The organism is Brevibacillus brevis (genome assembly GCF_022026395.1).
Lineage (GTDB): Bacteria > Bacillota > Bacilli > Brevibacillales > Brevibacillaceae > Brevibacillus.
The window spans coordinates 3,527,897-3,643,239 of record NZ_CP041767.1; the positions used below are offsets into that span (position 1 = coordinate 3,527,897).

The 115,343-nt window shown below is 47.0% G+C and carries 110 protein-coding genes (2 of these 110 running past the window's edge); 6 read left to right on the plus strand and 104 right to left on the minus strand.

All coding sequences use genetic code 11. The features are described 5' to 3' along the window. The 3 genes from miaA to FO446_RS16760 form a co-directional block, all read right to left on the minus strand. Nucleotides 1-727, minus strand: the 5' portion of a protein-coding gene (gene miaA / locus FO446_RS16750) for a tRNA (adenosine(37)-N6)-dimethylallyltransferase MiaA (protein WP_173607943.1). It extends 233 nt beyond the left edge of the window; the window shows 727 of its 960 coding nt (coding positions 1-727); the start codon lies at nucleotides 725-727; its stop codon lies beyond the left edge, outside the window. Continuing rightward, the gene (locus FO446_RS16755) at nucleotides 724-1,509 is read right to left on the minus strand and encodes a class I SAM-dependent methyltransferase (RefSeq protein WP_173607944.1); all 786 of its coding nucleotides are present in this window, start codon (nucleotides 1,507-1,509) and stop codon (nucleotides 724-726) included. Before FO446_RS16755 ends, miaA begins: the two co-directional genes overlap by 4 nt. Before the next feature lie 303 nt (nucleotides 1,510-1,812). Beyond that, nucleotides 1,813-3,015, minus strand: coding sequence for an alpha-amylase family protein (locus tag FO446_RS16760; protein WP_237898566.1), 1,203 nt, complete (start codon nucleotides 3,013-3,015; stop codon nucleotides 1,813-1,815). 293 nt (nucleotides 3,016-3,308) lie between these two features. On the opposite strand from FO446_RS16760, the gene FO446_RS29035 reads away from it, so the two are divergent. Then, on the plus strand, nucleotides 3,309-4,280 hold the full coding sequence (locus tag FO446_RS29035; protein ID WP_221869137.1) for a globin-coupled sensor protein: 972 nt from the start codon (nucleotides 3,309-3,311) through the stop codon (nucleotides 4,278-4,280). Between the two features lie 346 nt (nucleotides 4,281-4,626). On the opposite strand, the gene mutL is transcribed toward FO446_RS29035, so the two are convergent. From mutL to miaB, 6 genes are all read right to left on the minus strand, one after another. Continuing rightward, nucleotides 4,627-6,699 carry a DNA mismatch repair endonuclease MutL gene (mutL, locus tag FO446_RS16775; protein ID WP_221869138.1) on the minus strand — a complete coding sequence of 691 codons (2,073 nt, stop codon included), beginning with the start codon at nucleotides 6,697-6,699 and terminating at the stop codon, nucleotides 4,627-4,629. 24 nt (nucleotides 6,700-6,723) lie between these two features. Then, complete coding sequence (gene mutS, locus FO446_RS16780; protein ID WP_237898569.1) at nucleotides 6,724-9,312, minus strand: DNA mismatch repair protein MutS; 2,589 nt, start codon at nucleotides 9,310-9,312, stop codon at nucleotides 6,724-6,726. Between the two features lie 89 nt (nucleotides 9,313-9,401). After that, nucleotides 9,402-10,691 (minus strand): putative amidoligase domain-containing protein, encoded by a 1,290-nt coding sequence (locus tag FO446_RS16785; RefSeq protein WP_237898571.1) that lies wholly within the window; start codon nucleotides 10,689-10,691, stop codon nucleotides 9,402-9,404. A gap of 110 nt (nucleotides 10,692-10,801) precedes the next feature. Then, complete coding sequence (cotE, locus tag FO446_RS16790) at nucleotides 10,802-11,362, minus strand: outer spore coat protein CotE (protein ID WP_173607950.1); 561 nt, start codon at nucleotides 11,360-11,362, stop codon at nucleotides 10,802-10,804. A 136-nt stretch (nucleotides 11,363-11,498) separates the two neighbouring features. After that, nucleotides 11,499-11,942, minus strand: coding sequence for a YlbF/YmcA family competence regulator (locus FO446_RS16795; RefSeq protein WP_237898576.1), 444 nt, complete (start codon nucleotides 11,940-11,942; stop codon nucleotides 11,499-11,501). Between the two features lie 6 nt (nucleotides 11,943-11,948). Beyond that, complete coding sequence (gene miaB / locus FO446_RS16800; RefSeq protein WP_048033378.1) at nucleotides 11,949-13,460, minus strand: tRNA (N6-isopentenyl adenosine(37)-C2)-methylthiotransferase MiaB; 1,512 nt, start codon at nucleotides 13,458-13,460, stop codon at nucleotides 11,949-11,951. A gap of 332 nt (nucleotides 13,461-13,792) precedes the next feature. Here miaB and FO446_RS16805 point away from each other — a divergent pair, with 332 nt between their 5' ends. The 4 genes from FO446_RS16805 to cbpB all read left to right on the plus strand — a co-directional run bounded on the left by FO446_RS16805 (nucleotide 13,793) and on the right by cbpB (nucleotide 17,982). After that, nucleotides 13,793-15,040, plus strand: coding sequence for an S-layer homology domain-containing protein (locus tag FO446_RS16805; RefSeq protein WP_173607951.1), 1,248 nt, complete (start codon nucleotides 13,793-13,795; stop codon nucleotides 15,038-15,040). Between the two features lie 165 nt (nucleotides 15,041-15,205). Then, nucleotides 15,206-16,048 carry a lipoate--protein ligase family protein gene (locus FO446_RS16810; RefSeq protein ID WP_173607952.1) on the plus strand — a complete coding sequence of 281 codons (843 nt, stop codon included), beginning with the start codon at nucleotides 15,206-15,208 and terminating at the stop codon, nucleotides 16,046-16,048. A gap of 58 nt (nucleotides 16,049-16,106) precedes the next feature. Next, entirely contained in the window at nucleotides 16,107-17,246 is a 1,140-nt protein-coding gene (locus FO446_RS16815) for an acyltransferase (RefSeq protein WP_173607953.1), read from the plus strand. Between the two features lie 265 nt (nucleotides 17,247-17,511). Further along, the gene (gene cbpB, locus FO446_RS16820; RefSeq protein ID WP_173607954.1) at nucleotides 17,512-17,982 is read left to right on the plus strand and encodes a cyclic-di-AMP-binding protein CbpB; all 471 of its coding nucleotides are present in this window, start codon (nucleotides 17,512-17,514) and stop codon (nucleotides 17,980-17,982) included. A gap of 67 nt (nucleotides 17,983-18,049) precedes the next feature. On the opposite strand, the gene FO446_RS16825 is transcribed toward cbpB, so the two are convergent. The 3 genes from FO446_RS16825 to FO446_RS16835 all read right to left on the minus strand — a co-directional run bounded on the left by FO446_RS16825 (nucleotide 18,050) and on the right by FO446_RS16835 (nucleotide 20,657). Beyond that, the gene (locus FO446_RS16825) at nucleotides 18,050-19,150 is read right to left on the minus strand and encodes a YheC/YheD family endospore coat-associated protein (RefSeq protein ID WP_221869144.1); all 1,101 of its coding nucleotides are present in this window, start codon (nucleotides 19,148-19,150) and stop codon (nucleotides 18,050-18,052) included. 163 nt (nucleotides 19,151-19,313) lie between these two features. Continuing rightward, nucleotides 19,314-19,874, minus strand: a complete 561-nt coding sequence (locus FO446_RS16830; RefSeq protein WP_047067757.1) for a tRNA 5-(aminomethyl)-2-thiouridylate-methyltransferase MnmM — start codon at nucleotides 19,872-19,874, stop codon at nucleotides 19,314-19,316. 33 nt (nucleotides 19,875-19,907) lie between these two features. Further along, nucleotides 19,908-20,657, minus strand: a complete 750-nt coding sequence (locus tag FO446_RS16835; protein ID WP_173607956.1) for an MBL fold metallo-hydrolase — start codon at nucleotides 20,655-20,657, stop codon at nucleotides 19,908-19,910. A 53-nt stretch (nucleotides 20,658-20,710) separates the two neighbouring features. On the opposite strand from FO446_RS16835, the gene FO446_RS16840 reads away from it, so the two are divergent. Further along, nucleotides 20,711-21,745, plus strand: coding sequence for a YkvI family membrane protein (locus FO446_RS16840; protein WP_173607957.1), 1,035 nt, complete (start codon nucleotides 20,711-20,713; stop codon nucleotides 21,743-21,745). A 46-nt stretch (nucleotides 21,746-21,791) separates the two neighbouring features. Here the strand turns inward: FO446_RS16840 and FO446_RS16845 are convergent, their stop codons facing one another. The 92 genes from FO446_RS16845 to fliG form a co-directional block, all read right to left on the minus strand. Next, nucleotides 21,792-22,658, minus strand: a complete 867-nt coding sequence (locus tag FO446_RS16845; protein WP_047067761.1) for a 2-oxoacid:ferredoxin oxidoreductase subunit beta — start codon at nucleotides 22,656-22,658, stop codon at nucleotides 21,792-21,794. Next, nucleotides 22,630-24,408 carry a 2-oxoacid:acceptor oxidoreductase subunit alpha gene (locus FO446_RS16850; RefSeq protein WP_173607958.1) on the minus strand — a complete coding sequence of 593 codons (1,779 nt, stop codon included), beginning with the start codon at nucleotides 24,406-24,408 and terminating at the stop codon, nucleotides 22,630-22,632. The genes FO446_RS16845 and FO446_RS16850 overlap by 29 nt, the downstream gene beginning before the upstream one ends. A gap of 193 nt (nucleotides 24,409-24,601) precedes the next feature. After that, complete coding sequence (locus FO446_RS16855; RefSeq protein WP_237898577.1) at nucleotides 24,602-25,540, minus strand: dipeptidase; 939 nt, start codon at nucleotides 25,538-25,540, stop codon at nucleotides 24,602-24,604. A gap of 109 nt (nucleotides 25,541-25,649) precedes the next feature. Then, a complete protein-coding gene (gene spoVS, locus FO446_RS16860) occupies nucleotides 25,650-25,910 on the minus strand; it encodes a stage V sporulation protein SpoVS (protein ID WP_003385776.1) in 261 nt (86 codons plus the stop codon). Nucleotides 25,911-26,028: 118 nt separating this feature from the next. Continuing rightward, entirely contained in the window at nucleotides 26,029-26,823 is a 795-nt protein-coding gene (locus FO446_RS16865; RefSeq protein WP_173607960.1) for a TIGR00282 family metallophosphoesterase, read from the minus strand. A 109-nt stretch (nucleotides 26,824-26,932) separates the two neighbouring features. Continuing rightward, on the minus strand, nucleotides 26,933-28,474 hold the full coding sequence (gene rny, locus FO446_RS16870; protein WP_173607961.1) for a ribonuclease Y: 1,542 nt from the start codon (nucleotides 28,472-28,474) through the stop codon (nucleotides 26,933-26,935). A gap of 273 nt (nucleotides 28,475-28,747) precedes the next feature. After that, nucleotides 28,748-29,389, minus strand: a complete 642-nt coding sequence (locus FO446_RS16875) for a RecX family transcriptional regulator (protein WP_173607962.1) — start codon at nucleotides 29,387-29,389, stop codon at nucleotides 28,748-28,750. Nucleotides 29,390-29,456: 67 nt separating this feature from the next. Next, nucleotides 29,457-30,515, minus strand: coding sequence for a recombinase RecA (gene recA / locus FO446_RS16880; RefSeq protein WP_048033393.1), 1,059 nt, complete (start codon nucleotides 30,513-30,515; stop codon nucleotides 29,457-29,459). Nucleotides 30,516-30,683: 168 nt separating this feature from the next. Next, on the minus strand, nucleotides 30,684-32,273 hold the full coding sequence (locus FO446_RS16885; RefSeq protein ID WP_016743381.1) for a DEAD/DEAH box helicase: 1,590 nt from the start codon (nucleotides 32,271-32,273) through the stop codon (nucleotides 30,684-30,686). Between the two features lie 8 nt (nucleotides 32,274-32,281). Beyond that, on the minus strand, nucleotides 32,282-33,526 hold the full coding sequence (locus FO446_RS16890) for a competence/damage-inducible protein A (RefSeq protein ID WP_221869145.1): 1,245 nt from the start codon (nucleotides 33,524-33,526) through the stop codon (nucleotides 32,282-32,284). Nucleotides 33,527-33,633: 107 nt separating this feature from the next. Further along, nucleotides 33,634-34,209 (minus strand): CDP-diacylglycerol--glycerol-3-phosphate 3-phosphatidyltransferase, encoded by a 576-nt coding sequence (gene pgsA / locus FO446_RS16895; protein WP_173607964.1) that lies wholly within the window; start codon nucleotides 34,207-34,209, stop codon nucleotides 33,634-33,636. Further along, nucleotides 34,210-35,556, minus strand: a complete 1,347-nt coding sequence (gene rimO, locus FO446_RS16900) for a 30S ribosomal protein S12 methylthiotransferase RimO (protein WP_173607965.1) — start codon at nucleotides 35,554-35,556, stop codon at nucleotides 34,210-34,212. Nucleotides 35,557-35,667: 111 nt separating this feature from the next. After that, a complete protein-coding gene (locus tag FO446_RS16905; RefSeq protein ID WP_173607966.1) occupies nucleotides 35,668-36,564 on the minus strand; it encodes a helix-turn-helix domain-containing protein in 897 nt (298 codons plus the stop codon). A gap of 12 nt (nucleotides 36,565-36,576) precedes the next feature. After that, nucleotides 36,577-37,356 (minus strand): YmfK family protein, encoded by a 780-nt coding sequence (locus tag FO446_RS16910; protein WP_173607967.1) that lies wholly within the window; start codon nucleotides 37,354-37,356, stop codon nucleotides 36,577-36,579. Nucleotides 37,357-37,464: 108 nt separating this feature from the next. Beyond that, nucleotides 37,465-37,734 (minus strand): DUF3243 domain-containing protein, encoded by a 270-nt coding sequence (locus FO446_RS16915; RefSeq protein ID WP_048033399.1) that lies wholly within the window; start codon nucleotides 37,732-37,734, stop codon nucleotides 37,465-37,467. A 100-nt stretch (nucleotides 37,735-37,834) separates the two neighbouring features. Continuing rightward, nucleotides 37,835-38,572 (minus strand): elongation factor P 5-aminopentanone reductase, encoded by a 738-nt coding sequence (gene ymfI / locus FO446_RS16920; RefSeq protein WP_237898579.1) that lies wholly within the window; start codon nucleotides 38,570-38,572, stop codon nucleotides 37,835-37,837. 7 nt (nucleotides 38,573-38,579) lie between these two features. Continuing rightward, a complete protein-coding gene (gene yfmH, locus FO446_RS16925) occupies nucleotides 38,580-39,872 on the minus strand; it encodes an EF-P 5-aminopentanol modification-associated protein YfmH (protein ID WP_173607969.1) in 1,293 nt (430 codons plus the stop codon). A 1-nt stretch (nucleotide 39,873) separates the two neighbouring features. Beyond that, the gene (gene yfmF / locus FO446_RS16930; protein ID WP_237898581.1) at nucleotides 39,874-41,169 is read right to left on the minus strand and encodes an EF-P 5-aminopentanol modification-associated protein YfmF; all 1,296 of its coding nucleotides are present in this window, start codon (nucleotides 41,167-41,169) and stop codon (nucleotides 39,874-39,876) included. 210 nt (nucleotides 41,170-41,379) lie between these two features. Beyond that, nucleotides 41,380-41,535: a hypothetical protein gene (locus tag FO446_RS16935; RefSeq protein ID WP_007719195.1), complete on the minus strand. Its 156-nt coding sequence runs from the start codon at nucleotides 41,533-41,535 to the stop codon at nucleotides 41,380-41,382. A 53-nt stretch (nucleotides 41,536-41,588) separates the two neighbouring features. After that, nucleotides 41,589-42,767, minus strand: coding sequence for a stalk domain-containing protein (locus FO446_RS16940; RefSeq protein ID WP_237898583.1), 1,179 nt, complete (start codon nucleotides 42,765-42,767; stop codon nucleotides 41,589-41,591). A gap of 128 nt (nucleotides 42,768-42,895) precedes the next feature. After that, entirely contained in the window at nucleotides 42,896-43,855 is a 960-nt protein-coding gene (locus FO446_RS16945; RefSeq protein WP_173607972.1) for an ABC transporter permease, read from the minus strand. Continuing rightward, a complete protein-coding gene (locus FO446_RS16950) occupies nucleotides 43,855-44,928 on the minus strand; it encodes an ABC transporter permease (protein ID WP_015891691.1) in 1,074 nt (357 codons plus the stop codon). The genes FO446_RS16945 and FO446_RS16950 overlap by 1 nt, the downstream gene beginning before the upstream one ends. Continuing rightward, nucleotides 44,921-46,462, minus strand: coding sequence for an ABC transporter ATP-binding protein (locus FO446_RS16955; RefSeq protein WP_173607973.1), 1,542 nt, complete (start codon nucleotides 46,460-46,462; stop codon nucleotides 44,921-44,923). The genes FO446_RS16950 and FO446_RS16955 overlap by 8 nt, the downstream gene beginning before the upstream one ends. 93 nt (nucleotides 46,463-46,555) lie before the next feature. Further along, nucleotides 46,556-47,599, minus strand: a complete 1,044-nt coding sequence (locus FO446_RS16960) for a BMP family lipoprotein (protein ID WP_173607974.1) — start codon at nucleotides 47,597-47,599, stop codon at nucleotides 46,556-46,558. Between the two features lie 57 nt (nucleotides 47,600-47,656). After that, nucleotides 47,657-48,382 carry a GntR family transcriptional regulator gene (locus tag FO446_RS16965; RefSeq protein WP_173608375.1) on the minus strand — a complete coding sequence of 242 codons (726 nt, stop codon included), beginning with the start codon at nucleotides 48,380-48,382 and terminating at the stop codon, nucleotides 47,657-47,659. Between the two features lie 239 nt (nucleotides 48,383-48,621). Beyond that, on the minus strand, nucleotides 48,622-51,000 hold the full coding sequence (locus FO446_RS16970; protein ID WP_330873219.1) for an FtsK/SpoIIIE family DNA translocase: 2,379 nt from the start codon (nucleotides 50,998-51,000) through the stop codon (nucleotides 48,622-48,624). Nucleotides 51,001-51,220: 220 nt separating this feature from the next. Beyond that, nucleotides 51,221-51,451 (minus strand): YlzJ-like family protein, encoded by a 231-nt coding sequence (locus FO446_RS16975; protein ID WP_173607976.1) that lies wholly within the window; start codon nucleotides 51,449-51,451, stop codon nucleotides 51,221-51,223. Beyond that, a complete protein-coding gene (locus FO446_RS16980; RefSeq protein ID WP_221869153.1) occupies nucleotides 51,448-52,272 on the minus strand; it encodes a ClpP family protease in 825 nt (274 codons plus the stop codon). The genes FO446_RS16975 and FO446_RS16980 overlap by 4 nt, the downstream gene beginning before the upstream one ends. 121 nt (nucleotides 52,273-52,393) lie before the next feature. Continuing rightward, nucleotides 52,394-54,070, minus strand: a complete 1,677-nt coding sequence (locus tag FO446_RS16985; RefSeq protein WP_173607978.1) for a ribonuclease J — start codon at nucleotides 54,068-54,070, stop codon at nucleotides 52,394-52,396. Nucleotides 54,071-54,215: 145 nt separating this feature from the next. After that, nucleotides 54,216-55,082 carry a 4-hydroxy-tetrahydrodipicolinate synthase gene (gene dapA / locus FO446_RS16990; RefSeq protein WP_221869154.1) on the minus strand — a complete coding sequence of 289 codons (867 nt, stop codon included), beginning with the start codon at nucleotides 55,080-55,082 and terminating at the stop codon, nucleotides 54,216-54,218. A 56-nt stretch (nucleotides 55,083-55,138) separates the two neighbouring features. Beyond that, nucleotides 55,139-56,365 (minus strand): aspartate kinase, encoded by a 1,227-nt coding sequence (dapG, locus tag FO446_RS16995; RefSeq protein WP_173607980.1) that lies wholly within the window; start codon nucleotides 56,363-56,365, stop codon nucleotides 55,139-55,141. An 11-nt stretch (nucleotides 56,366-56,376) separates the two neighbouring features. Next, complete coding sequence (locus FO446_RS17000) at nucleotides 56,377-57,417, minus strand: aspartate-semialdehyde dehydrogenase (protein ID WP_237898588.1); 1,041 nt, start codon at nucleotides 57,415-57,417, stop codon at nucleotides 56,377-56,379. A gap of 57 nt (nucleotides 57,418-57,474) precedes the next feature. Further along, nucleotides 57,475-58,071 carry a dipicolinate synthase subunit B gene (locus FO446_RS17005; protein WP_007719213.1) on the minus strand — a complete coding sequence of 199 codons (597 nt, stop codon included), beginning with the start codon at nucleotides 58,069-58,071 and terminating at the stop codon, nucleotides 57,475-57,477. Then, nucleotides 58,068-58,970, minus strand: coding sequence for a dipicolinate synthase subunit DpsA (gene dpsA, locus FO446_RS17010; RefSeq protein WP_173607982.1), 903 nt, complete (start codon nucleotides 58,968-58,970; stop codon nucleotides 58,068-58,070). Before dpsA ends, FO446_RS17005 begins: the two co-directional genes overlap by 4 nt. Before the next feature lie 137 nt (nucleotides 58,971-59,107). Then, on the minus strand, nucleotides 59,108-59,368 hold the full coding sequence (locus tag FO446_RS17015) for a YlmC/YmxH family sporulation protein (RefSeq protein ID WP_047067819.1): 261 nt from the start codon (nucleotides 59,366-59,368) through the stop codon (nucleotides 59,108-59,110). A 72-nt stretch (nucleotides 59,369-59,440) separates the two neighbouring features. Beyond that, nucleotides 59,441-60,694, minus strand: coding sequence for a M16 family metallopeptidase (locus FO446_RS17020; RefSeq protein ID WP_173607983.1), 1,254 nt, complete (start codon nucleotides 60,692-60,694; stop codon nucleotides 59,441-59,443). 112 nt (nucleotides 60,695-60,806) lie between these two features. Beyond that, on the minus strand, nucleotides 60,807-61,784 hold the full coding sequence (locus FO446_RS17025; RefSeq protein WP_221869155.1) for a polysaccharide deacetylase family protein: 978 nt from the start codon (nucleotides 61,782-61,784) through the stop codon (nucleotides 60,807-60,809). A 158-nt stretch (nucleotides 61,785-61,942) separates the two neighbouring features. Beyond that, entirely contained in the window at nucleotides 61,943-64,090 is a 2,148-nt protein-coding gene (gene pnp / locus FO446_RS17030; protein WP_173607985.1) for a polyribonucleotide nucleotidyltransferase, read from the minus strand. Between the two features lie 267 nt (nucleotides 64,091-64,357). After that, nucleotides 64,358-64,627, minus strand: a complete 270-nt coding sequence (gene rpsO, locus FO446_RS17035; RefSeq protein WP_015891708.1) for a 30S ribosomal protein S15 — start codon at nucleotides 64,625-64,627, stop codon at nucleotides 64,358-64,360. 133 nt (nucleotides 64,628-64,760) lie between these two features. Further along, nucleotides 64,761-65,702: a bifunctional riboflavin kinase/FAD synthetase gene (locus tag FO446_RS17040; protein WP_237898591.1), complete on the minus strand. Its 942-nt coding sequence runs from the start codon at nucleotides 65,700-65,702 to the stop codon at nucleotides 64,761-64,763. Nucleotides 65,703-65,705: 3 nt separating this feature from the next. Next, nucleotides 65,706-66,632 carry a tRNA pseudouridine(55) synthase TruB gene (gene truB, locus FO446_RS17045; protein WP_237898593.1) on the minus strand — a complete coding sequence of 309 codons (927 nt, stop codon included), beginning with the start codon at nucleotides 66,630-66,632 and terminating at the stop codon, nucleotides 65,706-65,708. Next, complete coding sequence (locus FO446_RS17050) at nucleotides 66,625-67,620, minus strand: DHH family phosphoesterase (RefSeq protein ID WP_173607988.1); 996 nt, start codon at nucleotides 67,618-67,620, stop codon at nucleotides 66,625-66,627. Before FO446_RS17050 ends, truB begins: the two co-directional genes overlap by 8 nt. After that, complete coding sequence (gene rbfA, locus FO446_RS17055; RefSeq protein ID WP_007719226.1) at nucleotides 67,610-67,975, minus strand: 30S ribosome-binding factor RbfA; 366 nt, start codon at nucleotides 67,973-67,975, stop codon at nucleotides 67,610-67,612. The genes FO446_RS17050 and rbfA overlap by 11 nt, the downstream gene beginning before the upstream one ends. A 26-nt stretch (nucleotides 67,976-68,001) precedes the next feature. Then, entirely contained in the window at nucleotides 68,002-68,283 is a 282-nt protein-coding gene (locus FO446_RS17060) for a DUF503 domain-containing protein (protein WP_016743352.1), read from the minus strand. After that, nucleotides 68,283-70,862, minus strand: a complete 2,580-nt coding sequence (gene infB, locus FO446_RS17065; protein WP_173607989.1) for a translation initiation factor IF-2 — start codon at nucleotides 70,860-70,862, stop codon at nucleotides 68,283-68,285. Before infB ends, FO446_RS17060 begins: the two co-directional genes overlap by 1 nt. A 21-nt stretch (nucleotides 70,863-70,883) precedes the next feature. Continuing rightward, the gene (locus FO446_RS17070) at nucleotides 70,884-71,183 is read right to left on the minus strand and encodes a YlxQ family RNA-binding protein (RefSeq protein ID WP_016743350.1); all 300 of its coding nucleotides are present in this window, start codon (nucleotides 71,181-71,183) and stop codon (nucleotides 70,884-70,886) included. Continuing rightward, nucleotides 71,180-71,470, minus strand: a complete 291-nt coding sequence (gene rnpM / locus FO446_RS17075) for an RNase P modulator RnpM (RefSeq protein WP_015891714.1) — start codon at nucleotides 71,468-71,470, stop codon at nucleotides 71,180-71,182. The genes FO446_RS17070 and rnpM overlap by 4 nt, the downstream gene beginning before the upstream one ends. 2 nt (nucleotides 71,471-71,472) lie before the next feature. Continuing rightward, nucleotides 71,473-72,564 carry a transcription termination factor NusA gene (gene nusA / locus FO446_RS17080; RefSeq protein ID WP_048033423.1) on the minus strand — a complete coding sequence of 364 codons (1,092 nt, stop codon included), beginning with the start codon at nucleotides 72,562-72,564 and terminating at the stop codon, nucleotides 71,473-71,475. A 53-nt stretch (nucleotides 72,565-72,617) separates the two neighbouring features. Next, nucleotides 72,618-73,076, minus strand: a complete 459-nt coding sequence (gene rimP, locus FO446_RS17085; protein ID WP_173607990.1) for a ribosome maturation factor RimP — start codon at nucleotides 73,074-73,076, stop codon at nucleotides 72,618-72,620. A gap of 167 nt (nucleotides 73,077-73,243) precedes the next feature. Beyond that, the gene (locus FO446_RS17090) at nucleotides 73,244-77,548 is read right to left on the minus strand and encodes a PolC-type DNA polymerase III (protein WP_173607991.1); all 4,305 of its coding nucleotides are present in this window, start codon (nucleotides 77,546-77,548) and stop codon (nucleotides 73,244-73,246) included. Nucleotides 77,549-77,664: 116 nt separating this feature from the next. Beyond that, a complete protein-coding gene (locus tag FO446_RS17095) occupies nucleotides 77,665-79,410 on the minus strand; it encodes a proline--tRNA ligase (RefSeq protein WP_232773082.1) in 1,746 nt (581 codons plus the stop codon). A 43-nt stretch (nucleotides 79,411-79,453) separates the two neighbouring features. Further along, nucleotides 79,454-80,536 carry a flavodoxin-dependent (E)-4-hydroxy-3-methylbut-2-enyl-diphosphate synthase gene (gene ispG / locus FO446_RS17100; protein WP_016743346.1) on the minus strand — a complete coding sequence of 361 codons (1,083 nt, stop codon included), beginning with the start codon at nucleotides 80,534-80,536 and terminating at the stop codon, nucleotides 79,454-79,456. A 55-nt stretch (nucleotides 80,537-80,591) separates the two neighbouring features. Further along, on the minus strand, nucleotides 80,592-81,857 hold the full coding sequence (gene rseP, locus FO446_RS17105; RefSeq protein WP_173607992.1) for an RIP metalloprotease RseP: 1,266 nt from the start codon (nucleotides 81,855-81,857) through the stop codon (nucleotides 80,592-80,594). Between the two features lie 43 nt (nucleotides 81,858-81,900). Further along, nucleotides 81,901-83,049 (minus strand): 1-deoxy-D-xylulose-5-phosphate reductoisomerase, encoded by a 1,149-nt coding sequence (locus FO446_RS17110; RefSeq protein WP_173607993.1) that lies wholly within the window; start codon nucleotides 83,047-83,049, stop codon nucleotides 81,901-81,903. 40 nt (nucleotides 83,050-83,089) lie between these two features. Then, a complete protein-coding gene (locus FO446_RS17115) occupies nucleotides 83,090-83,875 on the minus strand; it encodes a phosphatidate cytidylyltransferase (protein ID WP_173607994.1) in 786 nt (261 codons plus the stop codon). Between the two features lie 17 nt (nucleotides 83,876-83,892). Then, nucleotides 83,893-84,663, minus strand: a complete 771-nt coding sequence (locus FO446_RS17120; protein ID WP_173607995.1) for an undecaprenyl pyrophosphate synthase — start codon at nucleotides 84,661-84,663, stop codon at nucleotides 83,893-83,895. Between the two features lie 66 nt (nucleotides 84,664-84,729). Beyond that, nucleotides 84,730-85,287 carry a ribosome recycling factor gene (gene frr, locus FO446_RS17125; RefSeq protein WP_015891724.1) on the minus strand — a complete coding sequence of 186 codons (558 nt, stop codon included), beginning with the start codon at nucleotides 85,285-85,287 and terminating at the stop codon, nucleotides 84,730-84,732. Nucleotides 85,288-85,289: 2 nt separating this feature from the next. Beyond that, nucleotides 85,290-86,012, minus strand: coding sequence for a UMP kinase (gene pyrH / locus FO446_RS17130; RefSeq protein WP_007719254.1), 723 nt, complete (start codon nucleotides 86,010-86,012; stop codon nucleotides 85,290-85,292). A gap of 159 nt (nucleotides 86,013-86,171) precedes the next feature. Continuing rightward, nucleotides 86,172-87,059: a translation elongation factor Ts gene (gene tsf / locus FO446_RS17135; RefSeq protein ID WP_173607996.1), complete on the minus strand. Its 888-nt coding sequence runs from the start codon at nucleotides 87,057-87,059 to the stop codon at nucleotides 86,172-86,174. Between the two features lie 137 nt (nucleotides 87,060-87,196). Continuing rightward, entirely contained in the window at nucleotides 87,197-87,907 is a 711-nt protein-coding gene (rpsB, locus tag FO446_RS17140) for a 30S ribosomal protein S2 (RefSeq protein ID WP_015891726.1), read from the minus strand. 244 nt (nucleotides 87,908-88,151) lie between these two features. Continuing rightward, nucleotides 88,152-88,823: a DNA polymerase III subunit gamma/tau gene (locus FO446_RS17145; RefSeq protein ID WP_237898594.1), complete on the minus strand. Its 672-nt coding sequence runs from the start codon at nucleotides 88,821-88,823 to the stop codon at nucleotides 88,152-88,154. Beyond that, nucleotides 88,798-89,325 (minus strand): DUF6115 domain-containing protein, encoded by a 528-nt coding sequence (locus FO446_RS17150; RefSeq protein ID WP_173607998.1) that lies wholly within the window; start codon nucleotides 89,323-89,325, stop codon nucleotides 88,798-88,800. Before FO446_RS17150 ends, FO446_RS17145 begins: the two co-directional genes overlap by 26 nt. Nucleotides 89,326-89,348: 23 nt before the next feature. Next, nucleotides 89,349-89,687, minus strand: coding sequence for a hypothetical protein (locus tag FO446_RS17155; protein WP_173607999.1), 339 nt, complete (start codon nucleotides 89,685-89,687; stop codon nucleotides 89,349-89,351). Between the two features lie 46 nt (nucleotides 89,688-89,733). Continuing rightward, complete coding sequence (locus FO446_RS17160; protein ID WP_173608000.1) at nucleotides 89,734-91,152, minus strand: flagellar assembly protein A; 1,419 nt, start codon at nucleotides 91,150-91,152, stop codon at nucleotides 89,734-89,736. A 31-nt stretch (nucleotides 91,153-91,183) separates the two neighbouring features. After that, on the minus strand, nucleotides 91,184-91,972 hold the full coding sequence (locus tag FO446_RS17165; RefSeq protein WP_173608001.1) for a FliA/WhiG family RNA polymerase sigma factor: 789 nt from the start codon (nucleotides 91,970-91,972) through the stop codon (nucleotides 91,184-91,186). 16 nt (nucleotides 91,973-91,988) lie between these two features. Then, nucleotides 91,989-92,372 carry a hypothetical protein gene (locus FO446_RS17170; protein WP_173608002.1) on the minus strand — a complete coding sequence of 128 codons (384 nt, stop codon included), beginning with the start codon at nucleotides 92,370-92,372 and terminating at the stop codon, nucleotides 91,989-91,991. Between the two features lie 3 nt (nucleotides 92,373-92,375). Further along, complete coding sequence (locus FO446_RS17175; protein WP_015891734.1) at nucleotides 92,376-92,861, minus strand: chemotaxis protein CheD; 486 nt, start codon at nucleotides 92,859-92,861, stop codon at nucleotides 92,376-92,378. Beyond that, nucleotides 92,848-93,474 carry a chemotaxis protein CheC gene (locus FO446_RS17180; RefSeq protein ID WP_173608003.1) on the minus strand — a complete coding sequence of 209 codons (627 nt, stop codon included), beginning with the start codon at nucleotides 93,472-93,474 and terminating at the stop codon, nucleotides 92,848-92,850. Before FO446_RS17180 ends, FO446_RS17175 begins: the two co-directional genes overlap by 14 nt. Nucleotides 93,475-93,479: 5 nt before the next feature. Continuing rightward, entirely contained in the window at nucleotides 93,480-93,956 is a 477-nt protein-coding gene (locus FO446_RS17185) for a chemotaxis protein CheW (RefSeq protein ID WP_007719278.1), read from the minus strand. Between the two features lie 16 nt (nucleotides 93,957-93,972). Next, complete coding sequence (locus FO446_RS17190; protein ID WP_237898595.1) at nucleotides 93,973-95,997, minus strand: chemotaxis protein CheA; 2,025 nt, start codon at nucleotides 95,995-95,997, stop codon at nucleotides 93,973-93,975. A 21-nt stretch (nucleotides 95,998-96,018) separates the two neighbouring features. Beyond that, on the minus strand, nucleotides 96,019-97,134 hold the full coding sequence (locus FO446_RS17195) for a protein-glutamate methylesterase/protein-glutamine glutaminase (protein ID WP_173608005.1): 1,116 nt from the start codon (nucleotides 97,132-97,134) through the stop codon (nucleotides 96,019-96,021). Between the two features lie 31 nt (nucleotides 97,135-97,165). Then, nucleotides 97,166-98,029: a MinD/ParA family protein gene (locus FO446_RS17200; RefSeq protein WP_173608006.1), complete on the minus strand. Its 864-nt coding sequence runs from the start codon at nucleotides 98,027-98,029 to the stop codon at nucleotides 97,166-97,168. A gap of 4 nt (nucleotides 98,030-98,033) precedes the next feature. Next, entirely contained in the window at nucleotides 98,034-99,380 is a 1,347-nt protein-coding gene (gene flhF / locus FO446_RS17205) for a flagellar biosynthesis GTPase FlhF (RefSeq protein WP_232773268.1), read from the minus strand. Next, nucleotides 99,377-101,419 carry a flagellar biosynthesis protein FlhA gene (flhA, locus tag FO446_RS17210; RefSeq protein WP_064202438.1) on the minus strand — a complete coding sequence of 681 codons (2,043 nt, stop codon included), beginning with the start codon at nucleotides 101,417-101,419 and terminating at the stop codon, nucleotides 99,377-99,379. The genes flhF and flhA overlap by 4 nt, the downstream gene beginning before the upstream one ends. An 18-nt stretch (nucleotides 101,420-101,437) precedes the next feature. After that, a complete protein-coding gene (flhB, locus tag FO446_RS17215) occupies nucleotides 101,438-102,535 on the minus strand; it encodes a flagellar biosynthesis protein FlhB (protein WP_173608008.1) in 1,098 nt (365 codons plus the stop codon). Then, entirely contained in the window at nucleotides 102,532-103,314 is a 783-nt protein-coding gene (fliR, locus tag FO446_RS17220) for a flagellar biosynthetic protein FliR (RefSeq protein ID WP_173608009.1), read from the minus strand. The genes flhB and fliR overlap by 4 nt, the downstream gene beginning before the upstream one ends. Before the next feature lie 3 nt (nucleotides 103,315-103,317). Then, nucleotides 103,318-103,587, minus strand: coding sequence for a flagellar biosynthesis protein FliQ (fliQ, locus tag FO446_RS17225; RefSeq protein ID WP_007719290.1), 270 nt, complete (start codon nucleotides 103,585-103,587; stop codon nucleotides 103,318-103,320). A gap of 30 nt (nucleotides 103,588-103,617) precedes the next feature. Continuing rightward, complete coding sequence (gene fliP, locus FO446_RS17230; RefSeq protein WP_088908099.1) at nucleotides 103,618-104,379, minus strand: flagellar type III secretion system pore protein FliP; 762 nt, start codon at nucleotides 104,377-104,379, stop codon at nucleotides 103,618-103,620. Next, nucleotides 104,376-105,056, minus strand: coding sequence for a flagellar biosynthetic protein FliO (locus FO446_RS17235; protein ID WP_221869161.1), 681 nt, complete (start codon nucleotides 105,054-105,056; stop codon nucleotides 104,376-104,378). Before FO446_RS17235 ends, fliP begins: the two co-directional genes overlap by 4 nt. Further along, nucleotides 105,056-105,418: a response regulator gene (locus FO446_RS17240; protein ID WP_007719294.1), complete on the minus strand. Its 363-nt coding sequence runs from the start codon at nucleotides 105,416-105,418 to the stop codon at nucleotides 105,056-105,058. Before FO446_RS17240 ends, FO446_RS17235 begins: the two co-directional genes overlap by 1 nt. Nucleotides 105,419-105,454: 36 nt before the next feature. Further along, the gene (fliY, locus tag FO446_RS17245) at nucleotides 105,455-106,822 is read right to left on the minus strand and encodes a flagellar motor switch phosphatase FliY (RefSeq protein WP_221869162.1); all 1,368 of its coding nucleotides are present in this window, start codon (nucleotides 106,820-106,822) and stop codon (nucleotides 105,455-105,457) included. After that, entirely contained in the window at nucleotides 106,815-107,810 is a 996-nt protein-coding gene (gene fliM / locus FO446_RS17250) for a flagellar motor switch protein FliM (protein ID WP_172140508.1), read from the minus strand. Before fliM ends, fliY begins: the two co-directional genes overlap by 8 nt. 39 nt (nucleotides 107,811-107,849) lie before the next feature. After that, nucleotides 107,850-108,305, minus strand: coding sequence for a flagellar basal body-associated FliL family protein (locus FO446_RS17255; protein WP_173608012.1), 456 nt, complete (start codon nucleotides 108,303-108,305; stop codon nucleotides 107,850-107,852). A 15-nt stretch (nucleotides 108,306-108,320) separates the two neighbouring features. Continuing rightward, nucleotides 108,321-108,542 carry a flagellar FlbD family protein gene (locus FO446_RS17260; protein WP_015891749.1) on the minus strand — a complete coding sequence of 74 codons (222 nt, stop codon included), beginning with the start codon at nucleotides 108,540-108,542 and terminating at the stop codon, nucleotides 108,321-108,323. 69 nt (nucleotides 108,543-108,611) lie between these two features. Further along, entirely contained in the window at nucleotides 108,612-109,430 is an 819-nt protein-coding gene (gene flgG / locus FO446_RS17265) for a flagellar basal body rod protein FlgG (protein ID WP_173608013.1), read from the minus strand. A gap of 101 nt (nucleotides 109,431-109,531) precedes the next feature. Further along, complete coding sequence (locus FO446_RS17270; RefSeq protein ID WP_232773269.1) at nucleotides 109,532-109,927, minus strand: TIGR02530 family flagellar biosynthesis protein; 396 nt, start codon at nucleotides 109,925-109,927, stop codon at nucleotides 109,532-109,534. 24 nt (nucleotides 109,928-109,951) lie between these two features. Continuing rightward, nucleotides 109,952-111,175 carry a flagellar hook-length control protein FliK gene (locus FO446_RS17275; RefSeq protein ID WP_173608015.1) on the minus strand — a complete coding sequence of 408 codons (1,224 nt, stop codon included), beginning with the start codon at nucleotides 111,173-111,175 and terminating at the stop codon, nucleotides 109,952-109,954. A gap of 63 nt (nucleotides 111,176-111,238) precedes the next feature. Next, nucleotides 111,239-112,147: a MotE family protein gene (locus tag FO446_RS17280; RefSeq protein WP_173608016.1), complete on the minus strand. Its 909-nt coding sequence runs from the start codon at nucleotides 112,145-112,147 to the stop codon at nucleotides 111,239-111,241. 12 nt (nucleotides 112,148-112,159) lie between these two features. Then, complete coding sequence (gene fliJ / locus FO446_RS17285; protein WP_173608017.1) at nucleotides 112,160-112,606, minus strand: flagellar export protein FliJ; 447 nt, start codon at nucleotides 112,604-112,606, stop codon at nucleotides 112,160-112,162. Nucleotide 112,607: 1 nt separating this feature from the next. Then, the gene (fliI, locus tag FO446_RS17290; protein WP_173608018.1) at nucleotides 112,608-113,927 is read right to left on the minus strand and encodes a flagellar protein export ATPase FliI; all 1,320 of its coding nucleotides are present in this window, start codon (nucleotides 113,925-113,927) and stop codon (nucleotides 112,608-112,610) included. Then, the gene (fliH, locus tag FO446_RS17295) at nucleotides 113,924-114,742 is read right to left on the minus strand and encodes a flagellar assembly protein FliH (RefSeq protein ID WP_173608019.1); all 819 of its coding nucleotides are present in this window, start codon (nucleotides 114,740-114,742) and stop codon (nucleotides 113,924-113,926) included. The genes fliI and fliH overlap by 4 nt, the downstream gene beginning before the upstream one ends. Continuing rightward, nucleotides 114,726-115,343, minus strand: the 3' portion of a protein-coding gene (gene fliG / locus FO446_RS17300) for a flagellar motor switch protein FliG (protein ID WP_007719331.1). The gene runs 396 nt beyond the window's last position; only the last 618 of its 1,014 coding nucleotides appear in the window; its start codon lies off the right edge, out of view; its stop codon occupies nucleotides 114,726-114,728. The genes fliH and fliG overlap by 17 nt, the downstream gene beginning before the upstream one ends.

The window sequence follows — 115,343 nt, forward strand, 5'->3', positions numbered from 1 at the left end:
CTTGCATGGAGACCAGTGACGCGTCATAGCCAGCATCCAAAAGCTCCCTCACTTCCTCAACCAGTCCCGCTTCGATCATGAGTTCGACCCGGTGGTTGATTCGTTCATACAGCTTTGCGCGGTCCATCGTGAGACCAATCATCACCAAATCATAAGGGGAATGCTGCGCCCGCAGCTGAAAGTCGGACATTTTGTACCCGCTGCTTTCATAAATCTCCAGTGCGCGAATCACCCGCTTTACATCATTGGGATGCAAGCGTTCGGCTGTAATCGGATCGACATCGGCCAATCGGGCGTGTAGTGCTTCCACGCCTTCACTGTCAGCCAATCTTTGCAGTCGATCACGCAGCTCAGGGTCTTGAGAAGTGGTGGAAAACTGAAATCGATGGGTAACCGATTCTATGTACAGACCTGTTCCGCCGACGATAAACGGAAGTTTGCCACGTTGGTTGATGTCTGTAATCAATCCTGCGGCACTTTCCTGAAACATCGCAACAGAGTATTCCTCGTCTGGATTTTTAATATCAATGAGGTGATGCGGTATGCTCGCAAGCTCCTCAGGTTCTGCTTTTGCGGTGCCAATATCCATCCCACGGTATACTTGCATGGAATCTCCGGAAATAATCTCACCGTCGAACTGTTCGGCCAGCTCCAGACTAAGCTGGGTTTTGCCGACCGCTGTTGGGCCAATAATCACGACTAGCCTTTCTCTCTGTTGCAAGGTCACTCCCCTCCACCTATCTCTTTGTAGCTGTACACGACCTGCTGGCCGCGGGAGCGAAACGGCGTAAAACCAAAGCGCTCGTACATCCTACCTTCTTTTCCTTCTTTCATTACCACACGTTTTCTCGCAACTCGCTGCGCTTCCAAAACAGCCTCCTCGGAAAGAGCATCTGGATTGGCGAGCTCACGGACTCCGGCGATCCCCGACGAACTTTGTACAGTTACTTCGAACATGGGATCGAAATAAACGACATCGAAGGAACGGGCGGGCAGTCCTCTCAGTACTTCTAAATGGTTGCCACATCGCACCTCAATACGACGCATGGCTTGCTCCAATTCTTCCGCATCAGATGACCAGTGCCGTAACCCATCTTCTACCAAGATGGCTAGCAGTCGCTCTGATTCGATGCCAACGACTTTCCCATTTGCGCCAGTCGCATGCGAAAATACAATCGCATCTGCACCCAAACCCAAGGTGGCGTCCAACACTTCATCCCCTGGATGAATTTGGCAAGCAACAAGCATAGTATCAGTATCGCCGCGCATGAGCCGCTTTATACGAAAAGCAGATGTGTTCGGATGAAAAAAGAATGGTTTTTTTCCCGGCACTTCCAGACGTGCTCCGAGAGCGGAAACCACCAATACTTCTTCTACCCCATATCGCTTGCGCATTTGACCCAATGAAAAATCGCGTCGATTCACAACTTGTAGCCCCAATGTACTAGCCAATTCAGCTGCGTGACGCAAGGTTTCTTCACCAGGCTCAAGTCCTGTCGTAACAATCACGCCTTTGTTCCCTTCCTTACGTCTTCGCCCTTTTTAATAAGAACTGCTGTTCTAGAAAAGCGACTCGACGGTTTTTACATAAACGGTAACGATCATATTATTGTAAGCAGGATTAATTTGCCGGTCAAATAGAATCTGAACCAAACTTTTTTCCTCTCCGCTATGACAATCATACCATTTTTTATAAAACCCAGTCAGACTGTAGTATGATTTTCCAGTCCATCAGTTTCACCCATGTAAAAGAGACCCACGAAGTTCTATGGGTATTGTTACATGTCGGCATACCCCATGCGAATGAGAAAGCTATCTCCACTCCTCAACTGCAAGGTTCGCCTGTTTGATCCAGTCCAGCCTCCGGTTATTTAACAGACCGAGATTGTAATAAACAATCGATTGAACGCCTGCGTCCACTGCTGTTTTCACCCTCGCTGCCAAATCGACTGCTGACCGGATTTGACTATGATGCAGGGAAAAAGCCGCTCCCAGCGAAGCTTCTGGGGCTACAAGCTTGATGGCATGGAACGTATATGCCACATCACCGACACTGTCTCCATAGGCGAGCGGAACGACACGATCGAGAGTAGCCGCTGCTTTTCGCAATGAAACCCCTTCCCAATAAGACTGGTTCACAAAAAATGGTGTCGAGGACGGAAAACCATCCAACGCAGTCCCCATACTCTGCGCGATCTCCTTCAGGCTCCTCCATATCTGATCTACCGCTTCCAAACGGGATTGCTGATAGTGATACAATTCCGGATATTCCAGCAGTAAAAAAGCAACTTCTCTCGCTTCGGCTGATACTTGCGAGATAGAATCGGCATCCACCATCTGACTGACTAGCCTCGATACAAGCAATCGGACTGCTCCTACATCAATTCGCTTCGATTCGGCACGCTCCATGCACGCCCCGCAAAAACAGAACGAGAGTAACCATTGCAATGATTCTCCTAGCGGTAGGAGGCATACTTCATGATGCTCACCATGCTTCATCGGCAAAAAGGCAGTCGCTTCCATCAAAATCCGCTCTGGCTTGACCTGCTCCAACGTATCGGTAAAAAGCGCCTTGGCATAATGCTGTACCTCAGGTTGCGATGGACATAATGAGTATGTGTATGTATCCCCCCAGATGTTTTGCACACAAAGCTCTGGATGAGCCAAACCAAGTGTAGAATTGTGCAGGCCAACCCACCATGTATGAAATCCCATCCCTGCCTGCTCACAAGCCTCTTTCATTTTGGCAAGAATGCCCGCTTGTGCGATTTGCTCGTGTACAGTCGGGCGCAAACGGTTGTACTTCGACCAATCAGGCGTAAACGATACTCCTGAAAACGGCAGCCTGCGAAACGTTTTGCTTCGCGGGTGAAAAAATCTCCCCTGATGATAGCTGCTATTGACCACTGCTGTATTGCATCTGACTTCTTGCAAGGTTTGCATTACTGCCTCGATACCACTCTCTGCTATATCCCACGGATAAATAAACATCCCGTTTTGTCGTGATGGACTCATTTCGTTTCACCTCGTTTTTGCAAGTAATCATAAGTCAGTGTTTGCCTAAAATCAATCCAAATTTTCGAATTTTCTGAACAACATCCCCAAACTAATACCCCCAAATCCCATACATCTTCCATGTTCTTAGTTGCAGGGATACTTGTTTCTTAAACACGTTATGTTTATCACATCAGTATATATTTCATAAATATTTCATTTTTATTTAACATTTTATTATAATCTACCATTTTATTTTTGTTAGAATCTGAAAGAGTTTCACATTACATATAAAGAAAATAGGGGTTGGTATCATGATTGTACTGGATAACAAATGGAATTCACTTAGGCTGTTCTACGGCCTAACAAAAGAAGACTTAGACCTTTTGTATTCACACAAGGAATTCTTCAGCACTCACTCAAAAGAAATCGTAGATTGTTTTTATGAAGAATTGGAAAAACATCCCAACTTGGATCGATTGATTCGTACAAATGTAACTATGGACCAATTAAAGAACATGCAGATTTGGTATATCGAAACACTTTCTTCTCCTGTTATTGATGAAGAATATGTAAATAGCCGAAAACGAATCGGAACAACCCATGCGAGAATTGGATTGTCTGCTTCTTGGTTTTTGGGTGGATACTCACTGTATTTACGTCTTTTTTCAGAAAGAATTCAATCGCTAGAAAACTCAACTGCATTTTATCAGGCTCTTATCAAAAGAGTTTTTTTTGATTCTGCAATTATTCTTGAACAGTATATCGGTGACACGATGCGTGAAAATGTAAGCTACCGCCACAATATGGAGCAAATGGCAGCCGAATTGACAGCTACAACCCAGGAAGCGCTTAGAATCTCTTCCGTCTTCACCGACTCCGCAACCAAACTATATGAATACAATGGTGAGATCGCTCATTCCATGAATGTGTTAAAGGAGCAGAATGAGGAGATTGAGAAACTTAGCGGCTTCGTAGCAGATGTTTCTACACAAACCAATCTTCTAGGCCTTAATGCTGCGATTGAAGCTGCTAGAGCTGGAGAGCACGGACGTGGCTTTACCGTTGTTGCTAATGAAGTACGTAAATTAGCCGATAAATCAAATGCCTCATCGAAAGACATTTACCAATCTCTACAGAACATTAACAATCAATTACTTAAAATTGATCAACAGGTCTCATTAACAACTGTTTCCGCTGAGCAATTAGATACTACTTCCGAGCAATTATTTTCTATCATCCATAAACTAGACGAAATTTCTCGTCGTCTTCAGAATAAACATTAACTGCTTCTGAACGGCCAAAGGAGCTTACTTCTTTGGCCGTGTTCTATTATGTCGCTCCTTCCTATCCCACGCTACCAGGACCGTCATGTTATCTGGTTCAAAACGTTTCCACGCTGTCGTACAAAAGTACAGAACTCAATATTATATAAACTGATACTCCCCTACCTTTCGTTTTTTCAATAAAAGAAGAAATATATCTGTATTCGTATCCAATGATCCCATTTGTCATTTGCCTCGATAGAAGAAGCTCTGTTCCAGCATGAGATTTGTTTTATTGACTTTTGTTTTTTCCGCTTTCTTTTACAGTAGAATACCCTCCCCGGATTTCTCCGCAAGAGGGCACAGTTCACATCACACGCTTAAACATTTTTTCTAAGTCATATCCAGTAAAATGAATCACAATCGGCCTTCCGTGTGGACACGTATACGGACTGCTCGTATTACGCAGTTGGTTCAGCAAGCTTTCCATTTCTGCATGCGTCAGGAAGCGGTTCGCTTTAATCGATGCTTTGCAGGACATCATGATGGCAGCTTTTTCGCGCATCAGCACGACATTGGCTTGGGCGTTTTCTCCCGTTTCCAGTACAAACTGAATGAGCTCCTCAATGACCTCCAGCTCAGCCCCTTCTGGGAACCAATGTGGATGAGCGCGAACGATAAAGGTCCGCCCACCAAACGCCTCGATCTCCAAACCAAACGATTGCAAAAGCGAAAGTCGCTTCTCCAGTTTGCTTGCCTCTGCAGCCGTATATTCCACCGTATGAGGAAACAGCATAATCTGGCTGGAAATGTCCTCTTCTGCAAGCTTGTCCATGAAGTACTCGTAAAAAATCCGCTCCTGCGCGGCATGTTGATCAATTAAATACATGCCTTCGTCATTTTGCGCGACGATGTAGGTGCCATGGACTTGACCAACTGGGTACATGACCGGAACAGGCGAATCCGTTTCATTTTCATTGGTGGTTTCCAGGAGTGGCGGCGCTTGTTCAGTACCTGCCACTGCTGAATTGTCCTCGCTGCTGATTTCATTAGATGGATGCACAGGAGATGGTGCCTGGGCAATGTCCAATTGTACCGGAATCCGAGTCTCGTGAGGTTGGAAAGCTTCCCTCGTGTCCGTTTGATCCAACAAAGTCGCCTGCACGATTTCATGCGAGGTAGTCTCTACCTTTGCAACTTCCAGCTTTTCATAGTTGGCTGCAGTCTCTTTCACCGTACCGTTCTCAATGGATGGCGCGGTATGGGCCACCACATCTACTTGCTTACTTGGCGTTTCTTGCTTGGCCATCCATTCCTGGAGTCGGGGACTCGCAGCTAATAACGGCGATTGTGGAGTATCAGGCTTGGTGATTTGCAGGTCAAACTGCGGTTGAACGACCTGGGTGACGACCTTAGCTTTTGGTTGCGTAATCATGGGTCTGACAATCCCCAAGCCTTGTCTCAAAGTCTCTTTTACCGATTGTTCTATTGCACTGCACAATTCATCTTCTTTACTGAATCTCGCCTCTAGTTTGGCAGGATGTACGTTCACATCGACCAGTGACGGATCCATTTCGATCTGCAAGGCCACAATCGGATAACGGCCGATCGGTAACAATGTATGATAACCGCGCATAATCGCATTGTTGATCGAATAGCTGCGCACGTACCGACCGTTTACCAGTGTCGAAAGGTAAGAGCGATTCGCCCTTGTCACTTCCGTCTTCGAAAGAAAACCAGACCACTTATAGTCGAGGGTCTCCCCTGCAATTGGAAGCAACAGCTTCGCGACTTGCACACCATAGATTGCCGCCATGACGTGCAACAGCTTTCCGTCGCCAGATGTTTGCAAGAGTGTCTTGCCGTTATGAGTCAGCAGGAAGGAGATCGACGGATGCGTGAGTGCAAGCCGGTTCACATAATCGGAAATATGTCCGACTTCCGTAGCGATCGACTTCATGTATTTCAAGCGAGCAGGTGTGTTGAAAAACAAGCTGCGTACACATACTTCCGTCCCTTTAACAGCGGCTTTATCGGAAATCGTTCCGAGCTGCCCACCTTCAATTAAGAGATGAGTACCTACCTCACTGCTGGATGTACTGCTCGTCAACTCCATACGCGAGACTGCTGCAATACTCGGCAGTGCCTCTCCACGAAAGCCCAGTGTACGAATGCGGAACAAATCACGAGCGTTGCTGATTTTACTCGTGGCATGGCGCTCAAAAGCCAGCTGGCAATCTTCCCGATCCATCCCTTTCCCATTGTCAACGATCCGAATCATCTCCAGACCGCCTTCCTCTACGTGGATCTCGATTGTCGTTGCACTGGCATCAATTGCGTTTTCGACCAGCTCTTTGACAACAGAAGCCGGTCTTTCCACTACTTCCCCTGCAGCAATCATATTAGCGAGATGCTCATCTAAAACGTGAATGGTTCCCATGAGTGCCTCCCCTCCGGACGAACCCTATCGCTTTTTCAATTGCTGTTTCCATGCATATAGTTTCATCATGGCGTCCATTGGCGTCGTTGAATTCAAATCCAGCTCGCGCAGTTCAGCCATAATCGCTTCTTCCTCCGCTGACGCAAACTGCATCGGTTCTTCACGCACCGCAGCAACTGGAGCCGTCCATAGCGATTCGAGCGACATTTGCACGTCACTCGCTGCATTTCCATTCCCTGCGCTTCCACTCGCTTCAAGCCCGGTTAAGATACTGCGCGCCCGCTCAATGACCCAGGTCGGCATTTCCGCAAGCTCTGCCACATGAATTCCATAACTTTTATCTGCTCGTCCTTCTTCAATTTTGTGAAGGAACAAGAGCTTTCCTTCCCGTTCTTCGCATCGAGCATTGACGTTCACGACACCACTCAACGTCTCTGCCAACCCGGTCAACTCGTGGTAGTGCGTGGAGAAGAGCGTTTTGGCACCGATTTTTTGACAAATGTACTCAATGACTGCTTGTGCAAGCGCCATTCCATCGTACGTCGAAGTCCCGCGGCCAATCTCATCGAGCAGAATCAAGCTCTTCGCTGTTGCTTTTTGCAGAGCGTGTCTGGTCTCCAGCATTTCCACCATAAACGTACTGTGCCCGCCTACCAAGTCGTCGGCTGCCCCGATTCGAGTAAAAATCTGATCGACAATCGACAGTTTGGCCTGTTTAGCCGGAACAAAGCAACCGATCTGTGCCATCACCGTGATCAAGGCAATCTGTCTCATGTACGTACTCTTACCTGCCATATTCGGGCCCGTAATGAGCAAAACTTGACGATTGGTCTGATCCATCTCCACGTCATTTGCCACGTATTTTTCGCGCTCCAGAACGGCTTCTACTACTGGATGACGCCCTTCTGTAATAACGTATTCGCCGCTTTCCACAAGCTCAGGGCGTACAAATCCCCGCTCGTCACTTACCGTAGCAAACGCCTGAAGAACGTCCACAGATGCAATGCGCTCCGCGAGGTTTTGCAGTCTTGGTATATGCTTCGCGACTTCACTTCTTACCGCCACGAACAGTTGGTATTCCAGCTCAATCATCTTTTCTTCCGCTTCCAGAATAAGGGCTTCACGTTCCTTTAACTCTGGCGTGATGTACCGCTCTGCATTGGCCAAAGTTTGCTTGCGCTCATACCGACCAGCCGGAACGTTGGCAATGTTGGATTTCGATATTTCGATGTAATAGCCGAACACCTTATTAAAGCCTACTTTAAGTGAACGAATTCCAGTCGCTTCCCGTTCCCCCTGCTCCAGTTGGGCAATCCACGTCTTCCCTTCACGACTTGCTGTATGGAGCTTGTCCAGGTATTCATCATATCCCGTCCGAATCATGCCGCCTTCACGAACCGATATCGGTGGATCATCCACGAGCGCATGAGCCAAATAGTTGACGATATCTGTACACTCATCCATCCCTTGCGCCAGTTCCATCAATACTGGGGTATTCGTTTGGATCATATACTGCTTTAGCTCTGGAACTGCCTCCAAAGACATCCGTAGCTGAATGAGATCTCGTGCGTTCGCATTCCCGTAGGAAATACGACCCGCCAGACGCTCCAAATCATAGACACGATCCAAGCAAGTCCGCAAATCGGACCGAAGCAGCATGTCACCCTTCAAGGCTTCCACAGCGCTCAAACGTGCTTCCAACTGATCGCGACTGAGCAATGGACGCTCAATCCATCTGCGCAAAAGACGACCACCCATTGCCGTTTGAGTCCGATCCAACAGCCACAACAGAGAGCCTTTTTTCGTCTTATCGCGAATAGTCTCTGTCAATTCCAAGTTACGTCTGGAAAAGCCGTCCATTTGGAGAAACTGCTTTGCATCGTACTGCTTTAACAGGCGCATATGAGCAAGGCTGCGTTTTTGCGTCGTCCCTATGTAGAACAAGAGAGCATTGACCGCCGCTCGCATGGATAGATCCAACCCTTTGGCCTGCTCCGCATATTGACTATCTACCGCAAATGCGTCCAGTTGGTGCGCATCCACGACAGTAGATGGCAGTGCTGTCTTCGGCAAAACAGTGAGGCCAAAAAAGACGAGCTCCTTGGGGCGATATTGCAAGGCTTCATCCAGAACACCCTCTGCCTGTCCCACCAAAGAGGTAACGTACATCTCGCCTGTACTCATATCACACGCAGCAACACCCGTTCGCCCTTCTACTTGGGCCAACGCCGCCATGTAATTATTTTCCTTATCCGTCAGCCATTTGCCTTCCATCATCGTACCTGGAGTAATGACACGTGTAACTTCCCGGCGAACGACCCCTTTTGCTTCTTTGGGATCTTCGACTTGCTCGCAAACGGCTACTTTATGTCCTTTTTTTAGTAGCTCTGCAATATAGCCGTCTGCCGCATGATGTGGAACACCACACATTGGTATGCGCTCAGAACCTCCACCATCACGTCCCGTCAGTGTAATTTCCAGCTCACGGGACGCAAGGATGGCGTCATCAAAAAACAGTTCATAAAAATCGCCCAAGCGAAAAAATAAGAAAGTATCCGGATAATCTTTTTTGATAGCCAGATACTGTTGAATCATCGGGGTATATTGAGCCATGATTTTCTTCTCCTAGCCTACTCATTCTCGTCGCTATTATAACATGATTGAACGGTAATGTTGACCCTACATCCGATGGTAGTATCCGTTTATGATAGCTTCCATATCTTGCGCAGGTCTTCATCCGTTTTCCACGATTGGCACTCGATTAAAAAAGCAAAATATCGATCCAAATGTATACGTGACAGCGTATAGCCTGGCAGCTCCTTTACTTCTTTCCAGACTTGGACTACGTACGGCAGGAGCTTTTCTTTTTCGCCCTGGTAGTACGCTTTGATAAGTGGGAGCTTTAGATGGGGCATCGCTTGTAGCTTCTCATGATTGGTTGCAACCAAATGGGCCAAATGAAGAATACCTCGAGCGACGAGGGGATCAACGAGCCAACTAGGGAGTGTACGGTATTCGAAACCATAGTCCTTCTCCCTTACATCCCCCAAAAATCCATAGCGCTCTCTGCGGCTCATACAGCCTGCATCCTCAATCAGAACAAGGGGAAGAGCCAAGTACGCATCCAGCTTTCGCCGAAGAGAAAAAGTCGGTGTGAGCCCGCCAAAATGAATATGCCCACCGATTGGATAACCTTGAAACGGCATTCCGCCAGCGAGCCATTCGATAGACGAATTCCCTATTTTTTTGTATGCGAGTGCCAAATTATCGTAGATATGCATAAATAATTGATCAGGGTCCTCCGACGGCGCAGGTCTCAACTCTGCAACCGGGTGCTGATGGAGACCTAATTCTTCCCGGTAACGTGTCGTATCACATCCAACCGTCCCATTGATGCTCAGGAAGTCAGAAGCAAGTGCCATCTCTCCTGTGGGCTTGCGTAAAGCAAATTCGGGATCTGCCCCCATACTTTGCAGCTTTTGCGGCTGTTTGCGCATCCGAGCTTCCCACCACTCTCGAGCCCGCTGCATATATTCGTCAGCTTGCTTGGCTGGCCAATTCGGTTCTACCTCGACGACCTTGAGTCGATGGGGAGAGGCCGCCATGACCGTCACTTGACCCGCATCGGCTCCGGCGGCATACAAACTGCGCACAGCCAGCCCTTGCACCACCTGAATCTCTGGTTCAGCGGAAGGCAAGGAGACAGAATGCCACTCGGGTTCCTGTAGGCGGTGCAGTAGCCATTGTGATTGCTCCTCGCTTCTGGCGATATCCAGTACATAGTCTTGGTAAAGGCATATCCTATATGTTCGCCAGCCCGGTCGCGCTGCTTTTCCTGTTGTTACAGGTATTCTCCCTTGCCGGAGCAACCAGCGACCGATTTCAGGACGATGCAAATACGCTACCACTTCTTTAGCGTTGGCCGTCATCGGTTGTGTTGCTGGCGTTTCCTGCTTGTTTGCTCGCTGACTCGCCCTTGTGCGTAGAATCATGCCCTCCACACTCCCCCGCTATTCTCTCGTTATCTTATGAATGCGCCCAGAAAAACGTGTGAATGGTACGTATCCGAAAAAAAGAAAAAAGAGGAGATAATTTCTCCTCTTTAGTCGAGCTCGTCGAGTAGCGTAGCGGAATCAAAGTCATCATACTCGTCACTGTTATCTTCAAAGTCGTCAACCAGATGGAATTCTTTGTCATCACAACTATTGCAGACAACAACGCACACCTTTGTTTCTCCAATGACCTCTACTGCATATTCGCTTTCAACTCTGACCGTGATTGTGCTACCACCACTTAACTCCGCTTTTATGCACTTCGGTTGCTCCACGGCGCGTGCAACGATTTCCAGATCGCCTCTGCAGTTTTTGTCGAAGAACGTAAGCGGTACGAGTACGGAGAACTGAACAGTTTCCCGCTTGACTTCGGTTTGCGTGTTATTAGCAAACGAAAACCACAGGTTGACGTCATACGTACCAGATACTTCAACGGCATCTCCGACTTTCTCTGCTTGGAAGTTCGTGTTTATAACCCAGCATCCGAGGATCGTCGAAGGAGTTTGCGACGGTATGATGGTGTGGGTGGTAGTAGAAAATTTATGGCCTTTGCCGCAGACTGCTTTCGCGATAAGTTCCCGGCACTGTAGATCTTTGTCTATACCCGACATTTCGTTACCTCCTCCATACAACGTTTCTGTACATTTGTATGCAGGGCATTCGACTAGCGTGCAAACAACCACCTTATATTTGGGAAAGTTGTTGGGTATTCATCAAAACAGCGCCGGGAAGGCTTTCTATCAAGAATTAGGAGCAGCAGCCGTCAGATTTTTTCTTTTCAGGCCCGCCACCCGTCTCTCCGGTCAATGGGTTTCCGCCTGTATCCAAAATAATACGCTCCGAAACGGTGTTCGTGATCACGTTCGTAACCATTTGCAAAAGATCGTTCACATCGACCTGCGATTGCTTGAATTCCGTAACGATTGGAATGGAATCCAGCTCCTCATGCAATTGGTTGTATTCGCCTTCCACTTTTTTCACCAGTTCCGGCTTGTTGATGGATTCAAACATCACCATTTGCTTTTGTTTCTGCTTCAATGTATCAATCAAATCTTGCACACGTTCATTGTTCTTGATTTGCTGTTCGGCACGTTTGAAGAAATCAACTTCATTTGTACGCGCGATCATGGCTGCAAGCTCACGAGCTTTATCGAGAATTTCTTTCTGGGTATATACGTTTGTTTGTTCCATTATGACCTACACCTCAACTTTGGATACGAGTTCACCGTGGAGTGTCCACGTTTTCGCATCTGTAATTTTTATGTGAACATACTGTCCGATCAAGGATTTGTCGCCGGTGAAATGGACCAGCTTGTTCGTACGTGTACGACCCGCAAGCACTTCCGCATTCGTCCTCGATTCGCCTTCCACGAGTACCTCGACAACCTGATCCTGCAGTTTTTTGTTCTGCTCCAGTCCGATGCGAGCCAAAACTTCATTGAGTCGATACAGGCGCGCTTTTTTCACTTCCATCGGAACGTTGTCTTCCATGACAGCAGCCGGTGTGCCTTCACGTGGGGAGTAAATGAAGGTATAGGCAAAATCATATTTGACCTCTTCCACCATCGAAATGGTATCTTCGAACTGCTCATCGGTTTCGCCTGGGAAGCCAACAATAATATCGGTAGAAAGCGAGACATTCGGGATCGCGTCCTTGATTTTGCGAACGAGCTCCAGATAATGCTCACGCGAATATTTGCGCGCCATCCGCTTGAGTACTTCTGTCGAACCGGATTGGACAGGCAAATGGATTTGCTCAACCAGGTTGCCGCCTTTTGCAAGAACCTCGATCAAGTGGTCGTCAAAATCACGCGGATGACTTGTCGTAAAGCGCACACGCGGGATATCAATTTTACGGATCTCGTCCATCAGGTCCCCAAAGCCGTACTCGATGTCCTCAAAATCTTTCCCATACGCATTGACGTTTTGTCCAAGAAGCATGATTTCTTTAAAGCCTTGGCGAGCGAGATCACGCACTTCTGCGATGACATCTTCCGGGCGTCGACTGCGCTCTTTTCCGCGGGTATACGGAACGATGCAGTACGTACAGAACTTGTCGCAGCCGTACATAATGTTAACCCAGCCCTTGGTGTTTCCTTCACGGAGCTTCGGCATATTTTCGACGATATCGCCTTCCTTGGACCAAACCTCAATCACCATTTCTTTGCTGAACATCGCATCGCGCAACAATTCTGGCAGTCGGTGAATATTGTGCGTTCCAAAAATCAAGTCGACCTGCTGGTAGCTTTTCAGGATTTTCTTGACGACTTTCTCTTCTTGGGACATACAGCCGCAAACACCGAGGATCAGATTTGGGTTGTTGTTCTTGAGCCGCTTCATGTGGCCGAGCTCTCCAAATACTTTATCCTCTGCATTTTCGCGGATCGCACAGGTGTTAAATAGGATGACATCCGCATCTTCGACAGAATCAGAGGAAGTATAACCCATTGCCTGCAAAATACCAGAAATCGTCTCCGAATCATGCTCGTTCATTTGGCAGCCATACGTACGAACGTGATAACGCTTTCCTTTTCCGATGTTCTGCATATCTTCTGGGATATTAAAATCGTAATGGACTAAAATCTCTTCCTTACCACGCTTTTTCGCATCTTTCAGAGAGGGGGCCTGGAAGTATTTCGCATAGTCTTCCGTTTTCTTTGGAGACTTAACGGATTTTAAGTCCACAGTCGCCTCTTTCGTTTCCTTCATCATATATCACCTCAGCTATAATCATCTACATAAGTAACCAATAAAGAATTATATCATTTTGGGTGATACAAAAGCCAATGCATAATAACCATTATGAGGCAAAATATGTACGAAACGGCGAGAGACCGTTCCCTATCGAAAAGCGTTCCATCCAAATCAAAGAAGCATGTCCTTCCATTTCTACATGCTCCTCCTTACCCGCCAATTTTTTCGAAACTCCGTCTTTTTTCCTATTTTCACCATAATATTTTTTTCTCCTGCAACAATACAAGCCCACTAACCGTCTGAATAGCAGTCAACAAAAACTACATTGCCATTTTGAGGAGGTTAACATGAAAAGAGCACTAGCCGTATTCCTGTCGGTGTTGATGTTCTTAACGGTTATCCCAGTCGTTGGTGCCGCTTCCACCCCTTCGTTCTCAGACGTTCCACGTAGCCATTGGGCATACAAGGAAATTACGGAGATGGCGGCAAAAGGGATCATCAAAGGGTACGACAATCGGACATTTAGACCGAACAATGAAGTTACCCGCGCCGAATTTGCAAAAATTATGATCGCTGCAGCAGATGTAGATATAAACAAAAGCTACGTCGACCAAACCTTTAAAGATGTACCGCGTCATCACTGGGCATTTCTGTATGTGGAATACGCCAAGCCTTACTTGACTGGTTACAAATCCGGCTCCACCTACACGTATAAGCCAGATCAAGCGGCAGTACGTGAAGACATTGCTGTCGCATTGGTACGCCTGTTGGGCTACGATCAAAAGTACAAAGCCGACTTGAATCAATTGAAAAAGTTCCGTGATTACGATGATATTTCGTCAGCACTGCGTCCGTATATTGCGATTGCAATCCAAACCGATCTGATGAAAGGATACAATGGCAATTTCCGTCCACAAGATCCAATTACACGTGCGGAAGCTGCTTCTCTGCTCTATCGCGCTATTTTGGATCGCGACGATGATGATGAGATCAAAATTGTTTTCCCTACCCCTGGTCAACCGAAACCACAGCCAGAACCAGAGCGAATCAATATCAGCGACTCCTTCTCTGATTCCAAATTGAAAAACTGGAATACAGACAAAGCAACAGGAAACTGGGAGGTCGCGAGCAAACAAGTGACAGCTGAATCCGATGACGATGATCTGGATCACTACTTCCTGCCATTGAATTGGAACGAGTCTGACAAAGTGAAAAAATACGAATTGAGCGTCGATGTTAATGTCGTAGGTAGTGAAGGTTTAGGAGGCCTTTACTTCAACGGTAAAGACGGAAAAGCCAATGTTGTATTCGTCCAAAAAGATCGTGTTGTTTTAGGAAAAGTGAATGATGTCGAAGAAGACGATATTGACATCATTACTTCTAGCTCCTACAAGCTGAAATCCAGCAATCGCTTAAAAGTAGAAGTTAACGAGAACACTGTTTCCATTTATCTGAACGATCAATACTTGTTCGGTCAACAGTACGTGAAACAAGAAGGCACAAAGCTCGGTCTGTACCTGCAAGAAGATGCGACGAAAGGTGCACCTCGCAAAACGACTTACCTGGACAATTTCTCCTTTAAAGAGACCAAATAAAGAACCATATTTTGACCCGACAAGCTATCTTGGCCTGTCGGGTATTTTTCACTCTACTCCATATGCATGTTCTACCAAATGGAAAAAAGATAGCGAAAACGTAGAAATAGACGCATTTCAGATGTTATAATGGTAGCTATTCTTGTCCTGTGAAGGAGCCTTCCGATGTCATTTTCTGTTAATCAACCGTTTCGCTGGATGGACTCCGGTACTTACCAGGATAGTCCACTTGAGCCTTTAATTCGTGATGAAGCGTTGGCAGCAAGTATGCAACATGAATCAGCAACACCTGTCATTCATCTCTGGGTGTACGATCAGGCGCTGTATCTCGGCCGCAGAGACGCCAAGCTTCCCCATCTACAGCAGGCCTTGCGCAAGTTCGGTCAAGATGGCTTTGGTTGTGTTCTTCGCTCGTCTGGTGGCGCTTGTGTTCCGCTTGATGCTGGTGTACTCAATATGGCTTGTTTATTGCCCGACACGTCGATTTCCATTGACTCCTTCTTCTCGTTTGTTGCCCAGCTTCTTAATGTGGGCCTGCGTGATTACGGAAAGCTGGAATTTGGAGAAGTGACGGGTTCGTACTGTGCAGGGGAATACGATTTTTCCATTCACGGTAAAAAAATCGGAGGCATGGCACAAAGACGCACGCGACACGGCTCTATTTTGCAATTATGCATTAACGTAGACGATCGACCTCGCGGGGAATGGATGGAGCGCTTTTACCGTCTCGCCGGCTTGGATGAAATGCAGAGTCATAAGCCAATTCCTTCCATCGATGCTTCGACCGTTGGCAGCATTGCAAGTTTGACTGGAAAATTGGCCACCATGGATGATGTAAAAGCACGTCTATTGGAGACAATCCGTTCTGAGTGGGCTGTATCACCTACCCCCTTTTATGTGCAAAATGAGTTAGTGACAGAGTCGAGGCAACATTTGTCGCAGCGATTACACTTATTTTCTTATACCGCAAAAGAACTGGCCGCACCTGACTGGCACTTACCCGAATAACGGGCATTTTACTTGCTTTTGATTCTCCAGGTGCTGCCGGTAAAATTCTGGAGGAATTATGAATAGCAATCGAAAGGGGACGTTTCAGGATCTGAATGCCCTTTTTGTTTTTGGGGCTCTTACTGTCTTGATGATTCACATCCTCAGTTTTTTTCTCGCAAATGAGAAGACGTATCCGTGGAATAGTGATTTGCAAGCCGTTCTAATTATCTTATTAAAATTCGGTCGCTCCTTGTTTATCTTTGCAACGGGAATGTTGCTGTTTTACTGGTATCAAAACCGACAATTGGATTGGCGTGCTTTCTGGAAAAAACGTTGGCGCGCGGTTATTTTGCCTTACGTAATTTGGACAGCCATTTTCACCTATTTTAAACATCAAACCTTTGACCCGGCCGTGCTGGTAGAACCGTTTTTCGATAGTCTGTTTACGGGTAGCTCTTTCTACCACCTGTACTACATTCCGCTTTACTTGCAATTAAGCTTGTTGTTTTGCCTGATTAAACCGTGGATGGAACGGTACTTGAATTTCCGTTGGATCATCGTTCTATTTATTGGACAAGCGGGTTTGTACGTTCTCTACCACTATTTGTTCATTACGCCGTTATGGGCTATTGATTGGGCAGCAAACCCATTCTTGTCCCTCATGAAGCACACTTATGTTTACGGACAGCATTATGTTTTCATGTACGTATTTACTTTTGCACTCGGCGCTTATGCCGGGATGAATGTGGATAAATGGCGAACATGGGTGAAACGACTTCAAATACCTTCTATCGTCGTGATGGCAAGTGCAGCCGTTTGGCTGGCTTACAGCTATCTTTCCGGGTACAAGAGCTATTACGAGAGCATGAATATTTTCGAGCCGCTTTACTTGGTCTACACACTCTGTGTAATCATCAGCTTTTACCCTGTATCCAGTTATCTAGGCAAACTGCCTAAACTCGGTCCATGGCTTGCCCGGTTGGCCAAACAAAATATGGCTATCTATTTGGTCCATCCGTTGATCTTGTTTTTACTGCAGAGCTACGTCATTCATCGACTTGGCTGGTCGACGCCGTCAATGGTTCTCGGCATGTTCGTGATTACACCGCCACTCTGTATTTTCCTTTACGAGTTGACGACGATGTCCTTTTGGTTCAATCGAAAAAAACGGGTGGAAGCCAAACCCATTTTTAAAAATCAAACGTATAAAGCGTAAGGGAGGAACTGGTTTCCTCTAAGCTCCTAATGTAAAAAACAACAGGATCTCGCATACTAGAACTAGGGACGATTGTTCCACACCTCGATTACTTGCCTGGCGTAACTGCCGGGCTTTTTTTGTTTGAAGCCTCTCCAAAGCCTTGGCAACGCCAAGTTTTCTAAATGTAGCCCTACCGTTTGTATCTCTCTTACGGTATCATAGAAGGGGACCACAGGCAGTTCTTACTGCTATAGACGACAGAAAGAAAAGGTGGTGGATCTGAATGAATCAAGAGATCCCTTTGTTACATATTCCGATCAAAGACCTCATAATCGCGTCCACAAAGGTCGCACATGTGCAGCTAGGTAATTCGCTTGAGCACGCCCTGCTAGTTCTAATCAAGTCAGGCTATTCAGCCGTTCCTGTACTGGATCATCAGTATCGGTTGCATGGGTTAATCAGCACGAATATGATCATGAATAAGACTCTTGGTTTGGAGCGCTTCGAGACTGAGCGTATGTCCGAACATACAGTAGATGATGTGATGGATACGAAGGTCCCTCGATTGCGTGACACCGATGAATTTTTGAAAGCTTTAGAAGTGTCGATAAATCACCCGTTCGTTTGTATTGAAGACGACGAGCACTATTTTCAAGGAATCTTGACTCGAAAATCGATATTGGCTTTGGTATATCGCCACTTTCGCAACCTGCCCTTTCCTTTGGCTGACCAGCAACAGCCGGCAGAATCGTAGGTCACCGTATACGAAAAGACGGGGCATTAAATGCCACCGTCTTTTTCACATTCTTCTGTATTTCTTCTTAGAGCAATTGGCTCGGTGCTAGAAGCTGATGCTTCCGTTTCTTTTTTTCAGCGAGCAATGTCTGGGCATATTCCAGCGGATGACGGTACGTTTGTTTAAACATCGCCTTCTCTCCTGCTTTGAAAAAAGAATAGCGTTGATCACGCACATTGACTTCGATTAAATACGGATTGCCTCGCTCGTCAATTCCCATATCCATCCCTAAGTCTGCTAATGATGAAAAATGGCGACCGTACTGCTTCGCAATTTCCACCGCCGCTATGCTCACTCTTTCGATAACCGCTTGTTGTTGTTTCACCTCAGGAAAGATGGGGGCCAAAGCTTCCGAAAATGGTACTGCTGTCCCTCCTCGAGAGAGATTGCTCAGCTTGTTTTTCTTATTGGCAACCTTGGCAACCATCCCGCTCACAGTCCACTGTTTCTCTTTGTTTTTCTGTACCGAAACACGAATATCAAATGTTTTTCCTCCATAGTGCGCCAAAGGAATTCCTTGTTGGATCAAAAATCTTTTGTTGCCGACCCAACGTCGCACCGTGGAGAGTAACTGCGAACGAGATAAGATCTGCCGTTTTTTCGATGCAATGAAGTGATAACTGCCTCCGTGCCGTTCAATACGTGCTACCCCAATTCCAACAGATCCAATTGACGGCTTGACGTACACCACCTGGTATTTATCCAAGAACAGACGTAACTGCTCCATGGAATAAGGCACTGTATGCGGCAGATAGCTGCGAATCTGTTCGTTTTTCCAGAGCATCTGATGTACTTTTCTCTTATCCCGTACAACCAAGCCATTGAATACCGTCTTCTTTTGGCTCAATCTTCGAATCACATTCCGCGCTTTTGCATCTCCTGTCAAAACACGATTGTGGATGACTCGCGGGACTGAAACCAGTTGTGAAACAAGTCGGTTTCCGTTCCAAAAATATCCCTTAACCCGTTCATCTCCTGGCCTCACATGCCGCGGATGGAAAAAAACAGGCTCCAATCCAAGCTCTTTACCGATTTCAACATAATAAGGCAGACGCTCATATGACTTGATGCCATGAATTCCTTTCTCCATAAGGGCCCAATCCAACATTATCCCGATTCTGTCCACGTAGATCCCCCTTGCCACATTGCTCTACATAGGGTATGTGCCAGAAATGGCAAGAGCGTGCCTATTTTTGTACACCTATCAGCGACACGACAAAATATTGCATTTCCATCGGAATGATGTCGGATGCTGCGCTTGCCCGGGAAAGGATCGCGTTGCGTTCTTTCTATTGTCCCCTGCGTTCGATGGCAAGTAAAAATGGCGCTTGGTTTTGCTGATTAATGTATTGGTATTTTAAAACCAAATAATCCAATTGACTTAGCTCGTGGCAAAATGCTTCCACTGCCTCTTTTTCCGTCTCTCCCGCCGGATGCCCCCAATAAATCATGACTGTCATGATTCCGCCTGGTCTGAGTACCCTCAACCCTGATTGAATCGCTTGAATGGTACTGCTCGCTTGTGTAGTGATTTCCTTGTCTCCACCCGGCAAATAGCCCAAATTAAACATGATCGCCGCGGCACTAATTTCCAGCTTGTCAATTTCCTCATGACTGGCGAGCTTCATTTCTACCCTGTTTGCCAGACCTTCTCTCTCGAGTCTCTCGCGCGTTTTCTCGATCGCCTGCGGCTGGATATCGAAGGCGATTACTTTCCCTTCTTCTTGTACCAATTGCGCTAAAAATAAGGTGTCATTTCCGTTCCCCATCGTGGCGTCAACAACCGTTTCTCCTGCTTGTACGCGTTCGCGAATTAATTTGCGTGCGACTTCTAATACATTTGGAAACAAAGTCACCTCTCCTCTCTATGTAGACAAATAGCGTTATAAATCAATTTGCAGACCGATGCTCGCCGCATAAACTGGACCTGCGACAAAGGCATTTGCCTCCGCGATTACTTGAGACTCCTCATAGCCGTAAAACAAATGGGTAATTAATAGCGAGCGACAGGATAGGGATTGTGCCAACTCTGCCGCTTGGCGAACAGACAGATGCCCATTTGGCTTCGCTGGTAAATTGTAATCCAGATAGGTCCCCTCGCAAATAAACAAATCCGCTTGATTGGCAAAGCCCTCCCAACCTGTTCCTGGTCCACTGTCAGCTCCGTATACGAGGACATGTCCCTCCGCTTCCAAACGCATGGCGTAGCATGGATCTCCGTCACCATGGTCTGTCCGTAAAAAAGTGATCGAGACATCCCCAATGGCAACAGACGTTTCTTCGGTGATGGGGGTAAATGTGGTCGCATCTCGATACACCAATGTCTGAGCATTAGCCACTGGCAACGCAGGGGCGTAGATCGGAAGCGGCTTGTCAGCAGGTCTTTGGCCAAATAACTGATGAACCATCAAACCGTACTGCATGACTCCTACATCCGCAACATGATCATGATGATAGTGGGATAAGAACATGGCATCCAGCTCATAAATGGGCAAATGCTTGCCTAACTGCCCAAGAACACCGCTGCCGCAGTCGAGAAGAATTTTGACTTGGTCTGTCTCGATCAGGTAACCCGGAGTAGCACCTCCTGGGCCAGGATAAGGAGATTGATAGCCTAACACGGTAACGCGCATATTCGGTTCACTTCCTCTCATAGGATGGAGTAAGGTGGGACAGGAGGTCTGGGATGCAAGGAACATGGAGAGCCGCATGGCAGATCGCTTTTACGTATATTGGGACAGTCGTAGGAGCTGGTTTTGCCTCAGGCAAAGAAATTGTAGAGTTCTTTGTTCAATATGGAACACAAGGCTTGGTAGGCATCATTCTGGCGACGACGCTGTTTATTTGGGCCGGCATCCGCGTCATGCTGATTGCCTATCGAATTCAGGCCGATTCCTATCAAGAAGTCAGCATCTATTTATTTGGGCATCCGTTTGGCACTGTATTTAATACCTTGCTTTTAACCGTATTGCTAGGCACTACCTCCGTCATGCTCGCTGCCACCGGTGCGATCTTTTGGGAGTCTTTTCGATTATCTCCCCAAATTGGCATTTGGTTTAGCATGATTTTGATTTTTTTCGTGACGAAAAAAGGGCTGTTTGCCATCCATCAAGTGAACAGCATTTTTGTTCCGATGCTCATTGCCTTTACTGTACTTGTCTTCCTTTACACGAAGCCATGGTTAGATACGAATGTCGTCGTTGAATCGTTACGGCCTTGGGCGTGGCTTAGTTCTCCCTTTTATTATGTTGCCTTAAATGTCACACTTACACAAGCTGTTTTGATTCCGATGGGCAGACAGAGTCCCAGCGAGAAGCCTCTTATCCTAGGGGGAATCATAGGAGGGTTAGGAATAGGCCTTCTACTCTTGCTCGCTTTCGCCTCTCTGTCTGTAAAAATGCCGGGAATCCATCACGCGGAAATGCCCATGATCGCTGTCCTGCAAGGCTTGGGACCAACTATTCCCTTTTTGTTCTCCCTATTGGTGTACGCCGAAATTTTCTCGACTCTTGTGGCAAACGTATTTGGCCTTGCCCAACAGATTAGACAAGTTATCCCCCTTCGAGGTCCGACTATTTTACTAGGGATTTTGCTCATTTGCTATTTGATCAGTTTTATCGGGTTTAGCTCACTTCTACGTTTTCTATACCCACTCTTTGGTCAATTGGTTGTCTTTTTCCTTGTCATGCTCGTGTACAGGCAGTGGCGCGATCGCATGTAACAAAAAAACCTCTCCCGTTAAGGAGAGGTTTTTCACTCTATCAAACTTAAGCAAATTCTTTAACCAATTTTTCGAAGTCTTCTTCAGACAAACGAATGTCTTGGTTAGCCAAACCTTCTTCTTTGAAGCCATTTACGAGAGCTTCGTAAGGTTTTTGCTCAGTGTTTTGGTAGATCAGACCTGTAATCAGGCCTTTGTGTTGCATGGAAGTAGACATTGCTTTGATACGGTCATGTGGATCGTATCCTTCGATCGTGTCTACTGGTACGATGTTCTCTTTGAACCAGTCGTACGTATTTACCTTGTTGTAGGTTACACAAGGGCTGAATACGTTGATCAAGGAGAAGCCTTCGTGTTGGATACCTTTTTCGATCAGTTCAGTCAAGCCCTTCAGATCGCTGGAGAAGGATTGAGCAACGAATGTCGCACCAACAGACAGCGCCAGTTCAACTGGAGAAATGGAGGACTCGATGGAACCTGCCGGTGTAGACTTAGTCACGAAACCAGTCGCAGAACGCGGGGAGGTTTGACCTTTTGTCAGACCGTAGATTTGGTTATCCATTACGATGTACGTGATGTTCATGTTACGACGGATAGCGTGTACAGTATGGCCCATACCGATCGCGAAACCATCCCCGTCACCACCAGCTGCGATAACTGTCAGCTCGCGGTTCGCCATTTTCACACCTTGTGCGATTGGCAGGGAACGTCCGTGAATACCGTGGAAACCATAGCAGTTGATGTAGCCGGAAATACGACCAGAGCAACCGATACCGGAAACAACCGCCAGATTTTCAGGTTCCAGGCCTACGTTCGCTGCGGCGCGTTGAATAGCCGCTTGGATGGAGAAGTCTCCACAGCCTGGGCACCAGTTTGGCTTAACGTTATTTCGAAACTCTTTCATAGTCGCCATGTTTTACCAGCTCCTTCACTTCAGCATAGATTTCCTTCGGCAGGAATGGGTTACCGTCATATTTAAGCACGGATTCGATTTTTTCAGCGTTTCCAACGTGTTGTTTGAGCAAGCTTGTTACTTGCGCTTGGGCGTTGTGCTCTACAACAACAACTTTCTTCGCTTTGTCTACGAGTGCTTTGATTTCTTCAGTTGGGAACGGATGCAGCAAACGAATTTGTGCATGGTTTACTTTGATTCCCTCTTGTTCCAGACGGCCTTTTGCTTCTTGAATCGTACCAATTGTAGAGTTGATACCCACAACCAGGACATCCGCATCAGCGTGAGGAGCATCTGCAGTTACAGCGCCTTTGAAGTTTTTCAGGACGCCTTCCATTTTGCGCATACGTTTATCCATTTGTTGAATACGGTTTGCAGCATTCTCAGATGGACGACCAGTTTGATCATGCTCTACACCAGTTACGTGGTGCAGACCGTATTTTTGACCAGGAATTACACGAGGAGAAACGCCGTCTTCTGTTACTTCATAACGTTTGAACAGGTCGTTTTGCTCTTTTTCTGGCAATTCTTGTCCAGCAAGCAGTTTTCCGCGACGGATTTCTACTTTGCTGTAGTCAAATGGAACAACAGTTTGTTTGCCCAAGGACAGCGTCAAGTCTGTCATCAGGATAACAGGCAGTTGGTATTCTTCCGCAATGTTAAACGCTTCAACTGCATCGTAGAAGCACTCTTCTACTGTGCTTGGCGCGATAACTACTTTTGGAATGTCACCATGCGTACCATAGATCATAGCATTCACATCGGATTGCTCGATTTTAGTAGGCATACCAGTGGATGGGCCACCACGCTGTGTGTTCACGATTACAACAGGTTGTTCCGTGATACCAGCCAGACCAATTGCTTCCATCATCAGGGACAGACCAGGACCTGCAGAAGCAGTCAAGGAACGAGCACCTGCGAAGTTAGCACCGATTGCCATTGTAATAGCAGCAATCTCATCTTCTGTTTGGATAACCGTACCGCCCAATTTAGGCAGCTTTTTAATCAAGTATTCCATTACCTCGGAAGCAGGTGTGATCGGGTAAGCTGGCATGAAACGGCAGCCTGCTGCTACAGCACCCAGAGCGATCGCATCGTTACCGATGAGGAACAGTTGTTTTTGTGGGTCAGCCTTTTCCATTTGGAACTCAGGCAGTTGACCACCGGTCAATTCATTTACAAAATCAAAACCGCGGCGAATGGCATCCATGTTCTTTTCAACCACTTTTTCGCCCTTGCGGAGGAACATATCTTCAACGATGGGACGGAAGCTTTCCACTGCAATGCCGAGGATGGCACTGGAAGCACCAATCGACACCATGTTTTTCATCAGGGAAGTTCCCAGCTCATCAGCGATCTCAGTCAGTGGTACAGTGAAGAAGCGAACTGGCTTCAAGCCGTCCGGCAACTTTGGATTAAATTTCGCATCCGCGATAATGATACCGCCTTCACGAAGCTCATGCGCATTGAAATCGATCGTCTCTTGGTCAAACGCTACGAGAATGTCCAGATCGTCAGAGATCGCACGCATAGGCGTTGTGCTCACGCGAATTTTATTGTTCGTGTGTCCACCCTTAATACGGGAAGAGAAGTGACGGTAGCTATACAGATGGTACCCCATCCGGTTCATCGCCATCGAGAAAATCTCACCAGTACTCTCGATGCCCTCCCCTTGCTGTCCTCCAACTTTCCAGGAAAGTTGACTAATCATTCAGATTCCACCCTTTCAGTGACTGTGAGAAAAGCTGCCTATCACACCTTGAAAAGACTGATAAGATGTGACATTTCTGTGCATAGACAGTAACAATTGTAGTCCTGTCCATGTCAAATTGCAAGTGCTTTTACTCAACTTACTTTTGACCTGAATTTTAATGTTGAACTTGGTACATTAATATCCTCATGCTTTATTGTAGCACGTTTCCGAAAACACGCAACCAATTTCCTTGCACAAATTTCAATACTTCCGCCTCTTTATAACGTTTTAACAAAGCTTCTAGTAACTGGGAGTAATCTGCTGCGGATACCATATCTCCAAACGTCTCGGTAATCCCATCGAAATCGGAGCCAAAACCTACGTGGTCTACGCCACCCAATGCGCAAATGTGATCCAAGTGGCGCAACAAGTCGTCGATCCAGACCGTGCGCTTCTCCGATACGGTAAAGAAGTCTACAAACGTCAAGCCAATCGCGCCATCTTTGGCGATTAACGCTCGAATTTGCTCGTCCGTCAAATTGCGAGAGTGATGACATAGGCTTCTCACGTTTGAGTGTGAAGCGATCACGGGTGCTTTCGAGCATTCTAGTACATCCCAGAATCCTGGATCGGCTAAATGCGAAACATCAATAATCATCCCCAGCCGATTCATTTCATCAATGACTTCTCGTCCAAATGAAGTAAGTCCACCTGGATTCGGCTCTCCATTTCCACTCGCTAGAGCATTGCCATGATTCCAGGTCAGTGTCATTCCTCGTACACCAAGCCGATACCACGTACGTAGCTGAACGAGGCTCTCTTCTAATGCATGCGCACCTTCTACAAACAGAATAGCCCCTTTCTGTCCCTTTAATACGCATTCAGCCAAATCTGCCTTTGTAAAAATGGAACGGAATTGATCACCTGCCACCTTTTGATAAAAAATATCGATCATTTCTAGCACAGTATGAAAACGTCGTCCAAACGGCACCTGAGATGGGACGAAACAGGCAAGCACTTGTATGTCTACATTCCCTTTTTCAAGAGCGGTAAAACCAGATTGCAAGAGCTTGTCTTCTTTATAAAAGTCCAGCTCGGGATTCTGCCATAGCTTGCATAATACATCGCAATGCGCATCAAAGATTTTCATATGGAAACGCTCCTTCTCTTCGATAACTTCGGAGGGTCATACTTCTGGACAAACGAAAAAACCTGTTCATTCTTCGAACAAACAGGCAGGTGATGCATTTGCAGTTGTATCATCTGGGTTCTACGATTAGTTTGATTGCAGTTCGCTCTTCTCCATCAATCACGATGTCGGTAAAGGCTGGAATACAAATGAGGTCAACTCCACTCGGCGCTACGAACCCTCGTGCGATTGCTACTGCCTTCACAGCTTGATTAAGCGCCCCAGCGCCAATGGCTTGGATCTCAGCTGCTCCTCGTTCACGAAGAACTCCGGCAAGGGCACCAGCAACGGAATTGGGGTTAGACTTTGCTGAAACTTTTAATACTTCCATCCTTTTTGAACCTCCCGTCTGATAGGAATCCTGTCATCATTAGTATGATATTCGCATAACCCCTAAAAATTCCTGCTAACTTGCTTGAAAGATTCAAAAAATTCTAATCTTATTCCCATTATTCCATAAACGGATGGTCAGAGTCAATTCTGATTCGTTCTAGTTTTTTCGCATGGCCTGTCGCTTTATCCAGGGTAATCAGCACCGCATTCAACTGCGCTGGATCTGGCGCTACCTCAAATCGAACAGGGAGCTGCGTCAAAAATTTCTTAATAACAGCTTCGCGTTCCATTCCCAAAATGCCGTTACTTGGGCCGCACATTCCTACATCACACAAAAATCCGGTTCCTTGAGGCAAAATACGCTCATCAGCGGTTTGCACATGGGTATGTGTCCCCACGACCGCTGTTACCTTTCCATCGAGGTACCATGACATTGCTTGCTTCTCGGATGTAGCTTCGGCATGAAAATCTACAAAAATCAGCTTCGTGCGTTTCCGTGCTTGTTCTACGAGCTTGTCAGCCATTTGGAACGGACAGTCAAGAGGTGGCAAGAACGTACGCCCCATCAAATTAATGACGGCTAGTTCCCCTTCAGGTTGTTTGATATATGTAATCCCTTTTCCAGGAGCCCCTTCCGGGAAGTTCGCCGGTCTAATCATCCGCGGCTCATCATCGATAAAATCGAAAATTTCTCTTTGGTCCCACGTATGATTCCCGAGCGTAATCGCGTGAACACCCCACTCGAAAAGCTCCTTGGTAATTTTCTCTGTGATCCCGCGACCATGCGCAGCGTTCTCTCCATTCGCTACGATAAAGGTTGGGTTATATTTTCGTTTCAGTAACGGCAGATATGTTTTCACGATCTCTCTGCCAGGCGAGCCCATAATATCTCCAATGAATAACAACTTCATTACCAAATCACCTCATTGCTAGTATACACAATTCCTCTGCTCATTAGAAAACTTGACTTCGTCAAGCATCTGGTGTGCTACAAAAAAAGTAAAGTGGCACGCAGCCACTTTACTTTGCATACTCAACTGCCCTTGTTTCACGGATAACCGTTACTTTAATATGACCTGGGTAGTCAAGTTCATTTTCAATTCGTTTCGTGATCTCCCGTGCCAGACGGGTAGCTTCCGCATCGTCAATCTTATCAGGTTGAACCATCACGCGAATTTCGCGTCCTGCTTGAATCGCATAAGACTTTTCTACGCCATCGAACGACTCAGAGATTTCTTCCAGTTTCTCCAAACGTCTGATATATGTTTCCAATGTCTCACGGCGTGCACCTGGGCGTGCGGCAGACAGAGCGTCGGCAGCTCCCACGAGCATAGCAATGACGGAAGTTGGTTCGGTATCACCGTGATGAGACGCAATACTGTTCACTACAACGTGATGCTCATTGTACTTCTTAGCCAGTTCTACACCGATTTCCACGTGTGAACCTTCTACTTCATGGTCAATCGCTTTTCCGATATCATGCAGCAAACCTGCACGTTTGGCCAGCTTCACATCTTCTTTCAGTTCTGCCGCCATTAAACCGGCGAGATGTGCCACTTCCATAGAGTGCTTCAGTACGTTTTGACCGTAGCTCGTACGGTAACGCAAGCGTCCGAGAATCTTGATCAAATCTGGATGCAAGCCGTGAACGCCTGTTTCGAACGTTGCTTGCTCACCGTATTCACGGATTCGCTCGTCTACTTCGCGACGCGCTTTTTCCACCATTTCCTCGATGCGAGCTGGGTGAATGCGACCGTCTGCGACCAGTTTATCCAACGCTGTCTTGGCGATTTCCCGACGAATCGGGTCGAAGCCAGACAGGATGACTGCTTCTGGAGTATCGTCGATAATCAGATCGATACCAGTCAACGTCTCCAGGGCACGAATGTTACGTCCTTCCCGTCCGATAATACGTCCCTTCATCTCATCATTTGGCAGCGTAACCACAGAAACGGTTGTTTCTGCTACGTGGTCTGCTGCACAACGTTGAATGGAGGTCGTAATGATCTCACGAGCACGTTTGTCCGCTTCTTCCTTGGCCTGAGTCTCAATCTCCTTGATCATCACAGCCATTTCGTGACGGACGGTATTCTCCACATCTGTGAGAATGATCGTCTTCGCCTCATCCTGCGTCAAACCGGAGATTCGTTCTAGCTCTGATACTTGTTCTTTATATAAGTGCTCTACCTTGCTTTGCAGTTCTGCGATGGCACGGTCACGCTCAGACAATTCTTCTTCTTTGCGCTCCAACTGTTCCATCTTGCGGTCCAACGATTCTTCTTTTTGTAGAATTCGTCGTTCCTGACGCTGGATCTCATTGCGTCTCTCACGCAATTCGGTTTCCGCTTCGGATCGAAGCTTGAACACTTCATCCTTTGCCTCCAGCACCTTCTCCTTCTTAACGGCTTCGGCGTCCCGTTTGGCTTCCTCCACGATCTGTCGTGCAGCTTCTTCTGCACTGGAGATCTTCGCTTCGGCAATCGATTTACGAGTGAAGTAGCCAGCACCCAAGCCGATCAGCAGGGCAACGAGCACAATGACAACAGTAATTATAGGATCCATAGGCTTTTTCGTTTCACCTCCTTATTGTAAGACATCTCCCCGCTTTCCAAGCATTTGTTTTTCATGGAGTGCTCTCACATTTGAACATTCGGCTAAAAAACAAGACCGATTTTACTCGGTCCGCTGAATCCGTACTGCTTTCGCACGGTTTTTCAGTTGTTTCATAGGCATCGAGTGAGCAAATCACAAAAAGTTATGATACACCAAGTAAATACAAACCTATTTTATTATTTGTGAACAAGAATTGTCAAGATCATGCAAATAGAGTTGGCCCTAACTATCGCTTCTATGACGCAATTCTTCACGCATTTGTTGAATGATCGCATGAGAGAATCCCTTGCGCATCAGCATGGACAGCAGCTTGCGTTCTTCCTCGGGGTTCGGGGCACCCTCTATGCGTCGCGCCTTCTTTTCTATCAATGCGCGGGCAGCATCTAGTTCAGCCTGCCTAGACACGCCACTTACTGCGTCCTCTACAATCGCTCTGTCCACTCCTCGCTGCGTAAGCTCCATACGCAGCATATACGAGCTTCTCGGCTTCAAACGCAACCGCTCGTCTACCCATTGCTTCGCAAATGCTTCATCATCGATGTAGCCGTGATCCTTGCAGCGTTGACATATCTCTTCGGCAATTTGCGAAGAAAATCCCTTCTCTACCAAATAAGAATGCAGCTGACTGCTTGTCCGTGGGCGTATACCGAGGTATCGCAAAGCTCCTAAATACGCTTTATGCTTTTCTTCTGCTATCAGGACTTCTCGGCAAAAAGCTTCATCTAATTCTGTTCCCTTAAATAGGTTGTACTTTACCAGTATGTCTTCATGTACGGTAATGGCATACTCGCCTTCTACATCGATATGGTAGCGTTGCTTTTGTTTGATATCTCGATGAACGGCAGTGATCAGGCCGCTCTTCATGATGATTCACTCCTTCGCAAAGCTAAAATAACAGCCTGTCTCATCGACAGGCTGCTGTTTTACTTTCTTACTCCAGATCAAATGTAGGCTCTTCATCTTGCTCTGGGTCATGCTCTGCCTCTACTTCTGGAACAGAACCAGGGTTCAGGCTGAAGTATTCGCGCACTTTCGTTTCAATCTGTGATGCAATGTGCGGATTTTCCTTCAGGAAGACTTTCGAATTTTCTCTACCTTGGCCGAGACGTTCTTCGTTGAAGGAATACCAAGCACCACTCTTTTGCACGACATCAATCTCAGAACCGATGTCGAGAATGCTACCTTCTCTGGAAATACCTTCACCGTACATGATGTCCACTTCTGCAACCTTAAATGGTGGAGCCACTTTATTTTTGACAACTTTGATCTTTGTCTTGCTACCCAAAATGTCGTTGCCGACTTTGATAGATTCCGCTTTACGAACATCCAAACGAACACTCGCGTAGAACTTCAAAGCGCGTCCACCTGGAGTTGTTTCCGGGTTACCGAACATAACTCCCACTTTTTCACGAAGCTGGTTGATGAAGATCGCAATCGTTTTGGACTTGTTGATGGCACCGGACAGCTTGCGAAGTGCTTGGGACATCAAGCGTGCTTGCAAACCTACGTGGGAATCTCCCATCTCGCCCTCGATCTCTGCTTTTGGCACGAGTGCCGCAACGGAGTCCACTACGATAATATCTACTGCACCCGAACGCACCAATGCTTCCGCGATCTCCAACGCTTGCTCACCAGTGTCTGGTTGGGACAAGAGCAATTCGTCGATGTTCACACCCAGCTTTGCAGCGTAAACCGGATCCAGGGCATGCTCAGCATCGATAAACGCAGCCTGTCCGCCTTGTCTTTGTACTTCTGCGATTGCATGAAGTGCTACTGTTGTTTTACCAGAAGACTCTGGTCCGTAAATCTCAATAATCCGTCCACGTGGGAATCCGCCCACACCAAGTGCGATATCAAGAGCAAGCGCTCCGCTCGATACAGTAGAAATCTGAACGTTGGATACTTCCCCCAACTTCATAATGGAACCTTTTCCGAATTGCTTTTCTATCTGACGCAATGCACTCTCCAAAGCTGCGCGACGATCTGACAAATGGTACACACCCTTTCAATTTTTCGCTTCTGTTTTGCTTGTCTTCATCATACCTCGAGACAGAAGTGTTTGCCAAGTATTTTTTACGAACAAATATTCGCATCGTAAAAAAGCAGCCATTTCCTGGTTATTCCCAGTGAAATGGCTGCTTTGTGTCATGCACCCTAATTAGGAACGCTTCGCTCCGCGAGGCTTTGCAGGCTCCAGATTGATTCGTTTTCCGTTGATGCGTGTTTGACGCAGTGACTCATATACGAATGCCGCTACCTCTTCTGGAACCTCAACAAATGTGAAGTTCTCGAAAATGTCGATGCGACCTACTGATTTTCCCGGGATACCAACAGATTCAGAGATTTCTCTTACCAGATCCTGTGGCTTCATGTTCGCATTGCGACCTACGTTCAGGAAGAAGCGAACCATGCCTTTTGCTGCACCCGTCTCACCAAAGTTGTACGCTTCTACTTCCTGCCCTTGTCCTGCTTCGGTATGGAATGCGAGGTGTAATGCAGCAGCAGCTACTTTTTCAGCCGGGTATTGACCTACGAGAGCATCCGCTACTTTTTGATACATATCCGCGATTGCATCGCTTTCCAAAAGGCTAGTCAACTGTTCGCGCAATTGCTCTTGTTTGCGCTCAGCCACTTCCTCCAGGGAAGGAACATTGCGAGAGAGCACTTGTGCTTTTGTCTGCTTTTGGATAAACATCATTTGTCTTACTTCACGAGGCGTAACCAGCGTCATCGCAATTCCTTTGCGACCAGCGCGACCTGTACGGCCAATACGGTGTACGTAGCTCTCAGAGTCTTGTGGAATATCGTAGTTGATTACGTGAGAAACGTTTCCTACGTCGATACCACGTGCTGCTACGTCTGTTGCAATCAGGAATTCAATCGAGCCTTCGCGGAACGCATTCATGACCTTGTCACGTTGTGCCTGTGACAAGTCGCCATGCAAACCATCTGCAAGGTATCCGCGGGATTGCAGCACTTCGGACAGCTCATCTACACCGCGCTTGGTACGGCAGAAAATGATTCCCAACTCTACATCCTCGCTGTCCAGAATACGGCAGAGGCTCTCTACTTTGTTACGGTCAAACACTTTGTAGTATACCTGTTCAATCAATGGCGCCGTTACTTCTTCACGGCTCACCGCGATCGTTTGCGGCTGTTTCATGTAACGGGTAGCCAAACGCTTGATTTCTGGCGGCATCGTCGCAGAGAACAGCAAGGTTTGACGCTCTTCCGGCATATGTGTGATGATCGTTTCGATATCTTCGATGAAGCCCATGTCCAGCATTTCATCCGCTTCATCCAAAACGAGTGTATGTACGTGATCCAGCTTCAATGTTTTGCGGCGCAAGTGATCCATGACACGACCAGGCGTACCTACGACGATTTGTACACCTTGACGGAGTGCACGAATTTGATGTCCGATCGATTGTCCGCCATAGATTGGCAGCGTACGAACTTTGTTGTATTTGGAGATGCGCAGGAGCTCTCCCGCAACCTGGATAGCCAGCTCACGAGTGGGTGTCAGCACGATCGCTTGAACACGATTGGCAGGCGTAATCTTTTCTACAAGTGGAATCCCGAATGCAGCAGTTTTACCAGTACCTGTCTGCGCTTGACCAATCAGGTCTCCGCCATCCAGAACTTTTGGAATGCAAGCTGCCTGAATCGGTGATGGCTCTTCGAAGCCCATATCGTGAATCGCTTGCAGAATAGATTTATGTAAAGGAAAATCAGAAAAAATCGTCATGAAAAAAATCACCTTTCTTTTTGCATTTGCAGCGCATAAAACAACGCGTATTTAGCGGCACGCCCAACAATTGCATGCCTTCTTCCGGCAAGGCGCAGCTCTTTTACAACTGTGGGTATTCCTTCTGCCGCGATCCCTACGTAAACAAGGCCAACAGGCTTGCCCTCGGATGGATCGGGGCCAGCTACTCCCGTGACAGAAATCCCGTAAGTAGCTCCCAGCTTTTCTCGTACATGCTCAGCCAGCAATTGAGCTGTTTTCTCACTGACTGCCCCATCTGTTTGCAAAATGGAATCAGGTACTTCGAGTAGCTGGTTTTTCACTTCATTGGTGTAGCAGACAACCCCGCCACGAAACACATGCGAGCTTCCCGGTACAGAGGTAATCAACGAGGCAATCGCTCCTCCTGTGCAGCTTTCTGCACAAGCAATCGTCTCATTTCTTTTTTTCAGCTCAGCAACCAGCACATCATGCAGCGACGAGTTCTCGCCCATCCCGTACATATACTGGCCAACACGGCTGAGAATTTCTTTTTCTACAGGCAAAATCAGGGCTTCCCCTTCTTCGACTGTAGCAGCTCTTGCCGTAATCCGCAGCGTTACTTCGAATTCTTTGGCGTAAGGCGCGATCGTTGGATTGTCCTGCTTTTCGATCAAATCGAGCAGTTTTTCCTCCAAAGCGGATTCGCCTATCCCGTAGAAGCGGAGTACATGAGAGTGAAACACTTGTTTTTCGGGGAGCAAATCAGTCAAGTAAGGCATCACGTAATTCTCCACCATTGGATACATCTCACTTGGTGGTCCCGGCAACAGCACGAACGTACTACTGTCATGACGGATCGCCATCCCCGGCGCCATCCCGAAATCGTTGGAGAATACATGGCTGCCAGAAAGCACCAGCGCCTGCTTACGATTGTTCTCCGTCATGACAATCCCACGTTGCGAAAAGAATTTTTCAATTCTCTCCATGGCCTCTGAATTCGTTTCCAATCCAATGCCTACATGCCCCGCCAAGGTCTCTTTTGTCAAATCATCTTGAGTCGGCCCTAGCCCACCCGTGAAAATGACGAGATCAGATCGTCCTGATGCCAATCGAATCACTTGTAGCAATCGCTCCGTGTTGTCTCCCACAACCGTATGAAAGTATACTCCCACGCCAATTTCCGCCAGCTTCTGAGAAAGAAACTGTGCGTTGGTGTTAGCGATTTGGCCTAACAAAAGCTCGGTACCTACCGCGATAATCTCCGCTCTCATCTTCCTCATCCATTCTCTTTGAGAGTAGAAAAGCCTCTAAACTAACAGTTTATCACTTGCAAACGCTCAAGAGAAGAGTCTTGTGAAAAAAGAGACCAATACCCGCATTACGAGTATTGGATCACGTTACGATTTTTCGCAAAGTAGTCGTACCCGGAGTAAATCGTGATGATCACCATCGCCCAAGTAGCTACTTCGTCGAACGGAATACCGAAGAACCCAAATGGGAAGTTGCGAATCATGACAGCCGTAATCGCTACGATCTGCACCCATGTTTTCAGTTTACCCAATGCACTCGCAGCAATTACCTGTCCTTCTGCCGCAGCAACTAGCCGTAGACCCGTTACTGCAAACTCCCGGCTGATAATGACAATCGCAATCCACGCTTCCAAACGCTGCATCTCTACGAGTGAAATGAGTGCTGCAGAAATCAACAGCTTATCAGCAAGCGGGTCCAGAAACTTCCCCAAGTTCGTCACGATTTTCTTTTTCCGTGCAATATAACCGTCGAGTCCGTCCGTACTGGCTGCTAGGATAAACACCAAAGCCGCAATCAGCTCGTTATACGTCATCGTCAGGCTGCCAATCGAAAATGTCCCGATGTTGTAACGCACCAGCAGAAAAAACATAACTACCGGCACCAGAAAAATCCTGGCGAGGGTGATGCGGTTGGCGAGATTCACCTAGACTACCTCCCCGGCTAAATCGTATTCATAGGAGTGAGTTATTTTTACTTTTACGATGGTACCCAGTTCGCCTTTAAAACCGGTGACGAATACTTCACCATCGATTTCCGGAGCGTCATACTGTGTTCGACCTACATAAATATCGTTACGTCCTTCGTAGCGTTCAATCAAAACTTCCAAGACTTGACCAACAAAGCGTCCGTTACGATCTCCAGCTACTTCACGCTGAATTTCCATCAGCATGTTCGCACGTTTTTCCTTAACCTCTTCGTCTACATGGTCAGGCAATCGGGAAGCTGGCGTGTCATCCTCGTTGGAGTAAGTAAATACACCCAGTCGATCAAAACGGATATCCTTCACAAACTCGCTAAGACGCTCGAAGTCTTCCTCTGTTTCCCCAGGGAACCCTACGATCAACGAGGTACGCAGAGCAACGTCTGGAACCTGCGCGCGAATTTTTGCAACCAGCGCACGAATGTCCGTCTGTCTACCTGGGCGACGCATTCTTTTCAGAATATGGTCTTCCGAGTGCTGCAAAGGCATATCTACGTATTTGCACACTTTTGGATTGGTAGCAAAGGTGTGGATCAATTCATCCGTGAAGAATCCAGGGTATGCATAGTGAAGACGAATCCACTCGATGCCCTCGACTTCTGCCAGACGGTTTAAAAGTTCGGGAAGCATCAATTTTCCATCGTAAATATCCGTTCCGTAGTTCGTAGAGTCTTGTGCAATCAGACTTACTTCTACGATCCCTTGTGCCGCCAAATGACGAGCTTCTTCCACGATGGACTCGATTGTACGACTGCGGAATCCTCCACGCATCAAAGGAATCGAGCAGAACGTACAGGCGTTGTCGCAGCCCTCGGCAATTTTAATATATGCGGAGTACGTGCCCTGTTTTACTTTCCGCTTCACGACATCTTCGTACGTAAAAATGGGATTACCTACAAAAATCGGTCGCTTGCCCTCCAGAGATTCTTCGATAATACCTGTAATCGACATAAAATCGCCTGTTCCGACAATGCCATCCACCTCAGGAATCTCATTCAAGATATCCTCTTTGTAACGTTGTGTGAGACAGCCTGCCACCACAAGCGATTTCAGTTTGCCGGCTTCCTTCAATTCACCCATTTCCAGAATCTTATTTACGGATTCTTCCTTGGCTGCATCGATGAAACCGCAGGTATTGACGATAACCACAGTTGCTTCTTCCGGGTTATCAACCAGTTCATAACCTTTTTCATCTATCAGATGGGCCATCATATCCGAATCAACGAGATTCTTTTCACAGCCCAGCGTAACAATCGCTACTTTTTCACGCGTGCCTACCTTCTCTGTCATCTTTTTTCCTCCAATTGGTCACACCAACCCATATTACACCTATCCAGTATAATATAAGCCTAAAGGAAGTGTCAAAAAAGAGAAAAGTACAAAAGGCAAGCATATGCTTGCCTACTGGGTGACCGCCTCTTTTACTTTCATCGTAATATTGGACGGCATTGACTTCATTTTAGACGTGTCTACCAAGACTCCGTTCACTTTCAATTCCACTACAGTCGGTTTGCCCAAACGAATATAAGCGGATTTCCCCAGCTCAATCGTTTTTTCCTGATCCTTCTTGAGCGTGCCCTGCTCAACATACTTTTTGCCTTTTCCTTCCGAAATACCAAACCAGCTCGTTTCATCTTTTATCTTCAGATAAACCGTGATTTTTTCTCCACCTTGCAAGGAATAGCTATACATCGATCCTTGCTGCGATTCAAATGTGATGGTTGCCTGAGGAGTTTCCGTAACGGTCTCAGGTGGGGTTGTTCCTGTTTCAGTATTCGGTGTGGTAATAGAAGGAGGCTTCGGTTGTTGAGCAATCGGGGATGTTGCCGCTCCACCACCAGTGTCAGGCGTGACAATTTCCGCTCCAGGGTTAACTGTTCCACCTGGCATTGGCTGAGTCAACTGACCGTTGTTGTTGACGACAGCGAAATAAATAACCCCGATAATCAAGGCAATAAACAATACGAGCAAGGTTTTGGTAACCCATCGCCCCGCTTGTAATGGATTGTTCGCTGAAGCAACTCTTCTGCGACGCAGTCGCTCTACTTGCTCTGTAGGTGGCTGGGCCGGCAAATCGGACTGAAAGTGAGTCAGGATGTGGTTCGGGTCTAGACCGACAGCTTCCGCATAACTCTTTATAAATGCACGCGCGTAAAAGTGGCCAGGAAGTACGTGAAAATGACCCCTTTCAATTGCTTCCAAATATCGCCGCTGTATCTTGGTGATACGTTGGATGTCGTCGAGCGTGATTCCTTTTTCTTCGCGGGCCCTTTGCAGGACTTGACCTAGCTCAGACACAGCTGCCCCTCCTTAATTCATTTCGAAATTATCAAAGCCGCGATTGTTGATAAGCTCATATGTAATCTCTTCATCCGGATGATGACGCAGCTCAATAATGTAATGGAAATCATCTAGTTGATACTCTGATTCCCTTACGAATATATCCGGATGCTCAATGATTTTTGCGGCAGGAAAGTTCATAATCTCCCGAAGCAAGGTATAGTGCTTTTCTGTCGATCGCAGCGTTGAGACAATTCCATCTATCAAATATACATGATCAGTAGACATTTCATCAATGGCTAAGGAGCTGCGCACCGTCTGGCGCAACAAAGTAGAGGAAATAAATGTCCAACGTTTATTGGCGGATACGCTGGCAGCAATCATTGACTCAGTCTTTCCTACGCGAGGCATTCCCCGAATCCCGATGAGCTGATGACCTTCCTTCTTCAGGATTTCTGCCATGAAATCGACCAGCAAGCCCAGCTCCTCACGAACAAAGCGAAACGTTTTTTTGTCCTCGCTATCCCGTTCAATATAGCGACCATGGCGAACAGCCAAACGATCCAGCATTGTCGGGGGACGTAACCTCGTTATGGTTATGTTGTCCATTTTTTGCACAACGTTGCGCAAAACCTCCATTTTTTCATCATCATCGGTCAAGAGCAGCATACCTCGACGCATGGTATCCACGCCATTGATCGTCACGATGTTGATGTTCAACATCCCCAGAATAGAAGATACGTCCCCTAATAGACCAGGACGGTTACGGGCAATCTCATACTCCATGTACCATTCTTTCTTCGCTTCCATATGCAATCCTCTCCGCCAACCAGAATTCTCTTCTTATGTAGTATATCACGTTCGTATCATTCGACAATCGCGAAAAGAAAAATCCCCAAAAGGAGGGGATTTGAATGGCTAGCTGCCAGCGTTCGCGTCATTGCGATTCTGAACAAGCTTCACCATGAGTGATGCCAAAGCTTGTTGCTGCTGTTGATCACCTGCGTCCCACAGCTGTTTCAACAGACGCTCCTGATCGTTTTTCGGGTCTACTTGCTCAGACAGGTAGCTACCGATTTGATAAGCTACATTTTGAAGCGTATCGCTTTCCATCCCGGCTTGTTTCGCTTGTTCTACCCGATCTCCGAGAAACGCTTTCCAGTCGCTAAAATTGTCAAGAATCGACATAGGGAAATTCCCTCCTTTTGTACGTTGCGAACAGATTTGCTGCCCACACAAAAGGTAGAATTCCATCATTTCTCGAATTTTATTCATGCATACTTATCTTCTACGTGTACCATCCACCGTTTGGACTAATCACTTGCCCCGTCACATAACTGGAATCCGCCGATAGCAAAAAGCGCACGACTGCGGCTACCTCATATGGTTGTCCCAGACGATTGGCTGGTATTTCTTCGGCGATCATTTCCATTTCATCAGGAGAAAAGCGCTCCATCATTCCACCAGCAATCGCTCCTGGAGCGACGGCATTTACCGTGATTCCGTTTGGTGCCATTTCCTTTGCCAAGGCTTTGGTGAACGTATTGATTGCTCCTTTGGTCATGGAGTAAAGCACCTCACACGAACCACCCGTCAGCCCCCAAATGGAAGAAATGTTGACGATACGCCCATACCTTGCACGCAGCATGGCCGGAACAGCAGTTTGGCAGACCAAAAAAGTGGATCGAACATTGAGTGCGATGAGTTCATCGAATTTGTCGACAGTCACATCCGTAAATAAGCCGACATCATCCACTGAAGCGTTGTTTACGATCAACAGTGGTGCAACCTGCATCTGGGCAAACATCGCGGCAATTTGATGTGGGTCCCGTAAATCAGCCTGGAGGATAACGTACGGATTGCCCCGCTCCTGGCATTTTTGCGCCAACGGCTCCAATTTTTCCATATTTCGATTGTAATGCAGATAAAGGGGAACCCCCGCATCAATCAGATAGGCACCAATCGCCTGCCCGATCTCTCCGGAAGCCCCCGTAATTAACGCCCATGGCGTCTCTTGCTTGAACATGAATACATTACTCCTGTGGCGAAGCGGAACGAACGATGGAAACAGCCATCTGCTCGATTAAAAAATGCTCCTTCAAACGTTTTTCCACATCTTCGCGTGTGATCGACTCCAAGGTCGGCACTACGGAAAACAGATCATTCCCGTTAAATTTGAAGCTGGTAAACTGGTTAGCGATAAACTCCACGGAGTTTAGAGAACGCAGGAAGTTTCCGATTTTTTTACGCTTCGCACGTTCAAAATCATCCTGGGCTATACCGGCTTGCTTCAATTGTTCGATCTCCGCTTTGATTGTTTCCACCAAACGCTCTGGATCAGGTGTATCACCACCAATGATCGTATACGCATAATCCTGCTCACTGCTGTAGTCAAAATCAAAGCTTTCCGTAATCAGCTCGCTATCATACAAACGCTCATAGACAGCGGAGCTAGTGCCGAACGCAATGTCCAATACCAGTTTAGTAGTCAATTCGCGTTTTAACAAGGCTTCCTTGGTTAGACCGTTTTCCTTTTCCTTAATTCCGATCATGCATTTGGGTAGACCAACTGTTAGAAACGCTTCTACCTTCGCCTCTGCTGGCGCTGATGGCTCGTCTGGAAACACGCGCGTGATTTGTGGCGCAGGAGGAAACTCCTTAGCTCCCTGATTTTCTCGAATGAGCTTCATGATCGCTTCAGGTTCGAAGGAGCCCACGACCAACAGGAGCATATTGGCAGGATGATAAAACGTTTCATAGCACTGATACAAATATTCTTTTGTAATATGAGAGATCGTCTCGATCGTACCCGCAATTTCAATGTTGATCGGATACTTCTGATACATGGCCTTTAGGAGGTTCATGTACACCTTCCAGTCAGGATTGTCATCGTACATGGTGATTTCCTGACCGATGATTCCTTTTTCCTTTTCTACACTGGCATCTGTAAAATATGGGTCCTGAACATAATCGAGCAGCAGATTCAGATTGTCATCCAACTTATCTGTGCACGAGAACAAATAAGCTGTACGATTGAAGCTCGTGAACGCATTGCAGCTCGCCCCGTTTTTACTGAATTCGTGCATGACATCCCGATCTTTTTTCTCAAACATTTTGTGCTCAAGAAAATGCGCAATACCGTCGGGAACATTGATTTCTTCCCCGCTTCGGGTGCGGAAATGGCTATCAATGGAGCCGTAGCGCGTAGTGAATACCGCGTATGTTTTACTGAAGCCTTGTTTGGGAACCAGATAGACTTGCAATCCATTTTGGAGAGTTTCATGATATACCGTTTCATTTACTTGATCAAAGACAGTGGTCTGCATCTTATGCCTCTCCCTTCTTGTCCCGCAGCAGATAAATCGTGTCGATCGTCACCTTGCTCGCTACCTTCTTGATATCTTCAATTGTTGCTTGATTGATCCCAGCCAAAAGCTCTTCGATTTTCCGAGGACGTCCGCTAATCACACCATTGTACGTAAAATCAATCATGCCGCGTGCACTGTCCAAAAGCTCGCGGAATTGGTTAGACAACGTGGCACGCGTCTGGCTCATTTCCTCGTCCGATATGGTTCCTTGTTGCATCAGTTCCAGCTGCTGTTTAATAATCTCAACCGCACGCTGATATTTGCTAACATCAATCCCGGACATGATCATGAGAATCCCTTTGTGGCTCTCTAGCCTGGATACGGCATAGTAAGCTAGACTCTCTTTTTCACGGACATTGACAAACAGCTTGGAGTGAGGAAAGCCGCCTAAAATCCCGTTGAACAAGAGCAGCGTCGGGTAATCATCATCCTTATAGGTGATCTGCGTGCGGCAGCCGATGTTGAGCTTTGCCTGGTTGACATCGAGCCGATCGATCACTTCGCGCTCAGCAGACACATCCTTCGCCGTCGATGCGATTTGCAGTTCCCCTACTTGGGAGCGCTCCAACGGGATATGCTTGCGAATAGCCTCGCTTACTTCCTGTTGATCAACATCGCCCACCACGAACATATTGATCGGATTGGTCGTCGTTACTTCTTGAAAATATTGATACAGCTCCTGACCAGTGATCTTCGGCAAATCCGCCACACGGCCTTGGACGAGAAGAGAGAATGGTTCACCTTTGCATATTTCTTCGGTTACGCGTTGGTTTGCATACTTCATTTTGTCGTCGATCAAACTCTCTATCCGTTTTCGTAGCGTCTCTTTTTCCTGTGCCAAGTACTTTTCGGAAAAAGCGTTGTCCTGTACATACGGTCTGACGAGCATATCTCCCACGAATTCAATGGCCTGCTCCAAAAGCGAGGCTTCATTGGACAAATATTTTTCATTCGGTACTTCCATATAAATTTGCAGAATTTGCCGCTCGCCTTTTTTCATGACATCTACATCAAAAATGGCACCGTATAGGAAATCCAAATGTGCTCGCAATTGCTTCGTTTCCGGAAAACGAGCGCTGGCACGTTTCATAACCATTGCAAGCAATGCTGTTTTCGTTACTTGCTCCTCCGATAGCGCCTGTTCAATCATCGTCACGATTGTCGTGGTCTTGAACTTTTCGGTTGGAAGGATATGTACGTTCATCCCATTGATTTGGGAGCTTTGAAATGCAATTTCGGTCGTAGAAGCAGTCATAGTCCAATCTCCCTTCTCCATCAGCATACTCATACTCTTCTCTATTGTAACCAATTGTCAGGGCATCAAGCATCAGAATCTTCCATTATATATCCCAGTGCTTCATCCTATGCGCTCACGCAAGTCCCATAATACGCAAATCACAGCGCTTCCATGGAACAAAAAAAGAGCGAACAGCACCTTTCTTACGAAGGCCGTTCACTCTTCTCCTTACATATCCATTGCATCCCAGTCTCGAGGATCATCCGATGTGCTATGCTCTTCAACAAATCGACCGCAATCAGACGAGAGACAAAGCATGCCATCCAGCTGCTCATCGTGAAAGGGTAAGCCGTGACTTCCCCCACAATACGGACATGTCCACATACAAAGGGCCTCCTTTTATTCGTGAAGGTACTCCGTAGTAGTTTGTCCAAATTTTAGAGGGCGCTATCTACTTTATTTTGCTCCCAAATTCGCAAGTAATCATACGGATCGATCGCTTTCCCCGTGCTGTTACGATAGAGGCCAAAATGCAGGTGAGGTTCAAACATTCCCACTGTCCCAGTTCCACCGTAGCCTGTATCTCCAACAAAACCGATCAGCTGCCCAGCTTTTATCGTTTTCCCTGCATACAATCCTGGTACATACGCCTGCAAATGAGCGTAATACATCCGATATTGACCATTCTCATCTGTAATATTTACTCTCCAGCCACCATACGTATTCCAGCCCACTTTGTTGATCGTCCCATCGGATACCGAGTAAATCGGCGTTCCTTTTGGTGCCATTATGTCGATGCCCTCGTGACTACGAACACTGCCGCTATTCGTCTCGGTCCACTCTCGATCGGATCCGAAGCTATCCCCATACGGCTCATACCAACTATTATCGTGGAAAGGAAACCGAAATTGTTTCCCAATCAATTGATCATCCGCAACGGTTGTGGCAATGGGGTGCTCAGCTCTTTGGGCACCTTCTGGCAAAAATAAAATTTGACCCACCAGCACCTCATCAGAAGAAAGATGGTTATTTTTCTGAATGGCACTCATGTTCGTGTCGTGGCGAGCTGCAATTTTTGATAAGGTATCACCCTGTTGAACGACATAGGGATTCAATGAGTATTTCACACTCATAGCCTTGTCTTCCACAGACTTGGATTGTATGTATGCAACAGCCGACGTCTCATCCCATTGGACTTGATAGCCAAATGCCTCAGAGATAAAACGAATTGGAACAAGCGTCCGCTTATTCACAATGATTGGAGAGACATCCATCTTCAATCGTTTTCCATCTACATACGCTGTCTGGCTGCCAATCGCAAGGGATATATGCTTGCTTTTTTTGTTGAGCATGACTTTTTGAGTGGCGGCATCGTAGCTTACTTCTGAGCCTGTTGCCTCTGCTACTACCCGTATCGGAACAAGCATTCGGCCATTTCGATGGATGGGCAATACATCTGATTGGACTCCCTTTCCATCGACAACGACAGAAATGACAGGTCCTGGCTCTTTTGCTGAAACCATTCCACCGGATACTGCTATCATCAGGCAAAAAACAAAAGCGCCTAGAATCCTGTTCCATCGATAACTGCTGTACTTATGTAGACAGCGGTTCATCTTTTTCCCTCCCCACAAACAATTTGCAAAAACGGACAGGACCGTTTTTTGCTGACCGCAAGCAGTCACAAAAATTATCGCACAGGGGAAGTAACAGGTTCTAGACGCCAAATGTTGTTAACGAATGATTAACGCGATCCCGTATCGTAAGGTTTGCCGAGGGCCGCTGGAGCACTGGATCGTCCTACCAGACCAGCCATCACGAGAATCGTCAGTACGTACGGAAGCATGAAGATAAATTCAGTAGGAATGTAATTGGTCAATCCAAAGATTTGTACCAAAGACTTGATCGCTTGAGCGACACCAAAGAACAATGCTGCTCCCATCGCACCCATTGGATGCCATTTACCGAAGATCAAGGCCGCAATCGCGATAAACCCTTGTCCGGAAACCGTGTTATGGGAGAAGTTACTGGTTGTCGTCAAAGAAATGGTCGCTCCACCCAATGCAGCCAGCATACCACTGATCATAACAGCTGTGTAGCGCATTCTCTTAACGTTGATCCCTACCGTATCAGCAGCACGCGGATGCTCACCAACTGAACGCAAGCGCAATCCGAATGGTGTCTTAAATACAACATACCAAGTAACGAAAACAGCAATGAAAGCCAAAAAGCTAGTAGGATACGCCTCAAAAATGGCATGTCCGATATACGGAATTTCACTCAATCCTGGAATACTGAATTTGTTAAATACAGTGGTCAATGTTGTTGTTTGACCTGCTCCGTTGAAAATAATTTTGGTCAGGTAGATGGAAAGTCCAGCTGCCAAGAAGTTCAGGGCCACACCACTGACGGTCTGGTCCGCTTTAAATGTAACGGAAGCAACGGCATGTGGGAGTGCAAAAATAGCACCAGCAATCCCTGCCGCTATAAATCCGACCCACGGTGCCCAAGCACCAAGTGAATCTTGGAAAGCATAGGTCATTACGGCACCGGTAAAAGCACCGATAATCATCATACCTTCTAGCGCAATGTTCACGACACCAGAACGCTCCGAGTACAATCCACCCAATGCGGCAAAAATCAAGGCAGTGGAAAACACGATGGTATCATGAACGAGGTTGCTGAGAATTAATCCCCAATCCATCAGTTTCCACCTTCCTTTTTCTTCATCAAGATCGGCTTAACGAAAATTTTCACGATGCCATGTGCAGCAACGAAGAAAATAACAGAAGCAATCACGACACGGATTAACTCAAACGGTACACCCGCACTAAACTGCATGCCGCTCGCACCGAATGTAAGAACCCCAAACAATATGGCAGCAAGGATAACCCCGAATGGAGTATTTCCGCCAATCAATGCTACCGCGATCCCGTCGAATCCATAGCCCGTATGCTGCGTCATAATCGCTTGATAGTGGAAGACGCCCAAAATCTCGGTAGCTCCACCAATCCCTGCAAACATACCACCAATGAACATGGCCTTTACAACATTACGATTCACGTTCATACCTGCATACTCAGAAGCATGCGGGTTCAAACCAACGGAGCGCAATTCAAAACCAGATTTTGTTTTCCAAAGGATGATATAGAAGAAAATAGCTGCGAGTACGGCAATGAGTGTACCCCAGTGCAAACGAGCATTGTCAAACATTTCAGCGAGCCATCCGATAGTAATGATCGCAGAATCCTTTACCTCTTCCGATGTTTGCTTGCCTGCTGGAATAAAGAAAGCATTCATGATCCAGTTTGCAAAGTAAAGTGCTACCCAGTTCAACATGATGCTGGTAATAACCTCATTGACACCACGTGCTGCTTTCAGATAACCGGCAATGGCACCCCACAAACCACCTGCTAAAGCACCTGCAAGGATCGCAAGTGGAGCGTGAATGATAGCTGGAAGGTCAAAAGAAACACCTACGACAGTAGAAGCAATCATCCCGACGATAAATTGACCTTCTGCCCCGATGTTAAAAAGACCCGTACGGAAAGCAAAAGCTACAGCCAAACCTGTAAAGATCAAAGGCGTAATTTGGCGAATCGTTTCACCAAAGTTATACGCACTACCAAATACTTTTTTAATCAAAGCCGTATAGGCAGCGATTGGATCAAATCCACCTGCCAGCATTGCGATTGCTCCGGTCAAAAGACCAAGAATGATCGCAACGGCAGGAACGAGAAACGATTCTTTCGTGAAGACCGCAATAACTTTATTCATCGTTTCCCCCTCCTTGCATTACTTTTCCGCCGGACATCATCAAGCCGAGCTCTTGCTCCGTTGTCGATTTTGCATCGACAATCCCCACAATGGCTCCCTCATAAATAACCGCAATCCGGTCGGATACATTGATAACCTCATCTAGCTCCAAGGAAAGCAAGAGAACCGCTTTTCCCTGATCGCGCTGATCAATCAGCCTGCGATGAATAAATTCGATAGCCCCTACGTCCAAGCCACGAGTAGGTTGAGCCGCAATCAGCAAATCCGGGTTCTTGTCCACTTCGCGGGCAATAATTGCCTTCTGTTGGTTTCCTCCAGAGAGCGCTCGTGCTGGCGTGTAAATACTCGGAGTCCGAACATCGAATTCTTCGATAAGCTTGGCCGCATGCTTGTCAATGGCGCCATAATCAAGAAAACCGTTTTTGCAAAACGTTGGATGGAAGTACGTTTCCAATACCATATTTTCACTCATGGTGAAATCAAGAACCAATCCTCGTTTATGTCGGTCTTCAGGAATGTGCGACAATCCTGATTCCGAGATGTTACGTGGACTTTGATTCGTAATTTCTTTGCCATTAAGAAGGACACGCCCACTTGTTGCTTTACGCAAGCCAGTTAAAACTTCAATCAGTTCACTTTGGCCATTTCCGTCGACTCCTGCAATCCCGAGAATTTCACCAGCGCGAACCTCTAAGCTGAGATTGTTCAACGCATTCACACCACGGTTACCCATCGCTGTCAAATTCTCTACGGAAAGAATCGTTTCTTTTGGTTTTGCTTCCGTTTTATCGACGCGGAAGTTCACTTCACGACCAACCATTTTCGCAGCCAAATCGTCTGGATTCGTATTTTTTACCAATACGGAGTCAATGACTTTTCCTCGACGAATGATTGTAACCGCGTCACATACAGCCATAATTTCTTTCAGCTTGTGTGTGATCAGGATAATCGTCTTACCTTCTTTTACCAAGTTATGCATGATCTCGATAAGCTCATGGATTTCCTGCGGCGTCAATACAGCCGTAGGCTCATCAAAAATCAAGATGTCGGCACCGCGATAAAGCGTTTTCAAAATCTCTACACGCTGCTGCATCCCTACTGAGATATCCTGAATTTTTGCTCTCGGATCAACTTTGAGCCCGTATTGATTCGACAGTTTTTCTACCGCTTTCTCAGCGCTTTGAATATCTATCTTCAACCCGTTTTTCGGTTCATTTCCTAGCACAATGTTTTCCGTGACTGTAAATGTTTCTACGAGCATAAAATGTTGGTGAACCATTCCGATACCAAGTTCGTTTGCAATCCTTGGACTTGTGATCTCTACAACTTTCTCGTTAATCAGAATTTCGCCTTCATCCGGCTGATATAGACCGAACAAAATATTCATGAGTGTGGACTTGCCCGCGCCATTCTCTCCGAGCAGCGCATGAATTTCACCTTTACCTACAGACAGCGTAATACTGTCGTTCGCAACAATGCCTGGGAACCGTTTCGTGATCCCTCTCATTTCAACCACTTTTTTTACCGAGTTCATGCATGCTCACCCCATTTTTCGGGTCTAGTGTGAAGGTAAAGGACAAGGCCAGTAGCTCGAACCAGCCTTGTCCATTTGCAGCTTCCTTAGTTTTTACTTGTCAGGAACTGTGATTTCGCCTTTAACGATTTTTTGCTTGTATTCTTCAACCAGCTTCAATACGTCTTCAGGAACGTTCTTCGTGGAAGTGTCAGCCAGACCTACACCGTTTTCAGCCAGTCCTAGCCATTGTACTCCGCCTTTGAATTTACCCTCAGACAGGTCTTTCGATACACGAATAACTGCTTCGTCAACACGTTTTACCATGGAAGTCAATGTGACTTCGTCGCCGAAAGTCAGGGATTGGTCTTTGTCAACACCGATTACCCATACGTTTTCGCCTTTAGCTTTACGGTCTTTTGCTTCGTTGAACACACCGTCGCCTGTACCGCCGGAAGCGTGGAAGATGATGTCCACACCTTGACCGTACATAGAGGAAGCAGTAGATTTACCCATGTCTGGTTTGTCAAAAGCACCCGTGTAAACTTTAACTACCTGAATGCTTGGATCTACAGCTTTTACGCCCGCTTCGAAACCAAGATCAAAACGTTTGATTACCGGGATGTCAACGCCACCCACGAATCCAACTTTTTTCGTTTTGGTCATTTTCGCTGCAACTACTCCAGCAAGGAAGGAGCCTTCATGCTCTTTAAAGAGTACAGATGTTACGTTAGGAGCATCTACTTCAGCGTCGATGATCGCCAATTTTGCATCTTTGTTTTCATCTGCTACTTTTTTCAGGTGGTCACCCATCAGGAAGCCGATACCCCAAGTCAGGTCCCAACCGTCTTTTACGAATTGAGTCAGGTTTGGTACATAGTCAGCATCTGATTTTGATTGCAGATAGTTTACGTTTTCTTTCGGGAGATTCATATCGGTTTGGAGTTTTTGCAGCCCTTCCCAAGCACTCTGGTTAAAGGAGTTGTCGTTTACACCGCCAACATCTGTAACCATACCTACTTTGATAGCTTTAGCGGCTGGAGCGCCTCCATTGCTACCAGTTTGGCCTTGAGGCTGTGCTTCTTTGCTTCCGCAGCCAGCGAGAACGAGCGACAGGCTGAGTGTTGCCACAGAAAGCACGGATAGAACTTTCTTCATCTGAGATTACCCCCTGTTTTTAGTTGATGAAATTGTTGAGTGAGGTTGCCCCCACTGTTACAACCGTCTCCGTACGACATGAAAGTGAATTTTGTCAGCCCTGAAGTAATTATGGGAGTATAGCACTGGCTTTTCACTTTCGTCGTAATGAATCTGTTTGAGCAAGAGCATGGGAGCAGATTTATCGCAATGCAGTAGGTTGGAAACCTTTTCATTGTAGCCTATGGGTTCAATATCGGCTACTGCGTATGCGATCCTTACCCCTGTTACGCTCTCCAGCCATTTGAAGATAGACTCTCCACTTGCCGCATAGCCCTCGGGCACCAGATGTGCAGGAATGCGGTCCACACAATAAACCACAGGCTCACCGTCAGCCGTTCGAATTCGCTCTACGATGAGAACGCCTTCACCCGGATTTAAGGCCAGCCGCTTCCTCTCTTCTTCAGCAGATTCGCCAAAGGATGTTTTCAGGATCAAGGTTCCTGCCGTATATCCTTGACGCTCGATTGCATCCGTCACACTAAAGAGTTCCCCAATCCCACCCGAAAAAACAGGCTTTGAATTAATAAAGGTACCTACACCGTGTCTACGAATGACAATCTTCTCTTCCTCAAGAAGTCGGAGTGCCTCGCGAAGCGTCGCCCTGCTTACACCAAGCTGTTTCGATAGTTCGGCTTCAGAAGGGAGGCGTTCACCAGGACGAAGAAGTCCGGTTTCGATATCACTCTTGATCTTGTCCATTACCAAGAGAAACAGTGATCGAACATTCCCTTTGATGCTCATCATCATTCACTCCTGCTGTCCTTCAGCCATCCCAACAGGTAGGACGTCAGACCTCTGATTCGTATGAGACTTAATAACAACAATTTCCGTCAATCTCTTAGAAATTTTACATGAGGGGCGAGTATCATGCAAGCCAAATATTTATGAATAATAATGCAAAATGATTAATTTCGACAGGGATTTTTCTCCTAAAATAGGAAAAAAGACCCTACCAACACAAATGCTGGCAAGGTCTCTCTTTATGAAATATTACTTTCTATGGACGGGCGTGGAAGACGAACCTCACGAGGCTTGCTTCCCTCATAAGGACCGACTACTCCTTGAGCTTCCATCATATCAATCAATCGTGCCGCTCTCGTATAACCGACACGAAGACGACGCTGCAACAAGGATGCCGATGCCGTTTGGGCTTCTGAAACAATTTGGACAGCTTGGTCGTACAGTTCATCATCCACAACTGGCTGCTGCTCCTCCTGCACGTCACCCGGGATCATCTCTTCATTGTAGCGAGCCTCTTGCTGTTCTTTTACAAAACGAACAACCTCTTCTACTTCCTTGTCAGATACAAAAGCTCCTTGGACACGGGTCGGCTTGGATGCCCCCATCGGCAGCGATAGCATGTCACCTCTACCGAGAAGCTTTTCTGCTCCTCCCATATCGAGAATCGTTCTGGAGTCCGCCATCGAAGACACCCCAAAGGCAATGCGAGATGGGATATTTGCCTTGATCACACCTGTAATGACATCTACAGAAGGACGTTGGGTAGCGATGATGAGATGAATCCCGGAAGCACGAGCCATTTGCGCGAGTCGACAAATCGCATCCTCCACTTCTCCCGGAGCTACCATCATCAAGTCCGCAAGCTCATCGACGATAACGACGATATAGGGAAGTGGCGTGCCTTCCACTTGTGCATTGTACATTTCAATATTGCGGCTACCGGTTTTGGCAAACAAATTATAGCGCCGTTCCATCTCGGCCACGACTTTTTTCAATGCAACAGAAGCCCTTCTCGGATCAGTAACAACTGGAGCCAATAAATGCGGAATTCCGTTGTAGACATTCAGTTCCACCATCTTCGGGTCAACCATCATCAGCTTGACTTCTTCCGGTTTGGCCTTGAACAAAATACTCATGATCAATCCGTTAATACATACTGATTTTCCGCTTCCCGTCGCACCCGCTACAAGCAAATGCGGCATCTTGGTCAAATCTGCAACGATCGGCTCTCCGGAAATATCTCGGCCAAGAGCAACGGTAAGCTTGCCTGGCGCATCTTGATACTCGGGTGCTTCCAACACTTCTCGTAATGATACGACCGCTACCTCCGAGTTCGGAACCTCGATGCCGATAGCTGATTTTCCTGGGATTGGTGCCTCAATCCTGATATCTTTTGCTGCCAATGCCAAAGCCAGATCATCCGTCAGGCTAACAATCCTGCTTACTTTTACCCCTGTAGCAGGCTGAACTTCGTAGCGTGTAACAGCTGGTCCTCGATGTACCTCGGAAACAGTTGCATTGACGCCAAAGCTCTTTAGTGTCTGCACTAATTTTGCCGCATTTGAGGTATGATCGACGTCTTTAGCTGTTGAACTCGCTTTGGGTCTTGCAAGCATTTGCAGACTTGGCAGCTCATACGGCATGGTATTTTGTTCTTCTCCGGTATTTATTGTACCGAAGATTTCCTCTTCTCCTTCGAGCGCAAACGTAATTTCCTGATTAGTTTTCGGTTGTGCAGCTCTCGCTTGATGACTAGGATGAATCGGTTCCTCATCCTCTTCCAGCGCAATGCGATCTGTAAAATCACGAATTAATGGGGCGTTTAGTTGCTGTACTTCTTCCTCCTGATTGACAGGCTGTGGATGAGATTTTTGCTCTTTCAACGCCGTAACAGCAATGGCCTCGTTCTCTGCCTCCGATTCTTTTTGCTTGCGAGCCTCTTCCGCTTCCTTTGCTTCTTTCTTTCTCTTCTCGCTCTCTTCCTGCAAAAGCTGTACAGAGTCCTTCACTGTATGCTTCGCCTTTCCGTAAAACAAAGCGAGCTTGTCCTTGGCAAACATCAAAATGTTTACATAAGAGAGATTGAACAGAAACATCAGTCCCACGAGGAAAAGGAACACAATCACGAGACCAGTACCGATTGTTCCAACAAGGCCATTTGTCACCGCAAAAAACAGGGCACCAATCATTCCTCCGCCTACCCCGGTGGTGGACACTTTCTGACCATGATCGAGCCAAATTCTGTCCCATGTAACCTTAATAATGCTTTGCTCTGCAAATTTTCCATCTGCGGTAATTTGTTTGTACAATATCATGTGATCCCAAGTCAAAATCGCCACACCTATGAGCGCTATGCCTAAGACGCGGTAAGTAAGCTTCGGTGACTTTCTGGTAAACATCATATGTATGGCCATACCGATTAGCAGAACAGGAATGAGAAAATCCCATGAGCCCGCAATAAACCGAAATAGAAGTGCCAGTACATTTTTGCCCAGCCATCCACTCTCCAAAAGCCCGATCAAGGACAGCACGATGATGAGAAGTCCCAGCAGCTCTATTTTGACAACTGAGGCCAATGCCGCTTGTGAACGCTCTTTTTTTCTCCTACTCAATGGCACGCCTCCTCCCGTCATTATACTCCTTATGTATCCAATGGTTAGAACACCTCTATCGAGGCCTTTTCAACGTAGAGCGACCCTGTTATAGCGGAAAGTTTCCATGCGCTCCGGAATTTAATTTCTAAATTCCTATTCGTTAAAAAAGGCAGCCGTCGCGTGTTCGGCTGCTGTTCGTACTTCTCTAGTATAACACAGGAAATTCATAGAAATACAGGACTTCTTAGGCAAGCCACTCAGGTTGAAACTGAATTTTTTGTCCAGGTGCGTATTGTTCCTTCAGGTAGTCTTGCGGATTGGGACTAATCAGCCTGACGATTTTTCCTTCAAACGGTCCGGTTTGCTCAATGAGCATCGTGGCATGACCCACGGCTATCTCTTTGAGCTCTTGTTTCTCCACTTGCTCCATGTTCTCAAACACCGTTTCCATCGGAATGATGGAGTATAGGATCATTGGAGTACACTCTCCTCGCCTTTTTGCGCTTTGATCAGTTCGTTCAGTTTTTTCAGTGCACTACCAAGACCGCCTACTTCATCAATCAATCCGTATTTTACTGCATCTACACCAATCACGTTGGTTCCAATGTCTCGTGTCAATTCACCGGTACGGGTCATGAGCTCACGGAACTTTTCTTCTGAAACTTTGGAGTGACGGGCGATAAAGCTTACTACACGATCCTGCATTTTGTCCAAGTACTCAAACGTTTGAGGCACACCAATTACAAGACCCGTCAAACGGATCGGGTGTATCGTCATCGTGGCTGTTTCTGCAATAAACGAGTACGAACCAGCTACAGCAATTGGAACACCAATGCTATGACCACCGCCAAGTACGAGTGTGACTACCGGTTTGGACAAGGACGATACCATTTCCGCAATTGCCAAGCCTGCTTCCACGTCCCCGCCAACCGTATTCAAAATAACGAGTACGCCCTCTATTTTACTGTTTTGTTCTGCCGCAACCAATTGAGGGATGAGGTGCTCGTACTTGGTCGTCTTATTTTGTGGGGGCAACTGAATATGCCCTTCTACTTGTCCGATGACGGTCATACAATATATATTGCTTTCGAGCTGTGGAACGTTTGTCTGGCCCAGTTGCGTAATGGAATCCAGCAGTTTTTTCTTCGGGTCTTCCTGTGCGGGTGCTTCTGATGGCGGCGAGGCAGCAGGCTCCTGATCATCAGTGGGTGATTGTGGCTGAGATTCCTTACTATTTACTGCTGTGTTTGCAAACGGCGGCCTATTTAAAAAATCGCTAAATTGTTGATTCGACATGGATGATCCTCCCTCACTTTCCTCTGTAGTATGGATAAAGACAGGAAAAATCATGCGCCCACAAAGGCAAAAAAAGCCAGAAACCCTTTTTCAAAAGGATTTCCAGCTCTTTATCGTGATCCTACACTTCCATGATAATCGGCAAGATCATCGGACGTCTGCGCGTTTGCTCGTACAGATAACGGCCTAATGACTCTTTCACGTTATTTTTCAGTGAAGACCATTCGTTCACATTTTCTTCCATGCATTTGACAAGTGTTTGGGTCACTATGCGATTTGCCTCATCCAGCAGCTCTTCGGATTCTCGCACGTAGACGAAACCGCGAGAAATGATGTCTGGACCTGACAAAATCGTGCCATTTTGTTTGCTGAGTGTAACGACAACTACCAGTATGCCATCTTGTGACAGTAATTTACGATCTCTAAGTACGATGTTTCCTACATCACCAACACCCAAGCCGTCAATCAAAACATTGCCAGCATGGACTTTTCCACCGTAACGGGCCTTGCCCCCTGAGAATTCAACTGTATCGCCGTTATCGAGCAAGAATGTGTTTTCTTCAGGAATTCCAACCTGTTCAGCAAGTAAAGCATGTGTTTTCAGCATGCGATATTCACCGTGAACGGGAATAAAGTATTTAGGCTTCATTAGGTTAAGCATCAGGCGCAATTCCTCTTGGCTTCCATGACCGGAGACGTGGACGGTTCCGTTAGGTCCATGGCCACCATAAATGACATCTGCACCAATGCGCGATAATTGATCGATCGTACGCGCCACGTATTTTTCATTCCCTGGAATGGGAGTGGCTGCAATAATAACGGTATCCCCTGGAAGGATGTCAATTTTCCGATGGGCGGATCGGGCCATACGAGTGAGCGCGGACATAGGCTCTCCTTGGCTTCCAGTTGATAAAATAACGACTTGTTCAGCAGGCAATTTGTTGATTTCATCGATCTCAACAATCAAGCCCTCAGGGACCAACAAGTACCCTAAGTCTCTGCTGATAGTAATGACATTTTGCATGCTCCGGCCAACAACCGTCAATTTACGGTTGAACTGTGCTGCAGCGTCCACCACTTGTTGAATGCGGTGAACATTTGATGCAAACGTAGAAACAACAATACGTCCAGGTGCTTTGCTGAACACATCCATGAGTGCTTTGCCCACTGAGCGTTCCGATCCGGTAAATCCAGGCCGTTCTGCATTCGTACTGTCAGAGAGCAAGCACAAAACGCCTCTGTCACCGATCATCGCCATTTTTGCCAAATCAGCTACCTGATTGTTAACAGGTGTTTGATCGAACTTGAAGTCTCCTGTATGAACGATGTAGCCTTCTGGCGTATCCAAGCATACCCCTACACAATCCGGGATGCTGTGGTTTACACGGAAAAAGGTTGCCTTCATCTTTCCGAGAACGACTTCCGAGTCGCTGTTGATCAATACGCGTTTTGTTTCGTTTAGGATGCCCGCTTCTTTTAACTTTGCATCAATTAAACCAAGGGTAAGTTTTGTCGCATAAACCGGGACTTTCAAATGCTTCAGCACGTAGCTGAGGCCGCCGATGTGGTCTTCATGTCCATGCGTAATAATAATACCCCGAACCTTGTCACGATGTTCCTCCAAGTAGGTGATATCCGGAATAACCATATCAATCCCCAGCATTTCCTCTTCTGGGAACTTCAATCCGGCATCAATCACTACGATGTCGTCACCGCTTTGTACCACGTACATATTCTTCCCAATTTCGCCGACTCCGCCCAGGGCGAAAACGAGAACAGAGTGATTCGACTTTGCCAAAACGTGTAACCTCCTATATTTAGTTGTCATGTCCACTCAAAAAAACCGCCCCAAATCACTTGTTCTTATTATACCCGAAGTGAAATCATGAACACAAGGAAAAAGAGCCATCCCAGGCAGGAATGGCTCTTGATCTTCTATGGAGTTAAACAAGCAGAGAATGAACGAATGCTTTTTCTTGTTCGTTCAGCTCGACTAATGGCAGTCGAACGCCTCCAACTTGAACGCCGAGCTTTTCTAAAGCGACCTTGGTCGGTCCTGGGCTCGGGTATGCAAAGAGGCCCTCAAAAATCGGCAACAGCTTGCGATGGAGTCTTGCTGCCTCCGTTAAGTTACCGGCAAAAAAGGCGTCCATCATGTCTGTCATTGGGCGGCCAACTACGTGACTCGCCACACTGACAATGCCCACTCCCCCAATAGACAGGATCGGCAAGGTTAATCCATCATCGCCACTGTACAGCTCAAAGCCTTCCGGTGCATGCTCAATGATTTGCGCCATCTGCGACAAATTGCCGGAGGCTTCCTTGATGCATACTACATTAGGCAGTTTTGCCAAACGAAGTGTCGTTTCAGCAGTCATATTGACGACGGATCTTCCTGGCACATTATAAAGCATCACGGGCAGCTCGGTCGCTTCCGATAATGCCTTGAAATGTGCGTATAGTCCTTCCTGTGATGGCTTGCTGTAATAAGGAGCAACGACCATGACAGCGTCTACGCCAATGGATTGTACAGCTTGGGTGAACTCAATGCTTGAGGCTGTATCATTACTGCCTGTTCCTGCAATGATGTGGCATCTTCCTTTTGCGTAAGAAACCACATGTCGGAAAAGGTCGAGTTTCTCCGTACGGGATAAAGTTGGTGATTCACCCGTGGTACCACTCAATACGATTCCAGTTGAACCATTTGCAATCAAATGGTCAATCAGTCGCTCTGTTTTATCGTAATCGACCTGTAGCTGCTCATTAAAAGGCGTTACCATAGCGGTAACCAGTCGACCAAAACGTGCCACTACCTCTCCAACTCCTCTTATCGTGATCAGTAGGTATTTAAAGTCAGGATATGCTCTTACATATGTTGAACATGCAGGTTGAACTGCTGATGAAGAGCACGAACCGCCTTCACCATATCCATTTCATGCACGAGTACCCAGATGGTAGTATGAGAGTCTGCCGATTGAAGAATTTGAATGTCTTCTTGTGTAAGTGCCTCCACGATTCTCGCCATCACGCCGGGCACGCCCGTCATCCCTGCACCAATCACGGACACTTTTGCGCAATGCGGCAAAAGCTGCGGCTCGTATCCCATTTCTGTTAACAGACGAGCAGCTTTTTCTCCCATTTCATCATGGACCGTGTAAGCAACACCCATTGGGTTCACATTGATGAAATCTACACTGATGTTATTGGTTGCCATCGTTTTGAAGACTTGTAGCTGTGTATCATAAGACCCTTCTTTGTTCGCGACTTTGATTTGGGTAATGTTCGGTACATGAGCAATTCCCATAACGACTCTATCGTTTACAGTGTAGCCCATCTTCCCGATCTCCAGCATCGTCGTAACAAGTGTACCGGGGTCGTCCGAAAACGTAGAGCGCACACGAATCGGCACGTTTGCGTGCATCGCGATCTCCACCGCTCTAGGATGAATAACTTTTGCACCCAGGTGAGCCATGTTGCAAATTTCCGTGTAGGTCACCATACCGAGCCGCTGCGCTTCTTCAACGATACGCGGGTCTGCGGTCATGATGCCTTCCACGTCGGTGAAAATATCCACCGTTTCAGCCTTCAAGGCGACACCGAGAGCGGTAGCAGTCGTATCGCTTCCGCCCCGTCCCAGTGTCGTAATTTCCCACTCGGCTGTACGCCCCTGAAATCCTGGAACGATCACAACTTGATTTTCCTGCAAGTCTTGCAAAATGCGACTTGGATCGATCGACATGATTTGTGCATTTGTAAAGTCGTCGCTCGTCACTATATTTGCTTGACCGCCTGTCAAAATCGTCGCTTTAATTCCCCGTGCATTCAGCATGCTGCACATGACTGTAGCAGAGATGATTTCTCCGGTATGCATCAGCATATCCATTTCTCTACTCGGCAGTTGGTTCCCGTTCGCTCGAACCAACTGCAAAAGTGTATCGGTTGCATATGGATCGCCTTTGCGTCCCATCGCCGATACGACAACGACGAGGGCATAGCCCTCATCAATTGCTTTTTCCATATGGTAGATTGCCCGCATCCGGCAATCCTCCGTCGTCAAGGAAGAACCACCGAACTTCTGGACGAGAATCTTCACTAACCTCTCCCCTATACTCTTGCTTTTATGAGTTCTTCAGCGATTTGTACTGTATTCCATGCTGCACCCTTGAGAAGATTGTCAGAAACGATCCATATATGCAGTCCACGAGGATGATGGAGATCACGACGCACCCGGCCCACGAATACTTCCAGTTTGCCTGTTGCATCAGTAGCGAGTGGATACTGCTGTTCCTCCGGCGCATCTACTAACACGATACCCGGAGCGTCTTTCAGCAGGGCCTTTACTTCTGCCAGATCGTAATCCTGTTTCAGCTCTACATATACCGACTCGCTGTGGCCGTAGACCACTGGAATACGTACGCAAGTAGCTGAAACAAGTACAGTGTCATCACCGAAGATTTTTTTGGTCTCATTGACCATTTTCATTTCTTCATAAGTAAAACCATTGTCGGTGAACACATCAATCTGCGGAATCGCGTTGTACGCAATCTGATGATGTACAGGCAATTTGCCTACGGGAAGTACGTTACACTGCGGTTCTTTTCCATCCAAAATGTCTCGACTCTGGTCGAGCAATTCATTGATCGCAGATTGACCTGCACCGGATACTGCCTGGTAAGTAGAAACGATAATTCTGTCTATACCAAAACGATCATAAAGGGGCTTTAGAGCGGCAACCATCTGAATCGTAGAGCAATTCGGATTCGCAATGATTCCATTATGAGCGAGCGCAGCATCCATGTTTACTTCTGGCACAACGAGAGGGACATCTGGGTCCATCCGGAATGCACTGGTATTGTCAATGACAACCGCGCCATGACGTACTGCGTGATGAGCCAGTTCCTTGCTGACCGATCCGCCAGCACTAAACAGGGCGAAATCAACCCCTGCAAAACTGTCTGGAGTCGCCTCTTCCAGTACAATTTCTTGCCCCTTGAAGGTGACTGTTTTTCCTGCAGAACGTCCAGAAGCAAGCAGCTTAAGCTGTTTGATTGGGAAGTTGCGCTTTTCTAATAGTTGAATCATCTGCTGTCCGACTGCACCAGTCGCACCGACTACAGCAACATTGAAAGTCAGTTGGTTTGCCATCTCTTACTCTCCTCCTAATCGCGAAAAAGCAGGTTAATTGTTTTTTCTGTAGTCTTATTAGTAGTTAAATCTTTCGATGAGCAAGGGTTGCAATTGTCGACCTTCCAAAGCTGCTTCGCATGTTTCTAATAGTAGATCCATACGAGCTACAAGCGAATTCGGTTTTTTATCCGGAGCATCCTGCCCGAACGGAACGAAATACATATTTTTCGCAGCCAACAGCTTGGCAATATTGGCTGCATTTAATCCCAGACCATCATTGGTGGATATGGCAATCACGATGGGTCGCAAATTACGCATGGTAGCCTTAGCCGCCATCAGTACGGCACTATCCGTAATGGCATTTGCCAGTCGACTCGTCGTACTCCCTGTGCAAGGCGCAATCAGCATGACATCCAACAACTTGGAAGGTCCCAACGGCTCAGCCTGTGGAATAGTCGAAATAAGCTCTTCCCCCGTCAGTTCCTTGATTTGTTGCTGCCAGCTTTGCGAAGTACCGAAGCGTGTATCCGTGGTCATAATCGTGTTCGATACGATCGGAACCACCCGTGCTCCAGCATCCACAAATCGCTTAATTTGCGGCATCGTTTCCTCAAAGGTGCAATGCGATCCAGACAAACCAAATCCAATGGTCTTTCCCTGAAGCTTACTCATGTTGCATCCCCTCCTGGCGCTTTCCTTTGATCCGCAATCAGACGAGACAATGTTTGGGCTAAAATTTGTCCAGCGGTTTTAGGTGCAACGATTCCAGGCAATCCGGGAGCAAGAAGAGCTTTGATACCTCGTCTCTCAGCGTAACGAAAATCTGTTCCCCCTGGCTTGGAGGCAAGATCAAGTATAAACGCCGATTGAGGCATTTGAGCAATCACTTCTGCCGTGAGTAATAATTGCGGGATGGTATTAAAAATGAAATCAGCATTCGTAACCTGTTGCCTTACTTCGCTTATATGGAAGGGAGTCAATCCCATCTCATAAATGCGTGCCAAGTGTTCTTGACGTCTGGCTCCAACTCTTACGCGGGCTCCCAACGAATGCAATGCTCGAGCCATGGACAAACCTGTTCGGCCCAATCCCAAAACAATTGACTGTGATCCATGAATCGTAATATCCGTATGTTGAATCGCCATCATTAACGCTCCCTCTACAGTAGGGATAGAGTTATAGATAGCTACGTCATCACGATCCAAAAGCTCCACGAGAGGAAGCTGTGTGGAAGCCAACAGCTTTTTCAGATAAGGCTTTGCCATTCCCGTGTAAACCACGCAATGACCCGGCAGACTTGCCACATGTTCGTCTAGCAACTGCAGTTGTTTGGAGCAGAAAATACTTTCCACGTATCCTTGATCATCGGTCCCTACGATGGGTAGGATGAGGGCGTCCACGTCTTTCAACACATCGCATGTTAATGGTTTCTTCGTTGCCCCTGTAAAATTACTTTCCAGGTTGTCGAAGCCAACTAACGTGACGCTAGCATCCAGTTGTATGCATCGCTTAATGACTTCCAACTGGCGAGCGTCTCCGCCGATGAAGGCAACATGTATGCCCGTTAGCATGCTGCGTTCCCCTTTCCACACATTTTACTGCATTAAATGATCGGAACGCAAAGGTTTTCCTTTTGGAAAAGTTGACGGAAATCCATGCGGTCTACCCCCATCCTATTCCGCTCCTGCTACTTCGGTGACAGTAGCGCCTACTTTTGAGAAGCTTGTGCCTCAGGCGCTTGAAGCTGGATGATGACCATATCTGGCCCAATTTTTACGATGGAACTCCATGGGATCACGAGGTCCTCTCGCTTCTTGCCGAACCCAAAGAAACTACCTCCTGGCAAGATGATGGATTGAATCGCACCGTTTTCGGGATGGATGACTAAATCGGAATCACTGATGACTCCCATTTTCTCCCCGTTGTCCAGTCCGATAATCTCCTTCCCACCCAACTCGCTTAAGCGCATGGAGAAGCCCCCTTTGTCCTTTCATTTACTGTTGATATACGCAAAAAAATCCGGGCTATGCCGGATTTTTGCCTACAACAAAATATCGTTATTCACGTTTTCAGGGAAGCCATCGAGTGGACTCACCATCGCCATAGACATCTTGGAACGGAACAGCTGCTGCGCCACAGCCAAAACAGATTCATGGGAAACACGGTCAATTTTGGCGATGATCTCATCTAGACTGAGATGACGGCCCAGCAAAAGCTCATTTTTGCCAAGGCGACTCATACGGCTATTCGTGCTTTCCAAGCTGAGCATCAGGCTGCCTTTCAGCTGCTCTTTTCCTTTGTTCAGCTCTTTGTCCGTAATTCCATGATCAGCGACATCGCGCAGGACGCGCGAGACGATATCAAAAACCTGTCCCACTTGCTCTGGTGCCGTTCCTGTATACACGTGGAACGTACCCGCTTCTTTATAGGACGAATGATAGGAATACACGGAGTATGCCAAGCCGCGTTCTTCTCGAATTTCTTGAAATAGACGCGAGCTCATGCTGCCACCCAGCACATTGTTCAGCAAAATCAAGGAATATACTTCGGGATGTCCTACCTTAAACCCAGGTAAAGACAGGCACAAATGCGCTTGCTCTGTTGCCTTGTGATGTGCAATAACATTTCCAGCAAAGTCAGGAGTAGACAAGGTCGGCATAGCGCCTGGACGAGAGAAAGCTTGAAAGCGCTTTTGAATATCTTCAATCAAACTGTCTTCAAAATTTCCCGCTACCGTAATCACCGTATTCGTTGGCAGGTAGTGCTGATCAATATAACCGATCAAATCATCACGTTTCAAGCTACGCAGGACATCTTCCGTACCCAAAATCGAATAGCCTAGCGGGTGTGTGCTGTACGAAGCGCGTGCAATCAAATCATGCACCAAATCATCTGGTGTGTCTTCATACATGCTGATCTCTTCAATGACGACGTTCTTTTCCTTTTCCAACTCATCTGCATCAAATACCGAGTTGAAGTACATATCGGAAAGAACATCGAGAGCGATCGGAGCATGTTGGTCGAGCACCCTTGCGTAATAACAAGTATACTCCTTCGAAGTAAAGGCGTTCACGTTCCCGCCAATCTCATCAAAGGTTTCCGCAATTTCCTTTGCAGAACGAGTTTTTGTGCCTTTGAAAAACATATGCTCGAGAAAATGGGAAATCCCGTTGTTTTTCTCGTTTTCATATTTCGAACCAGTCCCTACCCAGATGCCTAAGGCAACGGAGCGAACGGACGGAATCCGTTCCGTCACGATTCGAAGACCGTTATCACACGTATGACGTTGTATCACGTAAATCCTCCTCGGTTGTTCATCTGTCTCTACCCGAAACCTCGGGGAATTTCTTGTAAACACGTCTAACTATAGCAAACTTCCTTTGTCTCCACAATAAATGAACATGTATTTACGGTGACGGGAGTCTACGACTCGATATAACCTCCGAAACAGTCGTCGGCTGTAACCCCTTCTTTTTGGCGATTGTCAGAAGCTGGTCTAAACTGGCCTCGGAGGTAGAAGTAGGGTGCATGAGTACGAGGACGCCGTTCTCCATTTTCCGGCTTATTTTATTGATCACATAAGCAGGCGAAGGTTTCTGCCAGTCAATGGTATCTGCCGTCCATAGTATCGTCTTCATTTGATAAGACGAATGCGCGATTTGTACAACGCGTTGGTTAAAAGCACCAGATGGCGGTGCAAACAGGGAAGGCTTTACTTCCAGCGTTTTAAAAATAACATCTTGCGTACGACTTATCTCTTGATGAATCCTCTGTGTTCCCAGTGTGTTCATATCAGGATGCGAATACGCATGATTCCCAATCTCATGGCCACGTGCCATAATCTTTTTCGCTTCTTCTGGGTAACGTTTTACCCAAGAGCCATCCAGAAAGAACGTTGTTTTTACCTTATGTTTATCGAGTGTATTGAGCATCGAATCGAGATACTCATTTCCCCAAGCCACATTGATCATAAAAGAAATCGCTGGTTTATTTGGATTTCCTCGATAGATCGGTTGTGCTCCCAATTGCTCAAGCGAAACCGCTGGAGGTACTTCCTTGTATACCAGCAAATCTGGGCTGGACACACCCGCAGCCAGCATTTTATTGAGTGATTCTTCTACATCGACTACACGTCCATTATAGCCGGGAATCGCCTTCCACGTCTGATCAACGACGGCATCGATTGGTTCTTCCTCTCTGCCCTCTTTCCACTTTTCAATCTGCGCCCGTAAACGCGCTTTTTCATTGTCGTTTCGATCCCCATTTACTACCTGGACATTTTTGAGCGTGCTAATGTAATGATGAATAGGCTGATAATTCAAGAGAACAATCAGCGCAGCTCCATATATAACGATGAACAAAAGTCTCCTGGTCCTATTCGTCATTAGGGCGTCGCCCTCCTCTATCAATCGTACGAGTCTCTCTTGTCCAATGTATGAAGGGAGGGAACGACTTAGACATACGAATCAGGAGCATCTGGTATAGAAAAGAAAAAAGCTTCCGTACACGAATTTCTTCGAGTGACGAAGCCTTTTGGTTTCCTTTATTCTGCTTTTGTTGGCGTTTCAGCAGCTTGTGCCGCAGCAGCTTGTTCTTTCAAAACTGCTTTGCGAGAGAGATTCACACGACCTTGGTCGTCGATCTCGGTCACTTTCACTTGTACTTTATCACCAACTGCGACAACATCTTCTGTTTTGGCTACACGCTCTTCAGCCAGTTGAGAGATGTGGCACAAGCCCTCTTTACCCGCGAACAACTCGATGAACGCACCGTACTTCTCTACGCGTTTTACTGTTCCCAGGTATACCTGACCAACAGCTACCTCACGAACCAGATCTTCAATGATTTGTTTCGCGCGCAGATTCGCCTCGTGGTTGATGGATGCAATGAAGACTCTTCCATCTTGTTCGATGTCGATTTTTACGCCGGTTTCTTCGATAATCTTATTGATGACACGACCTTGTGGACCGATTACATCGCGAATTTTCTCCGGATTGATCGTCATGGTCATGATTTTTGGTGCATAAGGAGACAGTTCTTTACGCGGTTCGGAAATCGTGCTCATCATATGGTTCAGAATGTGCAAACGACCAACACGCGCTTGCTCCAAGGCCAACTCTAAAATCTCACGGTTAATACCGGAAATTTTGATGTCCATTTGGATAGCTGTTACACCAGCCTCTGTACCCGCTACTTTGAAATCCATGTCTCCCAAATGATCTTCCATACCTTGAATATCAGTCAGGATCGAGAAAGATTTCTCATCTTTGCTCATGATCAAGCCCATCGCAATACCTGCTACCGGTGCTTTGATCGGTACACCTGCATCCATCAAGGCAAGTACGCTCGCGCAAATCGATGCTTGCGATGTGGAACCATTGGATTCAATGACCTCGGATACGAGACGAATCGTGTATGGGAACTCTGTCTCAGATGGAATGATCGGCTCGATAGCACGCTCACCCAACGCACCGTGTCCGATTTCACGACGACCCGGAGGACGCAACGGACGTGCTTCACCCACGCTATACGGCGGGAAGTTGTAGTGGTGCATGAAACGCTTCGATTCTTCCAGACCGAGTCCATCGAGAATTTGAACATCTCCCAGCGCGCCCAATGTGCAAACGCTCAACGCTTGCGTCTGACCGCGGGTAAACATAGCAGAGCCATGTGTACGGGAAAGAATGTTTGTCTCACTGGACAGCGGACGGATTTCGTGCAAAGCTCGTCCATCAGGGCGAACTTTCTCGTCAGTAATCAGACGGCGAACCTCATCCTTGACAATATTGCCAAGTACTTCGCTAATCATCTTTTCCTGTTCTGGATATGCCTCAGGGTCCTTGGCTGCAAAATGCTCTTTGGTTTCTGCCTTGATATCATCAATAGCATCGTAGCGCGCTTGTTTTTCTTCGATGCGAACAGCTTCTTTCAAGCGAGCTTCCGCATATGCACGTACAGCTTGATCGATTTCAGGATCAACCTCATGCAAGATGACTTCCATTTTTTGCTTGCCGATTTCTGCTACGATCATGTTCTGGAATTCTACCAATTGCTTAATCACGTCATGACCAGCCATGATCGCTTCAAGCATGACCGCTTCCGGTACTTGGTTCGCAGCTGCTTCCACCATGTTAATCGCTTTGTGCGTACCTGCGACAGTCAGGTGAATATCGCTTTTCTCTGCTTGAGCTACAGTAGGGTTAATGACGAACTCACCGTCAATTCGACCTACGATTACCCCTGCAATCGGACCTTCAAAAGGAATCTCCGAGACGCATAGCGCTGCGGAAGTACCGATCATCGCAGCGATTTCAGGCGAGCAGTCTTGATCCACAGACAGAACAGTATTTACGATTTGTACATCGTTACGGAATCCTTCTGCAAAAAGAGGGCGGACAGGGCGGTCAATCAAGCGGCTAGCCAAAATCGCCTTTTCGCTTGGACGTCCTTCTCTTTTAATAAAGCCGCCAGGAATTTTCCCAACCGCATAGAGACGTTCCTCATAGTTGACAGTCAGTGGAAAGAAGTCAAGTGGCTTCGGCTCCTTCGAGACTGTAACTGCAGACAGGATTGCTGTATCGCCGTAACGAACCAAGACCGAACCATGCGCCTGTTTAGCCATTTTGCCAAATTCCAGGGTCAGTTTTCGGCCTGCCAGTTCGAAGTCATATGTACGGTATTGTTGCTCCATGATGCTAGCAGTCCTCCTTCACAACAATGTGCGTTTACACACTTTGTTTTCTACCTATATGTATTATTTCCTGCCATGATAAAAATTAAATGGGTACCTTTGGCAGTCGTTCTAGATAATAAAAAAAGCTTCTTTTGTGAAGCTAATGTAAGCAAACCATTTGTTTCTAAGCCTTTACTCGTTAGGATAGGCTTAGCGCATTTCTTGCGCTAAACCCTCCCACACGATAGAAAAAGCGGGCAGAACCCGCTTTCTACAAAACGCTGATTAGCGGCGCAGACCCAGGCGGTCTACAACCGAACGATAGCGTTGAACATCTGCTTCACGCAGGTATGTCAACAGGTTACGACGTTGACCAACCATTTTCAAGAGACCACGACGGCTGTGGTGATCTTTCTTGTGCGTACGCAAGTGTCCGTTCAGATTGTTAATGTTTTCGGTCAAGATAGCGATTTGCACTTCCGGTGAACCGGTGTCGTTCTCATGAGTACGGAACTCTTGAATCAGTTGAGTTTTACGTTCTTGAGTCAATGCCATCATGACTCACCTCCTCATTTTTTATACCGTTCGCCGAGTCTGCCGTCGGTGAGAATCGGACAGCCAAGCTACGGTTATCTGTACAACGTTTTGAATTATAGCATACCATTTTGTGAAAAGCAAAGAGAATCCTTTACGAGATTCCCTCTGCGAATTTTTGCTTCGCCGTTTGTACATCTCGTCCAATTTGCGCGATGAGTGAATCGACTCCAGCAAACTTCTGCTCTTCCCGGATGTAGAACAAAAACTCTACTTCTACTTCTTTGTCATAAATTTCACCAGAGAACTCAAAAATGTGCACTTCTAGTGACTTTTCTTTTTTCTCCAGTTCAAATGTAGGCTTGATCCCAACGTTCATGACACCATAGTAGCTTTGTTCATCCACGGTAAAGCGAACGCCGTAGACCCCATTCTTTCCGATTAAGTACGGCTGATTTACTTGGACGTTCGCTGTAGGAAAACCAATGGTTCGACCGCGTTTGTCGCCATGCACGACTGTTCCACGCACTTTGTAGGAGCGGCCTAGCAAATGACGAACCTGCTCGACATCCCCATGATGAAGATATTCACGGATGATTGTACTGCTCACTTTTTCACCCAAGCGATTTACCGGACCCACGATGTCGAGCCCATAGCGACCTTTGCTCATTTCTTGCAAGGTATGGGCAGTCCCCATCCCGCGATAACCAAAGGTGTAGTCGAAGCCAACGACAATATGGCGGCATTCCAATGGAAGAAGGCACTCTGCGATGAAATCTTCTGGATAAATAGCCGCAAAGCTGATATCGAACTTCATCACATATGTGGTGTCTACGCCCATCTTTTCGAATTGCTCGAGCTTGTCTTCAAGTGGTGTCAAATAGCGGGTATAACCGCTTTGCCCCAAAACTTCTCGAGGATGCGGATCAAAGGTCACTACCGTACTTTGCCATCCGTTTGCTTTCGCTGTATCAATCGCCTTTTGGATTACACGGCGATGCCCAATATGTACACCATCAAAGTACCCAAGTGCAATCGCACAAGGATTCGCTTGCAGGTCAGACGGAAACGGGTATGTTAGGTAGATCGTTTTCACGGATTACACCTCGGCTGGAAAGACTTTTTCTGGCTTGGCGAAAAGTCCTTTGTCTCCACGGCATACGCGATGAATGCCAAGTAATTCTTCCCCCGCAAACAAGCAAATCAAACTTCCTTCCTCCGCAGTGACGCCCGGAAGCGCAGTCGCAAGTCCATTACGTACTGCTTTGATCCGTTCTGGCTTGACCTGAAACGATGGTAAGAACGAGATTGCCTGAGGGATGGAGACCAAGTAGTGGGAAATGTCTTCCCCACTTGCTGCCTGTTCCTCAATTTGCTGGAGCGGGATTGCCTCTTGCTCCTGGAACGGGCCGCTTTTTATTCGCCGCAACAGCTTCATATGGGCAGGATAACCCAGAGCGCGTCCGAGGTCAACACATAAGGTGCGCATGTATGTGCCTTTGGAGCACGTGCACGTGAATGCAACATCGACAGTGTCCCCATCTACGCTAATCTTATGAAGTGTCAGCTCATAGAGCGTCACTTTCCGTGCCTGCCGTTCAATTACCGTGCCTTCACGAGCCAGGTCGTACAGCCGCTTGCCGTTTACCTTAACCGCAGAGAACATCGGAGGTATCTGCTCCATTTCACCCAAGAAGGATGCGAACAGCGCTTGAATACGCTCCGTCGTAATCGATGCTGCATCTACTATGTCATGCTCCACCACTTCTCCAGAAGCATCTTCCGTCGTGGTAGTTGAGCCGAGTCGCATGACTACATCATAGCGCTTAGGCAGCTCTTGCAAATATTCAACTAGCCTCGTTGCGTGTCCCACACAAATGGGGAGTACACCCGTCACATCTGGATCAAGTGTACCCGTATGCCCCACTTTTTTCGTTCCATACAATCGACGAATACGTGCTACACAATCATGGGATGTCATACCAGCTGGCTTGTCGATAACCAGCACGCCGTTCACGTTACTCATCGAATTTCACTCCTACTGCATCGTCCAGCACAGTCCAAACTTTTTGCTGTACTTCTGAAAGTGGTCCTTTGATCGTGCAACCTGCTGCTTTTGCGTGCCCTCCGCCACCGAGCTGCTTCGCAATGACAGCTACGTCAACCCGATCGCGAGCGCGCATGCTCACCTTTACCACTCCCGGTTCCGCTTCCACAAAAGAAACGCCGACCTCGACTCCTTCAATGTTACGGCAGTAATTCACCAATCCACCAGCATCTTCCCGCTCTGCACCCACTTCGGCAAAATCTGCGGCTGCAACAGTGATGGAGGCAACCAAATTTTGATGGGTCAGTTGCAACGTTTGGAGAGCGCGTCGCAGTACTTTCACATGGGCAAATGTGATTTCTTCCAGACACCGCTCTGCTACGTCTCCTGGCTTCACACCATATCCGAGCAATCGAGCTGCGATCTCCATGACGCGTGGTGATGTATTGGAATAACGGAAACCGCCAGTATCCGTCAGAAGGCCGGTATAGATAGACAGCGCAAGCTCTTCGTTGAAAGAAACCCCTGCTGCTTCTGCAACATCAAACAAAATTTCTGCTGTTGCGGCTGCATCCGGTCGAACCAGATTTACCGTTCCAAAATGATCGTTGGTCGGGTGATGATCGATATTCAGCAATGCAGCGCCAGAAGCAAATAAAGACCGTACATCGCCCATCCGCGACTCATCCGCGCAGTCTACAGCGATTACGGCCCCGAACGTCTCGTTCAGTGGTTGTTTGCGCAGGTTATAAAGACGGTCAAACCGCGGCAAGAAGTTAAACTTGATCGGTGTTTCCCCTTCGTTTACAACCACATACTCTTTTCCCAATTGCTCTAGCATGAGCACGACTCCCAAAGCAGATCCTGTAGCATCTCCGTCAGGGCTTACATGGGAAAGAACCAGGAAGCGGTCGTGCTCCTGCATAAAACGCACCGCTTCCTGTACTGCCATTTGATTAGGATTCATCCTGTTTCTCTCCCTCTGTGGAGATTTCCCGCAGGATTGATTCAATTTTGCTGCCGTAGTCAATGGACTCGTCCAGCTTGAATACAAAATCAGGAATGTGACGCAGCTTTACGCGTTTCCCGATCTCCGTACGCAAATAACCTTTTGCTTTTGTCAAACCTGCAAGAGAAGCTTTACGCTCTTCCTCACTGCCAAAAATGCTGACAAAAACCTTTGCCAATTGCAGGTCACTGCTTACCTCTACATCTGTTACCGTTACGAAACCGACACGAGGATCTTTGAGTCCACGCTGCAATACGAGGCTCAACTCTTTTTTGATTTCTTCGCCTACGCGGCTGATTCGTGTTTTATTCATCGATTTTCACCTCCGCTGGCTGCTCTTTAGTCGTAGTATTCCGTATCCACGCGAATCAACTCTACCTCTGGATGGTTTTCCACGAATCGAATGACAGCCTGCATTTCTTGTTGTAAAAAAGAAATCTCATTAGCAACGGCAGCGATACCCAACACGGTACGCTGCCATTGCTCGAGATAAGCCACCTCTGCCGCGGAGACATGAAATCGGCTCCGCAGCTTGCCGATCAGACTTTTGACGATGGCCCGTTTTTCTTTCAGGTTTTGGCTAGCGGGCAGAAACAGTTCGATCTGCACACCTGCTATCATTATTGTTTCACTTCAACCATGACGAATGCTTCGATGACGTCGCCGATTTTGAGGTCATTGAAGCGTTCCAAAGTTAGACCGCACTCATAGCCAGCAGCAACGTCTTTCGCATCATCTTTGAAGCGTTTGAGGGTATCGAGCTTACCTTCATAAATCACAATGCCTTCGCGGATCAAACGCGCACCAGCATCGCGGCTCAATTTACCTTCAGTCACATAGCAACCTGCAATGTTTCCGACTTTGGATACTTTGAACACTTCACGAATCTCAGCTTGGCCGATAATGTTTTCTTTGAAGACTGGATCAAGCATACCTTTGAGAGCAGATTCGATCTCTTCGATTACAGTATAGATCACACGGTGCAGGCGAATGTCGATCTTCTCTTGTTCAGCCATGCTGCGCGCATTTGGTTCAGGACGAACGTTGAAACCAATGATAATGGCATTCGAAGCATTTGCCAGTGTAACATCGGATTCTGTAATCGCACCAACACCTGTATGAATGATCTTCACACGAGTTCCGTTGACATCGATTTTCTCCAAAGAACCGCGCAGTGCTTCCACAGAACCGTGTACGTCTGCTTTTACAATCAGGTTCAGTTCCTTGATATCGCCTTCTTGGATGTGTTGGAACAAATCATCCAAAGAAACGCGGGAGCTTTCACGACGCTCGGATTCACGTTGCTTGGAAGCACGTGCTTCCCCGATCGCGCGGGCTTTCTTCTCGTCTTCAAAGACACGGAACTGATCGCCTGCTTGTGGAACATCATTCAGACCCGTAATTTCTACTGGCGTAGATGGACCTGCTTCTTTCAGACGGCGTCCTTTGTCATTCACCATCGCACGCACACGTCCAAAAGCGGAACCGACAACGATAGGATCACCTACACGGAGAGTACCTTGTTGAACCAAGATAGTTGCAACAGGACCACGTCCCTTGTCGAGCTCAGCTTCGACAACGGTACCGCGCGCAAGTTTGTCTGGGTTGGCTTTCAGTTCTTGTACTTCGGATACGAGCAAGATGTACTCGAGCAATTCCTCGATACCTGTACGCTGTTTAGCGGACAATGGGGAGAAGATCGTATCGCCGCCCCACTCTTCGGCAACCAATTCATACTCGGTCAACTCTTGCTTGATACGGTCAATATTTGCTTCTGGTTTGTCAACCTTGTTGACAGCAACGATGATTGGCACATTTGCCGCTTTCGCATGGCTGATCGCCTCAACGGTTTGCGGCATGACACCGTCATCTGCTGCAACCACCAGAATGGTGATATCTGTGATTTGCGCACCGCGTGCACGCATCGTTGTGAACGCCGCGTGACCTGGTGTATCGAGGAAAGTAATTTTCTTTCCTTTGATCTCAACTTGGTACGCACCGATATGCTGTGTAATTCCTCCCGCTTCTCCCGCTACTACGTTTGTAGAGCGGATCGCGTCCAGCAACGTTGTTTTCCCGTGGTCAACGTGACCCATGATGGTAACAACTGGCGGTCGCTCCATGAGACTTTCTGGTGCATCTACGTCTTCCAACGTTTCGAAGTTCGTTTCATCAATGATGATTTTTTCTTCGACTTCTACGTTGTAGTCCGCGCAAATCAGTTCGATAGCTTCACGATCGAGGTACTGGTTGATCGTCGCCATGATACCCAAGCCGAACAGCTTTTTGATTACTTCGGCTGGTTCCTTACGCAGTTTCACTGCCAACTCATTTACAGTCAAAGACTCTGTAAACGTGATCTTTGTAGGTGGTTCAATCACAGGACGTTGCGGCTTTTGTCCACCACCACCACGGTTGTTATTTCCTCCACGGCGGTTGTTTTGGTTGTTACGGTTGTTTCCACCGCGGAATGGTTGATTCTTCTTGTTATCTTCAAAAGTCTTTTGGGTTTGAGGAGCTTTTTTGATTTTCTCACGCTTTTCCATACCAACATTGGAAGGAAGTTTTACTTTATCCTCAAACTCTTCCCCTGTACGACCCTCCGTTTGATTCGCTGCAGGTTGGTTTGCAGGACGTTGTTGGTTTTGTGGTCGTTGTTGGTTTTGTGGTCGTTGCTGATTTTGAGGACGCTGTTGGTTTTGTGGTCGTTGTTGATTCTGCGGCTTACGGTCAGACGGCTTTGCGGGTTGACTTCTCATATTGTTTGGTTTTCTCTCCTGATTCTTCCCCTGATTTTTTCCATGCTGAGGACTATGCTGATCGAGATTGCCACTTGCACTGCTATTTCCTGGACGATTCGTGCTTGTGTTCTTTGCTCCGCGATCGCTATTTGGTTTTTCATTTCTAACCGGTTGAACTTGCCCCGCTTGCTGCTGGGGTTTGATCTGTTGTCCTCTGGAGTCGTTGGGGCGTCGTTGATCGTCCGTTTGTTTGGGTCTTGCATCACTAGGTGTGCTCCGCGTCTCCGGTTTGGCACCAGAACGCAATTTTGCCATGTGATCCTCGATCCTTTTGATCGTCCCTTCTTCCATGATACTCATATGATTTGCTACTTCTATATTCAATCGTTTTAGCAAATTGAGGATTTCCTTGCTGCTCATGTTGTGCTGTTTGGCATACTCATACACACGTGTCTTCAAATATACTTCACCCTTTCTTAGTTAGGTGAGCAGACGCTGAATGCTTTCGGCCAATTTCCCATCGGTTACCGCCACGGTAACGCGCCCATCTTTTCCGATTGCGTGTCCCAATGAATGTCGGTCGCCAGTGGTTACACATGAGACACCGTAATAGGAACATTTATCCTTTACTTTCTTGGCGGTATTGTCTGATGCATCTGATGCGAGCAATACCAGGCGGGCCTGCCCATTACGAACAGCGGTAATGACCAATTCCTCCCCAGTAACGATCTTTCTCGCACGCATCGCCAATCCGAGTAATTGTGCTGCTTTTGGGGTCATTTTCCCACCATCTCCAGCCATTTCTCACGGAAAGCATCATACTTTTCTTGGGAGATGGACATATTGAGGGCACGTTCCAGCACTTTTTTCCATTTCCCCGATGCGAACGCATCCGGCTTCAGACAGCTTTCCTGCCGACACACATAGGTACCGCGTCCCGCCGCCCTTCCAGTAAGATCAATGACGATCTCTTCTTCTGGCGTCCGGACGACGCGGATTAATTCCTTTTTCGGAAACATTCCTTGGCAAACAATGCACTTACGCAACGGGATCTTTTTTTGCTTCATGATTATTCGTTGTCCGTCCCTTCATCGCTCTCTACTTCTTTTGGATAAGCGATGCCTTCTTGGTCGGCTTGGGACTCGCTCTTGATATCGATCTTCCAGCCAGTCAGCTTGGCTGCCAGGCGCGCGTTTTGGCCACGCTTACCAATCGCCAGAGACAATTGATAATCGGGAACGATCACACGAGTAACCTTCTCCGCTACGTTAACCTCAACATGCAGCACTTTTGCAGGGCTGAGTGCATTGGCTACGTACTCGGCAGGATCTTCAGACCAACGAACAATGTCGATCTTTTCGCCTTTCAGCTCTGTAACGATCGTTTGGACACGCATGCCCTTTGGACCGACACAAGCTCCTACTGGATCAACATCTGCGTTGATGGAATGCACAGCGATCTTCGAGCGATCACCGGCTTCTCGCGCAACAGACTTGATTTCAACCACACCGTCATATATTTCTGGCACTTCTAGTTCGAAGAGGCGCTTCAAAAGCCCCGGATGAGTACGGGAAACGACGATTTGCGGTCCTTTAGTGGTTTTCTCTACTTTGATGATGTATGCCTTCACGCGATCTTGTGATTTAAAATCTTCGGATGGCATTTTTTCGGTGATCGGCATAACGGCTTCCGCCTTACCCAGATCAATGTAATAATTGCGAGCGTCCATACGCTGAACAACGCCTGTTACGATATCGTCTTCACGTTCAATAAACTCGCTGTAGATCAAACCGCGCTCCGCTTCGCGAATGCGCTGCGTAACCACTTGCTTCGCTGTCTGAGCAGCAATTCGACCGAAATCACGAGGCGTTACCTCGATTTCGACGATGTCCTCCAGACGGAAGTTAGGATCGATTTCTTGTGCTGCTTCTTGAGAGATCTCAAGACGCGGATCCAATACCTCTTCCACTACGTTCTTCCGCGCAAACACACGCACCATACCTGAATGACGATTTACATCCACCCGCACATTTTGGGCCGAGTTGAAGTTACGTTTGTATCCAGAGATAAGAGCCGCTTCGATGGCCTCAATCAGTACGTCTTTGGTGATGCCTTTCTCTCTCTCAATGGCTTCTAAAGCCTCGATAAAATCGCCGTTCATGACTTTCGTTGCCTCCTCCTTTACTTACCACAGGCTAACACAGGCCGCGACAACTAAAAAATAATTGCCATTCTAGCCGTGTCAATTTGCTCTTGGGAAATTACATACGTTTTCTTTGCTTCTTTTACTGTCAGCTTGCCATCCTCATAGGATACCAGTTCGCCTTCGAACGTGGTTGCACCTTCTATTGGCTCTTTTGTTGTGATATGCACATTTCTGCCGACAGCTTTCGTGAAATCCTTATCCTTGCGTAATGGGCGCTCAGCACCCGGCGAAGATACTTCTAAAAAGTATGCTGTAGGGATGGGATCTACTTCGTCTAGTTTTTCGCTCAGCTTCTCGCTGACAAGGCGGCAGTCATCAATATCAATGTTGCCAGTTTCATTGTCGATAAACACGCGCAGAAACCAGTTGCTGCCTTCCTTTTTGTACTCGATGTCAACTAGCTCCAGGCCCAATTCTTCAGCAATGGGCGTGACGAGTTCAGTGACGATGCCTGTTACCTTGCTCAAGCAAGTACCTCCTTCTCATTTGAACCATGAGGTGTAGCCAGAAAGAAAGAGTGGGTTTCCCCACTCTCGATCAGCCATGCGTATAAAACCAGTATTTCCAAAAAAATTATAGCATAACAGCCCTCTGCTGACAACCTTTGGATGACTGTGAGCCTTGACTGCACGCCTTAGAACAAGGATAGCTGGTTGGATTCTGGCAATCCTTTCAACGCACCTTGCTCGTCCAAGAACTCCAAAATGGTCTTGGAGATACGGGAGCGGGACAGGAGGTCTTCCTTGGACAAAAACTCCCCTTGCTCTCTCGCTTGTACGATGCTGATCGCTGCATTCGTCCCTAAACCAGGCAGGGCGTTGAATGGAGCGATGAGAGAATCACCCTCGATCAAGAAGCGAGTAGCGTCCGATTTGTACAAATCAACGTTGGCAAAACGGAAGCCGCGTTCAACCATTTCCAACGCCATCTCCAAGACAGTCAGCAATGCCTTTTCTTTTGGCTGCGCATCGTGTCCCTTGCCCTCGATCTCTTCAATCTTTTGCTTGATCGCCGCTGAGCCTTTGACCATCAGCGGAATATCAAAGTCATCTGCGCGAACAGTAAAATACGTCGCGTAAAACTCCAGTGGGCGATGAACCTTGAAGTAGGCAATCCGCACGGCCATCATGACGTAGGCAGTCGCGTGCGCCTTCGGGAACATGTACTTGATTCGCTGGCACGACTGAATATACCATTCTGGCACATTGTTGTTGCGCATTTCTTCCTGATCGTCCTCAGGAACCCCTTTACCTTTACGCACAGACTCCATGATCTTAAAGGCACGCGAAGGCTCTAGCCCTTTATAGATCAAATACACCATGATATCGTCACGACAACCAATTACGTCTGGCAGTTTGCAAGTACCATTGCGGATCAAGTCCTGCGCGTTGTTCAACCAAACGTCCGTACCGTGAGAAAGTCCAGAAATCTGAACAAGCTCGGCAAACGTAGTCGGTTTGGTGTCTTCCAGCATCTGACGAACGAATTTGGTTCCGAACTCTGGAATGCCCAATGTCCCCATATTCGTACCGATTTGCTCGGGTGTTACCCCCAGGGCTTCCGTCGAACTGAAGATGGACATTGTCTTTTTATCATCCAGTGGAATCGTCTTCGGGTCCATTCCCGTCAAGTCTTGAAGCATACGAATGACGGTCGGATCGTCGTGTCCCAGAATATCGAGTTTTAGCAGGTTGTCATGAATGGAGTGGAAGTCAAAATGGGTTGTGCGCCATTCTGACTCATTATCATCAGCCGGGAACTGAATCGGACAAAAGTCCTCAATTTCCATGTAGTCAGGAACTACGATAATACCGCCCGGATGCTGCCCTGTCGTCCTTTTTACACCTGTGCAGCCGTTCACGATCCGGGATATCTCGGCATTGCGCAACGTCATGCCTCGTTCATCGGCATACTTGCGCACATAGCCATACGCTGTTTTTTCCGCAACAGTACCAATCGTTCCTGCACGATATACGTAGTCTGCTCCGAACAGTTCTTGTGTGTACTTGTGTGCACGCGGCTGATAATCACCAGAGAAGTTCAAGTCAATATCGGGTACCTTATCTCCTTTAAAGCCGAGGAACGTCTCGAACGGGATGTCCTGTCCATCCTTGGCATACATGGTTCCACATTCTGTACATGCTTTATCCTCCAAGTCAAACCCAGAGGCGATTGAACCATCAGTAATAAACTCGCTGTGCTTGCAATTTGGGCAGCGATAATGAGGAGGCAATGGGTTTACCTCGGTAATCTCAGACATCGTCGCAACAAAAGACGAGCCTACAGATCCACGTGAGCCTACCAGATAACCATCATTCAATGATTTCGTTACCAAACGCTGCGAAATCAAATAAATCACACCGAAGCCGTGTTTGATGATACTGTTCAATTCTTTTTCCAAGCGATGCTCGACCAGTTCAGGCAATGGGTCACCATACAACGACCTTGCTTTGTCATAACACATTTGACGCAGCTCATCATCCGCCCCTTCAATGATCGGCGTGTACAGCTTGTCTGGAATCGGACTAATATCCTCAATCATGTCTGCGATGGCATTAGTGTTCGTCACGACAATTTCTTTTGCGGTCTCCTCTCCCAAAAAGGAGAACGCCTCCAGCATCTCATCCGTTGTATGGAAGTAAAGCGGCGGCTGGTTGCCTGCGGTTGGATCACCTTTTGACAGCAAGAAAACATCGCGGAAGATCTCATCCTGGGGATTCAGGAAGTGCACATCCCCTGTAGCTACGACCAGCTTACCGAGCTCTTTTCCCATTTCGACGATCTTTTCATGGTAGCCTTTCATCGTCTCCAGCGAAGGAATTTCTTCATTACGCAACAGTGGTGAGTAATGAGCGATCGGCTGTAATTCCAAAAAGTCGTAAAAAGCAGCAACTTCCTTCAACTCTTCAGGTGACTTACCGCGGAGAATCGATTGCATGAGCTCTCCGTCTTTGCACGCCGTACCAATTAACAAGCCTTCGCGGTATTTGGTCAGCTGGCTTCGCTGAATCCGGGGCCAACGGAAGAATGTTTCCACATGGGAACGACTTACAAGCTTGTACAGGTTTTTGAGTCCCTCTTTATTTTGCACGAGAATCGTCGCATGGAATGGACGTCCACTCTTGTAATCCGCCTCTTCGTTGCTTTTTTCATTCAATTCAGCAAGCGATTTGATTTCCGCTTCTTTTATGTCCTTCAACATTTGCTGGAACACGTGAGCCAAGGCTACGGTATCGTCCAACGCACGGTGGGCATTGATGAGCTCGACGTTGAACTTTTTCGCTAATGATCCCAAACGATAATTGCGCATTCCTTTGTACATCAACCGAGCCAAAGGCAGCGTATCTAAAAATGGATTGGTCCATGGCTCCATGCCGATCCGTTTGGCGCAGGCATTAATAAACGCTTTGTCAAACTCTGCATTATGTGCAACCAGGATGGCGTCACCAGTAAAATCCTTGAACTTGCGAAGAACCACATCGAGTGTCTCTTGCCCGCGGAGCATTTCGTTGGTAATCCCCGTAATCTCAGTTGTCTTTGGCCCAATTTCCAATTGCGGGTCAATCAGTTCCGTCCATTGGTCGACAATTTCCGAGCCTTTCATTTTGACAGCAGCGATCTCGATGATGGTATGCTCAGACGCGTTTAAACCCGTTGTCTCCGTATCAAACACGACGTACTCGGTATTTTCATCTATGGAAATATTATTGTCTGCTTGCAGGTTATAAACAATATCGATACCATCCTCGACTACGTACGCTTCCATACCGAGAATGCATTTGATGTTGTTCTTTTTGGCGATGGAATACGCCTCTGGAAATGCCTGTACGACACCATGGTCAGTGACAGCAATGGCTTTATGACCCCACTTTGCTGCGGTCGAGATCAGTGATTTTACAGATGCAACGGCATCCAGCGCACTCATCGGCGTATGACAATGGAGCTCGACACGTTTTTCTTCTGCTTGATCTTTGCGAATGACCTGCTCAATCTGGTTCAAATCATTGGCATTCATAACGAGATCGCGTACAAATGTGTCATGCTGAACACTTCCCCGCACTTTCACCCACATGCCGTCTTTCAGCAATTCAAGCATTTTCACGTCTTCTTTATCGCGGGAGAACATCTTCACCGTGAGAGAATCCGTATAGTCAGAAATATTGAATGTGAGCAAATGACGTCCACTGCGAAGCTCTTTTACTTCTACGTTAAATACGGTTCCTTGGATGACGATACGCCGTTCCTCATCTTGAATCTCGCAAATCGGGATCGGCGCATCTTTGATTTCATAACCCATCATAAGCGTAGTGACAGCCTCGGCTTTATCAGACGATTTGCTTTCTTGTTGAACAGCCGTCATCACAACTTCGACGAGAGCACGCTCTTCTTCTTTACGTTGCTCCTCAAAGGCCTTATACGCGTCATCGCTTTCTTCCCCATGGAAAGAAAAGCGCATTGAACAATCAGTTGCTTTCTGGAAAGCAGCCAAAAGTTCATTATCCGCTCGTTTTCGCTTGGCAACCTCAACAGACATCTCCGTTGGCAAGTACACCTTGACTTCCTGTTGGTCGACTTGCTTACGTGCTTGACGCATCGTAACGGCCAAGGAGTTCAATGTTGGCTCCAGCCCAGCTAGCAAGACATCCCAATACTCTTCGACTACGTGATCAAGAGACGGCTTTTGGTGATAGCGAAATCGGGTATCTACTTTGGCTAGATGTGAAAATGTATGCGTCAATCGCTTGGTAAAAGCAGCATAAACATCTGCAGGTATCATTCTCGGGAGGGCAAAGTGAAAAACCCATTCTTTGTTTTGCTTATACAGCTCTAGCTTTTCAATCTGCGCATCTAGAAAAAATCGCTCCACCCATTCGTCAGGAACTTCCATTTGCTTGACCAATAGGGAGAAGCGATGTTTTTGCTCTTGTAAACGGTCCACGGTTTTCCCACCTTCCCCATAAGTGAGCGTTCAAACAAGAAAAAGAGGCACTCCCCTTTAATCTAGGGGAGTACCCCGTAAAAATTCGACAAAATCCTTCTTATTCCTGCATGCAACTAGTTACCGAACAGCGCAGCTCCGGTTTGGTCAATTCGAGATAGGAGACCTTTCACTTCATCGACCAATTGATCCAGCTTCACATCATGTGTTTCGCCGTTTTTACGGATTCGCACTTCAACTGTTCCTTCTTGTGCCGCTTTATCAGAAACCGTAATACGCAGAGGCAATCCGATCAAATCAGCGTCTTTAAACTTCACACCAGCACGCTCGGGACGATCGTCAAACAAAACCTCGACGCCAGCTTTGCGCAGTGCTTCTGTAATTTGTTCACTAGCTTGACGTTGCTCTTCTACTTTAACATTGACCGGAATCACATGCACATGGAAAGGTGCAACAGATACTGGCCAAATGATACCATTTTCATCATTGTTCTGCTCGATCACTGCCGCAATTGTACGGGATACCCCGATTCCGTAGCAGCCCATGATCATCGGTTGACTGCGACCGTTCTCATCCAGGTAGGTAGCACCCATCGCTATGGAGTATTTCGTACCCAGCTTGAATACGTGACCAACTTCTACACCACGTGCAAACTTGATGACACCACCTGTACGAGGGCACTCGTCGCCTTCTGTAATGTTGCGCAAGTCAGCGTACTGGGAAACCGTGAAATCACGGCCAGCAACTACGTGAGTCAGATGATAGTCTGTTTCATTGGCACCGACGACACCATCATAAACATCTTGAACAAAATTGTCCGCGATGATTTCCACTTTTTCAGGATCAATACCCACTGGGCCAACAAATCCCGCAGGCGCTCCTGTTACCGAAACGATATCCGCTTCAGAAGCCAATCCTACGATCGCTGCATCATACAAGTTTTTCAGCTTCACTTCATTGATCTCATGATCACCGCGGACTAGCACCATAACCAGCTTGTCGTCTACGCGATAAATGAGGCTCTTGATGATTTGCTTTGCTTCGATTTGCAGTGCTTGTACCAATTGGTCGATCGTTTTAGTGCCAGGCGTATGCAATTTTTCGCGAGCTGGCGCTTCTGTTGCTGGCTTCGGAGATGGCTTGTACACGACTTCTGCCTTTTCCAAGTTGGCCGCATAATCACCTTCTTCAGAATAAGCAATCGTGTCTTCCCCAATGTCGCACAACGCCATGAATTCGTAAGTCCCTTTTCCGCCGATTGCACCTGCATCCGCTTCTACTGCACGGAAGTTCAAGCCTACTCGGGTAAAGATGTTCGTGTATGCATCGTACATTGCCTGGAAGTTGCGATCCAGACCTTCTTGTGACGTATCAAAAGAGTAAGCATCCTTCATAATAAACTCGCGGCAACGAATCAAACCGAAGCGTGGACGCACTTCATCACGGAACTTGGTTTGAATTTGATAAAGGTTGATCGGGAGTTTTTTGTAAGAGTTAATCTCATCACGCACGAGACTCGTAATGACTTCTTCGTGGGTTGGACCCAAGGCAAAAGGGCGATCATGACGATCACGCAGGCGAACGAGCTCGGGACCGTATACATCCCAGCGACCCGTTTGATGCCACAGCTCAGCTGGTTGCATCGCTGGCATCAACAGCTCTTGTCCCCCAGCATTGTTCATTTCTTCACGCACAATTGCTTGGATTTTGTGCAGGGAACGGAGCGCCAGGGGCAGGTACGTATAAATACCGGAAGCCAGTTGGCGGGCCATACCTGCGCGGAGCAGCAGCTTGTGGCTGGCAATCTCCGCGTCGGATGGCACTTCCCGCAGGGTAGGGATCAACATTTGACTTTGCTTCAACACGTGCGTGTCCTCCTTATGCCTTATCAGCAATCAACGTGCATTATCCTACAATTGTAGGTTTTTGCTCGTTTACTATTTCGTTAATTTCTTTCATCAGCTCTTCAAACAACTCGGTCTCTTTTACTTTCCGAACAATTTCACCATTACGGAAAATCAAGCCCTCGCCATTTCCGCCGGCAACGCCTACATCTGCTTCACGAGCTTCACCAGGTCCATTTACCGCGCAGCCCATTACCGCTACTTTTAACGGTACTTTCAGCGTGGAAACGGCATCCTCGACTTTTGTTGCCAAGCCGATCAGGTCAATTGCGCATCGACCGCAAGATGGGCATGCAATCACCACTGGATCGTTGTTCACGATATCCAAGCTGCGAAGGATTTGTTTTGCTACTTTAATTTCTTCAACAGGATCAGCCGTCAGGGATACACGGATGGTATCACCGATTCCCATCGACAATACCGTTCCGATTCCAACTGAAGACTTGATGCTGCCGGAGAACTGTGTGCCTGCTTCTGTTACACCGACGTGCAGCGGATAGTTGCGTTTCTGTGCCATCAATGAATAGGTTTGGATCATCGTTGGAACATCGGAAGACTTCAAGGAAATGACAATGTTGTCGTAGTTCAAGTCTTCCAGAATTTGCACGTGGTCCATCGCACTTTCTACGATTGCTTCCGGAGAAGGGTAACCATATTTATCCAATAGTCTTTTCTCGACAGAACCGGAGTTGACCCCGATACGGATCGGAACATTGCGCTCACGGCACGCTTCCACTACGCGTTGCGTTTTTTCTTTCGAACCGATGTTTCCCGGGTTGATCCGAATTTTATCAATCCCGCTCTCCAATGCAATCAACGCCAGCTTGTGGTCGAAATGAATGTCGGCAACAAGCGGCAAAGGGGAGCGTTCTTTAATTTTTTTGATGGCACGTGCTGCATCTTCATTGATGACGGCCAAGCGAACAATTTGGCAACCGACATCGTGCAGTCTCTGAATCTCAGCCAGAGTTTTTTCTACATCACGTGTGTCTGCTGTCGTCATCGATTGGATGACTACGCTTTTTTGGCCCCCGATTTGCACTCCACCTACAAAAACCGGTTTCGTCTCCTCGCGCTTGAACATTTTGCACCATCCTTTTAGGTATGTCTGTTTTTCTTTCTATCTTGTTAGTACGTGATTAGGAGAACAATCGTTGCAAATCATTCCAAGTCACTACCAAAATTAGCAACATCAAAAAGGCAAAGCCCAAGAAATGAACCATTCCTTCTTTATGCGGATCAACAGGTCGACCTCGCAGCGCTTCTACTCCCAAGAATGCCAGACGTCCGCCGTCCAAGGCTGGCAGTGGCAACAGATTGAACAACCCAAGGTTAATGCTCAATACAGCAGCCCATTTCAACAGAATCGCCATGCCTTGTTGCGCAACCTCACCAGTCATCTTGAAAATACCGACGGGACCACTCAAGTCCTTCAATCCGTATTCCCCCGTTACGAGCATTCCCAAGCTTTTCAGGATCATCATCGTAAAATCGTAAGTGTTGGTTGCACCAGATTTCAGAACTTCCCCTGGAGCAAACGTGAGTGCATTGGTTACCATGATTTTGCCTACGTTGTTTTCGTCTTTCCCTACTTTAACTGGCACACTCATACGCTGTCCATTGCGCTCGTATTCAAATGTTAGCTGTTGGTCCGGCGCTTTACTAATCTTTTCTACAACGTCTTTCCACGAGGATACAGGCTGACCTTGAATCGCGACCACCTTATCACCTGGCAATAATCCAGCTTGAGCAGCAGGTCCTCCCGGGATCACATTCCCCAGATAACTGCCATTCGGTACGCCGTACAAGAAGCCGATCACGATAAACAAAACAAACGCCAGCAAAAAGTTGGCTGCAGGTCCCGCAAAAATCGCCCAGAAACGCTGTGAAACTGTCTTGCCTTTGAACTGTCTGTTCAGAGGGGCAATCTGTACTTCTTCTCCATCCTTGACCAGCTGAGCCTGTGGATGAACAGCAAACGTCTTCTGCTCTCCGTCCAGTTCAAGCACGATATTTAAATTTTGCTCCAGATCAAATTGTACCACCGTACCGGTGATCGAACGAGTAGAACCAGAACTTGGCCCATCGAGCAAAATATGTGTGACCTTTCCTAACGCATCCCGCTCCACGGTTACTTCCATGTGCGGTTTTAACATATCCATCTCCGGGTCTTCTCCCGCCATGCGAACGAGACCACCGATGGGTAACAGGCGTAAGGTGTATTCCGTTTCTCCCCGCTTCACGCGAAAAATTTTTGGCCCCATTCCCAGTGCAAATTCACGACATAAGATCCCTGCCTTCTTGGCCAGAAGGAAGTGTCCTAGTTCGTGCACAAAGACAAGTACCCCAAATACAACTACAATCGCGAGAATTGATTCAACGGAATCCAGGTTGGGCAAAGGCAAGTGAACAGCCACCTTTCTGTCAAGTATCTAACACTCATATTCCTTAGATGGAAACGAGCGCATAAGAGCGTGCCCACTCATCAGCTGCAAAAATATCTGAAAGCTCTGGGCTCGCTACACCAAGGTGAGCTTCGCATGTTTTTCGGACGACCTTTTCGATGTCCAAAAAACTGATCGCTCCCTTCAAGAACCTATCAACTGCGACTTCATTGGCTGCATTCAGTACTGCAGTATGCGTACCTCCTGCCATGCCGCACTCATACGCTAATTTTAACAGTGGATAACGCTCATAATCCATGGCAGCAAAATGAAGCGTGGCGATCTTGACCAAATCAAGTGGTTCTGTAGGCAGTTCTTTTCTGATGGGATAGCTCATGGCGTACTGAATCGGAACCTTCATATCCGGTGTACCGAGTTGGGCCATGACCGCTCTGTCTTTGTATTCTACCATAGAGTGTATGATACTTTCATAATGCAATACGCATTCGATTTGCTCATAAGGTAAATCGAACAGCCAATGAGCCTCGATCACTTCAAAACCTTTGTTCATCATGGTGGCAGAATCGATGGTAATCTTTGCACCCATGCTCCAATTCGGATGAGCCAATGCCTGCTCAACTGTCACTTGCTGTAGATCCTCGCGAGAGAGATGACGGAACGAACCGCCTGAAGCGGTCAAAATGACCCGCGCCACATCCTCCTTGCGCTCTCCTTGCAGACATTGGTAGACAGCTGAATGCTCGCTGTCTACTGGAATAATCGATACACCTTTTTCTTTCGCTCGTTTCATGACAACAGGGCCAGCGCTCACCAGTGTCTCTTTGTTGGCCAGTCCAATTGTTTTTCCCGCCTCAATCGCAGCGAGTGTAGGTGCGACCCCTACACTGCCCACAACAGCGGTCATAACGAAATTGGCAGCTTCATGACGGGCAACCAGTTCCAATCCTTCGGCACCGTAAACGATTTCTGGTTGAGACTTGCCCGCCAATCTATCTCGCAGTTCAACGGCAGCCTTCTCATTTCCCACAGATACGAGCTCGGGCTTGAATTTTTCCACCTGGCGTGTTAGTAGGTCGACGTTTGTTCCAGCAGCCATAGCCACCACCGAAAAATCCTCTGGATGCTGGTCTACGACTTCAAGCGTGCTCGTTCCAACTGACCCCGTTGAACCTAAGAGCGCTATTTTTTTCACGGATTTCACCCTCTATATCTCTTTCTATATGCAAAAGGTTTTAGACAATACCTAATAGATGTAGAACCGGAAAGACGAGCAAAAAACTATCAAAGCGATCCAAAACGCCCCCGTGACCCGGAATGAGTTGTCCTGAATCTTTTACATGGAAATGTCTCTTGAAAGCCGACTCCACCAAATCCCCCAATTGCCCGACGATCCCTGCAACAAGAGCGATGGTCAATGCCTGATCAATCGCAAAATGTCCAAAGCTAGCATTGATGGAAAGAACAATCAAGACCGAAGCGAAGAGACCTCCTAAGGCCCCTTCCACCGTCTTGTTTGGACTAATTTCTGGCCACAGTTTACGTTTACCTATTGCTTTTCCGACAAAATAGGCGCCCGAATCAGTCGACCAGATTCCCATAATGACCATCACCGTAAGCATGAATCCTTCAGGTAGGTTTCGGGTAGCGGCCATATAAGTAAAACCGTAGCCTATGTATAACGCCCCCACCAACGTAAGGGCGACGTGTTCGATGTGAAACTGATTTTTCCGTAAAACGGAGTAAATCAACAAGAGCAGGATGACGGGCAGCATCAGATCCGGCATGCTGATACTGAGCCAATCCGAAAATAATAGAGACGGCCACAAAATGCTTAACATCAATACATATCCGAGCAATCCTGCCAAATAAAATGACTGAATGCCAGCCATTCTCATAAATTCAAAATAACCAATGACAGCCAGTAAAAACACTAATAGTGAGTACCAAACTCCACCAGCATACATCAATAATAGAAAAGCAGCCCCACCAATCAGGCCTGTTATTATACGTTGCTTCAACTGATTCCACCTCTCGGCTATACCGCCCCGTAGCGACGAGCTCGGCCTTGGTATTCCACGATTGCTTGATAAAAATGTTCACGGGTAAAATCAGGCCATAGCACGTCCGTAAACCATAATTCTGTATATGCTAATTGCCACAGCATAAAGTTACTCAAGCGAATCTCTCCACTTGTACGAATCAAGAGGTCTGGATCGGGAATTTCGCTTGTATACAGGTAGCTCGATATCAATTCCTCTGTCAGTTCTTCTGGTTGTAGCTCGCCTGCTTTTACTTGTGCTGCCATCTCTGAGAATGCTTTTGCAAGTTCATCTCGCCCCCCGTAATTCAGGGCAAAATTCAATTGAAGACCGCTATTGTCCTTCGTTCTCTCTTCTGCTTCCAGCAATGCTTTCAGCGTATGAGAAGGCAGTTCGTTTTTACTGCCCAGCATGCGTATGCGGACACCACGTTCTATTAATTCATCCAATTCTGTCGACAAAAATTCCTGCGGAAGTTTCATGAGAAAATCCACTTCATCGCGTGGACGCTTCCAGTTTTCGGTAGAGAATGCGTACATCGTCATATAACGCACGCCGATCTCGTCTGCAGCCTTGACGACTTCTTTTACTGCTTTCATTCCTGCACGGTGCCCGGCAACCCGGGGTAAACTGCGCTTATTGGCCCAACGACCGTTACCATCCATAATAATCGCCACATGTTCCGGAATCTTACCGGAACGATCCAACTCGGCTGGCTCCGATTGCTTTTCTTTGCGGCCCCATTTGCGCGCCAGATGTTCTAACATAAAGTGTTCCCCCGTAATGAGAGATATAGACGTACATCCCCCTCAAACGAGGGGGATTACCATTACCTATACTTCCAAAATGTCTTTCTCTTTGTCCTTAACGATCTTGTCAACTTCGGCGATGAATTTATCCGTCGTTTTTTGTATGGTTTCTTGATGACGACGAGAATCGTCCTCAGAAATAGTAGCAGCTTTTTCAAGCTTTTTGATTTCATCGTTTGCATCACGACGGATGTTACGAATCGCTACTTTTGCCTCTTCTCCACCTTTTCCTGCCAGCTTCACGAGCTCTTTACGACGTTCTTCTGTGAGTGGAGGAATGATCAGGCGGATAATCACGCCATCATTGGATGGAGAAATTCCCAAATCCGATTGTTGCAACGCACGGTCAATTTCTTTGAGCGCCGTTTTATCCCAAGGCTGGATTGTCAGCATACGTGGTTCTGGTACGCTGATGTTTGCCAATTGGCTAATCGGCGTTGGCGTGCCGTAGTAGTCTACTGTAACACGATCCAGCATCGCTGGGTTCGCACGACCTGCACGCAGGCTGGACAGATCTCTTTTCAAAGCATTGATCGCTTTATTCATGCGATCTTCCATGTCATTTAGCACAGTTTGTGGCATAATTATTCCCCTTTCACTAGAGTACCGATTTTGTCGCCCATTACTGCCCGACGAATATTGCCTTCTTCAGAAATGTTAAAGACGATCAACGGAATACTGTTATCCATGCACAAGCTGGACGCTGTTGAATCCATGACACCTAAACCTTTATTCAGCACTTCCAGGAATGTCAACTGGTCGTACTTCTTAGCGTTCGGGTCAAGGCTTGGGTCTGCAGAGTAAACACCGTCTACCTTGTTTTTCGCCATCAGGATTACTTCAGCTTCAATCTCAGCTGCACGCAGCGCTGCAGTCGTATCTGTTGAAAAGTAAGGGTTACCAGTACCGGCAGCGAAGATAACCACGCGCATTTTTTCCAAATGGCGAATGGCACGACGGCGTATGTATGGTTCTGCTACCTGTCTCATCTCAATCGAGGTTTGAACACGAGTCGGGACGTTCACTTTTTCTAACCCATCCTGCAAGGCGAGTGAGTTCATAATTGTGGCCAGCATACCCATGTAATCGGCTGTTGCCCGATCCATTCCTTTGGAGCTGCCGGAAAGTCCGCGCCAGATGTTACCTCCTCCGACGACTACTGCGACTTGTACACCCAATTCTACGATTTCCTTGATCTGGTTAGCGACGGAGAAAATAACTTTTGGGTCAATACCATACCCTAAGTCCCCCGCCAAAGCTTCCCCACTCAACTTTAACACAACCCGTTTATAGGCAGGAAGTGGCATGTGAAACGGCCTCCATTCATGAATCATTCTCTGTGCCCAGTCTTCATTCCTTCTAATTGGGAACAGGTACACACTGCTATCTACATGCAGAGAGTTTCACACAAAGTGAAACTCTCGCTTTGAAAATAGGGAACACGAAGGTGTTCCCTATAACCTTTATTATTGCTTATTAACTTGAGCCATTACTTCAGCTGCGAAGTCTTCTTGTTTCTTCTCGATACCTTCGCCTACTTGGAAGCGAGCGAAACCTTTCAAGGTAGCTCCTGCTTCTTTCAGCAGAGTAGCTACTTTCTTGTCAGTATCTTTTACGAATGGTTGCTCAACCAGTACGTATTCTTCGAAGAATTTGGAGAGGCGGCCTTCTACCATTTTCTCAACGATGTTAGCAGGTTTGCCTTCAGCCAGTGCTTGGTTTTTCAGAACTTCACGCTCACGCTCGATCTCATCAGCGGAAACTTCTTCACGGTTAGCAAAACGTGGGTTGGACGCTGCTGCGTGCATGCCCAGGTCGCGAGCCAGTGTTTCGTCTTGTGTACCTTCCAAAGTAACCAGAACGCCGATACGTCCACCCATGTGCAGGTAAGCACCGAAAACGCCGTTGTCTGTTTTCTCGGAGAGAGCAAAACGACGGAAGGAGATGTTTTCTCCGATAGTCGCGATTTTCTCGTTGATTACATGACCCAAAGTCTCGCCAGCACCTTTGAAAGGTTGCTCCAGAGCTTCTTCAACAGATGCAGGACGTTGGGATACAACGTGCTCAGCGATGTCTTTCACAAGTGTTTGGAACTCAGGGTTTTTACCAACGAAGTCAGTTTCGCAGTTTACTTCTACAACTGCTGCTACGTTTCCAGCTACCGCTGTCGCAGTCAAACCTTCAGCTGCAATACGTCCGGATTTTTTCGCTGCTTTCGCTACACCGCGCTCACGGAGCAAGTCAATTGCTTTTTCCATGTCGCCTGCTGTTTCTTCCAGCGCGCGTTTGCAATCCATCATACCTGCGCCTGTACGCTCGCGCAGTTCTTTAACCGCTTGTGCACTAATTGCCATTGAGTGAAACCTCCTCGAAAAGTTACGATCCTATTATAATCGAAAAGCAAGTCACCTGTTAACCTCGGCGACGCTATTCAGCAAAAAAGGATGGACGGGGGTTCTGACACCCTCAGTCCACCCTTTAACACACATGCTTACGCAGTTGTTGTTGCTTGTTGCTCTGTACCTTGGTTTCCTTCCAGGAGAGCGTCTGCCATTTTAGCAGTGAGCAATTTCACAGCGCGAATTGCGTCATCGTTACCTGGGATCACATAATCGATTTCATCTGGATCGCAGTTAGTATCTACGATCGCTACGATTGGGATACCCAATTTACGAGCTTCTGCTACAGCGATGCGCTCTTTACGAGGATCGATGACAAACAGAGCGTCAGGCAGTTTATCCATGTGAGCGATACCGCCCAAGAATTTTTCCAGACGATCCATTTCTTTGCGCAGAACGATAACTTCTTTCTTAGGCAATACTGCGAAAGTACCATCGTTTTCCATACGCTTCAGCTCAGCCAAGCGAGCAGTACGTTTTTTGATGGTTGTGAAGTTTGTCAGAGTACCACCCAACCAACGTTGGTTGATGAAGTAGTGACCTGTGCGTTCTGCTTCTTCTTTAACGGATTCTTGTGCTTGTTTCTTCGTACCTACGAAGAGGATTTTTCCGCCGTCTTGAGCGAGTTCACGCACGAAGTTGTACGCTTCCTCTACTTTTTTAACGGTTTTTTGTAGGTCGATAATGTAGATTCCGTTACGTTCGGTGAAGATATAGCGAGCCATTTTCGGGTTCCAACGACGAGTTTGGTGACCGAAGTGTACACCAGCCTCGAGCAATTGTTTCATCGAAATTACTGCCATATTTCACACCTCCTTCAAAAATGGTTTTTGTGATGCCTACCTCCGTCTCACCGCATGTTCCAAGCAATTCTGCCATAGGCAGCACCGTTGCCGGAATTGGTGGACGTGCGATTTCAACACCGTAAATGAATATATCACATGGAAGTTTCAATTGCAACAAACGAATTCCATTTATTTCGTAAAAAAGTTTTGACCCTTTTGACAGACGACAAACGGACACATTTCGTTACATTGAAAAAACCGCCTATTTTTTAGGCGGCGTTGTTATCAATTTGACGATGTCTGCTTCCTTAGCGGCAGTCGACACTTCATAGGTGCCGACTCGAATACGATTTAGCTTGTCACTGGCACGTAGTTGGGCCACAAATTGATTGTCGGCAGGAAGAATTCCTTCCTTTACTAAAATCTGCGCTACATCCTCTGCGGTTGCTTTGTAAGGAACAGTGAAAGAAACCTTCTTATCCGCCAAAGGTGCCTCCGCATTTGGTGATGTTGGTGTCTGTGTATTCGGTACGGTAGGAGTAGGCTGGACGTCCTTATTCACTGGATCTGTTGGCGGAGTCACCTTTTGCTCCGATGAAGCTGCAGGTGTCGTAGGCTGTACAGTTGGCGTCTGCGGTTGCTTTGTCACAGGCGCCACTGTTTGTCCTACCTTTGGCGTAACTGGCGCCTTGGGCACTCCAGGAGCTGGCTGGACGTTCACTTTCTTTTCTTCTTGCCACTGTTTGTATTCATCTGCTGTAAGTACGACCATTTCCAGCTCTTGTGCGGCTACTTTCATTTGATCGACAGTCATCGCCGGAGCTTGCGCAGTCTGCTTAGGAGCCAACAGTCCGATAATGGAGGTAGCCACAATCAGACCTGCTCCAAACCCGAATAATAGCTCTTGTTTACGCATCGGCCAGACCTCGCTCATGCCTGTCAGCCAAGGAAAAGATCAAATCGATTTCCCCTCTGCCGGCACCTAGTCGTTTTGCGATCTCATCCCGAGACAAACCTTCTTTACTCAGCTCAAAGGCACGGCGATAACGTTCTCGCAGTGCCAGCATATCCACCTCTTGTACTTGAGGTGCTGGTTCTATCCTATGAGTGTCCTTTGGAGCTTCTTGCTTGTTGTGGCTTTCACTCGTTTGCCATTGCTCTTCCATATAGTCTAATCGCTTGCGCAAACTCGCGATATCCTCGAGAAGGTCCGCTCTCATTTCCTGCCATTCTGCAGCAAGAAGATTAGTTTCTTGCTTTACCTGCTTTTGAAGACGCTGCACGCTTTTTTCGAGCTCGTCCTTGTCCGTCGTGCGTTGTGTCGGTAATGAGGAAAAGGAGTCAACAGGCTGCTTCTTTTTAATGATAAAAGCAAGAAGCATGCTGATCATTCCTGCTCCAATCAGGATGGGATACACTACGTCCATGTTGTCCACCTTTATTTCTGGCTTGACTTCGTTTATAAAGAAATATCTATAATACGTCCACGCAACGGGTCTCTCATGAGATCAGCATTCGTAGATACACCTTCGCTCGATTCGGACATTTGGCTCCCAGTGGATTCTTTTTTGTCCTGATGCTCTTGCTGTCCTTGTTTTTTTTCCCGTTCGCGTATCTGGTTCTTTTGTGATTGCTCAAGATCGGTCGGGCGCTGACGCATATGTTCATCCAGGTCTCTTCGTTGATCAATCATTGATTGTTGTTCATGCATGGTTCGTTGTTGCTGATGCTCCTGAATTCGGCTGACTTCTAACGTGCGTGGTATTGCCACCTGCAATTCAACCGCTTTCAAACTCATATGGCCCCAACTCCCTTTGTCACACTAAGTATGTAAGCATCCTGGATTAGATGAGAGTTGCTGTGCTAATTTCACCGTCCAGCACAATAAATCGCGTTCTCGCATACTCGTGCTTGATAAAGTGCACCAGCTTTCCAAACGTCATTTTAATTCCTGGATACATTACATGATATGCCTCAATAGCTGCTGGGCCTTCCCCTTTTAGCTCGAGTTCAATATCATTTCTGCGCGCTTCCAATTCCTTACTTTCTTTTTCCAGAACCAAACGAGTATTGGTTAGCTTGATTTGCATGAGACGTTTGTCTGCTGGAAGTTCCTTGCTGACTTGAAGGATCTGATTCATAACGCCAAGGCCTTGATCTGTTTTGCGTAAATTTTCATACACATTTTGTAGTTCTTTTTGAATGTTCGCAAGTTCTTGTCTTAATTCCGGTTTTACTCCTACTTCGAGTATCGTAGGAGTGGCGCTGCTGTTCCCAAATACTCGTGCCACAATCTTTTCCCCAGCCTGCAGTACGCCGCCAATAATGAATCCTTTTGACCCTTTGCAAATGATTTGCTTTCCGGCACGTACGGTGGAGAACATGATGCTTTGTGAAACAATCACTTGATTGCCAGCCGTTACATTGGCGTTTTGGATAAAGGATGTCCGGACATCTTTCCCCGCAACAATGCAGCCTTTGTCCTGGGCAACAATCCCGCTTTTGATCTCAATAGAACCTTCCGCGTACAGCTCGGCCCCTTCTACACTGCCAAGTACGCGTATATCTCCTGATGACTTTACGCGAAAGCCATTCAATACGTTCCCGCGAATGACCACCGTTCCCACAAAATCAATATTGCCAACACCAAAATCAACATCCCCGTTTACTTCAAATACGGGAAACACGTTCATTTTTGCCTGTTCCGTAAAGGATACTTGTCCGTCAATAGCGGCGTATAGCATCGTCCGCTCTTGATTGAGCACAACATTTTTCCCAGGCTTTATGTTTATTTCCTTGCCGGCTTTGGGAGCGATGGGCTCTCCGGTAACTGCTGTGCCTGGTTGTCCCTGGCTTGCTGGTATTTTACGTGCCAAGAGTTGTCCTTTTGCTACATTAGGGATTGTCGTCACATTATAAAAATCAACTCGGCCATCCTCTAGCTCTTTTGGACCTTCCCCTTCATTAATAGATGCCAAATAAGGGTACTCGATAGTCCCATCGGTTCCGGCCACAGGTGCAATCCCTTGAGCAACCTTTACTCTCGCGTTTGCATACTTCGCGGGTAAGGTGCACAAGTCCCGAACTACATCATCGAGAATTCCATATTTCACATTGCTTGCTTGTAAGGCTTTATAGACATCTGTTTCCAAGATGACAATTTCATCGATATCTTGTTCGTCCATACGAAGAAGTATTTCGGCCTCCAATTTATCAGCTGAAATTTTTACTTCTATTTTATAATTCCCGATCCCTTCCATCATTCTACCCCTCTCAAGCTTGGGTAATGTCCCCTTACATCAATTGCGATTTCCATCTGGACAACGCAGAACGAAGTCGGAAAAGAGCTTTGGAGTGCAACTGGGATATTCTTGAAGGTGACAAGCTCATGATTTCCGCAATTTCTGATAAGGTCATTTCTTCAAAATAAAACAAGGAGACAACCAGTCGTTCCTTTTCAGGCAACTTGTCGATGACCGTTACTAGAACCTCTTTTAAGCTGGATACTTCCGCCACATTATCAGGCCGAGGTGTGATCTCGTCGATGATATACGAATGCCTTGCTGTTTTTTGTTCGTCTTCATCCCCTACTGCTTCATCGATTGAAACCATGCTGGCAAGAGAGGTTTCCAAGAAAACCTGTTGAAGCTCCTTTTTGCTTATTCCCAGATAATCAGACACTTCTTGATCGGTTGGCATTCGCAGCATTTGCTGTTCCAAGGTGGTGTATGCTTCTTCGATTTTTTTGGCCTTGTCTCGAACAGTACGAGGGATCCAGTCGTTCTCGCGTAGTCCATCGATCATTGCGCCACGAATCCTCCACATAGCGTACGTCTCAAATTGGAGACCCCGGGTGTGATCGAATTTAGCCAAAGCGTCCAATAGCCCAAAGCGCCCATAACTAATCAAGTCATCCTTGTCCACATTTGATGGCAGATTAATTGCCAACCGATTTGCCACCTTGTCTACCAGTGGCAAAAACCGCGTGACCAAGTCAACCTCCGCCTCGCGACTTCCCTCTTGCTTCCACATGACCCATTTATCGAACTCTTTTGCTTTTTCTTGACTGGTTAGCCGTGCCACGAATAGTCACCAACCTTTACTCATCTGATAAGCGCCTAACGACCTCTGCAACGGTGGCTGGATCCTCAGTAGGATGAATCCTTTCCATGTTGTTGATTAAGAGTGGTGCAAATGTCTGTTCTTCCTGTTCGAATTGTTGTCCAATTTCCAGAACGACCCCACCTTCTGCTAGAGGAGAGCTTGTCCCCTCTAGCGTGTCCGTAACCATTGGTGGAGTAGATGACTGTATGAACGTTGCGAGCAGCCAACGAATTGGAAATGCAGCGAGGAAGAATAGGACAAATGCAATACCTGCTCTCTCCAGTGATACGAGCCAGACATTACTCGCCACAGCCGTACCCAGCGTTACAAGAAATGCGAGCATCCCTAATCCAAAATTAATCCAAATGGTTCCTAACATTTGTTATACTTCCTTCACACCTTGATTTACGGTCCTGATTTGAAGAATGCCGTTTGTGGCATCTAACTCTATTGTCCGACCGCAGTTTCCCCCTGTATCTTCTGCCACGATCTTTATATGAGCATCCTTCAATGCAAGTTTGCACGCCTCTACATTCCGAGGCCCAATCCGCATGGTGTCATTATTTCCTAAAAACGCGAACATTTGTGCGCCACCAGCCAATTTCGCAACTGTGTGTCTCGTCTCCGCACCAGCCTTCACCATCAACTGAATCAGATGAGGGATTGCTGTATCTGCATATTTTCCTATCGTTAGCTCCCCGCCTTTAGCCAAAGACGATTCAGGGAGCATAACATGTGCCATACCTGCAATTTTATGGATATGATCGTAGAGTACTACTCCTACGCAAGAACCTAAACCGGTAGTACGCAGCTTGCTCGGCGGCTTTGCCACACCGAGATCAGCCATCCCTATCTTAATAATCTCCATCGAACGGAACCCCTAATGAACGAAATAGTATTGGGAGCGATTCAGGATCAGGAATTAAGAAAAAGTTCCCTTTTACTTGATCATTGCCTTCGAAAAAAGCGGTGTCAATCGTGAGGGCAAAGTCACCCGCTTGACCCAACGCTATTAATCCATAACTTAGAATAGCTCCAGCCATATCCACAGCGAGTGCAGGTACGGACGGCTGTAAATTTAATTGTGTAAAATCAGCTAACGATGATAAATAAGAACCTGTTAAGATGTTGCCAATCTCATGCAACGCGGAGATCTCCAGCTCTTCCCACTCGTGCACATCTTTATTAATTCCTGTGATTTGCTCGAGCAGGTGCTTGGCTGAATCCAAATCAAGGATGAAAAACATGTTGCCTGGACAATCGCCTTCAACCCGGAGGAAGACGGTCACTACTACAGTTTCCGCTCCTCCGACACAATCTGCAACTTCGTCGAAGGGGATAATCTTGACTTGTGGAACTTTCATATCGATTTCTTTTTGTATGAGCTTGGAGAGAGCCGTGGCAGCGTGACCAGCACCGATATTCCCGATTTCCCGTAAAACGTCAAATTGGAAATCCCCAAACTTCGTAAAATCGCCCATTTTACTTACCCCTCAATTGCGTCCAACTGCTTGATTTCCTCAGTGCTCAATACTTTATCGAGGTTTAAGAGGATTAACAGTCGTTTATCCAGCTTAGCGACGCCTCGCAAATAAGCAGCCTCCACACCTCCAACAACTTCTGGAGGCGGTTCAATCGCATCAACTGGTATATCGATAACATCGTTTGCGGCATCTACAATGAGACCCACTTCCAATTCACCTACGGCCACGATAATGATTCGAGTTGCTTCGGAATAGACGCTTTCTTCGAGACTAAAACGATTTCGCAGGTCAATAATCGGTGTCACAACGCCACGCAGATTAATAACCCCTTTGACGAAACTAGGCGTTCGAGGAACTCTTGTGATGTGCTCCAGCTTTTCAATGGATTTAACCTGATGAACCTCAACGCCATACTCTTCGTCCTTCAATCGAAAGACAATCACTTTGACTTCGCTAATGACTTCTTTTTGATCGAGCATGTGGCTGCCCCTCCTTCTACTTAATCAGCGAGTTACAATCTATGATGAGCGCGACCTGACCGTCTCCCAGGATCGTTGCACCTGAAATGGCAAATACATTGACCAGATATTTGCCGAGAGATTTTAGAACAATCTCTTGTTGTCCGATGAACGAATCGACGACAAGGCCTGCCATTTTCTCACCTTTACGTACGATGACGACTGCCACTTCATCTTCCATCGTTTCCCCATTATCAGGCACTTGGAAAATGTCCTGCAGCGAAACGAGCGGAACTACACGTCCCCGGAAGTCGATCACTTTTTGGCGGTGAGCCATCATGATTTGATCTTTTTTAAATACAGCCGTCTCAATAATGGAGCTGAGTGGGACAGCGTACTTCTCATCCTTCACTTGCACCAGCATCGCGGAAATGATAGAGAGCGTAAGTGGCAATTGAATGAGGAAAGTCGTGCCCTGACCGCGCACAGAATCTACGCTGACACTGCCACCCAACGATTCAATTTTGGACTTCACGACATCCAATCCAACACCACGACCGGAAATGTCAGATACAACTTCCGCTGTACTAAAGCCTGCTGCAAATAGCAACTCATGGATTTGCTTGTCACTCATGCTATCTGCATTGGCAGGATTGACAATGCCTCTCTCAAGCGCTTTTTTGAGAACTTTATCTTTATTGATTCCAGCACCATCATCTTTTACTTCAATAAATACATGGTTGCCACTGTGGAAAGCGCGGAGCTCGATTTTTCCTTCCTCTGGCTTACCCGCCTTTTTCCGATCTGCTGGAGACTCAATTCCGTGGTCAAGCGAGTTACGCAGCAAGTGATTGAGTGGGTCCCCGATTTCGTCGATGACGGTACGATCCAATTCTGTCTCCGCACCGATAATCTCCAGATTCACTTTTTTATTTAGATCTTTTTGCAGATCGCGAATCATACGTGGGAAACGATTGAATACTTGCTCCACCGGCACCATGCGCATGGTCAGAATGATGTTCTGGAGATCGCCACTAATCCGGCTCATGTGCTCCACGGTTTCTTGCAGTTCATTCTTTCCAATTTCTCGTGCCAACTGCTCCAAACGACCGCGGTCAATGACCAATTCGCTAAACAGATTCATCAAGATATCCAAGCGTTCGATATCGACACGAATGGTTTTTCCACCAGCCGTCGCCTTTTTCACTGGTGCTTGAGGAGCTTCTGCTGCACCCTTTTCAGCTGGTGCTGGTGCCTGTTGCACTACGGGAGCAGGTGGAGCTTCCTTCTTCAATTGAATGGTTTCGATTGTCACATCTTGGATTTCCGAAATGTTAAGAATCGTAGTACGTACCTTTTCAATCGAGTGCTCCGTCACATAGGCGATTTCAAACGACTGTTCAAATCGCTCATTCTCGATATCTTCAACAGCTGGCTTCGTTTTGATCACTTCACCCATGGATTCCAGTTGATCAAAAACCATGTAAGAGCGGGCTGCCTTGAGCAAGCAGTTTTCATTCAATGTCACTTTGATCCACAAAACGTTGTTCCCGAGCTCCTGAGACTGCTTCAAGACCATCATGGCATAATCATCAAGCTCATGATCTTCAGCTGATGTAGTTTCCTCTTGCGGTGCTTCCACTTCCATAGTAGTAGCTGCTACTTCCTGCTCGGCTGAAAAGTCTCCTGCAACAATCGCACGCAGCTTCTTTACAATAGCGGATACATCCGCTGAGCCGTCTCCGCCTTCTGTGATATCGATGACCATGCCTTCAATCAAATCTACACTCTGGAAAATAGAGTCCATGATATCACTGGTAATCGTTAGCTTCTGATTGCGAATCAGGTCAAGTACATTTTCCGCTTCGTGAGTCAAACTCGCCATGTCTTCAAAGCCCATAGTTGCCGACATACCCTTCAATGTATGCGCGGATCGAAAAATCTCTTTGACGTGGCCAATGTTACCCGGATCACTTTCCAAGAGTAGCAAATTGGCGTTGATCGCCTGTAGGTGTTCCTTTGACTCCTCAATAAACATGTCCAAATACTGATTCATATCCATAGGTGATCCACCTCCCAAAAATCAGTGCAAGAGCTTGCACAACAGCTCTGGAATCTTTTCCAATGGGGCCACGTTGTCTGCCAAGCCTGCTTGAATCGCTGCGCGTGGCATTCCGTATACAACACAGCTCGACTCATCTTCGATAATACTTGTGACACGGCCCAGTTCCTTCATGAGTTTTAGCCCTTTAGTCCCATCATTTCCCATGCCTGTCATGATGATTGCCCACTTGTCTACATTTGTCAATTGACTGACTGATTCAAACAGGATATCGACAGACGGTCTGTGTCCGCCTCGTGGCTCCTCTTGATGTAAGTAGGCCTGCAGTCTGCCATTCACTTGACGAACTTCGAAGTGGAAGCCTCCTGGAGCGATGTACGCTGTACCATTTTCCAAAAACTCGCCATCGACAACCTCGGTTACTCGAATCTGACATAACGAGTCTAGTCGATTTGCTAACGATTTTGTGAATCCAGCTGGCATATGCTGAACGATAGCAATTGGTGCAGGAAAATTCGCCGGAATTGCAGTCAGTACACTCTGCAATGCTTTAGGACCACCTGTGGAAGTACCTAGAACCACCAGTCTTGCCTTCCCCCCCACTTGTGACCGCATCACAGCAGGCGGGCTCGGTATTTTCGTACGTATTACTGGTGAGGCCGGAGCACCAGGTGCAGCTGTTGGTTCGAAAGATACCGGTTTGGCTACGCGTGGCATCTGCTTTTTCAAACGTACTTTCGATGCTGCCGCAGCCTTCACGCGCTCGATAAGACGATCTCCCACTTTGTGGATATCGAGAGAAATTGGACCCGAAGGCTTCGTTACAAAGTCAAACGCACCTAGTTCCAACGCATGAATCGTAGCTTCGGCGCCTTCTTTTGTCAGGCTGCTCAACATGACGATCGGAACCGGACACTCATTCATCAGTTTTTCCAGAGCGTCCAAACCGTTCATGACAGGCATTTCAATGTCGAGTGTGAGAACATCCGGCACCAGTTGTTTACATTTTTCAATACATTCGAGTCCATTCTTGGCACGATCGATCACTTCAATCTCAGGATCAGTAGATAAAATGTCCGAAATCACTTTACGCATAAATGCTGAATCGTCCGTGACGAGAACGCGGATTTTGCTCATTCGAATGTCGCTCCCTTCCTACTTTTATGTCTCATCGTATGAAGTGCCTCAACCTCGCAAGAAAACCTTTGAGGCCACTGACAGAAGCATCTGAAGTAACCGGACGATCCAAATACCGCTCTACCAGATTTCGTATGCTTCTCGCGGCTTGCGATTGTGGATATGTAAGTAGAAAAGGACGCTGCAGTTTAACAGCTTTTGAAACATAAGGATCATCCGAAACATATCCAAGCGACTGAATTTCCATATTCAAAAAACGTTTGGAAACCATCGCAAGCTTGTCTGCCGTCATTTTCCCTTCTCTCTCCGACGACGCTCGATTTATCACCAATCGAATGGATACAGCAGGATTGCGTGCGTGTAGCATCTTCATGACTGCATATGCATCTGTTATCGCTGGTGGTTCAGGAGTGGTAACAAGGATAACCTCGTCTGAGGAGAGCATGAATCGCATGGATTCTTTTGAAAAACCTGCTCCCGTATCAAAAATGATGGTGTCGGCATAGCCCTGCAATGGGTCCAGATGTGAGAATAAGCGATCAAGCTTCTCATCATCTAACTGCATGATCTGCGTAAATCCAGATCCACCCGCAATGAATTCTAAGCCTCCTGGCCCGTGCTCGATAATGTCCCAAACAGTCGTATCTGGCTCTAACAAATGAAACAGATGCTTTTTTGGGGTAATTCCCATTAATACATCCAGATTTGCCAGACCCAGATCCAAGTCAAACAAAACCGTCTTATGACCTTTCTCAATCAAACCAAGTCCAAAATTCAAGCTGAAATTGGACTTGCCGACACCACCTTTTCCACTCGTCACTGTGACCAGTCTAGTTGGTCGTGTCTTCTTGTTTTGTAGCATCCGCTCACGGAGTTGCTCTGCTTGGTCACGCATCTGTTTACTCTCCCATAATCATCGTTGAAACCAGCTCGGGTGTAGCTACAACGATATCATCTGGTACATTTTGACCTGTCGTTACATAGGAGAGCTGTAGATTCATCTCCTGACAAACATTCAACATCGTGCCAAAGCTCTTCGTTTCATCCGCTTTTGTAAAAATGACTTGCTTCACTTGAACTTCCGCAAAATTTTGGACGATCGCTTTCATATCATTGAATTTGGAGCTCAAGCTAAGTACCAGGTAGTTCACGCTGTCTTTGCCATGCTCCAACAATTCACGAATGCCTTCGACGTATTCATCGTTGCGAAAATTTCGTCCAGCCGTATCTACAAAAATGAGGTCACAATCACTTAAGCGCTCCATCGCTGCCGCCATTTCTTTCGGCGAAAAGACAACCTCCAGTGGGACATTCAAGATGTTTGCGTACGTCTTCAATTGTTCTACAGCCGCCATTCGATACGTATCAGCCGTGATAAAGCCGATTTTTCGCTTTTCCTTCAACATGCTGTTCGCCGCAAGCTTCGCAATGGTCGTTGTTTTTCCAACCCCTGTCGGACCGAAAAAGAAAGCATACCGTACGTTCTTACCCAGCTTTGGCGAAGATGCTGTATATGGCTCGATCATGGAAGTGATAATCGTTCGGCTTACCGTAAACGCTTCTTCCTCCGTCCATTTTTCACCCGGTTGCGACATATCCATTACTTTTCGAATGATTTCTGCAGTTAGCTCTTCCGTCACTTCTTGCTTCAATAACTTTGCACGAATAGATTGTATCGCCGGAGGAAGTTGTTCACTTAAGTCATGCACCAACAGCTTTTGAAACATTTGACGCATATCTCGCATTTCAGTGGCAATCGCGTCATGATTGCTTACGGGTATAGCTCTTTCTTGGGATGTCGTGACAGGAGCATGCTGCTCAGCTGGCTCTCCTTGCTTTGGCACAGCTCTCGTATCTGAGATCTCTTCTTGAGGAGGCGTCGCAACCGCAGTTTGTGTCATCGCGGCTACGAGCTGCTCCCTCCCTGTTGATTGAACTTGTTGATTCTCCGATGTTTTTGCCACAGTCGGTCTTCGATACGCTTGAGCAGCAGTGTACGTACCCGTCTGCGATTTGGGCAAAACGTTGCTGGTTCGATGTTCAGCTGCTACTGTGGGATTTTCTCGCTCGGATGCCTTTTCATCGACAGCAGCGATTACTTCGATTCGTTGTTTGCCAAACATCCCGAACAATCCACCTGTTTTGATCGGCTTGGAATTAAGAATCACTGCATCCATTCCTAAGTCCGTCCTGATTTTTTCCATTGCTTCTGGCATCGAATCGACAATGTAACGTTTTACCCTCACGAAATGTTCACCATCCCTACGCTTTGCACTTCAACATGTGGTTCGAGCTCGCTGTACGACAAAACGGGAACGTCTGGCATCATGCGATCTACTAATTGACGCAAGTACATTCGGACCGCTGGTGATGAAAGAATGATCGGCTGTTGACCCGAGTTGATCATTTTGCTCACTTCAGTCGACATGTTTTGGAAAATTCGCTGAGACGTTTCCGGATCCATCGCCAGATAGCTTCCTTGCTCAGACTGTTCCACACGTTCAGAGATTGCTTTTTCCAATCCTGCTCCAGCTGTCAGCACGCGAAGTGGTTGTCCTGGCTCCGTAAATTGGAGTGTGATCTGTCTCGCCATCGCCTGTCTCACATATTCTGTCAGTACATCCGGATCTTTTGTATACAAGGCATGATCCGCGAGCGCTTCAAGAATGACATGGAGATTTCGAACAGACACTTTTTCACGCAACAGCTTTTGCAATACTTTTTGTACGTCCCCGATGGCGAGCAAACTTGGAATCAACTCGTCTACGAGAACTGGTGCTGTCTCCCTTACATTGTCGATCAGGGCCCTTGTTTCCTGGCGACCTAACAATTCGTGGGCATGTCGCTTGATGACCTCTGTCAGATGTGTAGCCACAACAGATGGCGGATCGACAACTGTATAGCCAGACAGCTCAGCAATCTCCTTATTCTCTTCTGTTACCCATAATGCGGGCAATCCAAACGCAGGTTCTACGGTTTCTATCCCAACAATGGAATCATCTTCAATCCCCGGGCTCATTGCCAGATAGTGATCCAGCATGATTTCCCCTTTTGCGACCTGGTTGCCTTTTATTTTGATCATGTATTCATTCGGCCGAAGCTGGATGTTGTCACGTATACGAATGACCGGTACAACGATCCCCATCTCGAGTGCGATTTGTCTTCGGATCATGATGACTCGATCTAGCAGATCTCCCCCCTGCTTCACATCAGCAAGCGGGATTAAGCCATAACCGAATTCGAACTCGATCGGATCGACCTGTAACAGGTTCACGACGCTTTCTGGACTGCGTACTTCTTCCATTTGCTGTTCTTCCACCTTATCGGCGGATTCTTGTATCTGCATCTTCTGGTTCTTTTCCATTTTCCAGGCGGCAAATGCCATTATCCCGCTTACTGGGAGCACAGGCAAAATTCCAATCGGAGTAAAAAGACCCAGCAACAACATGCATCCCGATACGATATAGAGAAGACGTGGGAAGCTGAACATTTGCTTGACGATGTCTTCTCCCAAACCTTCACCAGAAGTGGAACGCGTTACAATAATACCCGCTGCAGTCGAGATTAAGAGCGCAGGAATTTGGCTCACCAATGCATCACCGACAGACATGGTAGTGAAACGAGAGGCAGACTCGGCAAAGCTCATATCGTGAATGAGCATCCCGATGATAAAACCACCGATAATATTTACGATAAAAATGATAATACCCGCGATGGCGTCCCCTTTTACGAATTTGCTGGCACCATCCATTGCTCCATAAAAGTCAGCTTCGTTTTCAATCTTTTTTCTTCGTACACGTGCTTCTGCTTCTGTGATCATTCCTGCATTTAGATCCGCGTCGATACTCATCTGTTTACCAGGCATCGCATCGAGCGTAAAACGTGCTGCTACCTCAGCGACACGCTCAGAACCTTTGGTGATTACGATAAACTGAATGATGATCAAGATCAAAAACACAACGAAACCGACGACTTGATTACCACCGACTACAAAGCTACCGAACGTTTCAATAACTTTACCGCCTTCACCGTGCGATAGAATATTTCTCGTCGTCGACACGTTCAAGGCCAGTCGAAAAAGTGTTGTAATAAGCAAAACCGTCGGAAAGATCGAGAATTCCAAAGTTTCTTTTGTATACATCGACACAAGCAAGATGGTCAATGCAAGGGAGATATTCAAAATCAACAGCAAATCAAGAAGCGCTGAAGGAAGTGGGATTACCATCATGACAACAATGCTTATGACAAAAAGGATCGTACCAACTTCTTTAAATTTGAATCCCACTGGTTATCCTCCTTCCATTTATTTCACTTTCCCTTGCAGCTTGTAGACGTACGCGAGAACTTCCGCGACCGCTTTAAACATCTCTTCGGGAATTTGTTGCCCAACTTCAACTTGACTATAGAGAGCCCGGGCCAAGGGCTTGTTTTCCATGGTAACGATACGATGCTTTTTCGCTACTTCCCTTATTTTTAACGCTAGATAGTCTTGCCCTTTGGCGATTACCGTCGGTGCACTCATCGCACTCGCGTCATAGCGAACGGCAACAGCAAAGTGAGTCGGGTTCGTAATAATGACATCCGCTTTGGGAAGCTCCTGCATCATACGGCGAATGGCCATGCTTCTTTGCCGTTCACGAATCTTCCCTTTGATGAGCGGATCACCTTCCGCTTGCTTATGCTCGTCCTTGAGATCCTGCTTAGACATCCGCAGATTCTTTTCATGCTCATAGCGCTGATAGGCGTAGTCCAGGACCGCAAGAATGAAAAGCAATAACCCGAGATAGATTCCCAGCTTTGTCACCTCTTCGGCAGTAAACGATAAGACTGCTCCGAGAGACAATAAGGAAAGCTGTACAACTTGTTCCTTTGCATTCCACAAAATGACGTACGCGACGTAAATGCCTGCGCTTATTTTTAATAAAGATTTCAGTAGCTCTACGAGCGAGCGTAAGGAAAAAATTCGTTTTGCCCCTTTAATCGGATCGATCTTTTCCAGCTTCATTTGAAGGGGTTCTGTACTAATTAGCCAGCCTACCTGCATGTAGTTCACCGCAAATGCGATAAGAAAACTCAAGCCCAAGATAGGTCCTACAATTTTTATCGCTTCAAATGCAAGCTGCATTACGATGACTTTTAAATTTTCTTCATTTACTTGCCACGTGGTATATGTAATCAATGACTCCCGCATCAAATCTTGAAAGGTGCCTAGCATGGTAGAGCCAAGCATCATTAGCAGAAAGAAAAATGCTGTCAAAGATAGGGCTGGGGAAAGATCCTGACTTTTCGCGACTTGCCCTTTTTTTCGTGCATCTTGCTTTTTCTTGGGCGTAGCTTTTTCTGTCTTTTCCCCATTAAAAAATTGAAGATCTACTTGATAGGAAAGCCTCAATTGATTCATGGTGATCCTCCGAGCGATTTCATCATTTCTGCAAGTGCCCGGAACATGTTTCCAAACAATCCGTTCAGGGTCAGCAAGAACGCAGGCATCACCACAATAAGCAGTAAAAAGCCGGCAAGCAGTTTAATGGGCAAACCCACCACAAAGATATTAAACTGCGGGACAGATTTGGCGATAATACCAAGAGAGAGATCAACCAGAAACAATGCAACGACGATCGGTGCCGCAATCATAAACGCACTCGTAAACATCGTTTGAAATGTTTTTACTGCTGTCATCATGACGTTTTCGCTTCCGAAAGCCGCCCACATGATGTCCACGGGTATAACCTGGTAACTGCTTATCACACCTCGTATCAGCATGTGATGTCCGTCAATACTGAAAAAGTACAGGACAGCGAGAATGTTTTTGAAGTTACCTGTTATCGGGATATATGCACCCGTTTTGGGATCAATCACGTTTGCCATTGCGAGACCCATCTGCATGTCCATCAGTCCGCCGGCAACCTGAATGGCGACAAACATCATTTCACATATGTATCCAAGAATGACACCAACAAGCGCTTCCTTCATGATATACAGAATAAAAGTCAAATCCATTGGAATCTCGCCTTGTACCGGCAAGGATTGAAAACTAATGACGGCAATGATAAATGCGAGACCGATTTTAAACTGATTCGGTACACCACGAATGGAAAAGAACGGAGCCGTTACAAAAAAGGCACTCATTCGGACAAAAACAAGCAAGAATACGGGCAGATACATTAGAAAAAGATTCATACGCTACCCAACAAAACGATGAAGGTTACCGAAAATCCCCATCGTAAAATCAAGCAGTACCCGGAGCATCCATGGACCAGCAGCCAAGATCACGACAAATACGGCCACGATCTTTGGAATGAAAGCGAGTGTCTGCTCCTGAATTTGTGTCGTTGCCTGAAAGACACTGACCATCAAACCGACCAGCAAGGCGACCCCAAGTGCGGGTGCCGAAATCAGCAGGATGGTATAAACAGAGCTCTGGGCAATTTGCATAAGTAATTCTTGTGTCATGCTCTACCTCCTGAGGCATTCGGAATGTCGCTAAAAACTGGTCAAAAGTGATTTCACAATGAGATACCAGCCGTCCACCATGATGAACAATAGAATCTTAAACGGCAATGAAATCATAACCGGCGGTAACATCATCATCCCCATCCCCATCAAAATACTGGAGACGATCATATCAATTACGAGAAATGGAATGAATATCATAAAGCCGATCTGAAAAGCCGTCTTCAATTCACTAATGGCAAAAGCAGGTACCAATGCATTCAACGGAATATCTTGGATTGATTTTGGTCGTTCGGCTTTTGTGTATTCCAGAAAAAGTGCTAAATCTTTTTCACGCGTCTGCTTTGCCATAAATTCCTTAAAGGGTATGACCGCTGCGTCTAATGCCTGCTGTTGCGTTAGCTTTCCTTGCATAAATGGCTGCACGGCTGTTTCGTTTACTTGTCCGAGTGTCGGAGCCATTATGAAAAATGTCATAAATAACGCAAGGGCAATCAATACCTGATTCGGTGGCATTTGCTGAGTTGCCAATGCATTTCGCACAAAAGACAAGACAATGATAATTCGCGCAAAACTGGTCATTAAAAGCAAAATCGCTGGAGCTACAGATAATACTGTCAAAATCAGTAACAGCTGAATGGCCGTCGATGTCTCCTGCGGAGTTCCTGTTCCGCCGCCTATCTTCAAATCAATACTCGGAACAAGCGGTGTCCCCGCTGGCGCCGCCATGACCATATCAGGTACGGATAGCAACACTGCGACAAGCATCAGCACCTGCAAAAAATATTTCATTTTTGGTCCCCTCTGTCCTGAGCTTGCTCTTTCTTCCAATGTTCTGTTTGGTTTGGACGATTTCTCAAGTCGTTCCATTGACCTTGCAACAGATCTTGAAAGCTTTTCCCGTCCATGTCAGAAGAAAACAAGATTTCTTCTTCCGCCTGCTTTTTCTTACCGAACGGGAGCCATTCTAGCGAGAATGGGCTTTTCATCGGTTTGATCTCAGCGTCAGCCAAGATCACATCTACCTCTTCACCCGGTTCGATCCTACGAAGCAATTGAACGTTTTCTCCTACTCCCACGATGTACAATGACTCGCCGATCATAACAACCTGCAGTGTTTTGCCATTGCCAAGCGCAGTAGCGCTAATCACTTTAATCGGTCCATGACTTTGAGCCCCTTGACGTCGACCAAGAAAACGAAGCAATAAAAAGATCAATACTGCAATAAAGCCAAGCGAAAAAATGACTTGAACCAGATACCCGATCATACTTCCTGTTCCGCTGCCCGGAATGGCCGCCGGCTGTTCACTGCCGGCGGGCGCATTGCTAGTTGGCACTTTTCCCTGGTTGTACGCATCCGCTACTGAACCTTCCGCAAAAACGGTACTCGGCAGGGAGGAGACGAAAAGCAACAGGATCAGACTGAAGGCTAAAATGAGTCTTGCCCCTGCATTCCGGATCATCATCATTAGCTCATTGTCTTTTTGATCGCTTCCAGAACGCGATCTGCCTGGAATGGTTTTACGATGAAGTCTTTTGCGCCCGCCTGGATCGCATCGATTACCATCGCTTGTTGTCCCATCGCAGAGCACATGATCACGCGCGCGTTAGGATCCAACTTTTTAATTTCTTTCAATGCAGAAATTCCATCCATCTCTGGCATGGTAATATCCATGGTTACCAGATCAGGTCCCAATTCTTTGTACTTTTCAACTGCTTGTGCACCGTCACTTGCTTCCCCTACGACGCTGTACCCGTTTTTCGAAAGAATTTCCTTGATCATCATACGCATGAATGCTGCATCGTCGACGATTAAAACTTTGTTAGACATGAATAGCTCCTCCCTAATGCTTCCCACTTGATTGGTTTATTGTAATTTTTGAACACGATCTATCTGACTGATGATGTCTGTAACACGAACCCCAAAGTTCTCATCAATGACGACTACCTCGCCCTTGGCAATTAGTTTGTTGTTCACCAAAATGTCTACATGCTCACCTGCCAGCTTGTCCAACTGTATAATCGATCCAGCGGACAAGTCAAGGATTTCTCTAATAAGCTTTTTCGTACGTCCTAACTCAACTGTTACTTGTAATGGAATATCGTGAAGCAAGTTCAAATTCTGTATGTCTCCTGTATACATAGGAGCACCTCCAAGCGGAGCAAATTGTGCTGGTACTACATTCGCCTGACTAGCGGCAGGACCTCCGAAATGCTGTGGTGTTGGCGGAGCCATTGGAGGCTGCTGATACATTCCTGGGTACGGAGCGTAGCCAGGTGGCATCATTGGTTGTCCATACGCGTCAGGATACATCGGCGGCTGTCCTGGGTAGCCCATTGGCGGTGCGTAGCCCGGCGGCTGCTGATACATTGGCTGTTGCTGTGCCTGTGACGGCTGCGCTACAGGCGGTACATCGCTCTGTGGCTGTTCTTGCGCACTTGGCTGGATAGAAGGAGCCGACAGACCCATAGCAGGCAGAGAAGGCATCTCTATCTCATCTATGAGGGCCGCTGCTGCTTCTTCATCCCCTGCACCTCCAACCAGTCGATCAATCATCTTTTTCGCAAAGGAAAGAGGGAGAAGCTGCATAATATTGGAATCAATAAGTTCGCCATGTTCTCCTACCTTTAAGCGGAAAGATACTTTCACCAGAGGACTGTCATCATCAGAGAAGCTGTCTCCACCCTTGCCTTGCGCTAGATCCATTACATCGATGCCTGGTGGCGTAATATTAATGAACTGGTTGAAAATCGTCGACATGGACGTAGCAGCGGAGCCCATCATTTGATTCATTGCTTCCTGAACCGCGCTGATATGAAGCTCAGACATTTCAGTGCTCGCTGGTCTACCATCACCGCCCATCATCAGATCCGCGATAACGGCAGCATCTTCCATGCGAATGACGAGCAGGTTAATTCCTTTGAATCCATCTGTATATTCCACGTGGACAGCCACGTGAGGAATCGGAAATTCACTTTCCAATTCATCGACATTGACTACCGAAACAGTAGGGGTTGTAATATCTACCTTTTGACTTAACAAAGTAGATAACGCAGTAGCTGCGCTCCCAAAGGAGATATTACCAATTTCTCCGAGTGCATCCTGTTCAAACGGGGACAGAAAATCGGCAACATCCTGGGTCACTGCCGATACAGCTTCCTCTTCGTCCTCAACCAAGTTGTTCGCACGTAACAGCGCGTCAATCTCGTCTTGAGAAAGCATATCTCTACTCATTTTGTTCCTCCCCCTCCTCTATGACTTCATCAATCTGTACGGCGACTCTTCCTTTATGTGTTCCTGGCTGACCCAAGAACTTTAAGTGGTCGCCCACTTTGACTTTCAGCTTGTTGTCGATCGATTGATCTAATTGAATGACATCGCCTTTTTGTAGCTGTAGGAAATCTCCTACTGTAATCGTAGCTGTTCCCATTTCAGCAACAATCGGCAATTTTGCAACTTTTACTCGCTCTTCTACACGCAGGCGCTCTTCTTCATCCCGCGTTTTCTTCTGTTTGGAGAACCAGTATTGTCCAGACAGCTTTGTCATGATTGGCTCCAGTACCACGTGAGGCAAACAGAGATTGATCATTCCTGTTGTATCGCCGATTTTGGTACTAAAAGAGATTACCACGACAATCTCATTAGGTGAGACGATCTGCATGAACTGTGGATTCATTTCCAAGCCTTCCTGATACGGGTCCAGTTCAATGATTTGCTTCCATGCCTCGTGGAAAGTATCCAGCGCTTTGCCGAATACGCGTTCCATCACCGTTGTTTCAATTTCCGTAAGGGCGCCCATTTTTTCCGGAATCGCCCCCTGTCCTCCCAGAAGTCGATCCAACATGGTATAGGCGATGTTTGGATTTACTTCCAAAACCATTCGTCCTTCCAGCGGAGGAGCTTCAAAGATGTTCAAGATAGTCATCTTGGGAATAGAACGTATAAATTCGTCATACGGCAATTGATCGACGGAGGCAACCGTAATTTGCACGAAGGTACGGAGCTGAGCTGAAAAATACGTAGTCAACAGCCTCGCGTAGTTTTCATGGATTCGCGTTAAACCACGGATCTGATCTTTCGAGAATCGCAGGGCGCGTTTGAAATCATATACTTTGACTTTACGCTCAGTTTCTTCCTTTTTCAGCTCGTTGGCATCCATTTCACCCGAAGATAGGGCGGCCAACAGCGCATCAATCTCACTCTGTGAGAGAACCTCGGCCATATGTCGTCACCTCCTTGCTATGTATACCATAATCGCTTCCTATGACAAGACGCGTTTGGTTGTCACTACTTGAACAATCTTACCTTCTTGCATCAGGGAGCTGATTTCATTCATGATTTTTGCTTCTAGCTTGTTCACACCTTCAGTCCCTTTTATGTCTTCTGGTGTCAACCCCGCCAATGTTTTAATAATCACCTGATTGACTTGCGGCAAGCGCTGCTCCAACTCTGTTTTGGCAGCACTACTGTCAGCCGTAATGCTAAAGCGTACAATCATGTAATTATTCGTTAGCAAGTTCGTAGTAATTTCGCCAGTATCAACAGAGAACTCTTTCATTTCCTCTGCCGTGAGCGGCTTCACTTCTTGCTCTTCCGTCGTGGCTGTTTGGGCTGCCGGAGAGAGATAGGTTTGCCAGAGAACAAACGAGATCACTCCCAGTAGCGATATCGCGATGATAATGATTAGAGCCATGTTAAACAATCGATTTTGAAACATCGCTAATGCCTCCCGCTATTCATTTGAATCACCCGGCATTTTCGGTACAGATGTTGCCGGAGGAACATTATGATAAAAAGCCTGAACACGTTCAGCGATGGATTCCACCGAATCCTTCACGATGTACTTTCTGTCGTTGAACAGCGTAATTACGCTATCCGGAGTTCCTTCAACAGTTTCAATGTGAGTGATGTTCAGATAAAAAGTAGAACCGTTAAACCGCGTTAACTTAATCATTGGCTGCTCCTTTCCGGATCAAGCTGGGGAAGGCTTAGAACACTTCCCCGGCTTTTCCGTTAAACGAAATTATCGTTTCAGGTTCACCAGTTCTTCCAATACTGTGTCAGATGTCGTGATGATCCGTGAGTTTGCTTGGAAACCGCGTTGTGCCACGATCATTTCTGTAAATTCTTCAGAAAGGTCAACGTTGGACATTTCCAGTTGTCCTGCGATGATGCTTACTTTTGCATCAGCTGGCGTTACTGGTGTCAAGGGGTCATTATCATTCGCACCAGCGTTTACTGTGTTTTCGTAAAGATTGTTCCCAATCTTCTTCAAACCACCTGGGTTATTGAAGGTCATTATCCCAATGGTATTCGTAGAGTCTAATGCACCTGTTTCATCCACCGTTGTGATGACTCCGTCTTTTCCGATAGAGTAAGAAACAATCCCATCATTTTGGCTGATCTGAATGGCACCTGGATCAGTGTTCATGAGCTTCATCCCTTGGGAGTTCACCAGGTATCCGTCTGCATCACGTGTAAAGTTGCCTGCACGCGTATAATAGATCGTTGCCCCTTCATCCGGGCTTACCATAAAGAATCCATCGCCCTCGATAGAAAGGTCTGTTGGCAGGTTGGTTGTCATTGGACTACCAGCATTGAAGACGGTATCAACGGATGCGATTGAAGCTCCTAGACCAATCTGAGTTGGGTTAGTTCCGCCCTTCCCACCAGCTGTAGGTGCCCCAGCCCCTTGAACGTTTTGGCTCAAAATATCTTGGAACATCACACGACCCTTTTTGAAGCCCACGGTGTTTACGTTCGCGATATTATTACCAATAACGTCCAACTTAGTTTGAAATCCACGCAAGCCTGAAATACCTGAATACATAGATCGAAGCATACCTGCTTCCTCCTTTACCTTCTCATTTACAGCGGCTACCTCTGTCAGTCGGTAGCCGAATGGGCTTCCTCAAAAGGAGGTCCAGCCCAGTAAACAGCCACCTACACGAATATGGCACTGTCAATGTTAGTAAATACGTTGTCTTTCATGCTGCCATCGTCTACAGCGGTAATAATTTTCCGATTTACGATGCTCACGACGTAGGCCACATTATCCATCATAATGAGAGACTCTCTGGCGCCTTTGGCGGCTGCTTTTTCCACAGCGGATTCCAAACGCTCCATCTGTTGTCTTTCTAGCGTTATGCCCCGTTCCTGCAAGCGATTGACGGCATGCTGGCTAAAACTAAGTGGCTCCGCCTTTGTTACAGCGCCAATCGATTCCGTCAAATACTGCTGAAATAACGTGTTGTTTCCCGGAGCAGTTTGGGCAGTAGCTTTTGCGACGTGATTCGTTTTCGGAGGAAAATAGGGTTGCCCCACACGAATATGGTTCATGGCACTTCCTCCTTACATCCAATCCTAGACGATGTCGTCAATGCCGCGAGCCGTTTCCCGCAATCGATTCCATAGCACTTCTGATGATTCATTACTGTCTACCAGGGCATCGAGAGCAAATTCTTGCTCGTCTTTATCTTGCTGTTTTCGATTTTCTTGTTGCTGTCGTGCTTGTTCACGCTGCTGTTGGAAGTTAAAAGCTGTATCCTGCTGTTGGTTTACCTCCAAGCGATCAACCTGCAAGCCTTGTTGGGTCAAAGCAGCTCGAAGCTGTGGAAGCTGATTGTCCAGCATATCCTTTCCAGCCTGTGTTTCAGCATGGAACTGTGCTGTAATCACTCCATTTTGGGAAGTAATCGTTACATCTACTTGGCCCAAAGATTGTGGATTCAGAATCAGCCTTGCCTCATGTACGCCATTATGTTGGGTCAACTGCATCTTGGACACGAAAAGCTGTGTGACTTGCTGTGTCAGTTGGTTGGCGTTCACGTGATGTGTTGGAACAGACTGTTGCTGAAAGGTCTGTACAGATTGTGTCTGTGTATTAGATGAAGCAATAATCGGTGTCTGACCATTTCCATTCAACATGCCCTCTTCTGCATTGCCATCCTGATTCAAAAGGCCGCTTTGAAGGGTTGACTGTACTGTTTGGGATTGAATCCCTGCCTCTAGCTTGTAAGCCGAGAGTCCTTGATTCAACCGCAGTGGAGAAATCGTCTTAAACGTATCCTGTTGGGTTGTGTTCATGTTTGCCATCACATCGGATCGCAAGTTCAGTCCACTTCGTTTTGACTCCTCAGCATTTCCTTTTTGATTCTTCAGGGATTCGAGAAGAGCTGCCAGCTTGTCTAGTTCGTTTGGAGTTGCTTCCCCTTTTTTCAGGTTAGCTAGAAGCTGCTTTAAATCCTCACTCACTTGACCAGCATTCCCTTGCGCTTTACCCAATAGTTGTTCCATTGCAGTTGCAAATTTTTCTTGGGCGTCAGGCGGTAATTCGTCTTGCGCAGTTTGACCAGAGCCAAGCAGTTGGGCAAATAATGCCATGAGATCAGCTAATGCGAGCATGTCCTCTTCACTTAAACCCTCTGGATCCACCATTGTCTCTTCTGGGTTCCCCACCTGATCCAACACCTGAATCAATTGCATGGAAAACATTTGACCTAGACCAGTTCCACCTGCATTAACGGTAGGGGTTGCTGTAACAGATCCTGCTGATCCTACTGCAGGGGTCAAATTGGCCACATTCATCTCGTTCACCTCCTCCATTTGATATTTGTTGCTTATAAGAACGAAAACAGATGATTGCTCATTCTATTTTCGAAGCAACTCTGCTGTAATGCGAGCCGCCAGATTATCTGGTTCTTTCTGTTTCTTGTCGTCATTGGCGATCGCTGAGAGAGTTTGTGCCCGTTTATCCGCAGGCAAGTCTTTCATTAAGGCAATAGCTTGACCTCTGTTAGTATCCATGAGTGAACGAATGATAGCAGCAGCATCCGCAGGCGGCAATTGAGTAAATGTCTTCATTAGTTCCTCGTTCGACTCAGACCCCTCACGCGTATTGCTCAACGCCTTAGTCAGAACATCAACTCGTTGTTGCAGAGCAGCAATGTCATCATCTTTGTTCACAACTGAATCTTTTAACAAGATGGAAATATCGGCAGCTTTCTTTGGTTCCATCTTGGCCAAAATGTCTGCCTGTTGTGCAGGCTTCATTTTCGTCATGACGGCAACTGACTCTTGCAGTTTTAAATTTTCAATGATGGCCGCAGCATTCTTTGGAGACATGGTTGTGTACACTTTCGCCAAATCTGTAAACTGCTTCTGACGCTCTTCCTCAGTTGCACGCTTGTCTTCCATTGCCTTGTTTACATCATCGATTTGTTTTTCCAGTGCCGCAATCGTGGCATCTTTCTTTGCTGACTCTTCTTTTAAAGTGGTAATCTGCTGCTGGTTTTTTGCTTGATCTTGCTGTAGGGTTGCCACTTGTTTGTCCATGTCAGGTTGTTCTTCTGAGCCGGGAGTTGCTGCATAGTCGTCCGGGACTAATTTTTCCACGTACGGTATGGAGTTAGCCCAGTGGAGAACAGTCCCTAACACGTTTACTCCGAGCAAGCTCAGGAGCACACCGCCAAGGAGGCTGGCAAACAGAGCAGGAATGACAATCATATAAAAGAACCATTCCCACCTGCCGTATTCCCGTTCTTCTTGGATTTCTTCCATTTGGAACCTCCCTCAGTAGCTTCGGCGAAGATAGAGCTGCGTACCGATCTCATCCAACTCTTTTTGCTCTCTTTGCTTCTGGTCGTCCAGAAATTGGTGGAGCGACTTTTCCCGAAGGCGTTGCCATAGTTGGGACTCTTTCATACGTTCCGTCAATCGTGACTGACAGCGTTCCACATCCTGTTCACAACCATGCAAGGTACGTTGCTGATTCTGAATGGATTTCGCAACAGATTGCTGATATTGCGTAATGGAAATGAGCTGCGCAGCACTGCATGTCTGCATCTGTACTTCCTGGAGCTTCATCGTCATCTCGTCATGATGCTCAGTTAGTTGAGAGAGCTTCCACTCTTCTTCGTTTTTACGCTGGATGGACTTTCCGAAAGCCCACTCTGCTTGTTCTTTTTCTTTTTCCTTTAAATCAAGAACCTTTTGGAGATGAAACTGAAACACACGCACGTTAGTTCACTCCTCCGAAATGAGCTGTCAACGCTTGGATAGCACCCTGCAAAGTAGACGGTTCATGCGTTCCTTGTGCCGTAAAACCAGAAATGATATCACGATAGCGAATGGCTGCATCGATTTCCCGATTGCTTCCCGGCTTGTACGCCCCGATGTTTATGAGGTCCTCCGCTTCACGATACGTAGCCAAATGTTTTTTCAGCTGACGAGCAGCATCCAAATGGTTACTATCGACGATTTCATTCATGACACGACTTACACTCGCCATCACATCAATGGCAGGAAAATGACCTTTGTGAGCAATTTTCCGGTCAAGAACGATGTGACCGTCCAAAATCCCCCGCGCCGCATCCGCAATCGGATCGTTCATGTCGTCAGAGTCAACCAATACGGTATAAAATGCCGTAATACTTCCCTTATCCGCTGTTCCTGCACGCTCCATCAGCTTTGGCAGCATCGCAAACACCGATGGCGTATAACCACGCGTAGCCGGAGGTTCACCGATTGCCAAGCCCACTTCACGTTGTGCCATGGCAAAGCGCGTGACAGAATCCATCATGAGCATGACATTCATTCCACGATCGCGGAAATATTCCGCTATGGAAGTCGCAATCATCGCTCCCTTGATTCGAATCATGGCAGGTTGATCGGAAGTAGCTACGACAACAACAGACCGCTTTAGTCCTTCTTCCCCAAGATCGCGCTCGATAAACTCCATGACTTCACGGCCACGTTCTCCAATGAGACCAATCACATTGATATCTGCCGTCGTATTTCGGGCAATCATTCCCATCAATGTACTTTTCCCTACCCCCGATCCAGCGAAAATGCCGACCCGCTGACCTTTCCCGATGGTAAGGAGTCCGTCTATCGCTCTCACTCCCACACTCAATGGTTCTTGAATGCGCGGTCGAAGGATAGGATTTGGCGGCATATTGTTGGTAGGATAGGACGTCAGTCCAAATGGCAGTGAACCTTGATAGGGCCGCCCAAGGCCATCGAGGATCGAACCCAATATTTCAGGTCCAACTTTTACATCTAGCGACCGTCCTGTCGCGACGACGTCACAACCTGGACCAATTTCGGTCAATTCGCCTAATGGCATTAACAGCACTTTATTTTCGCGAAAGCCAACCACTTCTGCGATGATCGGTTCCTTTGTGTTAGCCGGATATAGATGGCATATCTCGCCTAATTTCACTTCTGGCCCTTGCGACTCAATGGTGAGTCCAACGACCTGTGTCACTTTGCCATTCACACGCATCGGATCTAAGCCATGCAGCATGTGCTTGTACTTCGAGAGATCTAGGATGCTCATGGAGCCTCACTTCCTCTGGCAATCGTAAGCAGTGCCTGCTTAATCTCTTCCATTTGTGTATCGATGCGGGCATCGACACTTCCCAAAGCGGTACGGATGACACATCCACCGTCTTGTACTGTATAGTCAGGGTAAATGGAGAGCTCTGCTTGTCCATCTAACAATTCCAGAAAACCAGCACGATGCTCGAGCACATAATCGAAGTACTTATGGTTGACGCACACCGTAATCTCGCCATGAACCCGGGAGCGGCGGAGTGCTTTTTTGGTCATTTCCAGAACCTGCTCGGGATGCTGTTGCAATTCCTGTCCAATGATTTTTTTGGCAATTTCTATGCTGAGTTCCACTAGAAAGGGCTCCGCCTCAGCGATAATTTGTTTTTTCTCGGCAAACGCTTGTTCCAGAATGGTTTTTGCTTGGCTGAGTGTATCTGTTTGCTCTTCGTACGCCTCACGTTTACCCGCTTCGAAACCAGCCTCTTGCCCTTCCGTCATAGCCTGCTCCTGCACTTGCTGAAAAAGTTGCGCAGCTTCCTGACGCTTTTGTTCCCACCATTCTTCCATCTGTGCAAGCGTCTCTTGTCTTACCTGCTCTGCTTGCTCCGCAGCTTGCTGCAAGATGTTTTGTGCGGTTTCTTCTGCATCTGAGATGATCGTTTTCGCCTCGATCTCAGCTTGATTAAAAATTTCTTGGTTTTCTTGCAACCTTTCGGCAACTTCCTCCGTCTTAAGTGGTACAGGCGTTACCGAGAGAAGAAAAGATTCCTCAGAAGGCCGATAATTGGCGCTTTTGATGATCCTAGACAATGATATCATCTCCTCCACCGCGGGCGATGATGATCTCACCAGCCTCCTCTAAGCGACGGATAATTGCAACGATACGAGATTGTGCCTCTTCGACGTCGCGAAGGCGAACTGGGCCCATAAACTCCATTTCTTCTTTGAAGGTATCCGCCATCCGCTTGGACATGTTCCGGAAAATAACTTCCCGAACTTCTTCGCTGGATACCTTGAGGGAAAGTTGCAGATCGGCATTTTCCACGTCGCGGATAACGCGCTGAATCGAACGGTTGTCGAGTGTAGCAATGTCCTCGAAGACGAACATACGCTTCTTGATTTCTTCTGCCAACTCTGGATCTTGAATTTCGAGGGAATCCAGAATCGTGCGTTCGGTTCCACGATCGACACCGTTGAGTACAGCCACGATCGCTTCGATCCCGCCTGCCTGCGTGTAATCTTGGGTAACAGTGGCAGAGAGCTTTTGCTCCAATACCTGTTCTACTTGGGCGATTACTTCCGGTGAAGTACTGTCCATAGTCGCAATACGTTTTGCAACCTCCGCTTGACGTTCTTGTGGAAGTGCCGACAGGATCATGGCAGCTTGTTGAGCCTCCAGATAAGAAAGCACCAGGGCTAT

Excerpts from the sequence above, each read along its gene's own strand:
- FO446_RS16760 (WP_237898566.1), bottom strand. The coding sequence starts at position 3,015 with ATGAGTCCATCACGACAAAACGGGATGTTTATTTATCCGTGGGATATA.
- FO446_RS29035 (WP_221869137.1), top strand. The coding sequence starts at position 3,309 with ATGATTGTACTGGATAACAAATGGAATTCACTTAGGCTGTTCTACGGC.
- mutL (WP_221869138.1), bottom strand. The coding sequence starts at position 6,699 with ATGGGAACCATTCACGTTTTAGATGAGCATCTCGCTAATATGATTGCT.
- mutS (WP_237898569.1), bottom strand. The coding sequence starts at position 9,312 with ATGGCTCAATATACCCCGATGATTCAACAGTATCTGGCTATCAAAAAA.
- FO446_RS16785 (WP_237898571.1), bottom strand. The coding sequence starts at position 10,691 with ATGATTCTACGCACAAGGGCGAGTCAGCGAGCAAACAAGCAGGAAACG.
- cotE (WP_173607950.1), bottom strand. The coding sequence starts at position 11,362 with ATGTCGGGTATAGACAAAGATCTACAGTGCCGGGAACTTATCGCGAAA.
- FO446_RS16795 (WP_237898576.1), bottom strand. The coding sequence starts at position 11,942 with ATGGAACAAACAAACGTATATACCCAGAAAGAAATTCTCGATAAAGCT.
- miaB (WP_048033378.1), bottom strand. The coding sequence starts at position 13,460 with ATGAAGGAAACGAAAGAGGCGACTGTGGACTTAAAATCCGTTAAGTCT.
- FO446_RS16805 (WP_173607951.1), top strand. The coding sequence starts at position 13,793 with ATGAAAAGAGCACTAGCCGTATTCCTGTCGGTGTTGATGTTCTTAACG.
- FO446_RS16810 (WP_173607952.1), top strand. The coding sequence starts at position 15,206 with ATGTCATTTTCTGTTAATCAACCGTTTCGCTGGATGGACTCCGGTACT.
- FO446_RS16815 (WP_173607953.1), top strand. The coding sequence starts at position 16,107 with ATGAATAGCAATCGAAAGGGGACGTTTCAGGATCTGAATGCCCTTTTT.
- cbpB (WP_173607954.1), top strand. The coding sequence starts at position 17,512 with ATGAATCAAGAGATCCCTTTGTTACATATTCCGATCAAAGACCTCATA.
- FO446_RS16835 (WP_173607956.1), bottom strand. The coding sequence starts at position 20,657 with ATGCGCGTTACCGTGTTAGGCTATCAATCTCCTTATCCTGGCCCAGGA.
- FO446_RS16840 (WP_173607957.1), top strand. The coding sequence starts at position 20,711 with ATGCAAGGAACATGGAGAGCCGCATGGCAGATCGCTTTTACGTATATT.
- FO446_RS16845 (WP_047067761.1), bottom strand. The coding sequence starts at position 22,658 with ATGGCGACTATGAAAGAGTTTCGAAATAACGTTAAGCCAAACTGGTGC.
- FO446_RS16850 (WP_173607958.1), bottom strand. The coding sequence starts at position 24,408 with ATGATTAGTCAACTTTCCTGGAAAGTTGGAGGACAGCAAGGGGAGGGC.
- FO446_RS16855 (WP_237898577.1), bottom strand. The coding sequence starts at position 25,540 with ATGAAAATCTTTGATGCGCATTGCGATGTATTATGCAAGCTATGGCAG.
- spoVS (WP_003385776.1), bottom strand. The coding sequence starts at position 25,910 with ATGGAAGTATTAAAAGTTTCAGCAAAGTCTAACCCCAATTCCGTTGCT.
- FO446_RS16865 (WP_173607960.1), bottom strand. The coding sequence starts at position 26,823 with ATGAAGTTGTTATTCATTGGAGATATTATGGGCTCGCCTGGCAGAGAG.
- rny (WP_173607961.1), bottom strand. The coding sequence starts at position 28,474 with ATGGATCCTATAATTACTGTTGTCATTGTGCTCGTTGCCCTGCTGATC.
- FO446_RS16875 (WP_173607962.1), bottom strand. The coding sequence starts at position 29,389 with ATGAAGAGCGGCCTGATCACTGCCGTTCATCGAGATATCAAACAAAAG.
- FO446_RS16885 (WP_016743381.1), bottom strand. The coding sequence starts at position 32,273 with ATGACGATTTTTTCTGATTTTCCTTTACATAAATCTATTCTGCAAGCG.
- FO446_RS16890 (WP_221869145.1), bottom strand. The coding sequence starts at position 33,526 with ATGAGAGCGGAGATTATCGCGGTAGGTACCGAGCTTTTGTTAGGCCAA.
- rimO (WP_173607965.1), bottom strand. The coding sequence starts at position 35,556 with ATGACAGAGAAGGTAGGCACGCGTGAAAAAGTAGCGATTGTTACGCTG.
- FO446_RS16910 (WP_173607967.1), bottom strand. The coding sequence starts at position 37,356 with ATGGAAGCGAAGAAAGAATGGTACATGGAGTATGAGATTGCCCGTAAC.
- FO446_RS16915 (WP_048033399.1), bottom strand. The coding sequence starts at position 37,734 with ATGTCGATTCTTGACAATTTTAGCGACTGGAAAGCGTTTCTCGGAGAT.
- ymfI (WP_237898579.1), bottom strand. The coding sequence starts at position 38,572 with ATGTTCAAGCAAGAGACGCCATGGGCGTTAATTACGGGGGCTTCCGGA.
- yfmH (WP_173607969.1), bottom strand. The coding sequence starts at position 39,872 with ATGCAGACCACTGTCTTTGATCAAGTAAATGAAACGGTATATCATGAA.
- yfmF (WP_237898581.1), bottom strand. The coding sequence starts at position 41,169 with ATGACTGCTTCTACGACCGAAATTGCATTTCAAAGCTCCCAAATCAAT.
- FO446_RS16935 (WP_007719195.1), bottom strand. The coding sequence starts at position 41,535 with ATGTGGACATGTCCGTATTGTGGGGGAAGTCACGGCTTACCCTTTCAC.
- FO446_RS16940 (WP_237898583.1), bottom strand. The coding sequence starts at position 42,767 with ATGAACCGCTGTCTACATAAGTACAGCAGTTATCGATGGAACAGGATT.
- FO446_RS16945 (WP_173607972.1), bottom strand. The coding sequence starts at position 43,855 with ATGGATTGGGGATTAATTCTCAGCAACCTCGTTCATGATACCATCGTG.
- FO446_RS16950 (WP_015891691.1), bottom strand. The coding sequence starts at position 44,928 with ATGAATAAAGTTATTGCGGTCTTCACGAAAGAATCGTTTCTCGTTCCT.
- FO446_RS16955 (WP_173607973.1), bottom strand. The coding sequence starts at position 46,462 with ATGAACTCGGTAAAAAAAGTGGTTGAAATGAGAGGGATCACGAAACGG.
- FO446_RS16960 (WP_173607974.1), bottom strand. The coding sequence starts at position 47,599 with ATGAAGAAAGTTCTATCCGTGCTTTCTGTGGCAACACTCAGCCTGTCG.
- FO446_RS16965 (WP_173608375.1), bottom strand. The coding sequence starts at position 48,382 with ATGAGCATCAAAGGGAATGTTCGATCACTGTTTCTCTTGGTAATGGAC.
- FO446_RS16975 (WP_173607976.1), bottom strand. The coding sequence starts at position 51,451 with ATGATCCTATACTCCATCATTCCGATGGAAACGGTGTTTGAGAACATG.
- FO446_RS16980 (WP_221869153.1), bottom strand. The coding sequence starts at position 52,272 with ATGTCGAATCAACAATTTAGCGATTTTTTAAATAGGCCGCCGTTTGCA.
- FO446_RS17000 (WP_237898588.1), bottom strand. The coding sequence starts at position 57,417 with ATGGCAAACCAACTGACTTTCAATGTTGCTGTAGTCGGTGCGACTGGT.
- FO446_RS17005 (WP_007719213.1), bottom strand. The coding sequence starts at position 58,071 with ATGAGTAAGCTTCAGGGAAAGACCATTGGATTTGGTTTGTCTGGATCG.
- dpsA (WP_173607982.1), bottom strand. The coding sequence starts at position 58,970 with ATGCTAACGGGCATACATGTTGCCTTCATCGGCGGAGACGCTCGCCAG.
- FO446_RS17015 (WP_047067819.1), bottom strand. The coding sequence starts at position 59,368 with ATGCGCTTAAGCGAGTTGGGTGGGAAGGAGATTATCGGACTGGACAAC.
- FO446_RS17025 (WP_221869155.1), bottom strand. The coding sequence starts at position 61,784 with ATGACGAATAGGACCAGGAGACTTTTGTTCATCGTTATATATGGAGCT.
- pnp (WP_173607985.1), bottom strand. The coding sequence starts at position 64,090 with ATGGAGCAACAATACCGTACATATGACTTCGAACTGGCAGGCCGAAAA.
- rpsO (WP_015891708.1), bottom strand. The coding sequence starts at position 64,627 with ATGGCATTGACTCAAGAACGTAAAACTCAACTGATTCAAGAGTTCCGT.
- truB (WP_237898593.1), bottom strand. The coding sequence starts at position 66,632 with ATGAGTAACGTGAACGGCGTGCTGGTTATCGACAAGCCAGCTGGTATG.
- FO446_RS17050 (WP_173607988.1), bottom strand. The coding sequence starts at position 67,620 with ATGAATCCTAATCAAATGGCAGTACAGGAAGCGGTGCGTTTTATGCAG.
- rbfA (WP_007719226.1), bottom strand. The coding sequence starts at position 67,975 with ATGAATAAAACACGAATCAGCCGCGTAGGCGAAGAAATCAAAAAAGAG.
- FO446_RS17060 (WP_016743352.1), bottom strand. The coding sequence starts at position 68,283 with ATGATAGCAGGTGTGCAGATCGAACTGTTTCTGCCCGCTAGCCAAAAC.
- FO446_RS17070 (WP_016743350.1), bottom strand. The coding sequence starts at position 71,183 with ATGACCCCAAAAGCAGCACAATTACTCGGATTGGCGATGCGTGCGAGA.
- rnpM (WP_015891714.1), bottom strand. The coding sequence starts at position 71,470 with ATGAAGCAAAAAAAGATCCCGTTGCGTAAGTGCATTGTTTGCCAAGGA.
- nusA (WP_048033423.1), bottom strand. The coding sequence starts at position 72,564 with ATGAACGGCGATTTTATCGAGGCTTTAGAAGCCATTGAGAGAGAGAAA.
- ispG (WP_016743346.1), bottom strand. The coding sequence starts at position 80,536 with ATGTTCAAGCGCGAGGAGACGAAACCGGTTTTTGTAGGTGGAGTGCAA.
- FO446_RS17120 (WP_173607995.1), bottom strand. The coding sequence starts at position 84,663 with ATGTTAGAACATCTGGCGCGCAAATGGGGCCGCAAAGAAAAGCAATCG.
- frr (WP_015891724.1), bottom strand. The coding sequence starts at position 85,287 with ATGCCACAAACTGTGCTAAATGACATGGAAGATCGCATGAATAAAGCG.
- pyrH (WP_007719254.1), bottom strand. The coding sequence starts at position 86,012 with ATGCCACTTCCTGCCTATAAACGGGTTGTGTTAAAGTTGAGTGGGGAA.
- tsf (WP_173607996.1), bottom strand. The coding sequence starts at position 87,059 with ATGGCAATTAGTGCACAAGCGGTTAAAGAACTGCGCGAGCGTACAGGC.
- rpsB (WP_015891726.1), bottom strand. The coding sequence starts at position 87,907 with ATGGCAGTAATTTCGATGAAACAATTGCTCGAGGCTGGTGTACACTTC.
- FO446_RS17145 (WP_237898594.1), bottom strand. The coding sequence starts at position 88,823 with ATGAGCGAGGTCTGGCCGATGCGTAAACAAGAGCTATTATTCGGGTTT.
- FO446_RS17155 (WP_173607999.1), bottom strand. The coding sequence starts at position 89,687 with ATGAGTTTGAAAGCGGTTGAATTGCAGGTGGCAATACCACGCACGTTA.
- FO446_RS17160 (WP_173608000.1), bottom strand. The coding sequence starts at position 91,152 with ATGATGGAAGGGATCGGGAATTATAAAATAGAAGTAAAAATTTCAGCT.
- FO446_RS17170 (WP_173608002.1), bottom strand. The coding sequence starts at position 92,372 with ATGTTAGGAACCATTTGGATTAATTTTGGATTAGGGATGCTCGCATTT.
- FO446_RS17175 (WP_015891734.1), bottom strand. The coding sequence starts at position 92,861 with ATGGAGATTATTAAGATAGGGATGGCTGATCTCGGTGTGGCAAAGCCG.
- FO446_RS17180 (WP_173608003.1), bottom strand. The coding sequence starts at position 93,474 with ATGGGCGATTTTACGAAGTTTGGGGATTTCCAATTTGACGTTTTACGG.
- FO446_RS17185 (WP_007719278.1), bottom strand. The coding sequence starts at position 93,956 with ATGCTCGATCAAAAAGAAGTCATTAGCGAAGTCAAAGTGATTGTCTTT.
- FO446_RS17190 (WP_237898595.1), bottom strand. The coding sequence starts at position 95,997 with ATGGATATGAATCAGTATTTGGACATGTTTATTGAGGAGTCAAAGGAA.
- FO446_RS17195 (WP_173608005.1), bottom strand. The coding sequence starts at position 97,134 with ATGAGCAAAATCCGCGTTCTCGTCACGGACGATTCAGCATTTATGCGT.
- FO446_RS17200 (WP_173608006.1), bottom strand. The coding sequence starts at position 98,029 with ATGCGTGACCAAGCAGAGCAACTCCGTGAGCGGATGCTACAAAACAAG.
- flhB (WP_173608008.1), bottom strand. The coding sequence starts at position 102,535 with ATGAATCAATTGAGGCTTTCCTATCAAGTAGATCTTCAATTTTTTAAT.
- fliR (WP_173608009.1), bottom strand. The coding sequence starts at position 103,314 with ATGAATCTTTTTCTAATGTATCTGCCCGTATTCTTGCTTGTTTTTGTC.
- fliQ (WP_007719290.1), bottom strand. The coding sequence starts at position 103,587 with ATGACACAAGAATTACTTATGCAAATTGCCCAGAGCTCTGTTTATACC.
- fliP (WP_088908099.1), bottom strand. The coding sequence starts at position 104,379 with ATGAAATATTTTTTGCAGGTGCTGATGCTTGTCGCAGTGTTGCTATCC.
- FO446_RS17235 (WP_221869161.1), bottom strand. The coding sequence starts at position 105,056 with ATGATGATGATCCGGAATGCAGGGGCAAGACTCATTTTAGCCTTCAGT.
- FO446_RS17240 (WP_007719294.1), bottom strand. The coding sequence starts at position 105,418 with ATGTCTAACAAAGTTTTAATCGTCGACGATGCAGCATTCATGCGTATG.
- fliY (WP_221869162.1), bottom strand. The coding sequence starts at position 106,822 with ATGAGTAGAGATATGCTTTCTCAAGACGAGATTGACGCGCTGTTACGT.
- fliM (WP_172140508.1), bottom strand. The coding sequence starts at position 107,810 with ATGGCCGAGGTTCTCTCACAGAGTGAGATTGATGCGCTGTTGGCCGCC.
- FO446_RS17255 (WP_173608012.1), bottom strand. The coding sequence starts at position 108,305 with ATGTTTCAAAATCGATTGTTTAACATGGCTCTAATCATTATCATCGCG.
- FO446_RS17260 (WP_015891749.1), bottom strand. The coding sequence starts at position 108,542 with ATGATTAAGTTAACGCGGTTTAACGGTTCTACTTTTTATCTGAACATC.
- flgG (WP_173608013.1), bottom strand. The coding sequence starts at position 109,430 with ATGCTTCGATCTATGTATTCAGGTATTTCAGGCTTGCGTGGATTTCAA.
- FO446_RS17270 (WP_232773269.1), bottom strand. The coding sequence starts at position 109,927 with ATGAACCATATTCGTGTGGGGCAACCCTATTTTCCTCCGAAAACGAAT.
- FO446_RS17275 (WP_173608015.1), bottom strand. The coding sequence starts at position 111,175 with ATGAATGTGGCCAATTTGACCCCTGCAGTAGGATCAGCAGGATCTGTT.
- FO446_RS17280 (WP_173608016.1), bottom strand. The coding sequence starts at position 112,147 with ATGGAAGAAATCCAAGAAGAACGGGAATACGGCAGGTGGGAATGGTTC.
- fliI (WP_173608018.1), bottom strand. The coding sequence starts at position 113,927 with ATGAGCATCCTAGATCTCTCGAAGTACAAGCACATGCTGCATGGCTTA.
- fliH (WP_173608019.1), bottom strand. The coding sequence starts at position 114,742 with ATGATATCATTGTCTAGGATCATCAAAAGCGCCAATTATCGGCCTTCT.